Raw genomic sequence first — 84647 nt, 5'->3', positions numbered from 1 at the left:
GAACTACCATCCCCCACAGTGGACTTGCACCACCTAGCCAAATACCATGCACGGCACACTAAAGAAAGGGCGACCCTTGTGGTCGCCCTTAATATTAGGTAAAGGCTACTCTTGTGGCTGCCCCTAACAAATCAACACAAAATAGTGATCACTATTCTTGATCTCTCAACTTCTGCTTAAGCTTATCTAGCTCGCTATTTCCTGTTGAGGCTGTTCCATTACTAGGTGCTTCAGATTCACCTGAAGAAGTATTCGTTGTGTTTTCAGTATTATCAGAAGAAGACGCTTCCTGGTTTGGCTTGCTTGAGGCCATCTTAGCCTTCAACTGCTTTAAGGCTTCTGACTCAATACCCGGTGTTGCCGCTGTACCTCCCAATGCCTTATCAATTTCATCATCTATTGTGTTACCGGATAACTGCGCTACATCTCCATAAGATTCTGCCAAGGCTTCCTGCTCAGATACCTTTTGCTTCATACGCTCCAAACGCGCCAATGTATCTGAAGAATCGATATTAGACAATTGCTTATTTAATTTTGCCGTAGCCTTACTTACGGTAGAACGAGCCTTAAGTGTTTTCAACTCATTCTCCCAGTCGGTAATCTGACTTTTAAGCTTTTGAACATTTCCTTCCATTTTCGTCACCATCTGATCATAGTTGGTCACATTCTTCATGGAGGTTTGTATTCTTGTATCTACTTGTTGCTTTCTTGCTAAAGCCTCTGAAGCCAAACGGTCAGCCTCTTGAGGATCCAAACTCCCTGACTCTGCTTTTTGTAATAACAGGACAGCCTTTTGCTCATAATCTGTACTTGCTTTCTTGGCTACCTCCAACTCTCTTTTCTCCTTAATATGCAATGCCTTAACCTCCGCTAGCCCTTGTAAACTCTTAGTTAGATCAGTCTTCAGGTCTCTGATCCCTTGTTCTGTCATCTTCACAGGGTCCTCCAACTTATCCAGTGCTGAATTCGCCTCAGCCTGCGCAATTCCAAATAGTCTTTTCAACCAACCAAACATAATCTTGTATTTAATATTTCGTGCAAAAAATAAATCTTTAAACTTAAATATAAATAATATAGAAAAAATATAATCACCGCACAGGGATTTTACAATTTTTACCTACGAGACTGCTTTTGCTCAAAGTAATTGTATGCCTCATTAATTTTCAAACTTACTTCCTGTGCAATCTTATGCTTTTCTGCATCATTGTGATACAAATCTGGATGATACACCTTCATCAGCTTACGATACGCTTTCTTTACTTCAGGAAACGTTGAACCATAAGGAACTTCCAATGCAGCATAATATTCCTTCTCTTTCTTCAGTAAAGGATCTTGATACCTGTTCTGCTGCTGATAGGAGGAAGAGCTGTATTCGGTATAAGTCTCCTGATCGTACTCCCATTGCTTATGTTCACGTTTAAATTGCCCAAAATCAATATTGAACTCTTTTTCCAAGTCCTCCAACGCCTTGTCAAACTTATCCCTAACGTGGTTCTGTTCCAATTGATCATTAATATTGGCAATTAGAATATCTTTCAATCGATCTAATATCATATGTTTTTTTGCAATAAATAAGGAAAGAGTACGCTATAATTACGAATATAACTATTCTAAGGTTTCAACAATTAAGTAATTTATCGTCATTTCAATAAATGAATGAACACATCTTTTTACTATATGAGTAACAAAAGTATTTTTAGTGTACAAAGTACACAAAACACAACCTATAAAGAGATTCTCTAAAAATATTTAAAAATATCGCTTATAGAAAGGAATCACTACTTAAGCACCCTCTATTAACTAATAAATAATTGTAGAACAGACCTTTACAAAAAAATAAAGGGAAAATATATAGTTAAGCGGATAAAAATTAGTACATTCTTAATAAGGTTAAACGGTTGTAATATGTGAATAAGTTTTAATTTATTAGGTAAATATCTATATTCCGGACTACAACCATAAAATAAACGGCAATAAAATGCCTTACTTGCTTAGATAAGTACCACTAAATACAGTTTAGATGAAACTAGATGCTTTACAAACACCTTGGCTGAACAATTATCCACAAGGCGTTGAACACGAAATCAATCCTGATCACTACGGATCTTTAATTGAACTTTTTGAAGAATCCTTTGGAAAATTCCAAAATAAAGAGGCATTTGAGTGCATGGGAGGTGTTATGACCTTCAATGAAATCGATTTAGCTTCTCAGCGATTTGCTGCATATTTGCAAAACCACACCAACTTAAAAGCTGGTGATCGCATTGCGATACAGATGCCTAATGTTTTGCAATACCCTATTGTTATGTTTGGCGCTCTTAGGGCTGGGCTTATTGTCGTTAACACGAACCCGCTCTATACAGAAAGAGAAATGGAACATCAGTTCAATGACTCTGGAGCAAAAGCCATTATTATTTTGGCTAACTTCGCTGATAAATTGGAAAAAATACTTCCAAAAACAGACCTTGAACATGTGATTATCACTGAGATTGGCGACCTTCTTCCATTCCCTAAGAACTTGATCGTTAATACCGTTGTAAAATACGTCAAGAAGATGGTTCCTTCTTTTAACTTACCTAATGCGGTCAAGTTGAAAGACACCCTAAGAAAAGGAGAGCAATCTACCTTTACAAAGCCTGTAATCAAGTCTGATGATATTGCTTTCTTGCAATACACTGGAGGCACCACAGGTGTGTCAAAAGGCGCTATGTTGACTCACCGTAACGTGATTGCGAACTTAGAGCAAAATGCAACATGGATGGCTCCATCATTAAAAGAAGGAGAAGAAGTCATCATTACACCACTTCCTCTATACCATATCTTCTCACTGACAGTAAACTGTCTGACGATGATGAAATATGGAGTGAAAAACGTCCTGATCACCAATCCTAGAGATATTAAAGGATTCATCAAAGAACTTAAGAAACACAAGTTCTCCATCATGACAGGGGTGAATACCCTATTCAATGGTCTCTTGAATCACCCAGACTTTAAGACAATCAATTTTGACGCACTTAAAGTATGTGTAGGTGGTGGTATGGCGGTACAAAAAGCCGTTGCACTTCGTTGGCAAGAAGTAACCAACTGTCCACTGACCGAAGGATATGGACTTACAGAAACTGCTCCGGTACTTTGCTGTAACCCAATTGATGGTAGTGGCAAGATTGGTCATATTGGTCTTCCATTCCCTAGTACACAAGTAGTGATCATGAATGATGAAGGAGATATCTTAAATCAAGGAGAAGTAGGTGAGATCTGTGCCAAAGGCCCTCAGGTTATGAAAGGCTACTGGCAACGTCCTGAAGAAACACAAAAAACATTTACTGAAGATGGATGGTTGCGCACAGGTGATATTGGCCTAATGGATAAAGATGGATACTTCAAGATTGTAGACCGCAAGAAAGATATGATTTGTGTATCTGGATTCAATGTCTATCCAAATGAAGTAGAAGACGTTGTAGCGATGCACCCAGGTGTTACTGAAGTTGCAGTAATTGGAGTTCCTGACGAGCGTTCTACAGAAGCAGTCAAAGTCTTTGTAGTAAAAAAAGATGAAGCACTATCAGTAGAGGAGCTTAAAAAATTCTGTAAAGAGAACCTTACAGGTTACAAAGTGCCTAAGCATTACGAATTCCGTGACGAGCTACCTAAGACTAACGTAGGTAAAATCCTAAGAAGAAGTCTTAAAGAAGAAGAAATGAAAAAAATGGGAGCAGAATAATCTCTCCCTCCATTGAATAGTATTTTTGTTAAGGGCGACCACAAAGGTCGCCCTTACTTTTACCTTTTACCTTTTACCTTTTACCTTTTACCTCAATAAGTATTTACTTTGCTAGTCTTCTTCAGAAGCTGTCGCTCTTTCTGAAAATAAAAATGCCATAATCCCCAAGAGCCTGTCATTCCAATCATAGCCCCTGCCGTAACATCCATCAAGAAATGCTGACTTAAGTAAACACGAGAAACCCCTGCCACTATTGCCAATCCAAAAAGCAATAACGTATAACTTTTACGATTAATGATCAGTGCCAAAGCAATAGCTAAAGAAAATGCCGTAGCGGTATGCCCCGACGGAAAAGAGTTGCTACTGTGTATCTTCACGCCTTCTACAAAACTAAGTACTCCTTCATCAAAAAAGGCCTTCGGTCTTGGTAAGCCTTTAAAAATCCATTGCTTAAAAATAAGAGCTACCACCCCGTGAAAAACACCGCAAGAGAGTAAATAAAAAAAGTACCATTTTCTGTAAATAAATAAGAATAGTAATATTGGAATATACATCAGACCATCTCCAAAATGGGTTCCATATTTAAATAGAACATCTGCAATAGTCGTTCTGTGCTCATTCAGCCATAATACCATATCTCCTTTATCCGACACGAACAATAGTAAAACAGAGCATAGGGAAATCCCCACTCCTAATAGCAAGAGTAATTGTTTGTTTGTCATTATACAATTGAGATTTTCAAGTTATTATTTCTACAAAATGTATAACTTTTTCGAGAAATAAAAACCTTGTTTGTTCTTCTAAAAAGTAATTTTGGCGGACAGCTTTACCCCAAAACGATCACTCTCGTCATCGTGTTGTGTAAGACGGTGTATAAAATCCACTCTCAATACTTTAAAAATGTTCTCTACACCATAACCGACTTCTGTATATGGTTCGTCCTCCAAGGATTTCAACTTACTATCAGATGGCTCTGATAAAACAATCTCCCTATTTTCATCCTCTAAACTACCGTATACGGTATTAGCCGTTGCAAACAGTCGCCATTTCAATCTCCTAAATAAAGGAACCCTGTTCATAATCATTCCTGCAAAATTATGTTCCAGTCTTAAAGAGGCATAACGATCACTAACAAACTCTCCAAAACGCATAAGGTTAAAAGCTCGATCACTATAAAAAATGGCTAATTCATTACCTTGATGCGTCTCCAAAAGGGGAAAAGGTAAAATATCTAATATGTATCCCCCTTCCAGCTCATAAGTCAACCGTCCAAAGGCCCCCAAACGAAATCCTTGCCATATACGTGCCTGAAATTTGTGATATTCAAAGTCACTTCCCAAAAAATCTGGAATACCATACGTATACCTTAATCCAAACCTTGGTTTATCGTTGGTGGAAACCACAATACGTGTGTTATACATGGTTTTAATACGCTTCTCTCCAGGAGCATACATCCATTCTGTTACTAACTCCACATTAGTGAAGTCGGTCTGGATTTTATTATCCTGATCTTCATTGATAAACTCGAATGGAAAAAGGGGATCAAAGTCTCTTCTCTTCAAGGAAACCCTAGCCGTCATGCCAATCCCAAAATCTGTCTGATACCAAGCTTTGACAACTTCATTGTAAAAAGGAAATACTAAGTTTCCCCATCTACTAGCAGCAGTAAACAAGGTTCCTAAAGGCTCATCGTCATTATAAATTCCGACCTGCTCTAACGTATTACTATACTGAATTCCTGCTTGCATCCATCTCCTTCGATTGATGAAGTAAGTCCCGGAAAGATCATACTTGAATCGATCATCCTTGATCCCATATCCCAAGTGTCCTTTAAACAACCAATCTCTACTAAAATCTACATCTGTAGTAAAGCCCACCTGAAAATGAGAATCCTCTATATCATTGTAGGCATACAACTGAGAGTAGGTTCCCAAGTTTAGGCCTGGAGCTATATTCACATAACCATTGATCAGAAACTCTACAATATCCACCAAGGTCTTTACTCTTGGTAAATTCTTTAAGGTATCAATCATTTGATAAATATGCATATCCTCCTCAGTAAGAGAACCTTGACGTACCTCATCCCAATTATAGGCCAAATCTTCTTCATAAGCATCCTCTCTCACTCTCACCGATTGGCTATAGAACTCAGCCGCTCTTTCTTTATTGACGACAAAATTACTATTTGCAACATAACTCTTTGCTAAAAAACCTCCCCATTTATCATTAATTTCTCCTATATCTAAGGTAATTCTTGTTTGAGATGGCAACCAGGCTTCCTCTACAGGAATCAATTCTTGCGTAATGCGGATTTGTTCTACAAAGTTAAGGTTGGCTTGTTTTCCTACAACTACGTCAATACGTTTCAATGCATAATGATGTGCTTCATCAGTAATCCACATACTTCCGGAGAAAGCCAGATCTTGCTCCCGCTTAGGTTCAAACTTAATTCTAGTACATGGAATACCGTCAATCTCATAAGTTTGAAAATCTAACTCATAATCATAAAATAACTTCCAACTTTCAGCAATAGGAGATACAAAGTCTTTTTGTAACACGCCTACCCAATTCTCATAAAAGTTATATTCCAAAAAGGTTGCTCCTGTGATTTGTGACACAACACTGCCATCATCTACGCCCACTCCTGTAACCTTTGTTCTTTCCACAAATTCTGTCTTACGCTTCGGGTTATTGGTGAAGTACTGTTTAGAAATGGTCTCGGAGACAAATATCGGGAGTATGGGTTTGCCGTCTTCTCCTATGCTAATTCCTCCACGCTCTACCGCATCAATCATATCCCTTACCACCTTCTTTTTCTTAAACTTCTCCGTGATATTATCTAAGTTCAATTCGTTACGAGTATAACTTTCATATTCGTATGCCTTCAATCGGATCAGATTATTACGTTTTTTATTGTCTACAACTTTTCGTAGAATTTCCCATGCAGGGTTCTCATATCCTCTAGAACTAACCACCACTTCCTGCATTTGCACAGAGGTGGGCGTCAACTTGATGGTCAATCGATAATCTGTTTGCCCTTTATCCAATAGCAACTCCCTATCTTCATACCCTATGTAAGTTACTCTTAACGTATCTGAGGTACGCTCGCCTTCCAATACAAAGTTCCCATTAAAATCAGTGGTTGCTCCTTGGGTGGCTCCCTTAAAAAATACATGAGCATAAGCAATGGGATTGTCATTCTCCTTATCCAACACTCTCCCTTTAATCGTTACTTCTTGAGCGTGTAATAGAATAGGATATAAATTGATTAGAAAGAGTATAATATATCGGTATCTGGTCATAGCTTTCAGCATTGGTATTTATAGTGGTATCTTAAAAAAAAAACAGTTGGGCAGGTATACTACTCCAACTGACATTTGTTAAGAAAAACAACTCCCTTACATAAGAGAGGACTGTAAATAGCAGACGATTAACGCACCACAACCACTTGTTGTTTAGAGGTATATACACGACCACCATTCAGTACGATCAAGGTTACCTCGAACTCACCAGGGTATTGAAAAGCATGAGTAGTACTCGCCTCTTTCGATACTGCTCCATCACCAAAATCCCATATCACTTGGTCTGCAGCCTCTGATACCTCTGCCTCAAATGTTATTTCTTTGCGTACCGTATGATACCCTTCGTTTGTTGTACTTCCCTCTGCAATAATATTCACACTCATAGGCGATGCTTCTCCACGGGCCGTCACCTTCTGAAATGCTATAGCTTCATGAGTGTTATCCCCTTTAACAGATAACTGATAGTCACCGGCTGGTAACACTCCAATCTCAAACACTTGTACCTGTTCTCCTGAACGTACAGCTAACGAACCACTTTGTATCTTCTCTCCAGACATAGCATTCACCAAATCAAACTGTAATATACTCTCAGAAGGACTACTATACTCTATGACAATCTCCTCCCCTTCCACTTGGTCTGGATACACCTGTTTTAGTTTTATTCCCTTATCCTTACTTTGCGCTGAAACCACAAAAGTGAATAACAGCAAAAGGGATAAAAGCTTTATTCCTTTATAATTCATATTTTTATAGTCTTGCTGATTTACATTTATTTCCTCCTGTGATAACATTTATTTAAATAAATAAATCCCTCCACCCTCTATTTCTAGCAAAAGTCATCTATCTAAGATCATCTTATAGCAAGCACGTTTCTGCTGACCGTTAAACTTTTGTTGAATCATTGATTCGAGTTGAATTATTAAGTGATACAATTCAACAAAGACAGACGCTAAGAAATATCATAAAAATGATCTATTTCTTTTCTGAAGTAATAAATTCATCGTAATATTGCGATATGGGAATTACAAAAACAGAAGGTTTCACTGAAGAAATCACTCAAATGGCCGAACTCCTCAAGGCATTGGGGCACCCTGCCCGTTTAAGTATTATGGAGTTTTTACTTAATAGTCCCGCTTGTATTTGCGGAGATATTGTGGAGGAATTGCCGTTGGCACAGTCTACCGTATCTAGACATCTCTCGGAACTAAAGAGGGTCGGATTGATCCAAGGAAATATTGATGGCAATAATATCTGTTACTGCATCAATACTGATACCTGGGATAAAGTGGCGCATTTCTTTACAGACTTTAAAAATAAGAAAGTAGTTACTTCCAGCTGTTGTTGATGATGTTTAATTGGGCTTCGCTCATTCATGGTGTTTAGTTGAGTTCACACTCTAAATCATAAGGCATCCTAATATTGCCATATGCAATACTTTAAACTACATGTCACTTCGCCATACAAGCATTAAATGCTGATAAACCATAGATAATACTACAGTCAAAACCTTGACTACTATAAAATAATATAGATATGAAAACGAAAGAACAAGATCTAAAACAGATGGTCAAAGAGCAATACAGTGAAATTGCTCTTCAGGATAAGGTTACCAATGCCTCTTCTTGCTGTGGTGCCGGGGGATGCTCTACAGAAGTAGGAAACCTGATGAACGAAGACTATAGTGACTTAGAAGGATATAGTGAGGATGCTGATCTTGGACTAGGTTGTGGGTTACCGACACAATTTGCGCAAATCAAGGAAGGTGATACGGTGGTAGACCTAGGTTCTGGCGCTGGTAATGACGCTTTCGTAGCAAGACATGAAACAGGTCTCACAGGTAAGGTCATTGGTATTGACTTTACTCCAGCAATGCTAAAAAAAGCTAGGGAGAATGCTGATAAGCTTGGCTTTAATAACGTAGAATTCCGTGAGGGAGATATTGAAAATATGCCTGTTACCGATAGCTCCGTTGATGTGGTAGTCAGTAACTGTGTCCTTAACTTAGTTCCTAACAAGCAAGCGGTATTTACAGATATCTACCGTGTGCTAAAAGAAGGAGGACATTTTAGCATCTCAGATATTGTATTGCAAGGAGAGCTTCCTGATAACATCAAGGATGTAGCTGTTATGTATGCAGGTTGTGTATCAGGAGCGATTCAAAAAGAGGAATACCTGAACTTGGTCAAGGAAGCTGGGTTCAACAATATCACTTTACAGAAAGAAAGAGTGATCACCTTGCCTGATGATATTTTGTCTCAATACCTTAATGAGGAAGAGATCGCTATTTATAAAAGTAAAGGAAGCTGTATTTATAGTATTACGGTATATGCAGAGAAGGGCGTTAAGGTACAAAAACCTAGAATTCGCTTAAATCTAAAAGATCTTACTTCTGGAGGGAATGTATGTGATCCAAACACGGGATGCTGCTAGGCAGTGAGCAGTGAGCAGTGAGTAATTTCCTCATAGATTAAACAAACAGACATATTTTAACATGAAAAACCAAGTACTCTCAGCCTATATTCAAAAGGCTATCGATGGATTTGATCAGATACCAGCAGAGCGTCTTCCTTACTTGCAGGCCATTACGGAATTTGTTCAGGAAAAGATTAATGCTAAAGAGACTATCAACCTAACCTTGATCTGTACCCACAACTCCAGAAGAAGCCACCTTTCGCAGGTATGGACACAGGTAGCGGCCTATTATTACGGCATCAAGGATGTTTTTGCCTACAGTGGAGGAACAGAAGCTACTGCTCTTTTTCCTTCTGCTGCTCAGGCTCTAACCAATGCAGGCCTTGATATCGCTACTTTGGCTGAAGGAGGTAATCCAATCTACAGCATTAAATATGAAGCGGAGCAACCGGCAATTATTGGTTTCTCCAAGAAATTTGATCACCCTTTCAATCCAAGCACAGGGTATGCAGCGGTAATGACCTGTAATCATGCGGATGCCAACTGCCCTATTATTCCAGGAGCAAAACGATTATCCCTTCCATTTGAAGACCCTAAAGCCTTTGATGGAACGGACGAGCAGCAAGCCAAGTACGATGAGCGATGCTTGCAAATTGCTACGGAGTTGCTCTACGTATTTTCTAAGGTCTAATTTTGGTTATCGGTTATCGCTTATGGTTTATTGCTTATCGTTTATTTTTTTTCATTGAGGTATTCAAGTAAAGCGATAAGCGAATTAAAAATAACCGCTATACACTAACGTAATCATTTATCATAAAGAAATCATGAAATCACAAGATCCTATTTGCGTCAATAAGCAGCCGAAAAAGCTTTCGTTTCTTGATAGCTACCTTACCTTATGGATATTTTTAGCCATGGCTATTGGTATAGGCCTTGGCTTTGTTTACCCTGATATTGCCGGACATATTAATGCCTTTTCAGTAGGCACGACCAATATTCCTCTAGCCATTGGCCTTATTGCGATGATGTACCCTCCATTGGCTAAGGTGAAATATGAAGAGCTAGGAAAAATATTCAAGGACATTAAAATTCTATCCTTTTCACTACTACTGAACTGGGTAATCGGTCCACTATTGATGTTCTTTTTGGCAATTATATTTTTGAAGGACTATCCGGAGTATATGTCAGGATTAATTCTGATTGGCCTGGCACGTTGTATTGCCATGGTAATCGTATGGAATGATTTGGCAGAAGGAAGCCGAGAGTATGCAGCAGGATTAGTAGCGATCAACAGTATCTTCCAAGTATTGTTTTTCAGTGTTTATGCCTATGTATTTATCACTATCCTTCCTCCTCTATTTGGATTACAAGGATTGGAGGTAAATATCACTATGGAGCAAATTGCAGAAAGCGTAGCGATCTACCTTGGTATTCCATTTATGGCTGGATTCTTAAGCCGCAAGATTTTGCTTCGTGTAAAAGGAAAAGATTGGTATGACAATGTGTTCGTTCCACGTATCTCTCCTATCACGTTGATTGCCTTATTAATGACCATCGTATTAATGTTTAGTCTCAAAGGAGAAGTAATTATTGAGCTACCAATGGATGTGGTACGTATTGCTATTCCTCTTCTGATTTACTTCACATTTATGTTTGTCATCAGTTTTGTCTTAGGAAAAGTATTAGGAGCCTCTTACCAGGAAAATACCTCTATTGCTTTCACGGCAACAGGTAATAACTTTGAGCTGGCCATTGCGGTGGCTATCGGTGTTTTCGGGATCAACTCAGGACAAGCACTCACCGGAGTTATTGGACCGTTGGTTGAAGTCCCTGCATTGATTGCTTTAGTAAACTTGGCTTTTTGGTTTAGAAAGCGATTCTACACGAATAAGCAGAAAGGTACTAAAGTCGCTTCATAACACGAAACACTCACTGAAAATAGAGTTTATTTATCGTTTTATCGATATTATACCTTGTAAACGATGAATAGACTTAATAGTAATAAGAGCAGTACCTTTGCGGGATACTGCTCTTTTTTTATTTATACACCTCTGTTGTGTCATTATAATTACATTTAATATTAAAAAAATTTCATATATTTCCTTCTATACAAACACATCAACAATAACACTGGATTTCACCGTCTGCTTATGGTAAACCAATACACACGCTTCAACTTTTTACTCTTTACTATACTATTCTGCTGCAATTTTCTTACCCTTGCCCAATCGAGGCGATTGGTACTGGAAAACTACCCGGAATATACCCCTGAAAATGCTCAAATCTATATAGCCGGATCCTTTAATAACTGGCAGGCAGCAGATGAGGCCTATCGCCTTACGAAAGATGATCAAGGACGGTATACTATCGACTTGGATTTTGATAGTACGATTGAGTTTAAATTTACCAGAGGAAAATGGGAAGAAGTGGAGTGTACGATAGGTGGTCATTACAAAGCCAACAGGGTACTGATGGCAAAACAACATGAAGCTACTTTTTCTGTACAAGCCTGGCTAGACCTTGAAAAGAAACTAGGGAAACGTGTTTTAATCAAGGTTACAGATATTCCTGAAAACACCCCCCATGATGCATCCATCTATATAGCAGGTTCCTTTAATGGCTGGCAACCTGCCCAACCAGAATATCGACTCATTCCTCAAGCAGACGGAAGTTACGAACTATTATTACCTCCAGGCACACAACAGTTCAAGTACAAGTTTAATAGAGGAAATTGGAACTCTGTAGAAGGTAGAAGTAACGGACGAGCAATGAGTAATCGGAGCTATGACGCCCGTCACAATGAGCACACTACCCTCACCCATACGATTGAATCCTGGGAAGATTTGGATGGCAACACGATGACGCCATTCCTATTCACATTAACGCTATCCGCTTTTCAAGGAATCTTACTGATCATCTTCATCTTTAGCCTTCAAGCTAACAACCGGGAAGCCAATTATTACCTACTTATTCTACTTGGAAGTATCTCTTTATCCATGTTATTCAAAGTAGGAAGCTCTTATAGAAATGTCTTTCAGTTATTTCCACAAATTCACTTCTTGCCTGAGATCTTCCTTTTGATTGCAGGGCCACTATTCTATTTCTATATTCATAAACTTGTCCTATACCAGAAAAAGCAATTCAGTTTATTACACTATATTCCATTTGGACTGCACCTCTTCGTCTTCTGTATTCTGCTATTATTTGACAGCAATACCTTGATCAATAGCATCCGGGACGAGGAATACCAATGGCTCTATCACCTATTGAGTCTTGCAGCCTTGGCCTCCAACCTCTTTTATTTCTTAAGAAGTCGAAAAATCATCAATCATGCAATACACCTTCAGGAGCATACCCTATCCTTTGAGTTCAACCTTAGTTATCTCAAGAAAATAGCTTGGTTCTATGCGGCCTCCTTACTGATGTGGGCCTTTACAGCGATGTTGTCTGTTATTAACCTATTGCTATTCAACAAGCCGCACTTTATTGTAGAATACGGTTTTGATAGCATATGGCTAATGGGCTCTAGTGTTACCTATATTTTGGGATACTACGCCATGGCGCAACCTGAGATCCTTAAGTTCAGCGAAAAGGTAGAGGATACTCCTACCGCTCACCCTGTATCAAGCAATGATCATGGAGTTCCCACCCACTATATGGATTCCCTCAAAGCATTGATGGAGAAAGAAAAGGCCTTTAATAATCCAAAGCTCACCCTCTCCGAGCTTGCAAAGATGATGGGTACTAACACCCATACCCTCTCCAAGGTGATCAATGAAGGGTATCAGAAAAACTTCTATGACTATGTGAACGACTATAGGGTCAAAGCCTTTATTGAGTCTGTATCCAATGACACAAATCATGAGTATACCTACCTGCAGCATGCTTATCAAGTAGGGTTTAACTCCAAGGCCTCTTTTAATAGGGCTTTTAAAAAGTCTACGCAGAAGACACCTAGCGAGTATTTTGATAAGAAGGGGGCAGTGGTGTTTTAAAGGAAAGAATACTATTCTTCATAAACTCAATTAAAAATTTCAGTAAAAAACTTCTCTCTAAAAAGATCTATCATTCACAATAATCTTTCTTCGCATCAAGTAAAAAAATACAATCACAAGTCGATTCACTCATTTGATTGCACCAGCTTATATCAAAATACGCTGTAGAGGAATGCTTACTTTTACTAGTAAATGTTTTTAAGTTTAATACCCCTTTTCTTACTGATAAATCCAGTATAGAATAATCTAAATCAAAATATAGAGAAGGATTATATGTCTCAGTACTGATTATTTGATATGTGGTATCATTTATATTAGAGCTGACTTTCCCTAAGACATTGTAATTCAGTTCCGCATCGTGCATAATCCCCTCTTTCCCAACTAACATGTTCTTTGAGAAAATAGGATATGTTTGCTCACGGTAGTCACAGATCTTATCAAAGCACAGCATATCCTTTTTGTAATACCACTTGCCAAGCAAGTATTTTACACCTTGCTGGTAGTAGTAAATGTCTTCTTTCAAGAAAACAAATACCGTATCCTCATCCTCAAATTGAGTATTGTAGATGGACTTAACTTCCGGAAATGTGATACTCTGACTACCCCGATCAATATTAAACTTCTCTAAAAGAGCTTGCCTGTTACTTTTTCTTTCAGAACAAGATAGCAAGAGTACTAAAATCATCAGCAGAAATACGCTCCCTATTTTTCTACTGTTCGAAGAACTATTTATTATATGCTTCAACTTTTCAATCCTTTCTTTCTCTTATATTTTATCACTTAAAGATACTCTTTTTGTATTTTTCAATAGTGAAAAATCAAATTACCTTATCAAACTCTAAAAACTATAACACCAACAACCTATGACGGAACAACACCCTTTTCCACCCTATATACCTACCAATGCCAAAATACTAATCCTGGGTAGCTTTCCATGCTTCAACGGCACCGATTATGGAGAGTGGTTTTACTGCGGATCAGGTAGAAACCTTTTATGGAAACTTTTGGGAGAAACTTTTTCCAGCCCCTATGATACATTAGAGGCCAAACAATCTATTTGCGAGAAGCAAGGCATTGCAATGACTGATATCTACAAATGCATTGAAAGAACCGCTAATGGTTGTGAGGATAAGCACCTGCAAGTAATTGAATGGAATGACGAAGGGATACAAGCCTGTCTTACAAAAAACTTGAAACGTATATTCTTCACCTCAGAATATGTGAGGAAGCATTTTGAGAAGCGTTTTTCCCATATTGACCTTGAACTACTTACCCTACCTTCTCCTGCTCCCACAGCTAGTCGTGGAATTGGCCGAAATACTACCTATAAAGAAATGAAGGCCAACAATACCATTGAAAACACTTACGAATATCGACTGACGAAATACAAGGAAGCTTTTAACGTACCCAGTAACCAACTTTATTTTTCTGAGTTGCTGGAAACAGATCCAAAGTATAAAAACAGCTTTGAGAATATTCAAAAAGCACTACACAAACACGGCATAGAATATCAATTACTCAAAGAAACCAAAGATATCTGGTGTCGTGATTATATGCCCGTAGAAGCAAGTAACGGAACATTAGTACAATTCCGCTATGATCCATCATACCTACAGGGATATGACACTCTAAAAACAAACCCTGAAACCGTTTTGTCTGCTCATCAAATAGACGCCTTACGTTCTACCCTCAATGTCGATGGTGGTAATATTATTCTTCGTGGCAACAAAGCGATACTTACCAACAGGGTGCTGAAAGAGAATCCTGACCTGAGCGAGAAGGATATCAAAGATCAACTCTCAAAAATCTTGAAGGCTGACATCTATTTTATCCCTGCGATTACTGAGGATATGACAGGACACGCCGATGGACACCTACGTTTTATTGATGATGAAACTATTCTGATCAATAAGCTCGAGGGAGAGTTCAAATATGTTAGAGAAGGAATGGAGAAAATGCTCAAAGAATCAGGACTAAAAGCAATTGAAATACCTTGGTTTGAATATGATGCTCCTAAAAATAAAAAAGATCATGCGATAGGTGTATACGTCAACTACCTGGAGCTAGACAATCTGATCTTGTTCCCCATTTTTGAGGTAGAAGGAAATGAAGATCAAAAAGCGTATGAAATCATCAAACAAGTATTTCCTAATAAAAAGATCGAAATGGTTAATATCAATGAGATTGCTTTAGAGGGTGGTTTGATGAACTGTATTTCCTGGACTCGGAGGAACTAAAATAGACCGCCGCAACAGTGTCCTGTTGCGGCGGTCTAGATACATTATTTCTTTAGTCTCACACCCAATATTAATACATCATCCACCTGTTCAAAGGTCCCCGCCCTCATCCACTTCTTAAACAATTGGAAGAGAGACTCTTTTTGTTGGGACATGTTTTTGGTATGCATCAAGAACAGTAGTTCCCGTAACCTCTGATTGGTAAAAGGAATATTGCTTTCATCTCCTAGTTGATTGCCATAGCCATCTGAATAAAGGTAAACAATAGGTGCAGCTTCCTTGCCCTTAAGACTTATCGAATGACTTAAAAATACAGCATCGCTTTCTCCTACTCGAAAAGGGTCTCCTTTAAGGTGGTAAGTCTTATTATTAGAAATCACAAACATAGGGATGGAAGCTGATGCATAATCAATTTTTTCCATCGATGAAGTATACCTTAGAATACCAAGTTGAAAGTTCTTTTCTCCAGTATTAAGTATTTCTTCATGCAGGTACCTCAATAAATCTCCTGGATCGAGGATATTCCTATCCATGAGTACACGAATCCTTTTTTCCACACCATTTTTCTGAATAGCAGCATCTAGGTCATGCCCGCTAAAATCTCCAACGAGGATATATAAATCATCGTCTTTTTCAAGCATCATGGATAAATCGCCACTGATCCGCTCCTTGGGAATACTCAAGACAAAGCTATCAATAATAGATTGATTATAATCCATTTCTATACTCTGAGCATCATAGCGCAAGGCTATATCCATTAAGGACTCTTCTTTCTCTTTGGCCATGTTCACGATTCTATTCTGCTCCTCAATATTTCGTTTCAGCAATAACGATCTGTTCTCTACGCTTTCCGTCAACAATTGCTGCTCTTTAAACTTCTCTTCCATTGCTGAAACTTCCTCATGATACTCCGCAAGTTGCTTTCGGTAACTACTTACTTCCTGCTCCGCCTTATTGAGCTTATCTTCCAACATAAAATTGACTTTATGCTGTACCCTTAGACGTTCTTCTTTTTCGGTAGCGATAGCCTCCATCTGAAAGCTACTTTTATCGGCCATTGCAAAAGAGAGAAACAGTACTTCTATCATCATACTAATAGGAAGTAAATTGGCAGTCAGTATAGTATCGGGAAGCACTCCTGCGCTTTTCAAGGCAAAGGCAATAGCCCCCAATAAATACAAGAACCAAGATAATACAAAAAACCTAGCCGAGCGATATCCTTTTATCCAGCTTATTCCCCCTGATAGTAATACCAATAAAGCATTTACGATGGTTCCGGCAGCTGCATAACGAATTCCAATACTATAGGGAGCAAATACTGCTAATAGCAACCCAAGTATCCCCAGTCCCATAGCAATCCATAGCAATACCTTAATAAGTGTATTTTTCACTTTGAGGAAGCTATATGCAAACCAAGCAGCAGTCAACACCCATCCAGCAATAGAGAAAACAATAATATTATTCGCTAACCAAGGACTCCAAGGGAAAATATACTGAAAATAAAGGCCATTTACCGATAGTAAAAATGTCGTAGACATCAATGCTGGTAAAGTATAGTATACATAGATCTTATCTTTTTTAAGGAAATACTGCATCAAATTATACAGTACCATAACCAATATGAACCCAAAGTAAATGCCCCATCCTAACTCCAATGGTAACAAACTCGTCAGAAGGGCATCGCTTCGATAGATCTTTAAAGGGACCCTTAAAGACCCTTCAGTCTGTATACGTAGATATACCGTCTGCTTTGCATTTATATTAAAATTAAGGGGAATAATAAAATTCCTGTAGTCTATCAACCGCTCTGTAAACGGCAGTAAATCTCCTAAGCTTTCAAAAACCAGACGACCGTCTTCTTCAATAATATATACTGAAACATCATCCAAACTGGAATAAGCTAGCGATACAAACCACTCCTTATGTCTAATCGCCTGATTATCCACTGAAAATCTAAACCAACGAGCTCGCTCATCGAAACCATAGTTCATTCTTGGGGATTGACAAGACTGAAACCCCTCAAAGTCAGTCGCTGAAATTCGGTCAAAGGATACTTTCTCCCCCTTCTCTTCTATCAGCTCTGATAAATATGGATATAAAAGCACCTCAGTACTGTCATCGGTCAAATATAGGGTAGGTTGCTGTGACGGCATTGATTTTCCTAATGTCACAGAGGATATCAATAGCTTTATTATAAGCAACAAGATAAAGTTTATATGGTAGTTAGTCATTTTCTATTCTCTACGTCTCCAAAAAATGCGATGATGATTTTAAGAATGCCCTAAACACCCTAAAAACACCTTTTCAGGTCACTAGCCGTCTAATATGAGAAAAATCAACTATAAATTGAAGTCTATTAACTAGATAAAATCCAATTAATGAGGATTTTTGTCATAATATCACGATTTGGTGATATTTTTTAGTTCAATTTTTACAATCAATGCCTACCTTTCGTAAAGGTTAAAAATACCTGCTTAACTTACGAACGGGTGTATAAAGTGGAAAATTTGAAGAAGTATGGAGCAGAAGAGAAAAACGTCAGAGTATGTAGCTGAAATGATCAACAAAAGCTTAACAGACAAAGATGAAATATTAAAACTTTTGAAGAGTCGACTCAAAAAAGAAGACTATCATTTAGTGGAGCAATCTATGCAAGCCATCATGCAAAATATGTTAGGACTTGCCGCCACCATTACCGATAAAAGCGAAGCCCTTAAGCTAGCGGCTACGGAAGTAGAAATCTTAAAGTACGACCGCAATACATACAAGGAAATTGCCTTAGAACACCTTTACCTTAACCAAATACATAAGGGGAATCTTCATATTTTTGCGGAAGCCTAACTGACCTTACAGATTGTATTTATGCCTAGCACCAGTATCAAACACATCTCATTGTCCAAGCTGAATGAGGAAATCCATAAACGTGTTATGCGTATTCCTTCTTTTTGGGTAGTAGCAGAAATTTCCTCTATCAAGCTTGATCGAAAAGGCAATGCTTATTTAGACTTGGTAGAGACTAACCAACAACAGCTTCGTATTGCACAAGCTCGAGCTACCATTTGGCAAAAAGAGTTTGCTGTGATTCATCATGAATTTCAGGAAACCACAGGACGCTCCCTTAGTGAGGGATTAAAAATCTTGTTTCACGCTACGGTACGCTTTCATGCTCAATATGGTCTATCTTTATCGATTGACGACATTCATGCTTCCTTTACACTTGGTGAAATACACAAGGAAAAAGCTTGGGTAATTCAGCAACTCAAGGAAAAAGGAGAGTATCCGCTCAACAAACAAAAAGTACTGACTGAGGTCCCTCAGCGTATCGCAGTAATCTCCTCCAAAGAAGCCCAAGGGTACTATGACTTTATGAGTCAAATAGAACATAGTGGCTTTCATTTTGATTGTCAGCTATTCGCTGCTGAAGTACAAGGAAAACATGCCGGACAAGCCCTTCGAAAGCAATTGATTGGGGTATGGAAGGCTATGCAAGAAGGTGAAACCTTTGATGCGGTTGTCATGATTAGAGGGGGAGGAAGTAAAACTGACCTTAGTGCATTTGATGAGTTAATGGTTGCGCAAGCTGTAGCGCGTTTTCCAATCCCTGTCCTTTCTGGTATAGGTCATACCAATGATCTTAGTGTAGTTGATGAAGTAAGTTTTCAGAATTGCGATACTCCTACAGGAGTTGCTAAATTCTTAATCGATAGAGCTTTACAATTCCAAACAACTATTGAGCATTTATTTGAATCTATATTGGTTCAATCAAAAAACTTACTAACCACGGAAAAACAAAACACGAAACAACTTCCCAATAAAATTCGTGCACTTACTGATTTATTTACCAATAAAGAAGCGAACCAACTTCATCAGTTACGTTATCGATTGGATCAGCAAGCACACCATTTTATTGTCAATGAAACCGCTTGGTTAGTACACAGCAAACAAATGCTATCGAATACTACTCAGCTTACAGCAAAAAGTCGTGTAGATTTAGCGTTTCTTATCAAGCAAGTCCAATCCTCTACCAAACAAACACTACAACAAGGGGGCTTTGAAACTAACAAACTCAAGGCTTCTCTAAAAAGTCAATTACAAATACAGTCTACTTTATTAACAGCAGAACAAAGGAGACTAGCAGATATATCTAGAGATATCAGAAAAAACATAGTGCAAATTACACTTCAAGAAAAGCAAACACTTTCTTTCTTCCAGCAAAAGCTACAGTACCTAGATCCTAAACATTTACTCAAAAAAGGGTTTGTGATGGTAGAGCAAGATGGAAAAATCATAAAAAGTAGTGATGATATTGTTATTGGTAAAGAAATAACTTCCATATTTGCAGATGGAAAAGTAAGCAGTAAAGTCATTAAAAAAACATAGCTGTAACGACAAGTACTCTTTATATGGAAGAATTATCTTATGCACAAGCCAAAGCTAAGCTTCAGGTCATCCTTGATCAATTAGAAAAAGGAAATGTAGAAATTGATGAATTATCTACCAAAATCGAAGAAGCTACCCGTCTTTACCATCTTTGTCAATCAAAGTTACAACAGGCAGAGCAACAAGTAGAAAATGCTCTAAAAGGATTGGATGAAGACAATCAAGCTGAAAAGTAAGACCCTTTCATATTTTTTTTAAACTTCCATTACTCGTATCATGATAGACTTTGACCTGGGAAAGAAAAGAGATAAGTATCGCTACCAAAAATATCTTATTGAAAAAGCCCGATACGATCGAAGACAATCTGGTTTTTATAATATCATTCTACCTTCCAAAGATGTATCCAAGCAAGATTGGGAACGTTTGGATGTCCTCAATAAAAAATCAGATGGTGCTTTTGGAAAGCTTTATCGTTCCCTCATTATGGACAAAAAATAAAAGATCTACCAAAAATCTCTTTTCCAAGTAGGTGAGTATTATCGGTAGATCTTAGAGAATATTTAAAGTAATTTACCAAACTTAATAGACTCTATAACTTTCGAACATCAGCATAAGCTCCCGACTCTAAAGCCATCAACTTTTCTAATGACGACCCTACAATTTCCCCTGCTTCCTCTGGAGTAGGCATTACACCTGTTTCCTTAGCCTGTTTTAATCGATTAACACTTGGAAATACTTCTTCATCCACTTGATGACATAAGTAATCCTGCATATCCGAGTTAATCAACCCTGGTGCTAAAGATGTAAAATGTACTTGAGGATGTTCTGCGGCATATAACTTCACCATCATGTTCAAAGCTGCCTTTGAGATAGAATAAGCAGACCAACCTCTATTTCCATTAATACTTGCTCCCGAAGAAATGGCAACTACTTGTTTTACTCGTACCTTAGCTAATAAATAATCCAAGAATTGTTTATTTGCCCAAACATTGATTTGCATTACTTTATCAATCTCTTCCAAGGAAGTCTCCTTCATATCTTTGATTTCTCCCAATATTCCAGCATTCAGTACAGCCGATTCAACTTGCTCAATACCTTGAAATAACTCATCTAATTTCGTAGTATTTAATGACTGACTTAAATCTATGGAAGCGTGCTTGAACTGTTGATATTGTATTAAATCCTCAGGTACTCGTCGACTAATTCCCAATACACTATAGCCCTTGGATAAAAAATACTTGGTCATCCCCCAACCAAGTCCTGAACTGCATCCTGTTATTATTACTGTCTTCATAATTCAAATGGTTAAAAAAAGAATTGCCTCAAAGATACTGGGACAATTCCTCGAATAAAAAGACTTTAAAATAAAAGGTCACTCTGAAGGTCATTGATTGATGATAGACTTTTTCATCTCTACCATCGCTTTTTCTTCTACCGGTGTAATTACTTTTCTTGTTGACTCAGACTGTTTTTCTTTACGCTCTACCTTTACCCACTCATTCGTATCAAAATCAAATCGCTTAACAACTCTGGCTGGGTTCCCTACAGCTACATGATAGGGAGGTATGGATTTAGTTACCACACTCCCTGCCCCAATGACAGCATGCTCTCCAATTGTCACCCCCGCTGTGATACTTACATTAGCTCCAATCCATGTGTTTTGCCCAATAGTAATTGGATCAGTGGAAACTTTCTGATTCTTGATTGGTTGCGATATATCATTATACTGATGATTCAACCCTGACATCACTACATTTTGAGCGAGAATTACATTATCTCCAATTTTTACAGGACCTATGATTACGTTACTTATTCCGACACGGACATGGCTTCCTATACAAACTCCTCCTACCCCATTATTAATAACAGCAAAATCTTCAATAATTGACTGTTGTCCTATAGAGAATGGGTTAAAAGGAAAAGTATCCATGCGAACAGAACTACGTATTCTTGCTCCATTACCCTTGTGATGAATAAAGCGGTTCACCAATACTTTGGTCCACCATCGAGGCTGTGTATCATTAACAAGAAGCCAATGAATTTGTGCTTTTAACTTATCATGACTATCAAGATAAGATTTAATATTATGAAGGATCGATTGTTTCATATTGTAGTAGTTGTTTGATAAGGTTATTAAACTCTTCTGCTCGATGTTTCCATGAATTACTCTTAGCTATTGTTCTATATTTAAGAGCCTTGGATTCATCATGCGTTTTTAACACCTCTTGTAATACCTGGTACAAAGGCTTGGATTGATGATATAAAGAAATGACTCCTTTAAAGTCCTCTAATTGTGCAAAATCACTACAAACCACCGGCTTCCCTAAGGACAAGTACTCATTAATTTTTAATGGATAGATATGCTTGGTTAATTCATTACATAAAAAAGGGATAAAGCATATATCGGCAGCTTTCACATAGGCAGGAATCTCTTCATAAGGTTTTTTTCCTAAAAAATGCACATTGGACAATGCTTTAAGTCCTTCCCCCTTAAACTCCCTTTGATTTTCTGGACCAACTAATACGAAATGATAATCAGGTAATTTTTTAGCTGCTTCTTCAATAGTCTCATAGTCTATTCTTAACCCTATATTTCCAGTATACAACACTCTAGGGGTTGGTATACCCTGTATATCTAATGGTACGGAAGCAGTCTTTCCCTGTTCTGTAAAAAAGGTATAATCTACCCCATTCTCAACACATTCACAATTATCGTTGTAAACGGATAACTTCTGTTTCAATGCTTTAGAGGTCGTGATTACCATGTCAGCTCTAGTTGCTAACTCTTTCTCAGCAGATATGCCATGTTTAGCTATATATCGCTCTCCTTCAATCAAATCCACACAATGATAAATCACTTTTTTAATTTCGTATCGAGATTGAACTTGACTATAAACAGGGTCAAATGAATTAATATAAACAATTTCTTTTTCCTCAAATAAATTCAAGACCAAATCAATATATTTCCATACATGTGCATTTTGATATTTAGCGAGAGTGTTATATGTTTTCCCTTGAGGCAAAAAGTTAATCGGCAACAAGGGTTTGGGGCTAATAACCACCAAATTATGATACTCTTCATAAGGCCAGTAATGAAAAATCCCCTGATCCCAAAACTTTCTTCTGAATTGCAACTGTGTCTTATTTTGATCATTTAACTGATCTTTCCAGGTAAAAGGGTGGTCAACGTAAAACACTCTGTAATATTTAGAGAGTTCTTTGGCAATCGTCAGAGAAGTAGACGCATAAGGTCCATCCCAACGAGGTAAAGCTTGCATCACAATGCAAGGTTTTTCATTTGAAATCATAGTTAGTAATCAAGTTAGTGATAATGTTTGGGTCATGGTTTTGAGTCATTAACCTAACAGGTTATTAGAATCCCTATTGTATTTAAAACACACTTTACGAAATCCAATATCACCTGCTTGCTTTATGACGCAGAGCTAATACCTTTTGGAACATAAATGCATATTGAGATGGAATCAACTGAAAGCATCTCATAGTACTAGCTCCTAATATTTTTTGTAGTAAATAAGAATAGATAAAAAATGTTAAGAATTCAGCTACTAAAGGTCCTATAACAATCCCCCATAACCCCCATTGACTTACAGCATAATAAGAGAGGCTCACATTGATAGAACTAGTGAATAACATAACGTATGTATTGATATATGGCTTCCCAATTGCATTTGTTACACTTCCAAAAGCATATCCAAAAGGGATTGATAAAGACGTCACCAACAATAGTGCTATAATAAATGGAATAGCTAATACGTAGTCTTCTCCATTAATAAAAGGGACTAACCAAGAAGCACAAAGTATAAAAACAAAAACTGCTGGAAGAAAGATACTAAGCAGCAAAGAAACTGTTTTTTCATATAATACCTTAACCTCTTCAAGACGACCATCCTCTGCTGCCTCACAGAATTTTGGAAACACCAATGTTTGAATAGCTATATTAGGCATCAATAGTAATTGCGTATATCGTTGTGCCACCCCTGTAAAAGCTGTCTCTGTACTACTTAACAATACTGCAGTAAAAAAAACATGTATCCTTTGTGATATTGTACCAATAGCACTTCTCATAACACCAAAAAAAGCATAATAAAAAATCGCTTTTACATCTTCTACCAAGACTGAAGAACGAAATAATAAAGAAAGATTTAGTTGACTGAAGCCAACCAATGTACCCAACATTCCTGCTCCCCCCAAAATAAACAAAAGGTGAGTCATGGGATAAGCTCCATATACCACTGCAAACATTCCCGCTACCAAGCCAATCAAGACAAAAACATTAACCTTAAAGATCTTCTCAACATGGTGATGCATTAAATGCACATAATTTTGCCAACGATAAAGAACCCAAGGCAGTGTCACTGGATAGAGTAAAAAGAAAGGTGTTAAAGAGGAAAATACATTTAACATACCTATGCCATAGATCACAGACATTACCATCAGCTCTACCCCCATGTTAATCAACAAGTTTGTCTTTAAGATTTCATATTTTCTTGCATCAGGTTTACCTGCCGCTAATTTAAACATGGCTATCTGTATCATTCCTTCTCTAATACGGGTAATCATGAAAAATAGCGTGATAAATACGATCCAATGTCCCGCATTCTCTGTCGAATAAGTGCGAGTTACCAACACTAATAATCCCATACTGATGAGCGCATCAACCAGATTATTGACAAGTGTCCAGATAATTTTTTTTATTGAAGGCATGATCGTAGTTAATTAGCGTTTTCAGGTTCTTGCTGTCCTTCTAATATTCTTTCATCGTCATCATTAGTTTCTTGTCCAATTTTTATTGCCTTAAATAGGATTCCTATCCATACCCAAAACAATAAGTTAGAAGGCAACTTACCAATAATATCCTGAGCGTACTCTGCCACAGACAACGGTAACATACTTGCAATAATAGCTGCCACAATCACCTTCATTTCCTTATCCTTTACTTTCCACCCTCCTAACATGGCCTTAATAGTAATACTTGCCCATAAAATGAGGTAAATAATCAAACCTACCCATCCCATCTCTACTGCAATTCTCATATAACCAGAGTCTGGAGGGAAGTTAGCTAGCATTGTATTCGGACTAAATCGTTTTCCCCATACGCCAGTGGTGCCTAAGCCACCTCCCATAGGATGAGAGTAAATGAATGGTTTAATACGCTCCCTATTTTTCATCCTTACTTCATAAGAAGCATCTTTTTCCGGACTAAAGGCTGTTTGCATTCGTCTTACGTGATAATTCTGAATGGGTAAGACCATCAACACTGCAAAAAATGCCCCTCCTATAAGAGTTAAAATATAAACCTTCACGTTTCTAGCTAGTAAAACGACAAATATGGCCCCCACAGGAATCATCACAACTCCTGTTCTCGTTCCTGAAATTGCCATTCCATAGAATAATACTCCTATGCCCACTAGAAAGACTAGCTTCTGATACCATTTATATTTAGCACTTAATAAAACAATTGCCAAAATACCCATCTGGGCTGTAATTACACCAAATTGTGCAGGTGTTGCCATTGTTCCAAATGCTCTATATCTTCCTGCAATAAAAACAAGCTTCAAAGCATCCTGAGCTACCAAATAGCGCATTTCAAAATCGAAGTAATTTTGTCCTACTGAAATAATCCCCCATATGGCCGATAATACAGATAACCCCCAACACAGGTAAACCATTTGCTTTACATCTTTTTTCGTTTTTATCAAACCGTACGTAACGAAAAAGAGCATTATGTAACCAATCCCCGGTCTAACTACATAAAACCAAGCCACTCTAGAGGCAGCTATAGGGTTAAAGAGCTCAATCAAATGCCATAACACCCACAAAGCAAGACTAAATACCAAAGGTGCCTTGAATAAACGAAATTTCTTGTCATTCAAATCCTGTAAGACTCTTCCCAAAGTCAGCAATAAGATAAAGAGGTCTATTACAATTCCTATAGGAAGAGAAGGGAAAAGCATAATAAGCGTCCCCATGACATACACCAAAAAGACTAAAAGCTTAACACCGAAAGCAGGACGAAAAACAATCAATAAGGCAACGGGTAATCCTACAATACCCAAAATGACCAATAACCCTGATGCAAAATATATCTTCACAGAAAATAAAGCTAGAAGCATAGCAAGCATAAGCAAGCCTCCTGCTATCAGTACTTTTTTCCCGATACTCTCATTTGTTAAGGATCCCACTGCGATTTATATTTAATGATATCGATACTTCAGTTAGTTCTATCAACAAAAGCAATATTTCTCTCTTTTTAAAGAGATGCTAAAATGTAAATATTGCCGTCACCACCTTAATTCAAAACCTATCAAAAAGCCATTATATCCATCAATGCTCTGTGTGTATAAACTTCCCTTGTGACTTTTTTTGTATCCCCTTCCATACACTAAGCAAGTTGTTCAAAGCAATAGATGGCACCTTTTTCATAATTTGTCTAAACCATTTTCCTCTCTTCTTTTCTGAAAGGACAAACTTTGTAATCCCTAAGCCTGTCGCTAGTAGGCTCACGGAGAATAAAGGGAAAAAACTTCCAAAAAACATCCAACATATAAGCTCTAATCCTGTTCCTAACAACAACAATAACCAATGAACACTGCGAGGAGGACGGAATAATGCTATCGCATAATCAATTGTATCTAGCTTTCCTTTAGAAAATAATTTTTTCCAATAATACAGCGCATTATAATACTGATTTCCAAACCAACGTACTCTCTGACTTTGTAATGCTTCTAGCTTTTCTGTTTTTTCCTCATAAATTACTGCTTCTGGAATATACCCTATTAAAGGTGGCTGATCCCTCAGTAATAACTGTATTAACAAGTTTTTATCCATTCCTGGAGCTTTAGGGTCGAGGTGTGTGGTTGCATAATCAAAAGATGCAAAATCAAACACCAGTCCACTACCACTAAACTCAGGAGAAGCCCCTATTTTCATTCGAGACATACGAAACATTGCATCATTTAAAGCCTCTGCCAATGCATCGTATGCTTGCCCTGCTGTTTCAACTTTTAAGGGAGCTCTACGACCTTGTACTATATCGTAATCCTGAATGTTAGAAGCCATCACTTCAAAAAAGTCCGACGCTACAATATTATCCTTATCTAGTAATACTACATGTGTGGGTTGTAGCTCTCCTTTAGATATTCTATCCTTTGTTTGTCTACACATATAGCGAAGTACTTCATGATAAGGATTTCCTATCACCTCCTTAAAAGATTTCTCTTCTACATAAACACCATCATAAGCTTTAATCTTAGATGCGATTTCCTCTGAGGCTTCCTGAAGCAAAACGTAAATGTGCAGCTTCCCTGGGAAAGCTGCATTTTGTATTGCTTCTAATACCTCCAGAAACACCTTACCAGGTTTGTAAGCTGGTAAAAATACCACCCATTCCTGATAAGAAATATCTATATTCTTACCCTTCTTTTCTCTGCTCACACGTTTACTACCATTCAGTAAATGAAAAGAAGTATAAATAGAATAGAATAGAAAATATGTCCCGAGGATGTGATAGAAAATCATAGATATGTCTTAACTTAAAAATTCATTAATCTCACCTTTATAGAAGCCGATGATCTCTAATAATGATATAATGGCTATCGCTAAAATTAACATTCCAGCACCTGTAGCCACTATCATAAACAATTCTTTACTTTTACCTACAGACTCATATGGGTAAGTCGGGCGATCTATCTCCTTAAGATCTAATCCATGAGCTTCTTCTTCAGCCATCAATGTCTTACGGAATTTACTTTGGAGATCTACGTAATTTCCTTTCATTATTTCAATCTCTCTTTCCAACTCATCCATATCCATCTCCAAGGGTGCATAATTTCTAGCAGCTTCTTTCATTCTTTCTAGCTTTAGACGTACTAAAGGCAAACGACCTCTTTCTGTTTGAGCGGCTAGTTTATGCTTCATATACTCTTCAAATAAATCCTGTTTAAAAGGAGATTGATTTTGAGCTATAGCTCCTTCAGAAGCTGATACAATCATACTCATCAGTTTTTCTTTTTTCCGAGAGAGTTCCTCCCTTTCATCATAGGAAGCTTGAGAGTAAAATGCGTCTTCATAAACCTCTAATTTTTGCAAGTGAGATAGAGAGTCCATCCAGTCTACTACAGTGTTACGCGAAGCAAGCTCCTCAAAGACTTCCTTTTGCTCCCCTATCGATCTCCCTATAGCTGCTATTGCCTTCTCATGCATTCGAATAGACTCTGATACCTCTACCAGATCCCCTTCCAATTGAGCTATATTTGTAGCTACTGACCTAGTATACTCTTCTAAGTTAATCAAGTTATTATCTTGCTTGATATTTTGTAGCTCTTGCTCCTTATAAGCTAAATCGCCCGCTGATTTTTCCAATAGTTTTTCTAGACGTTTTCTTTTCTCTCCCAATTGTTCCAACGTCATCTCTTCCCTACGCTCTTTCATTACGTCGACCAATAATGAGAGTACATATTGTGCTTTTTTCGGATGATTAGCAGTATACTCTACCATAATCATCTCACTCCCTTCAATATGTTTAATACTCATATTCTTTTGAAGATCGTCATAAGAAAGCTTATTAGATTCCAATAACTTATTGATTCGACCATCTAAGGTTTCTTCTAAATTGAGTGTTATCTCTCTATCATAGATCGTATAAGCTCTATCCTTGATCACTTCCTGGATTTCTGTCGCCCCCAACTCTTCCATTCCTTTATACTCCAGAAAGTTATTCTTATCATTGAAATGATCAATCAAATACTTCATTCTCACTTTCTCTAAACTTGTTTGACTTTGAAGGAGTTGAATCAAGTTTTGATAGATTGGTGCAATCTGAAAATGTTGTATTTTCTCATCGGTAAAGCTAAGCTCATTCCTCGGAATGGCCACCTGTAAACGAGCCATAGACTTGTACTCTTTTGTAGTAACCTTTAACATTAAAAAGGTAGCCGCAACAGCAATAATTGGTAGTATCAGCAATAGATACCATCGGCTGATTAGACCTTTGACAATCTTTTTGTACAGTAGCATGGTAATGATAATTAGTTAAATAAAATTGGCTGGATTGTGAAAGTTATATATACAAATCACTGACCTGATGGTACAGGATCTGTTACAGAGTTTTGTTCTTGCTCGGGAGAGACAGGCAGCTCTTGGCTTTGAGGATCAGCAGTATCGCCGATCATTCTTTTCAGTTCAGCATAGATAAGGTAAGCCTGTATCTTACTTTTCTTTATATTAATTTCTAATCTATTTACGACCTCTTCAACCTCAATCAAATCCACTAAACGGACCTTACCTAAGTCAAAGTGTTTTTTCATCGTTTCGAAACGCTGCTGCTGATTATCCAACAGACGTTGATTATAATTTACTTCTTCTAATGCTATTAGATAATCCGTATAACGCTTTTCTACTAACTGATAAACTCTTCGCTCTTCTGTTTTCATTCTCATATCCAACTGCTGAAGTTCGTACTCCACTTTTTTCACTTCATTCCTTCTCGCCGTAATATGGAAAAAATTCACGCTCATACTCGCTCCCAAACTTGGTTGCACATTCGTTAAAGGCGCATATGCTGTCACTCCTCCATTCGCTGTTTCTCCAATTGATTGATAAGCTGTCACCGCTTGTACCCCAAAATTCAACCCCTTTAACCAACTTTTTTTAGCTACAGCTAATTCCTGTTCTTTTATTTGCCGCTCGGTTAGTAATGGATTATTTGCCCCTCCCGAAAGAGCCATTTCATATAAAGAATCGACTACATGTAGTTTCTCTTGAAACGGGAATAATGTTTCTTGTCCAAAGGATGACTGAGCCAATAATAGAATCAGCACAACCATACTATATTGATAAGAACCCATGACCTTATGTATAGATCGTAGCATAATAGATTGTAGTTTTTTATTAATAATAAATTTTCTGCTACCTTTAGTTTTTGAGCTTATAATACTATTCTATCATTAGACATCTTCCTTTTGTAATAATGCTGGAATTGTCATCAGTAAAATCTTTATGTCCTTCCAAAAAGACCAACTGCGAGCATAATTATTGTCTAATTCTTTTCTCTCCTGCTCACTCATATCTTTTTTACCTCTTTTAGTTACTTGCCATAATCCTGTAATTCCTGCCGGACCTTGAAAACGTTCAATAGCATCATCTGTCGTCAACTTCTCCGCTTCATAAAGTGGCAATGGTCTATTCCCCACTAAAGACATATCTCCTTTCAATACGTTAACTAACTGAGGTAATTCATCCAAACTAGTAGAGCGAATAAACTTACCCACTTTTGTTATTCTTGGATCATTCGCAATTTTCATAAATGCGGCTCCCTGATGCAGTTCCTTTATATACTCTGCCTCACAACGTTCTCCTCCTTCTCCCCACACCTTGCTTTCACACACTCCGTTCTCAGAACCACACACAGAACATTGAACTACTTCACTAAAGCCATCTGCTGTCGTTGCTACCACTTTCTTCTCCTCACTATACTGATTCAGATGCTTCATTGCTGCCAAACGCTGATCAGCATCGGCGTACATACTTCTGAACTTATAGAAATCGAAGATCTCATACCCTCTCCCAACTCTTTTGGAGGCGTAAAACACTTTCCCTTTTGACTCTAATCGAATAGCCAACATAATTAAGAACATGAAGGGAGACAGTATGAGTAGAAGACTAAATGATACGGATATATCTAAGGCTCGCTTACAAAATAACCCTACCCTCTCTGAGAAAGATAAATCCGACAAATAATCCTCATCTAACAACTTCTGTAATGCTTTTTTTTTTTGAACAATTTCATCATTGGTCATAGCCGCCAATTTCCTTACTCTCAACAGCAGCTCCTCAGGATGAAATGGCTTTGATAAGTAATCAGAAGCCCCTTTTTCTAAACAAGCGATACGATCCTTACTAAGCTCACTTCCCGAAAGCAATAATACCGGTATCTCCTTCCATAATGGATTAGACTTAAGAACATCTAGCATAAGTAAACCATCTATTTCCGGCATATGCAGATCAGAAATTATAACCTTAGGTAAGGGGTTATCCTTAAGCCATTCAATCGCCTCTTTGCCACTGCGAGTTTGTGCCACATTGAAATAAGGGGACAATGCATGCTTGACAAATTGAGTCACTACCTGTTCATCATCCACTATCAGGATTTGATAATCTTCATTCTGAGCTTTCATGATTGATAGTTAATCTGTTGGTAAATTGGGTTTAAATAACAGTCTTTTTTTCAACTGCTTAACGCAAGATATATATTCATTACGCTATAAAGAAGGTTAGAATATTTGCAGATAGTACATTTTAAAGATATCACAACTTACTCATAACATTGTCTCTCTACCTATTTCAAATAATAATATCCATTCTAAATACCGCCCTACTTCTACCTTTATTCTCATACTTAATCCCGTTAGAATAATACCCTTAAAATTTTATTGTACTTTCTCTATAAAGGATTCTACTTTAACTATTAACAAACTCATGTAGCAAAAAAAAGGTGACACCAATAATGGGTCACCTTTTTTTACTCTAAGACTAAAACCTTTCAATCAATCTTCAAGTAATTTATGCTGAAGAACTCCAAAATCATATAGATTATCATCCATTAAGTGAGATGGAGAAACCTTTTTCATTGACGAAAAGATCACTTCACTTCGTCCTGGATACTGCGCATCCCAATCCTTAAGCATCTTTTTAATGTTTTGGCGTTGCATATTCTCCTGAGAACCACAGAGATTACAAGGAATAATCGGAAACTGCTTAAACTCCGAAAATTCTTTAATTTCTTCTTCCTTGCAATACGTCAACGGTCTAATCACCACGTGCTTACCATCATCTGTTCGATACTTAGGAGACATACCCTCTATCTTACCACTAAAAAACATATTTAATAATAATGTTTCTATAATATCATCCCTATGATGCCCCAAGGCTATTTTAGTTACTCCTAGCTCTTCTGCTACCTGATAAAGTGTTCCTCTTCTCAACCTAGAACATAAACTACACATTGTTTTTCCTTCAGGGATCTTATCCATCACAATACTATAAGTATCCTTCTCTACAATCTTGAAAGGCACTCCCAATTCCGTAAGATACTCTGGAAGTATGTGCTCTGGAAAACCTGGTTGTTTTTGATCTAAGTTGACCGCAATAATCTCAAAATCATATTTTTTCGTTTTCTGAATATGTAACAGAATATCCAAAAGCGTATAGCTATCTTTTCCTCCCGAAAGACATACCATCACCTTATCACCATCTTCAATCATCTGAAAATCAGAAAGGGCATTCCAAACTCCTCTTCTCAGCTTTCTGGTTATTTTATCTTCTTGCTCCAACATTTACTTTAGATTTTTTTCAAGCTGCAAGTTTAGGAAATCTCCTCGACATAGAAAAAAATCTAGCCTTTGTTACATTTCAGAAGGATTCCAACCAGCAATAGGATCTGCCCAATTATCAGGGTCCTCCAAGGCATTCCCTACTATATTAAGCTGACCAAACAAGAGCATCCCGCTAATATGGGGAGCTGCCATAGATGTTCCACTATTTATACTGTACCTTCCTTTTAGTGATGTCGATAAGATATTTTCTCCAGGAGCTGCAAAATCTATTGATTGTCCAAAGTTAGAGTAAGAAGCAAAATAATCTTGTTCATCAATAGCCGACACCGTAAAGATATTTTTTCCATTTACCCTTGCTGGAGAAGTATCAGCAACGTTTACACTAGCATTTCCTGCTGCCATCACTACAAAAACCCCTTTCTGAGCAATTGCTTTAACGGCCTCATCCAATGCATCAGAGCCTAATCCTCCTACACTTAAATTGACTACATCTCCAGGTGTAGCATTGCGAAACACAAAATCTAAGCCCCCTAAAATACCAGAATAACTCCCTCCTCCATTTTGATCCACTATTTTTACAGGAATAATACCTACTCCAGCAGCTACTCCAAGCACCCCTTCTGTGTTATCCAATGCACCAATGATACCTGCAACATGCGTACCATGTCCTTCGTAATCCTGTAAACTTCCCCCATCTTTTCCTGTCGTAAAAGCATTATACCCATACTCCTCCAATATATTTAAATCAGGATGAGTCAAATCTACTCCAGAATCTAGTAACCAAACCTTCTTATCTCCTTTATATACCCTACTACCTCCGATTCGGCTTACCCCCCAAGGCAACAACTGTTCTTTCATTTTTACCTGCTTCTGTTTACGGATACTCTTCTTACTCCCGAGCGTAAAAATTTGATCTCTTTCTATGGATTTCACTTCTGGAGACTTCAATAAAGATTCGTACTCCTGTTTCGTAAGGGAAACCATAAAACTCCCAGAAGACACAAATATATCCTTAGGAATAGCCTTATTAATCCCATACTTCAAGAGTAAACTTTGGGCTCCTATAGACAATTGAGCAACCTTCTCTCCAAAGTTGGCGGATTTTATTTCATCCCTCGCCATAACAATAATATATGTTTCCCTTTGAGGGGCTACCTCTTGATTAGTCAACGAATCTCCGGTCTCCGAAGTACAAGAAGTTAATAAGAAGTATACCAAGAGTACACTGCTTGCTAATACATTTTTAGATATCATAAATAGCTGGTTAGGGTTGTTCTTTAGGTAATTCCTTCCCTACGTTTAGAGAATGTTTAGTGTTTGCTTTTCAAAACTGAATAATTTCAAGAAAACCTTTGCACTCAAAGTAAATAATTCTCCTCCCCCTTCCATTGAAAAATTATTTAAAACAATACACACAACTCAAAAATGAAAAAAGGCAACAATTTTGACAATCGTTACCTTCTAACCTCTTCATTAATTTATGACTTCTAAATACTACTGCAAGTACTAAGACATTCTACTCACCATTCGACCATTCTTATACTGTGAAATACCCATCACTTTTGCACCTGGACACTGCCTATGCACGACCTCTTTTGCGTGAGCAATTCCCTTAGAATTTAAAATATCCAAGGTTAAGAACAGGCCTTCTTTTGTCTTGATCTCAAAGGTGAATTTTGCTTTCATAGTTTTGTCAATTTAAGGTAAGTAATAAAAAAAGCCAGTCACTGTTATTTTATCTATAACAATGACCGGCCAATAGGGTTAAATCTAGTATTTGTGTTCAGTCTACCCAATAATCAGCCAAGCCATTATCGTCCATTGGCGGACAATCATGGAGCACATTAGCGTGACGATATGTTTAGACTGTAATTTCATGTAGATTTTAAATATGATGGAATAATACCACTTTTATTATGAAAAATCAAATACAAGTAGTTTTCATTCACATCTATTCTAAAATATGTGGAGAATATGGGAGTCGAACCCATGACCTCTTGCATGCCATGCAAGCACTCTAGCCAGCTGAGCTAATCCCCCATAACGATTTCTTTTTTATCGGGAAATGTTCATAATATACCCTTCATTATCCAGAGCAATACCATTCTTTACACAATAACTTCTCCAAGCCTCTTCTGGTGAACTAAGTGTCCATATTTGTGTATTAATATAACACTTGACTTTCTCTTGCATCGTAAACAATTTCTTCTCTGTATTCTTCAAAGCAAGCGTACGTTGTCTCAACTGTTTATTCAACTCTACACTCTCATCCCACAAGCTTTCTTTCTCTTCTTTTTGATGCAACAACTCTTGATCTACCTGTTGCTTGGACTTTTGCAACTTCACGACATCCTGTTGAGCTTCCTTCACCGCTTTCTCCAACACCATATTATCTTTCTTGTAACGAAGTAACTCCTCATTAAGCTCATCCAAAACTTCCTTTTGCTGTTTATATTCCTCTTTCAAATGGCCAAGGGTCGCATAGGTATCTTGTAAATTCTTTTTTGCTAGATTATAATCTTCTGACAAAGTTTCCAATTCTTTTTGTTGCCCTGAGAATCGATTATTCAGCACCTCATAATCTGAATTTTGTTGTTGAATCTGCTCTAGAGATTCTTCTAATTTTTGCTCTGATAAAAGTAATGCTTGTTTTAACTTCTCATTCTCTTTTTCAAATACAACAAGATCTTGCTGATACTTAAATGCTTTAGAAACATGCTCTTCTTTCTCATCCCTTAAATATTCTACTTCTTCTTTTATAGGTTGAGAGGTTTTCAATTCCAAATCCAATTTCCCAAGAAGCATCTTTTTATCTTGTTTGAGCTTTGCCGCTTCCAACTCCAGTCCTCCTCGCTCCTCTGACAATGCCTCAATGGTAGATCGCATCTTTTTTACCTGCATCTCTAAGCCAGATACAGTTTTACTAGGCACAAAAGACAAGCGTCCCATGATCACCCCCACCAATAAAGACAAGCTAACATATAACCCCATCATAATGGGCGATTTCATAAACGAAAAGGTTTTTCTTTTTGTCTTATTCATCCCATGATATTCAGGATGATTGGAGGTATTTACAAAAATAGGAACAGGACGATAAGGGCCAAAAGTATTCACTTCCTCCATCTGTAGGCCATGAACATCCACATTTTGTTTCTTTTCCTGATTTTTAATTTCTACCGCAGTTGCCAGCTCCTCAAACAGTTGTAAAGCATCTTGAATATGGTCTCGGATAAACTCATCATTCTTCACTTTCAACTCATTATCCATGATTGTTTCCACTAGCCATCGTGCTTTACGTTGACTAAGAAAATCACGCACTACTCTTTTTACTTCTTGAGCTGAAAGTAAACCATAGCCCGTGATCTCTACTCCTCTCTCGGTACTTAAAAGAAAAGGGTATTGATTATAAAATTGATAGGTGAATTTCACCCGTATTTGGTCGCCTTCATTAATACACTTATACATAGTACAAGCCAGTTTAGTTATGCCACAGCATGATTGCAAAGTAAATTTCTATACTTTCGACTATTGAGAAAATATACCTTACAAATATAGTTGGTCTCTTTAGGATTATAAAAGTATAATTGAAAATAAGAATAATGCAGATAAGAATGAAATCTCTTCCTAAATTTCTAGTAATTCTTATTTCAGGATACAACCCAAAGGTAATAAAGCATTATTAAGATTCATTCACTTTGTAATAAAATATCGTATTTTAAATAAATTCAACCTATTACTATTCACTAGATGTTATTTTTGTACCATCGGGAAATGCAAAAGTGGTTACTCTTTCTGGCTTTAGTACTGGTAGCTGTATTGACATTTCTTCTTTAGGCTCTAACAGTACCTGGTATAGGTCTTTTTCTCCATAGGTATCCTTCTGTTCAGAGGAATAATACCCTACACGCTCATTTCTAGACAACACAAAATAAATATCATCTCCTGGGGTATTTAGTGGTATTCCCATATTTTTTGCTTCTCCCCAAGTTCCATCTTTCTGTTTGACACTCACAAAGACATCAAACCCTCCAATGGTATTGTGACCTCTAGAGCTAAAATACATTCTTGACCCATCTTTTGATAGAAAAACTCCCTCTTCATCGTACGGTGTATTCACAGCTTCAGACAAGCAATACGGTCGTCCCCAACGTCCGGTAGAATCTCTCGCAATACCATAAATATCCAACCCTCCTTTTGCTTCCGGTACAGGGCGATCACTCGTAAAGTATAACGTATCTCCTGAACTATTCAAACATGCAGAAGTCTCCATATAATCAGAATTCACTGCCATAGGGAGTGTTTTAGGCGTCTGCCACTTTCCTTTTTCCCAATGTGTAATCATAATATCTGCGTGTTGATACACCAGCATATGCTTACCATTATCAGAAAGAGAAACTGTGCCATTATGGTCCTCTGCCATGCTAATCCCTTGTAGAGGAACAGGTACTGTCCACCGCTTTCCGTATTTACGAGAAATGTAGATATGCTCTGTCAGGTGAGTTCTTATATCAGGGTTATCACTTCTAAATTCATGTCTTCGGCTCGTAAAATATAGTACATTTCCAGAGCCCTCTACCAGTGGACAAAAATCTGAAAACCGAGAATTTAAAACAGGCCCCATATTTTGGATATGTACATTCGCAGGTTTTGCAGATAGTTGTAATCCCGATACGCATTCATAAATCCTTTTTTCTATCTCATCAGTTTCTACCGCCTTCAATTTGAATTTTTGATAATAGTCAATAGCATTTCGCCATTGCCCATCCAGATGGTATGCCATTCCTAATAAGAGGGATAAGCTGTCATAATTGGAGTTGATTTCCATCGCCCTTTCCAAATAGAGAATAGCCGATGTTTTTTGCTCAGAAACAGATTTCAATAAACACTTGGCAATCTTAAGGTTTAAATCAAAATCCTCTTTTTTATAATCATATGCCCCCATATAATACTTAAGAGCTTCATCGGGTTGAGCAAACTGAAACATCATCTCATCTCCCAAGCGTTCCAATTCACTTACTGCCTGTAACTCTGCTTCTCCCAATACAAATAGTGACATTTCTTCTTCTGTTACATCACAGGTATCACAAGCAACTTGCCCTACTACCTGCCCTATAAACAGACTACAAAAAAACACCAATAAGCCACTACATCTCAATAGATATAGCAACTGCTTTTTACCTACAATCATCATAGAAATAGTTTTCGGCTTCTTTACTCCCCAACTCCGACGCTTTTAGCCAATCCTGACAAGCGCCCTCAAAATCAAATTGAAATTCCTTAATCAGCCCTCTTGACAAGTACAAATCCGGCTGTTCTGGAGCTAACCTAATGGCCTTTTCAATATCTGCCATCGCCTTTGTAAATCGATTCATTTTCATATACAGCAATGCTCGATTATTTAAAACCACCAAATTGACCGGATCTCTTTCCAAGAGAGAAGAATAAGAATTAACAGCCCAATGTAAATCTCCCGCTTCCCCTAAAATCAAGGCTTCCATAATAGCATACTCCATTTTTTCTGGAGATAGATGCCTGGCATTCGCTATAAACCCTAATGCCTTCTGATACTCTTTTTTCCCTACAGCCAGAGACGCTCGATGATACCACACCTCATCTGCATCAGGATTTAACATGACCGCTTGTTCAAAATCTCTTTCAGCTGCTTCATAACGCATTAATTGAACATAAACCTTTCCTCTCTGAGAAAACAAAGACCAATCCTTTTCCCCATACTCAATAGCTTCAGTTAAATATACCAAGGCCACATCATAACGATCAAGATACAACGCTGATTGAGCCATTCCTGTAAGCATAAGGGTGCTATCTCCTCCAAGGACCAATGCCCTGCGATAATCATTCAATGCTTCTAGAGGATGGTACGTATTCTCATATACACGAGCCCGAACAGCGTATAACCAATGGTCACTGCTATCCATAAGATGTAGTTTATCAAGGTCATTCAGTGCGCCTTCCCAAGCAGCCTGCTGTATCTTGTACTTCACTCTTTCCCAAAGTAATTCTGTGGCTTTCTTTTTCTCTTGACTATTCCCCTGTTTCCAACGAATTTCCTGAAAAAGCACTTTTGCATCCTGCGCCAACAGGATATTAAATGGAAGCAATAGCGAAAAAATAATACCTATAGTTAGTTTATTCATTCATCAGATAATTATCTCCAAACGGATTGCCTTTTTACACCTTAATGAAAGACAGCCTTTTTTCAATGAGTAAATCAAATAGCTTTATCTATAGAACGTCAAATTTATCGCCAACTTTATGTAATCACAGTATTTTTATGAACATTTAAGGATTTTATTCACTAAAACATGAATTTATTGTACTTTTTTAGACTTCATTACTTTCTGAGTTAAGGCATTTAGTTCTTTTACCTTTACAGCAAAATCACCTTTCAGTTGATTTCTGAAAGCAGTCAAGCCATCCATCAGTTCCTGAATCTCATCCGGCAACGCTTCTTCCAGGTACTCACGAATTCTTTTAGCTAACGTAGGAGACTTACCATTGGTAGAAATACCTATTTTCAAATCTCCTTTCTGCACTACAGATCCCAAATAAAAATCACAAAGATCAGGAGTATCCGCTACATTAGTCAAAATCCCTCTTTGACTGGTTTCAGCCTTAATTTCCTCGTGTAATGCTCTATTGTCAGTTGCTAAAATCACAACTTGCTTGCCCTCTAAGTCATCATACTCAAAAGAGCGTTCCTCCAGCGTCACGGTAGTATGCTTCTTTGCTAATTCAACTACTTCTTCTTTAAAGTAAGTAGCTACTACTGTCACCTTTGCTTTCGGACTATTCCTAAGAATAGCTGAAAGCTTTTCTTCGCCAACATTTCCTCCACCTACTACTAAGGTATTGAGGTGCTCTAATTTCAAGAAAACTGGAAATAAATAATTCATTGGTATAACGATCTATTAGTTATAAAAAAGAAGGTTTACCACTACGACTAGCAGTAAACCTTTAAATGTATACAGTCTAAGATAAAATTACAATGGGTACTACACCGCTTGTGCGACCAACTCTTGAAGTTTCTCAGGATATTGCTGATGCATACGTACCACCTCTCCCACTACAATAACAGCAGGAGATGCCACCTGCTCTTTCGCTGCTTCTTCTACAATAGTGTCCACCGTTCCCAATACCACTTTTTCATTAGCCATCGAACTATTTTGAATAATGGCTACCGGCGTCTCACTTTTGCCTTCTCCAGCGAATACCTCCATAATCTGACGTAACTTGCGAGTACCCATAAGGATAACAATAGTTGCCGTTGATTTGGCAGCCAAATGAATATCGGAAGATACTTGTTCATCTTTGGTAGTACCTGTCAACACCCAAAGACTTTCGCTCACATGTCGACGTGTCAACGGAATATGCTGTAACCCTGCCGCGGCAATAGAGCTACTAATTCCAGGTACATAATTTACAGATATTCCAAACTTTCGAGCATAAGTCAACTCCTCATGTCCTCTCCCAAAAATATAAGGGTCTCCTCCTTTCAAACGAACGACATGTCCTTTTGAAAAAGCATAAGAAACGATCAACTTATTGATTTCTTCTTGCTTATAGCTATGCATTCCAACCCGCTTCCCTACGAATACCAATTCTGCTTCTGGAGAGGCATACTCCAACAACTCTTCGCTTACCAAAGCGTCATACAAAACCACCTTTGCTTGCTTCAACGCTTTGATTCCCTTTAGTGTAATCAAATCCGGATCACCAATACCTGCGCCAACCAGTGTTAACTTTGGGTGTTCATTTTCCTTAATCATAATACTTCTTAGACGGTATAAAAAATGTACTTTATTGCTAGCAGACTAAACGTCAAGTAAACTTACAGTTAAGTCCTACTTTCAAAGGGTTTAAGGAAGAAGGATGAAGGATTATTATCCAGAGGCTCCTATGCCTTTATCCTTTCGTCAGGGCGACTACAGGAAATCCCCTTCCTTTATCTATCCTTCTTCCTTTCTCCTTTATCTAAAAACTTAGTATTTAGCCCACTAGACTTTTAGGCTTCTTGCAGGTTACTTCTATAAGCCTGTACCTGTGTCAAAAATCCTTTAGCCAAAGCCACGTAACGAAGGGCAAAATCAGCATTAGGTTCTTCTTTATTGATCTGTAGTACTTGATCTTCAAAAGTACCTTCAGCAACCTTAAATGCTCCTGCTGCTACCAGCTTTTCATCGAATGCCTCAATCACCTTCTTCTGTGTATTCAACTTCACATCTTCCGATAGCAATAATGCTTTGGCTCCATTCACCATAACGTTGTAAGCATGGTAGATAGCATCTGCATATTTTTCAGCAGCCAACGCTTGTTCTGCCCATTCCATTTTCTCTTCCGTTTCGTAGATCAGCGTTTGTACCAAGTCAATAATAACTCCGGCACACTCACCTACAGCCTTGTGTACCTCAAACTTGCCCTCACTTCCCCAGTCGATATAATCGGCAGGCTCTAATGTCGACACATCTGCCAAAGGCTTCAATAGCTCATAGAAGTACTCTTTACCTTGGCGACCATAATAATCTACAAAGTATTCTCCTTCATTGGCGTTGGTATCGTAATCATCTAGTACGTATCTCAAAACATCCAGTCCTCTCTTACTTGGTACCTTGATGACCTTATCAGCAACACGTCCTGCTCCATCACCATCAATACCACCACCCAACAATACCTGCAATGCCGGGAAAACCATTTTATTGGCTCTATTTTTCTGAGAGCTACCATGGAAACCAATACTAGCTATACTGTGCTGCCCACAAGCATTCGGACAGCCACTAATCTTAATGCTTAGTTGTGTATCTTTTACCAACTCCGGATATTCCGTTGCAATAACATCTTCCAATGCCTTTGCAATTCCTGTACTACTTGAAATTCCTAAGTTACAAGTATCCGTACCTGGACAAGCCGTTATATCAGCAATGGAATCAAATCCTGGGTTAGCAAACCCTAGGGTATCCAAAGCATTGAATAATCGAGGCAAGCTATCTTCTTTTACATAACGAAGCATCCCTCCTTGATTAATCGTCAAACGCAAATCATCAGCAGCGAAACGTTCTACGATCTCAGCCAACTTACGTGCCGTAGCCGTGGTCATATTTCCTAACTGAATACGAAGGTATACCCCTACATATCCTTCCTGTTTTTGCTGGAAAACATTTGTTTCCTTCCACAACTCAAACTTCTTCTGATCAACTACCTCTTCAGCTATTGCCTGATACTTCCCGTATTGTTCTGAGAATACCACATCCGCTGCTTTTCCTGCGTTGCGATCAATCAGCTTAGATTTATTCGCTACTGAAGGCCATTCCTCTTCAATCAGCTTCAATAAACCTTCCTTCCCTAGATCTTGCATCAAGAACTTTAGACGTGCCTTCGTTCTTCTGTTACGCTCTCCGTAACGATCAAAAACTCTAACCAAGGCTTCCGAGAATGGGATCAGTTGATCTTCCTCCAAAAATTCATAAGCCACTTCTGCTAAAGAAGGTTGTGCTCCTAAGCCACCCCCTATCAATACTTTAAAACCTCGAACTTCTTTCCCGTCAATCACCTTTACTTTTGGAATTACTCCTAAATCATGGATCAACGACAAGGCTGAATCTTCCTCATTGGCAGAAAATGCAATCTTGAACTTACGTCCCATCTCCTGACATATAGGATTTCTCAAAAAGTACTCAAACAACTCATAGGCATAAGGAGACACATCAAATGCTTCCTTTGGGTCTACACCCGCAGAAGCTGAGGCTGTAATATTCCTTACCGTATTTCCACAAGCTTCTCTAAGTGTAATTTGATCACGCTCCAATTCTGCCCATAGCTCTGGCGTACGATCCAAGCTTACATAATGGATCTGTATATCCTGACGGGTTGTAATGTGCAAGTTCCCTGTTGAGTACTCATCCGACACCTCACAAATTCTACGCAACTGACGTACAGTCAATTTCCCAAAAGGAATCTTGATACGAATCATCTGCACCCCTGGCTGTCTTTGCCCATAAACTCCACGAGCTAACCTAAGGCTACGAAACTTCTCATCATCAATTTTACCTTCATGAAATAAGGCTATTTTTTTTTCCAGGTCAAGAATATCCTGCTCTACTACTGGATCCTCTAGTTCAGTTCTAAAACTTCTCATAATGCTTTATACTCTACTTACTATATAGGGTTTATAGTTTTATATTTTAAAAATAAATGCGTCATACTCTTGGCGCAGTCCACACTTATCAACTATTTAACAAAAGCTAGTATTTCATATGAATTTCATTAACCATACGCTGTAAAGTAAATACTTTTATCATTTAAATACAAAACCTATAAGGGTAATAGGATAGTAAAAAAGGTTAAACAGAAATAAAAACTATAAAAAGGTTTCTTTACAACAATTTATCATACAAAGATAACATTCCATAGAGTGGAATTTGGAGTAAAATCACTTCACTTTCTTTAAGTGATACTCCACACCTGTCTCTATAATCTTTAATCCCCCGTAAGGAGAGCCTAAATCTTCAATAATTTCAACTTCCTTCAAGTACAACTGTTCGTCAGAAAATCGGTATACAAATACTGCTTCACGATTAGGACCTGAAACCTGAAGCACATCATCTGGAGGAAGCTCTCCTGAAAAAGTCGTAAATACATAATAGTTTGTGAAATCTTGAAGTCCTTGTATACGACCATCGGCATACAAACGAATGAGCCTTCCTTTCTCCGTTTCATACACGCCTCTCATAACTTGCTCATTAACAAAATAGTTCACCACATTCAGGTTGTTTCCTTCTCCATTATTCAGATATTCTTCTGTAGTATAGACTCTTTGCATTCTGGTATTATCCAAACTATCAATCAAGGTAATCTGAGGAGCTCCTTTCTGCTGATTAACGATCATCCACATATTCATCACAGAATCATATAAAGTCACAAACCTTTCTTGGTCATTTACGGTAAAAGACAAATTAATTCCCTCAAAATTCCCCCATCCACCATCAACAGGGAATGCTCCTTCCTTGGGAACCTCTCCAATAATAAGTAACTCTGAAACGTGAGAAAGCTCATCCGATGCTTCATATGCTGACTTCGTATTCTTCAAACGATCAATAAAATTGACAGGCAGGTAAGCCCCTTCTATATCCTTTAAGTGCTCTTTATCGACTTGATAGAGGGGTTTTTCTGGGGTTGGACCAAAGCACCCCATCATCAACGCCACCAAAAACAGATACCATCTAACGCTTTTCATCATCTTATCGTGTTTCATTCATTAATGTTGAATCTTAAACTGCCAAATTACCAACCCTGTTGAATCATTAAATTCCAACACTTCACATAAATCCAACTGTTGAATTGTTTTTTCAAGTTCATCAAACATTCAACTCCATTCACTATACTGATAATAGCCTCAAGAATTTAACAAAAATTGCGATGGTTAAATTTTTAAAACTTTTTTTAATAAAAATAAGAGAAGGCTTTTACCAACAAAGGAAAAGCCTTCTTTTTTGTAGAGAAACAATATGCTTTACGATTTATTTTACGGGTACAGATTCAACCGTTGTTCTCTGTATCGTCCATATATCTTTGGCAACTGCGGAACGAGTACCTCCCTTTACCTCCCTTACTTCTTCAAACCCTGCCCCCTCAAACTTACCAATATCATGTACTGGTTTACTAGAAGTCATCATAATCAAATGCTCCACACCAAAAGGTGCTGATACTGAGAGTGGGCTTCCAAATACGTCATACTCTTCTACATAACGCCCTTGTTGCATAGCAAAATTTCGAGCTGATGCCTCTCCTCCTGTTGCACTATCCTCACTAGCCGCTGGAAAGATCAGTTGGGATTTTCCTTGCGCATCTATATAAAAAACGTAAACATATCGGTTGGCTTTGTTCCAGCGATCATACAATACGGGATCCTTTCTTAATACTACTCGTACTTCCTGCCCTTCGTAGGTTTTTCCGGAAGTGATAATCTTACCATCCGATTCTCTTTTCAGGGCTACATAGTAAGGAAAGTTCTCAGGATCAGCCGGAGAGTCTAATGTTAGCCAACTTCTTAGCTTCATCAACTTTTTCAAATCTACAAATAAGTCAGCCGACATATTGTTCATATTGGCCAAATGCAACCAAGTGGTTTTCATTGTCAATAAGGAAGTCTCCGCATTTTGCCCCTGACCAGAATACTTCATATTCACCCAAGCATAATAAGACTTAGCATCCTGTACCCTGCCCACCAACTGATAATGTGCATGTGCCGGATCGCTTACTAACTTAATATTATCATTTTCCTTAATCTCCTTTCTAAGATTATCACAGAAAAACTGGGAAGGAGGGAAGTTCACTGACAATACCTGATCCATTGCAGGATTCACCTGTCGCAGTATACCTATCACCTGATCGGCATTCAACTGCTTCCCTACAGGAATCGCCTGCTGGGTAGTGGTATTCAATATCCACTGCGCACCATTATAAGAAAGTAAAAGAGGTGTTACTTTCAGCCCTCGATCCATGATGACCTGCACGCCATTTTGTTTTAATCTTTCTGCTTCTACAATCGCAGCCACCAACTCCTCTGTCGTTAGACTCGCTTCAGGAAGGTATACCTGCAAAGGATTCGGAGCTGCAATACTCCAAGGGTCCACTTCCAATAAGTCCCCTGTTGCTACCTGAGCATTGGGTGTTACAACCCTAGCCACAGACGTGGTTAAGGTAGGTTGCTCTATTACTTTCAATTCGACCAAACGTCCTCCTTTTTTCAGCACTAACTTACTACCCTTCTGTATCCCAAGGGCATATCCTCCATCTACTTTTACCTGACTTGAATTACTACCATTCAATACGGCAGCTTTCAAGGTTGAATTCACTCCCTTTCCTCCCAGGTCAAACAATGTTCTTGCTCTTCGTTCTGCAGATGCTTCCAGCAAAGGCGTTTGCTGTGGTCCTAACTGATGCGCCATATACGATTTCACTTTTCGGAAGATATCCTCCACTGTCGCATCTGGAGAGGCATTTCTAAGTACCTGTCCCAACATCAAGCTAAATGCTCCTCTCACTTGCTTATACTGAGGCACAAATACTTCTGCTGCCGGCTGGAAATCATCCGCTGCCGCAAAAATCACCGCTCCCTTGGCTGCCAAACTTTCTGTAGGAGTAAACTTACGATTCAAATCCTGTGTTGCTCCCGGTATCGCTCTGATATTATACTTGGCACTGCTCATTGCTGAACGCGTATTGGATCCACTATGACAACTATCAAAAATCATCACTAACTTCACTCCTTTGTTCACTAACTCGTGCAGATACATATTCATCTCCACGTCCAGAAAATACTTATGTTCTCCTTCTCTGGCATCGGAAGGGACAATCGCCTCATGGCGCTTATCATCCTCATAAAACTGGCTATTGGGCACCTGCACTCCATGTCCCGCATAGTATACAAAAGCTACGTCTCCCTTTTGTGATTGTTGACTAAGATTTCTTAAAGCTTGCTGAATAGCATCCTTTGTTGTTTCCTTTGGAGTTGCCAGTAATGTTAACTCATTAAAGTTATACTTCCCCTTCATCAAGGTCGCTATTTCTTGCGCATCCGTCACGGCTCCTTCCAGGTTTTTCCATACCCCTACGGCTCCCTCTGGCTGGTACTGATTAATACCAATCACCAATGCTCTTTTGGTTTGGGCATAAGCAGAAAAAGGCCCTCCCAACAAGAGTATTGTACTTAATAATAATTGAATAAAGTATCTCATTTCTTATCGTATAATTTTAGACTTCATCAGTTGTTCATATTGTTTAATTGAGCTTCGCTCGTTCATAATGTTCAGTGGTTCAACCATTAATTTTAGAAATAACTAAGAACAAACGAAGCTCAATCAATACACCTTATTACAGGGCTTTGGGTTTAGAGATATAGAACACCTTGTGTACTGACCAGGTAGGGGCACTTACATAATTTTCTACCTTGATTGGTAGTCCCCTTAAACGGGTTTCAGTATCCTTATTTACTCTGACCCGCTTATTAGCCGCTCGCATAGCATTAGTCTGAAAAATCGATAGGTCTGCAATCGGCTGCTTTGTTGTCATTAGGAAAAGGTAATCCGCTCCGAAAGGCCCTTCAATAGGGACATCTTTATAGATATACTTTCGGTCTACATAAGTATTGTTTTGATCTTTCAAAGCTACACTCGCCAAACTTTCGGTTCCCTCATGCAGCTGAGGATAGAGCAGCGTACTCCCTCCTTGAGAGTCAACATATAGCAAGTAAACATAGCGATCCTGTCGGTTCCATCGCGTAAACTTATCTTGATCTTTCACCAACGCAATATGATAAACCTCTCCTTCTGTTATATATTCGTCTGTATGGACTTTATTGGTCGTCGCATTGACTAAAGCAGGATAATATGGGAATCCTCTGGGGTCGTCCGGAGACTCCAGCGTCAACCATGAACGAATCTTGGAGAGCTGTAGCAAATCAATGTACAAATTCACTCCTATTCTATCATCGGCCTTGTACCAACTTGAGCGCTGAATCATATTGGCTACAGGAGCGGCACTCTCAAAACTTTCCTGCATATACTTCATACTAATCCAGGCATACTCCAGTTGTCCATTGACCAAGCGTCCAACCAATTGGTAATGAGCCTGAGCAGGGTCTTCTACCATTTTTGTGGTTGCTTTCCCATTTTTCAATTCTTCCTCTATAGACTGCTGTATAGACGACAACACTGGAAAATTTACCTCTAATTCATCTTTCAAGGCATCCAACTGTTGCATTCCTTCGTGAATTGCCTCTACTGAAAATTTTGATAGATGGTACTTTCCTCCCCCTACTTTCTCCATTACCCAATCCCCTTCCTCAAAATGCAATAAGAGGGAGGACGGCGTGATCTTTTTGTTATGCTTGACCTTGACTTCAGGATACTGTTTTTTAAAATCACTAATCACTTTTACCCATTTCCCCAATTGCTTCTCGGTTCCTTCTACCTTAGGGATATGTACATTAGTAATGTGTTCCCCTCCAAAACTACGGGAACTCACTTTCAGCAACTGGGCTTCATCCAGCGTATTTCCCTCCACTAGCTTAGCTTTTGCAGAAGTCAGAGTAGGTGTCCCGATCACCTCTAATACCACCTGCTCTCGTTTACTAATTTCTTGATACAGGCGATCTCCCTTGGCTAGACCATCGGCATACCCTCCATCAATCCATACCTCTTTGATTACGCCCTTATTATCTTTAATGACTTTGGAGATACCCACAGCTACAGGTACTGCTTCTACCGCTGTTCTGATTCCAAAAAGAGGTACCCCTCTTCGGTCTTCTGCTGCCTCCAGTACAGGGTATTGTGCAGGACCTGTTTGCTGCTGCATCAACACCTTGGTTCTCTTAAACAAAGATACCGCAGGCTCATTGATATCTCCGGAACGCATCGCTTTCAATAATGCATTCGTAAAAGCACCTGCTGACAGTTCTGAGGAAGGGTCCTTGATCTCCAATGCAGGCTGCTTATCCAGCGCTGCAGCCATCACCAAACCTCCTTTATCCGCCAAGCTCCCTGGCTTCTTAAAAGCTCTCTTAAGGTCTTCTGTTGCATCAACTCCATTTCGGCTAACGAACTGAGCACTACTTACTGAAGCCCGGGTATTCGATCCGCTATGACAGCTATCAAAGATCATTGTCAGGTGTGCTCCCTTCTCTGTCACGATACTCAAAAAGCGATTAATTTCAACATCCAAGATATAATTATGTACTGAAAGTGCTCCATCAGAAGGCACGATAGCCTCATGGGTACGGTCACCTTCATCATACAGACTATTTTTCACCCTGGCTCCGTGTCCTGCATAGTAAAACAGCACAATATCACCTTTTTCCACCTCAGCAATAAGCTTTTGGAAAGCCTCTACAATCCCTTGACGAGTCGTTTCCTCCACTGTAGTCAATAGCTTTGTATTACGCTTTTTAAAGCGATACTTATGACGCAAGATACGTTCCATAGAAGTCGCATCATTGACAGCCCCTTCAAGGTTTTTCCATTCGCCATTTTCTTTGTTGTGATGTTCGTAGGAATTGATACCAATAAGCAACGCCCGTTTGGTCTGAGCATAGGTATTCCCATACCATAATAGGTTGACTAACAGCAATGCTGCAAGCGCTATTCTTCTATTCATTGGTTTTAGATTGTAATAAAATGAAATATTGTCAGCTAAATTCGTTTTATACAATTAATCACTAATTAAAGACAATTGCAACTCCTAATATGTTGGATTAACCATACTGAAACCCTATTTTTGCAAAAAATTTAAATCAATCACTTAGCATGCAACTAAGCAAGATGGAAAATCAACCAAAAGAGTATCTAGTACTACTGTATTATTGTTTCACTCCTATTGAGGATGCACCAAAGTTCAGAGAAGAACACCACAAGCTATGTTTGGACCTCAACCTGAGAGGTAGAATCATCGTAGCAGACGAGGGACTAAATGGCACCGTTTCAGGTCTTCGAGCAGATTGTGAGAAATACATGGAAACCGTAAAAGCCGACCCTCGATTTGAAGCTTTAGAGTTCAAAATCGAAGAGGCTGAAGACCATACATTCCGTAAACTGAACGTCCGTTACAAAAGGGAAATCGTCAATGCAGGATTGCCGGAGATCAAACCTTACGAGCGTACAGGAAAACATCTGGAGCCAGCAGAGTTCAAGGCTATGAAAGACAATGAAGATGTCCTTATTGTAGACATGCGTTCTAAGTATGAATCCAACTTGGGGCACTTTAAGAATGCCTTCTGTATGGATATCGACAACTTCCGTGAACTACCAGAGAAAGTACAAGAACTAGAGAAATACAAGGACAAAAAGATCTTAACGTATTGTACAGGTGGTATCAAATGTGAGAAAGCTTCTGCGTTCTTGTTGGAACAAGGATTTGAGGACGTATACCAGCTACACGGTGGTATTATCAAGTACGGTCTGGAAGAAGGTGGTGAAGACTTTGAAGGGAAATGTTATGTATTTGACAACCGCGTTGCTGTTGATGTCAATACAATAAATCCTTCGATCGTAAGTACTTGTACGGTATGTGGCACGCCTTCAGAACATATGGTTAACTGTGCTAATACGGTTTGTAACAAGCACACCATCATCTGTGAAAGCTGTATGGACGAAATGGAAGGTACTTGTTCAGATGAATGTAAAAGTGCCCCTACCAAAAGAGCTTACAATCCGGAAGGCTATTATGCCAAGGAGCAAAACGGGTATAACCCTTATAAAGGATCCAAAAGAGGGCATGAAGCTCCATTTGTATCTCAATGTGAGTAGTGAGCAGTGAGCAGTGAGCAGTGAGCAGTGAAATTTATTGGATTCAACAATTTATTACGAGGAAGCTTATATATTCATCATATAACCATTAAAGCTTCCTACCCTAAAAAGCCTGAGCCTCAAAAGTTCAGGCTTTTTTTTATATTCAATAAAACAACCCTAAATTATACTATTGCATCCCAGGTTAATCCTGTACTTCTCTAGAAACAGAGAAGTATGATTATCGGTTATTGCTTATCGTTTAAACAAGGTCTAATGTTTATCTGTCACACTACCAAACCCTATTATACCTCTCAAACTAACCATTATGGAAATCATAGTAAAACTTCATCAAAACCAATACTCCATAAACCTCCAAAACCCTATCCCCATCAGTATCCCTCTACACTTTAATGATCAGCAACCCAATACCTATGGTGTCCCTAAAGCCTCCTCCTCCCCTTATCGTGGAGAAGGCTGGGTGGGAGATGTGCGGGAAGGTAGTGGGTGTAACTTTGAGCATTATGAGCTAATTCCACATTGTAATGGCACCCATACGGAATGCATAGGACACATTACCTATGATCGGCTTTCTGTCAATAATCTCTTAAAAGATTCCTTTATTCCCGCTACCTTGATCAGTGTACAGGCAGTAGAAAGTAGTAAGACTCAAGACTCCTACCTTCCTCAACTTACTCCTGATGATGTTGTCGTCACAGCCTCAGTACTACAATCTGCATTGACGTCTATTGACGAGGATTTTATTCAGGCACTCATTATTCGTACCTTTCCTAATGGAGACTTTAAAAAATCATCAGACTATACTTCTGCTCTCCCTCCTTTCTTCACGATAGAGGCTATGGAGTATATAAAAACCATAGGGGTTAAACATTTACTGATTGATCTCCCATCTGTAGATCGCACCTATGATGAAGGACGATTATCCACCCACCATATTTTCTGGGATATACCACAGGGTAGTCATATTCCAGCCGAACATAGTATGGATAAAACCATTACAGAAATGATCTATGCTCCCGATGATATTCCTGATGGAAGGTATTTCCTTAATTTACAGATTGCTCCTTTTGAAACGGATGCTAGTCCTAGTAGACCTATTCTTTACGCTGTTGAATCGTTGAATCGTTGAATTTCACCTTCGGTGACCATTACATGGCGTGTGATTCGAGTTGAACTGTTGATTGAGATTAAACCACGATAACGAAATACACGCCTATTAAACACACAAACACCATGATGAACACCTCTAACAACTATGCTTTGGAGATGGATCAGAAAGACCCGCTCCGACAGTACCGGGATGAATTCTATATCCCTTTACAAAGCGACAACCGTCCCTATCTTTATTTTTGCGGCAATTCATTGGGGTTACAACCCAAGAAAATTAGAGCCTATGTTGAGCAAGAGCTGCTGGATTGGCAAAACCTGGGAGTCGAAGGGCACTTCCATGCTAAAAATCCATGGATGCCTTACCATGCCTTACTGACAGAGAAGATGGCCAGTATTGTAGGAGGACACTCTAAAGAAGTAGTCGTCATGAATACACTTACGGTAAACCTACACCTCATGATGGTCTCCTTCTATCGCCCGACCTCCAAACGCTTTAAGATCCTGATGGAGTATAGTGCCTTCCCTTCCGACCAATATGCTGTACAATCCCAGGTTAAATATCATGGCTATGATCCTGAGGAGGCTATTATTGAACTGATTCCCAGAGAAGGAGAAACCTTGCTGAGAACAGAGGATATTCTACAAACCCTTGAAGAAAAAGGTGATGAGATTGCTTTGGTCATGATGGGCGGTGTGAATTACTATACCGGACAATATTTTGAGCTGGAGAAGATTACCAAAAAGGCAAAAGAGAAACAATGTACTGTAGGTTTTGACTTGGCACATGCTGTGGGCAATGTTCCTTTAAAACTGCATGACTGGCAGGTAGACTTTGCTGTTTGGTGCTCTTACAAGTACCTTAATAGTGGCCCAGGGGGTATTGCAGGGTGCTTTGTACACCAACGTCATGAAAAACGAGATGACCTCCCTCGATTTGCAGGTTGGTGGGGACACGATCAATCCTCCCGATTTTTAATGGGGCCAGATTTCCATCCTATGTCCGGAGCTGAAGGTTGGCAATTGAGTAACCCACCCATTTTACCACTAGCAGCCTTAAATGCTTCTTTAAGTCTTTTTGAAGAAGTAGGAATGCCTGCATTAATTCAAAAATCCAGGCATCTTACTGCTTATATGGAGTACCTATTAAAAGAAATCGATACCAATAGAATCAGTCTAATCACTCCAGCAGACCCTACCCAAAGAGGATGTCAGCTATCCATCAGAGTAAAAGAGGCAAACAAAACCCTATTTCAAACGATTACCCAAAAAGGTGTTATTGCTGACTGGAGAGAGCCTGATGTCATTCGAGTGGCTCCTGTACCTCTATACAACAGTTATGAAGACGTTTATCAGTTTGCACAAATACTTCAGGAGGAGGTAAAAAGTAATAGATAAAAAGTAAAAGGTTAAAAACTTCCCCTATAGCCTTCTACTGTACACCTTTTACCTTTTACCTTTTACTTATTATCTGATATTCGGGCGACCACGTGGGGTCGCCCCTACTTTACCTCTTAAAATGAATAAAATAACCATCATAGGAGCCGGTCTATCTGGCACACTACTAGCCATCATGCTCCAACAAAAAGGGTATACCGTTGAAGTATACGAAAGAAGACCGGATATGCGTCAGGTAAATATTACCGCAGGGAGATCTATTAATCTAGCACTCTCTGAAAGAGGCCTGAGAGCCCTCCAAAAAGCAGGTATAGGTACACCTATCTTGCAAGAAGCCGTACCTATGTACGGAAGACATATCCACCTTGCTGAAGGTGGAGAACAATTTCAACCCTATTCAGGAAGAAAGGACGAATGCATTTACTCTATCTCCAGAGGGGGACTCAATATTGCCCTAATGAATAAACTAGAGGCTATAGGTGGGTGTATTCATTTCAATCAGAAGTGCATGGGGATGGATTACCAAGAACAAGCAGTTACTTTTCAGGACACCAAAAAAAATAAAACCTATACTATAAGCACAGAAGCTGTTATAGGAACAGATGGAGCTAGCTCTGCCATCAGGAAGCAAATGATGCAACAGGCACCTCGATTACGATTTTCCTTCTCTCAAACCTATCTAGGACATGGCTATAAAGAGTTACATATCCCTCCTAAAACAAATGGAGGATTTGCCCTAGATAAAAATGCCTTACACATCTGGCCTAGGGGTGGTTTTATGTTGATTGCCCTTCCCAACAAAGATGGAAGCTTTACCGTGACGCTATTTCATCCTTTTGAGGGAGAAGAGGGACTCCATGCCTTAGAAGATACTGGCAAGGCCAAGACATTCTTCGAACGAGAGTTTCCCGATGCATTAGCGTTGATGCCCACCTTTGAGCAAGACTGGGTCAACAACCCAAACAGTAGTTTGGCTACCATCAAATGTTACCCTTGGCAGGTGGAAGGGAAATCATTATTACTAGGAGATGCCGCTCATGCTATTGTTCCTTTTTATGGGCAAGGAATGAACTGTTCTTTCGAGGACTGTCTTGTTTTCCTTGAATCATTAGATAAATACAAAGGAAACTGGGAAGCCATTTTCGAGGATTACCAACAAAATAGAAAGAAAGATACCGATGCTATCGCTGATCTTGCCGAAGAAAATTTTTACGAAATGAGAGATCAGGTAGCCAACCCTACTTTTATTCTAAAAAGAAAATTAGAAACACTCTTGGAACAAAAATACCCTGAGTACTACTCCAAGTATTCCTTGGTTACTTTTAACCCCAATATCCCCTATTCGGAGGCGATGCGAAAAGGAAGAGCCCAAGATCAATGGCTCTTAGAGTATTGCGAAACTATAGAAAATACAGAAAATATCGATTGGTCATACCTACTGAAACAACTGCAAATTCTTTAAAAAAATCATTATTTATTAACATAAAATGAAAGTTTCTTCATATTTTGATGGTTCAATTATTTATTCCATCATATCTGCCGATAAGGTTTTCTTATGACCAATGAGATAACTTTATCAGTGATAAACATTAACAACAAATGAATAACAAACTAAGAGGAACCTTAGGAACTCTACTTGCTGCATCTGTAGCTATGAGTTGTCAGCAAGGAACTCAAGACCACAAAGAGAAGCAGGAACTCACTGCAGCTATCTCCCTTGAACACATGGATCATTCAATCACTCCGGGAGACGATTTTTACCAATTTGTTAACGGAAGCTGGTTAAAAAACACTGAAATTCCAGCAGAAGAAACTCGTTGGGGAAGTTTCATGGAGCTAAGAGACAAGACTGACAGTGATGTATTGGCACTTCTGAAAGAAACTATAGAGAACAACCAATATGGTAAGGAAACCGACCAGTACAAAGCCCTAAAAGTCTATGAGGCTATGATGAATGCTGATGCCCGTAACAAGGCAGGGGTCTCTCCACTAAAACCTTATCTGGATAAAATTGAGAGCGTTCAAGACCTAACAGACTTAAACGACTACTTTAGCGAGGAAGTAGCACTTACATCTTCGTTCTTCTCTCTTTATTCTTATGCGGGCTTAAATAATCCTGATCTCATGACCATCTACCTGGGACCAGGTGCATTGGGGCTTCCAGAGAGAGACTACTATCTTAAGGAAGATGAAAAATCTGTACAACTTCGTCAGCAATACTTGGCTCACGTATCCAAGATGATGCAATACCTTGGAGCAGATGAAGCTACTGCAAGCAAAGAGGCAGCCACTATTCTAGAGATTGAAACCAAACTAGCTCGCCCTAGACTAGATAAAGTTGCCAGAAGAAATCCTGATAACCGAAATAACCCCCGTACACTAGAACAACTGTCTCAGATGACTCCTGCTGTAGAATGGACAAAAATCTTTGGGGAACTAGGTATTCAGAACCTAGAAGAAGTATTGGTTTCTCAGGTAGCCTATATGGAGGAACTGAATGAAGTGCTAAAAAGCACTCCTATTGAAGAACTTAAAACCTATATGCGTTGGACATTGCTAAACGACGCAGCCAACTACTTATCGTTGGACATTGAGAAGCAAAACTGGACGTTCTACATGCAAACCTTGAGAGGTGCGCAAGAGCAAAAGCCTATGGACGAGCGTAACCTATCTCGCCTAAACCGTATGATGGGAGAGGCTATCGGTCAGCTTTACGTAGACAAGCATTTCCCTGCAGAAGCTAAAGCAGAAGCAGAAGAAATGATCTCTTATGTCGTTAAGGCCTTCGGGAACCGTATCGATCAATTGGAGTGGATGAAAGCTGAAACCAAGGAAAAAGCCAAAGAGAAACTTACCAAATGTGATGTGAAAATTGGTTATCCTGACAAATGGAAAGATTACTCTGCACTTGAGATCAACGAGGAAGGTTCTGCCTATGCTCACAAAGTGGCTATCGGAAAATGGGCATTAAAAACCAACTTGGCTAAATACAAAAAGCCGGTAGACAAAACAGAATGGGGTATGCCTCCTCAAACCGTAAATGCTTATTTCAATCCATTGAAAAATGAGATTGTATTCCCGGCAGCTATCCTGCAACCTCCATTCTATAACCAACATGCTGATGTTGCTGTAAACTTTGGTGGTATAGGAGCTGTGATTGGTCACGAGATCTCTCACGCCTTCGATGATAGCGGTGCCAAGTTCGATGCCAACGGTAAACTTAGAATGTGGTGGGATACTTCTGATTTTGAAGAGTTTCAAAAAAGAGGTAATGCCCTTTCTGAACAGTACAGTGCTATTGAAGTACTGGACGGTGTTTTTGTAAATGGAGACCTTACACTTGGGGAAAACATTGGTGATTTAGGTGGTGTATTGGCTGCTTACGACGGACTACAGATGTATCTTAACGATAATGGACGTCCTGAAGCAATCGATAACTTCTCTCCTGAGCAACGCTTCTTTATCTCTTGGGCTACTATCTGGAGATCCAAAATGAGAGAGGCTCGTCTAAGAGAGTTGATCAATACAGACCCTCATAGCCCTGCTATGGTTAGAGGTATTCAACCACTATTAAACGTAGATGCCTTTTATGAGGCTTTCTCCATCAATGAAGGAGATCAAAACTATATCAAACCGGAAGAAAGAGTAAGAATCTGGTAATAAAAAGGGGGACTCTTATTGAAAAGAGTCCCCTAATATTTTTATTACGTCTTGAAAAATGAAAAAGCTACTTCATTCAATACTTCTCGTTCGTTTTCATAACAACACTAAAGTCTATGAATTAAGCAGCCACCTCTAAGCATCTCCAACGACTAACCAATACGCTTCACATTCACCGCATTGATTCCTTTCAAGCCTTCTTCCAAATCGAAAGATACCAAATCGCCCTCATCAATCTCATCAATAAGTCCACTCACGTGCACGAAATGCTTCTCTTTGGTATCCTTATCGCGGATAAAACCGAAACCTTTACCGTGATTGAAGAATTCTACTTTTCCTTCGTTAGGTGTATCATCTTCTTCCAAGTCTTCCGACTTACTCACGCTAATCTCGATATTTTGGGCATCAAGCTCACGCTGTTCTTTTATCTTTTCAGGATCTGGAGGAGTGCTGGTAATGTTACCAAACTCATCCACGTAAGCCATCATCGAATCCAGATCGCTTCCTCCTGGACCCTCTTCCTTACGCAGCATGCGCTTTTTCTCTTTCAGTTCTTTCTTTTTCTGACGTTTTTTTTCTTTTTCTTTCTTACTAAATGTCTCCTTAGATCTTCCCATTGACTATATTTTACGTATATATTCGGACACCTTAACAACCCTGATAAGGTGCAATCCCAATCGGGATAGCCGATTTTCCATAAAGTTAACATAATGCGCTTCTAACACCAAAGAATATTACAATAACTGTCACTTTTTATTCTTTGACCTCAATAGGCGTTCTGCTTCAATATAGATCCTATTAACCTCTGGAATCGCTTTTTTAATATTCATTTCCAGCTCGTCAATAGCCTCTTCTACCTCTTTTGCTGTTAACTCATCTCGAAAATCAACATCCAAGTTCAGCAATACTTGGTGAGGGCCTAAATACATACTTAGAGGCGCACGATGTTGCTCTACCCTGCTATCCATCTCCAGAATATTTTTAATCTTTTGTAAGTCCTCCTGCATTAAGCCCTCTCCTACCAACAACCCTTTACATTCCATCGCAAAGAAAGTCGAAACGCATATCAACAGGATCCCTATAAGGACAGAACCCGCCCCATCAAAATAAGGATTCCCTGTAACGTCCCCCAGAAAAACACAAATCAAGGCAATCAATAACCCTATACATGCGGCAGTATCCTCTATGACAATAGCTACAGTGGAAGTATCCTTGATATCCCTCAATGCCTTAAAAAAAGGCGTTTCCCCTCTTAACTTTTTAAACTCCCTCAAGGCAACTAATAGAGAGGAACCCTCAAAGAGAATCGCTGCAGATAACACAACATAATTCCAAATAGGATCTTCTATTTCCTTGGGATGTTGTAAATGATGTATTCCCTCATACAAAGCGACTCCTCCGCCCAAAGCAAAAATCAGAATTGCCACTACAAAGCTCCAAAAGAAGAGTTCCTTTCCAAAACCAAAAGGATGCTGAGGTGTAGGGGGACGGTGACTCTGACGAATACCGTAAAGCAAAAGAATGCCGTTACCAGTATCCACTAAGGAGTGAATCCCCTCTGAAACCATAGAGGAAGCTCCCGTAAATGATGCTGCCACAAACTTGCTTATTGCAATCGCTAGATTGGCGATGATAGCCCCGTAAATTGCTTTCTTTGAAGATCCTGCCATAGTAATATCTATACTTAGTTAAAGAAAATAATTTACAAAAAACTATGATCTAGAGGAATGAGTAATGTTCTAAAAATCTTAACTATATTTACGTTTGTTTACAGAACATTCTTCTGTACTCACGAAATCATAGCCTAACAGCATGGACAATACGATTGAGCTAAAAACTACTGACACCTCTCTTCCTGACAATACTCTCATAAATACTTCTTACAAGGATGTCTTTATTTCTTATGGAAGAGGAGAAAGTCTCTCTTTTGCTGCGCGCCTTCATCAAAAAATCACCCTATCGGGAAGGTATGCCTGGTTTGATAAGGTCAATATTCCTCATGGAGATGACTATCAAAAACGTATCGACCACGGGATAGAAAATGCACAGAACTTCCTCTTTGTCATTGCTCCCCACTCCATCAGATCTATTTATTGTCTTTTGGAAGTGATCCATGCCCAACGCTGTGGAAAACGAATTATCCCTATCCTCCATATTATGCCTGAGGATGATGATTGGGCCTATGCCTACCGTAAAGAAGAAGCAAAAGGAAACACAGCCTTATGCCAGGAAGTTGAGAAAGCTATTGAACAGATTACCAAAACAGACTGGATTTACGCAAGGGAGACGGTTGGAAATATAGAAACCTATACCCAATGGAAAGAGGGGTATGAGAATGAATGGAGTAGACATAATGAACCAGAATACCTAAAAAAATGGAACTGTCCTATACAATGGAAAGCCATTGATCTTATAGACAGTGTAGTACAAAAAGTTATAGATAGTATTGAAAAACAAGCAACCTATGTCTATCAACATACTGATATTCTACACAAGGCTAGATTGTGGACGCAGAAGCAAAAATCTTCCCAATATCTTTTAGTAGGGAAAGAAAGAGAATATGCAGAAGCATGGTTGCTGCATGAATTTGAAGATGGAGAACAGCCTCCTTGTCTCCCTTCTCAACTTCATACAGACTTTATTATTGAATCTCGCAAGAATGGTGAAAACCTACAAACTGATGTATTTATTTGTTACGCCCGACAATACACAGAAGAAACGCAACAAATTGTCAATACCTTGCACCGACAGTTGATCACCACTTGGGTAGACCTTGAGGATATTGAAAAAGGCTCTATGTACAATCAGGAAATCCTGGGAGGTATCGAAAGGGCTGATTACTTTCTCTTCTTAATCTCTCCAAAATCTGTACAATCCAAATATTGCCTCAAAGAGCTAGCATACGCCCATAGCCTTCACAAGAAAATCATCCCTATACTTGTCGCTCCTACGGCGGATGAAGCACTTCCATCCCTTATTGCCAATGCTCAATACTTCCAGTGGAACCATGATGAGGATACGCTTTTAATCAAGCAGCTTCATGCGGAGCGTGATTATTTCTACTTACATAAACTTTACCTCAACCAAGCCCTCAAGTGGGAAAGGCAAGGGAAAAACCCTGCCATTTTATTAAGGGGAAGAGCATTGGAAAAAGCACTGGCCTGGTTAGACGGAGCAGCAGGAAGAAATACACACCTGCCTACAGAGATCCAGAAAAGCTTTATCAAGCAAAGTGATGCTCGTCGAAATGAACTAGAATACGAGGTATTTATTTCCTATTCTCGAAAGGATGCGGACTTTGTACGCAAGCTCAACCAACTCATGGAGCTACACGGCCGTACAACCTGGTTTGATCAGGAAAATATTCCAGCAGGGGCTGAGGATTTCTGGGAAGAGATCAAGAAAGGCATCGACGCCTCTGACAACTACCTATTTATTATCTCCCCAGATTCCATCACCTCCCCCTTTTGCACTAAAGAGGTGCAATATGCACAACAACAAGGAAAAAGAATTCTAACGGTAAAGCATCGTTCTATTGAGGATATTCCACTCCCTAAAGAGCTAGAGCAAATCAACTGGATTGACTTTGAAGGGCAAACCGATCTCACCCGTCCTATTGGTTTATTATTAAGAGCCTTGGATACGGATAGAGAACACGTGAAGTCTCATGCATTTTGGGATAAAAAAGCCCGAGAGTGGGCAAAAAACACCTGGGCTAAAGAATTTTACCTCAAAAAAGACCTTTTACAGGAAGCCTTCCTCTGGCTACAGACTGCCCAAAAAGAACATAAAAATCCTGCCCCTACGCTTTTACAAAAAGCATTTATTGAAGCAAGTCAGGAAGACCACCTTCGGGAAGAAAGTCAAGTACTATTCGATCGAAAACGAAAAAATATCCTGACATGGGGGTTTTATGCAACTGTATTTCTGGTACTCATCGCCACCGCTTATCTGATCAATGAAAAACAGGATGCTGAGGTAGAGGCTGAAAACCATGAGATCATGGTCTTTCATTCCTTGGCAGAACTGAGTAAAAGTCATGGCCGTCATGCCTTGGGAAATAAATTCGACAAAGTGGCTTTTGAGAAAAACCCAGAAAAGCTGGATCGATACAAAGCATCTTCTGATTTTATTCATCGACAGTATGGAGATGACGTGCTATATACGGCAGATGGCCGCCAATATATATTAGCCATGCCATCCCCATATCCTACATTGTATGATCAGCAAAACAATATCATTAGAGAGTATTACGACGAAACGGATTACGAAACCGTAGACATTTCACAGATCAATTCAACGGCATTTTCTACCGACAAAAAATGGCTCTGCTACGGCTCCGAAAGTGGTCTTCTAAGACTGTGGGACTTATCGCAAGACACCCTTTATTCCATTCAAGTAGATCAAGGAATACAAAAAGTAGTACTTTCTAAGGATAATACCCTTTTGGCTATTATTCCTACTGACGGCGATCTATTACTATGGGATTTGGAAAGCTTTCCAGTTGATCGAATTGTCAGGAAAATTCTCAATGAAGGAGAGCTAAGACAAGTACAATTTACTTCTGACAATCGATACTTAATGGCTCTGGATGAAGAAGGAAAACTGAAAATATGGGACATGAATCAGTCCTATGATTTGGCAGGAATTACCTCAAAAGGTCTTTTTAAAACTACTTACTATAAAATGGAACGTTCCTTTTTTCAAAAGAAAAAAGGGAAAAAGCCTTCTCTTATAAATCTACCTCTAGCCTATCCAGAGGACGTTGACGAAGCACCTCGCCAACTTGAAGACATTACTGCTTTTCAGACTATAGGCAATAGACAAGTCCTCATCGCAAAAAACACAAGCATTCAACAATGGTCTATGGAAGAGGATTCCTTACGATTTATCGATAGCTATAATTACTATGGAGACGATCTAAAAGACTTTGCCTTTCTCGAATCCAAACGATTAATGCTATTACTCACAGAAAGCCAAGATCTACAGCTCATGAATGAATTTGGTAATAATTTGAGCAGCATTAGCTACGGAGAAGAAGTAGAAGTCAACGGTATTGACTTTACAACAGACCAACAACACTTTAAAGTAAGGGTAAATAACTTTGTCGATGTGTGGGATCTAAGCATTATCGACTGGGATCAACTTTATGTTCCTAACAATATTGATGACACTGCACTTACGGAGTTTTTACAATCAGCTGACACATTTGAATTTTATGAAAATCAATATGATACCTCCACCTCTAATGATAGCAGTACGACGTATCAGTTCCCTAAACTTCAAGATTCTTCCATACTAACGAAATAGCGTTCATTAATTATGAGAAAATATTTCAGCTCCCTCTTTCACTCCACCTTACTCAATATGATGGTGGGTTCCTTATTACTATTAATCATAGTTAGTGACTCCTTGGCTTTTTCCTTGCCTACATTTCTGTTACTATCAGGTGCTAACTATGGCCTTTGGAGACGAAAAAAGGCCTCCATACTCAACGGAGCAGTTTTATCGGCCTGGACTATATTACTACTATCGGTATTCGTATCACTGACTTTTCTTACCGATGACTCTTGGGACGCTTCCCTAGGTGCACTATTCACTGCAGGACTCAGTGTATTCTTCTTAAGAAAGCAATACAAACGAAAGAAAGCTCGCTTCTATCTCACCCTATACCACTTCTCCCTTAACCTAGCGGTTATTGAGGGAATTGCTTTCATCATCACACTTTCCGAATTAGGCGATATAGAAACACTTATCGTACACACTGTACTCATTACACTATTGAGTATACTGATCATATTTAGCAAAAAGAAAAGGACTCACTATCAAGGAATAGAGGATTTCAAAACGGATGCTTTACCAACACCTGAGGAGCTTAAAAAACGATTTGAGAAAATTCCTAAAAAACTGATTACGAACGTTAAATTACTCTGTAGACAAAAAGTAGAAGGAGCGCTACTACACAAAAAATTCTCTCAAGAAGATATTGCATGGCTTCTAAAAATGCATCAAGCCTTTTCGTTAAGCGAGCAAAACTATCTTCCTAAACGAAAGCTATTACAGCTCAATGAACTGATCACACAAAAGTCTTTAACGGAAAAGCAACTTCCCCATTATGATGACAGGGCATTCAACCTGCAGAACATTCAGCTTCACAATGAAATTGAACTTCCTGTAGAAACGGTAGCAAAAGAAGAGACTGTACATTTCAGAGCCAATGTCAAACTGGAACGTCCCTATCAAACACAGGCACATCGTTCACCTTTAAAGAAAAAAGGTATTGACCAGCTATCGTATGTACAACAAAAGAAAGGAACACTCTATCTTTCCTCTCAACAAATGGTCTTTGATAGTCCTTCCAAAGACCCTATATGTGTACCTTTACAAGATGTTATCGCACTAAAAACCATTGCCAAGAACGGTGTAAAAGTACATACAAAAAATGGGGACTATGCTTTTCAGCTCCCCAAGTATCAAGTTCCCTTTTTTCAAGGTATCCTACATTTGTTGTTGAATCGTTGAATTTCAGCAGCAAGCTGCTGAGTTGAATTGAGCTTCGCTCGTTGATTCGAGTTGAACTGTTTTTTTTTTTGAGGAGGGTAGTACCTTTTTTCAATCAACAATTCAACTCGAATCAACGAGCGAAGCTCAATTCAACTTACCGAAGGTAAAATTCAACGATTCAACAATATTTATCCGATCTTTTTCATAACCAATGCAGTACGATTGGTATTGTAGATCTTCAGCTTTTTATTTCCATCCGTAAAGAAATGATTCCCTGGCTCAATGCGCTCGAAGCCACCGAAATCTAACGCATCAGTATTCAATATAATTTGATACTCTCCTTCTTCCGGCACACTAAATTCATAGTCCATTACAGAATGATCTGGATGGAAATTGAAGATAAACAACAGCTCTCCCCTTGTAAAGATGATCGTCTTATTGTCAGAATCAATATTAAGCATCTCTACATCTTTACTCTGTAGTACGTGATACTGTTGTAGCATATGCACCATTGCCTTATCAAATGCATTCAACTTTTGGTAACGCAAGAAACCATTATCTGCTAACGACCATTGTCTTCTAGCATATTGATGGCTCCATCCATTTCCTTCCCTAGGAAAATCTACCCATTCTGGATGTCCAAACTCATTACCGATGAAGTTCAAATACCCATCACCTCCCAATGAGGACGTAAACAAACGGATCATTTTATGTAACGCTATACCGCGGTCGATCACCAAGCTTTCGCTGGCGTTATCCATTCCCCAGTACATTTCTTTGTCCATTAACCAGAAAGCAATGGTCTTATCACCTACTAAAGCCTGATCATGAGATTCACAGTAAGCCACTGTCTTCTCATTCCAACGGCGGTTAGTCATCACACTCCAGAAGTCCCACATATTCCATTGCTCATCCTCCTGCTCCTCCAGCACTTTAATCCAGAAATCCGGAATACCCATACCCAGACGATAATCAAATCCTACTCCTCCTTCTAGCACTGGACGTCCCAATCCTGGCATTCCACTTACATCTTCTGCAATGGTAATACAACCAGGCTTCACTTCATGCGCCAATGTATTGGCCAGTTGCAAATAAGTTAAAGCCTCAATATCTACCTGCATTCCAAAGTAATCATCATAGCTATTAAAGGCTGCATGTCCATGGTGATGGTATAACATAGAAGTTACTCCATCAAAGCGGAAACCATCAAAGTGGAACTCCTCTAGCCAATAGCGAACATTGGACAATAGGAACTGTAATACTTCCCATTTGCCGTAGTTGAATAGCTTGGAATCCCAATCCGGGTGCTCACCTTTTCCTTCACTGTGGAAGTACTGGTAATCGGTACCGTCAAACTCCGTCAAGCCTTCATTGAAGTTTTTTACCGCATGGGAGTGTACAATATCCATGATTACGGCAATCCCCATCTCATGGGCCTTTCTGATCAAGCTTTTCAGATCCTCTGGTGTACCAAAACGAGAAGTTACCGCAAAGAAGCTCGATACATGATACCCAAAAGAAGCATAATAAGGGTGCTCCTGCACCGCCATCATTTGTATGGTATTATATCCTAAATCCTTGATTCTTGGTAAAACGTTCTTCTCAAACTCTTTATAGGTCCCCACCCCTTCTTTCTCTTGTGCCATTCCAATATGACACTCGTAAATGATGGGATTCTCAATAGAACGAGGATCAAAGTTATCACCTTTCCAATCGAAAGAAATTGGAGGTGTCCACACCTGTGCTGAAAAGTTCGGGCTATCAGCATCTTGCTCTACGCGTCGAATCATGGCAGGAATACGTTCATGTACTCCATTCTCTCCATGTACGACCACTTTTACTTTTCCGCCATGTACGAATGTTTGAGAATAAGTCGTATGGTCTAAAAAAATCTCCCATACCCCGTCTTCCCTCATCACCAATGGATGGGAATCTTTTCTCCAGTTATTGAACTCTCCGGTAAGGTAAAGGGCGTGTGCTTTTGGAGCCCATTCTCTATACCACCATCCATTTGCCGAGATATCATAGTTGATTCCCAGAAAATGATGCGCTCCTGCCATATCGTACAGGGAGCCATAGTTTTCTTCTAGTTGTGTTTTTAAGTTTTGGTATCGTTTAATTCGGTTCGCTATCTCTTCTTCGTGTGGTTCTAGCCATGGGTCATCCACCACCAACTGTGGTACCTGTCGCTTTTCTGATGTTTTCATAAGTGGATCAATCTTAGTAAGGATTCAGTATGGAAAATTTGATTTGTTCTGTGGTTTGAGCGTGCTCGGAATACCTATTCAGTCATAACCTGACTTGAATAAAATCCTCTAATCAATGTAAATCGTATGAAAGTACTTAAAATATTCACATAAAATAAAGTACTAATACCACTTTTTAAACTAAAGAATACAGCGCAATGACAAATATCCCTATAATTGTCCCAAATTGGAGAGAGTTTATTGAATTTAATCATGATTCGGTTGGAATTCACCAATAGAAATATTCTATCTTTGCGTTATTCTATGCTATAAGCAAAGGATATTCAATATTTAAATCATAACCATACAGATACACCAACATGAAAACATTGATTGCCCCATCGGTACTTGCCGCTGATTTTGCAAATCTGCAAAGAGATGTAGAAATGATTAATGGCAGTGAAGCTGACTTCTTCCACATTGACATTATGGACGGCGCCTTCGTTCCTAATATTTCTTTTGGGTTGCCGGTATGTGCGGCGATCAATAAGCACGCAAAGAAGCCATTGGATGTACACTTGATGATCAACAACCCGGATCAGTACCTGGAAGCATTCAGAGATGCTGGTGCCGAGTGGATTTCTGTTCACCTGGAGGCTTGTACACACTTGCACAGAACTATTCAGCGCATCAAAGAATTAGGTTGTAAAGCAGGGGTAGCTATCAATCCTCATACTAGCGTTACCTTACTGGAGGATATCATTACAGAACTTGACTATGTATGTATCATGTCTGTAAACCCTGGTTTTGGTGGACAAAAGTTCATTGAAAAAACCTACGATAAAGTAAGACAACTAAAAGCCATCATCACAGAAGCTGGTGCTAATACCCTTATTGAAATTGACGGAGGTGTAGACAATAGCAACGCAGCAGCTTTGGTAGAAGCAGGAGCTAGCATTTTGGTTGCAGGAAGCTATGTATTTAAGCACGAAGACCCTAAAGAAGCGATTCGTTTGATTAAAGGATAGTTATTAGGGGTTGGGGATTAGAACTTAGGAATTATAATCGGTTATCGGTTAAGATAATATATTTAAGTGATCAACGATAAGCGATAAGCAATAACCGATAAACCACTGAACACTAATCCCTAACTTCTAACCCCTAACAACTAAACACCTCCCTCCCCATTACCAACCAATACCATTAAAGACTTATCAATCCTACTATCTCATTCACAAACAATAAAATCCGATAATTTATGAAAATCTTTAAATTTGGTGGTGCTTCGATCAAAGACCCTGAAGCCGTTAGAAATGTTAGAAGAGTTATCAATGATTTTTCCGATAAGAAAGAGCTGCTTGTTGTCGTCTCTGCTATGGGAAAAACAACCAATAAGCTAGAAGAAATTCTCTCTGCACAACAAAAGGGGGGAGATTATGCAACACCTATGGAAGAGTTAAAGGCTTTTCACATGGACATTGCCAATGCGCTTTTTGAAAACAAGGAAGCTACTATCTTCAAGCGTATTGAGAAAATCTTCTACTTGCTAGAGCAAAACTTGATTGCTACTTACGAGGACGCAGACGAGCACTATGATCAGATTGTCTCTTTCGGGGAGCTATTATCTTCTCATATTATTGCCGCTTATCTGAATCAGGAAAATATTCCTACACAGTTTATTGATGCTCGTATTTATATTCAAACGAACGAAAACTGGAGAGAAGGACAGGTAGATCTGGACTGGTCAGAGAAAATGGTTAAAGCGGAGCTACCTCCTATCCTGGAAAACCATGTCATCATCACACAAGGATTTATTGGCGGCACCATCAGTAACAAAACCACTACGCTAGGAAGAGAAGGTTCTGACTATAGTGCAGCCATCTTCGGATACTGCCTGGACGCTGAGGATGTAACAATATGGAAAGATGTTCCGGGTATTATGAACGCAGATCCTAAGCGTGTACCTGAAGCTATATTATTTGACCAACTGTCTTATAAATTTGCCGCAGAGATGACTTACTATGGAGCTTCTGTGATCCACCCTAAGACTATTCGTCCTTTGGCGGTCAAACAGATTCCTTTAAAAGTAAAATCATTTATCAAGCCGGAAGACCAAGGCACAATCATTGGCAACTTTAAGAGCCATACCACACAGCCGGCTATTATTTTCAAGAAAAAGCAATCCTTGATCACTTTTGAGGAGAAGGATTTCTTGAATGTCAACCGCGCCAATATAGCGTCGATCTTCAACGAACTGGCAAGACATCACGTTAACATAAACTTGATGCGTAACAGCGCCCTGTCTATACAGATTTGTACAGACACACGTCCTGTCAAATTTGAAAGAGTGATTCATGTCCTGCAGGATCATTTCAATATCACTGTAGAAGATGGTATGGAACTGGTTACCTTAAGAAACTACAACGAGGAAACAATCCGACAAGCAAGACTGGACTCTGATGAAATCATGATGGAACAGAAAGCCGAGCAAAACTTCCAGATTGTTCGTAGGGCAGTCGTCCTAGAAGATTAAAAGATATAAGGTAAGAGGTAATAAGTAAAAGGTATAAGGTAGTTAAACTTTATACCTTTTACCTTTTACTTATTATCTGATGTTCGGGCGACCACGTGGGGTCGCCCCTACTTTACCTTTTACCTTTTACCTTTTACCTTTTACCTTTTACCTTAAAATTGCTTTAATCCTTTCCCTTTTGCTACGATCCTCTTACCTTTATTGCGTAATTGAGTAACACCATTATAAATACTACGAACAATGAACACAGAGGAGATCAATAAGGCTTTAGTGGCCATCATCGAGAAAAAATCTGAACTGAACAGCCTAAGCTACGAAGATGAAAAGTATGACGATTTGGAGGATGAGCTACATGACCTGGAAGATGATTTTGTCAGCGATTATGGAGACGCATTAGAGGATATCCTAATGGATGTTCATGATGAAATTTGCCCGGATACAGACGTACTTTCTCCTCTAAGCTATATTGGGCAAAAGTATATCAAGAATGGGGAAGATTCTTATGAGGTAGACTATCAGCAAGGAGTGTATGTTGAGGTAGATGACTACATTGACAAACCAACCAAATTGGTTTTCTTGCCAAACCCATTCAGAATATTCCTGAACATCGATCGTCAAAATAGAGAGCTTGTTTGGCCATTATAATTAAAAAACCCAGTAGCCCTACTTCTGCAGAACTACTGGGTTTTTTAATTTACATTCTCTTGAGCACTTAAGGGTTCTTCAATTGAACCTTCCCGCTCAACCCTACCTCTAGAGGAAAAATCAATGATTTGTTGACCACCGCCTCCACTTCATAAACTGCATTTCTTGAGAATATCACCTCTCGCACATTGGTCGTTTGCAAGTTCAATGGAACCACCTGCTCTCCGTCCAAAATAATTTCTGGCAAGGTTCCTACTAACAATCGTTCATTTCCATCTGTCAGATAAACGGACAACGTATCTATATTCCACAAGGTACAGTCAGAAGGGGCCACGATTTCAGCCAATAGTAAGGTATAGTTTACCGTTGCAATATCTTCCTCCTCGTTTAGGTTAATTTCCAAAACGCTATCGGCATTAAACAATGTGGTTGTTGCCGTAACTTGTACAGTCCTCCCTGATGGAGTTCCTAGAGGAAGTACGATATTTCCTTCAAAATCCACATTTGCCAGCAACAGTTGATCATAAGCATCTGAAAAGCAAGAAGGTAAAAAAAGTGAGAAGCCAATCAAGGCGATCCAAGTAAAAACGGTCTGTAATCGGAACATACAAAAATTTAAGTAATTCTTTTAAAACTATACGATAGGTGCATTTTTTTTACTTTATTTTGCCAATATAAAAGCTATTTTATAAGATTAACAATTAAGTTGGGGGCTTTACCACTTTAGCTTTAACCATAGACCTTCAATACGCGCGAATTACAATAACGAATGCAGCTTTATAAATATTACAGAGTCCTGACTACTCTACTATTATTACTTTTTACAAGCCCTTTGTGGGCACAATATGCCTATCCCAAAAGAGAGTTCAGAGGCGTTTGGGTAGCTACACTTGACAATATTGACTGGCCCTCCAAGCAAGGTTTGAGTGCCGATGAGCAAAAAAAAGAATTCATCAGCCTATTGGATTTTCACAAACTCAATGGGATGAATGCCGTTATTGTACAGGTCCGTTCAGAAGGCGATGCCCTCTACCCAAGTAAGTATACTCCTTGGTCCAAGTCTCTATCAGGTAAACAAGGCGTTTCCCCTACTCCTTACTATAACCCGCTACGCTTTATGATCTCAGAGGCGCATAAAAGGGGGATGGAGTTTCATGCATGGATCAATCCCTTCCGTGCTTTATCCAACTATGTCAATGAAGACCCTGCCTACAATCATATTACCCGTAGTCACCCTGAATGGATCATTACTTATGGAGACCTCAAAATCATCAACCCGGGCATCCCGGCTGCTCGTAGGCATATTATAAAAGTCATTAAGGAACTCTTAATGGACTATGATATTGATGCCCTTCACATTGACGACTACTTCTACCCTTACCCTATCAAAGGAGCCTCTCTAAGTGACTATAGCACCTACAAAACCTATCGGGGAGCTTACAGTAATATCGCTGATTGGAGAAGACACAATATCAATGAGTTTATTAAAGATGTGCATGAAGTCATTGTCAAAAACAAGCCTATGGTAAAGTTTGGCGTGAGTCCTTTTGGGGTATGGAGGAATCAAAAAGAAAGCAAAGCCGGTTCCCCTACCAACTCAGCTTATACATGCTACGATCACCTTTACGCCGATACGCGCTTATGGCTACAGAAAGGTTGGATTGACTATATCGCTCCTCAGGCATACCAAAACACCTCCCATAAACGTATTCCTTATCAACCACTTATTGAATGGTGGGCAAAAAACACCTTTGGAAAACATCTTTACGTAGGCCACGCCACTTACAGGGTAGGAAACAAGTATGAAGATGGATGGGATAGCAACAAGGAAATCCCGACACAAGTCCGTATCAATCGTTCCAATAAGGCTCATGGAAGTATTATGTACAATTCCAGTTCTTTATTAATGAACCGACAACATGTTACCGACTCTATTCGCAATAACCTGTTTTATGTTCCGGCACTACCTCCCCGTATGCCTTGGATTGACAACGTCCCTCCCAATAAGCCCTATAACGTGCAAGTAAGTCAAACTACGAAAGGGGTAGTACTTACCTGGCAGGCTCCTATACGTGCAAGCGATGGAGATACTCCCTCTTATTACGTCATCTACAGCACCAAAAGCCGTAAACCAGACATTAATAATCCACTGGACATCCTTGCGGTCATTCCGGCCTCTCAACGCTATTATTTTGACACCGAAGCCCGTAGTACCAATTCTTTTTACTATGCGATTACTAGTTTAGATCGATTGTTTAATGAAAGTATTCCTGTAATCCCAGATAATAAGAAAAATAAGAATAGTGCAGTGATTACTTCCGGAAGATAATCCCTCCATTATGGATTATAAATATTTTCATTTTGTTAAATAAATATCTAAAGATTATTAACTATACTTGCGCCCCTTAATAAGTAGCATTACTGAAAGGGTGTGTTTATATATCGGAAACAGGAAAGTCCTGCTTCCGAGGGTTTGTTTTTTATTTTCCTTAGGTTTAAAAATAAAATGAATAAATACTGGGATCTTATCACACATACCTTCTACTTCCCCAACGAGGATTTTCAAGTTGAAGGTAACGAATTATCATTTCACGGCATTCCCATGATGGAGATGGTCAAAAAATATGGCACTCCACTCAAAATCTCTTATTTGCCAAAAATCAGCTCACAAATACAAAGGGCTAGAAAGATCTTTCAGGATGCCATCAACACCCTGGACTATCAAGGCAAGTACGTTTATGCCTATTGTACCAAGTCGAATCACTTTAAGTTTGTACTGGAAAAAGCCTTGGATGAAAACTGTCAGTTGGAAACTTCTTCCGCCTATGACATCAACATCATCTTAAGCCTGTACAAGGAGGGTAAAATTGACAAGGACATTCTGATTCTCTGCAATGGCTATAAGCCTAGAAACTATCAGAAGGCAGTGGTTGACCTGATCAATTCAGGCTTCACCAACTGTATTCCTATCCTGGACAACGTAGAGGAAATTGACTATTACCTGGAACACATAGAAAACAAGTTTCAGGTAGGGATGCGTGTAGCAGCCGATGAGGAGCCTGACTTTGGTGTATACACCTCCAGAATGGGTATACGTTACAAGAAAATCCTATCTCTCTACAAAGAAAAGATACAAAATAACGATAAGGTCGATCTCAAACTGATCCACTACTTTATCAACTCCGGTATTCGAGACTCTCAGTATTACTGGAACGAACTGACCAAGTTTGTCAATAAATACTGTGAGTTAAAAGAAATCTGTGACACCATTGACAGTATCGACATTGGTGGAGGATTCCCTATCGTTTACTCATTGGGTATGGAGTATGATCATGCTTATATGGCAGAGTCCATTGTCAAGATCATTAAGGAGCAATGCGATAACTACAACGTTGCCACTCCAAATATCATTACGGAATTTGGTAGTTATACGGTAGGAGAAACAGGGGTAACCCTTTATTCTATCCTGGAACAAAAATTACAGAATGACAAGGAGCTATGGTACATTATTGATGGCTCATTGATCACACATATTCCAGATACCTGGGGAAAGAGTCATAAGTTTGTGATGCTAGCCCTGAATCATTGGGACAAGAACCATACGCAAGTACATCTCGGTGGGATCACTTGTGACTCCGATGATTACTATAATTCTGAGGCACACAATGCTAACATCTACCTCCCATCATTTGATCGGGACAAAGGAGAGCAGCTCTATATTGGGTTCTTCCATACGGGTGCCTATCAGGAATCACTAGCAGGCTACGGAGGAACTTCCCACTGCCTGATTCCAGATCCTCGTCATATTGTTATTGATAAGGATGAAAATGGTAATCTGGTAGACTATATGTATAGGGATCATCAGTCTCATGAAGATATGTTGAAAATTCTAGGCTACTAATACTTTGTTGAATCGTTGAATCGTTGAATTTCACCTTTGGTGAGTTGATTCGAGTTGATTTGTTGAGTGAATTAAATCAGCAAACAAATCAACTCGATTCAACGAGCGAAGCTCAATTCAACGAATCAACGATTCAACAAAGGATTATAACTAAGACCTAACGAATGAGTAATCTCAACGTACTCACCTGCCCATTCTGCTTTATTACCTTTAAGAAATACATTCCTTCCTGCAGCGCTCCTGCTGAATACTTCCCATGGACATTAGGCGCTAACTCCTTAATTAATCGACCATTTAAGTCATAAAGCTGTAAGGCTAATATATCTACGTCACCCTTTAGGCTAAAAATATTCTGTATAGGATTAGGGTATATCGCTAGCTTCTCATCAATAGAACCTACTTCCACGCCAACAACTTGTTCCATTACCTGTATACAAGAAGACTGCTGTATACAATTACCCTTTTTCACCTCCAAGGCGTAAACCCCACTTTGAGCAGGCTTAAAAGATGGTGCTGTAGCTCCATCCACTCTCATCCTCAGGTCACAGTTCCACCATTGATAGCTAATGCCCTCTTCCTCTACCAATAATATCACGGACAATTCCTTTTCCTCCTGCACTACTTCCTTGATAAAGTCCCCTTCACAAACCGTAGCTTCTGAAGTATAGCGTCTTAATCGACTATAATTATTCCAATCAGCCGCCGCCTCACTCCATACCTGTTGCTCTTGTTCTACCAACACCTGCTGTTCATCATAACGGAAAAATTCTTGTAATTGGCTTTGCCACTGTTGAGTTGTCATATCCCAAAGAGATACTACCACCTTGGCCAATAATGACTCTCCCTCATAAGTAAATACTTGTCGCAACTCAAAAGACCAATCAGCCTGATTGTTATCCCATTTGTACTTTATAAAATCATCCAATTGCCCATCCGGTCGATAAAGCGCTTCCTCCCTTGAAATACCTTTCCATTGCTTTGTTTGCCTATCCCAATTATACGTATGGTAAGCAGATAAAAAATCATTTTGATCAAACCCCACTTGCAATTTTTCATAATTAACCCAGTCACCGTTCTGCTCCTCCCATACTTGTCTGACATTTTCTATAACCCTCCCTTTTTCATCATACTGCCATGTACTTTGTGCATATCCTATCCAACCTGTGTCAACTGACCATTCAGCATAAGAAGCTTCACGCAACAACTCTCCCTTTTCACTATAAACCTTTTCCTTTTTTTCTTTCCCTGCCCAATCACTAATACTTTTTCTCCATAGATAATGCTCTTCCCCTCCATCATACCCCCTTATATCCTGAAAACGATAAATTTTATATTTTTTCTGCCATTGCTCTGCTTCTTGATCCCACTGAAACTCCAATTGAACTTGCCTATCCGTAGAGTCCTGTAAAAGGATCTGATAAAAAGGACTCCATCCCTCCGTTCCCGTTTCCTGTTGATAGACCATTACTTGACTTAATGCTGTATCTTGATACTTATAAATATACTGCTCTACTTCCTCCAAACGAGCATATTCTTCATTCCTCTTCAGCACATTATGTTTCAATAGTTTTTGCTGAGTATCATAAGTATAATCCTCCCCTCTATACTGCAGCCAGCCCTCTCCATCCCACTCAAAGAAATTTTTCTTCTCTATCTTATCTGCTTGGGTGTATTTCATTGTTTTTTTATAGGTACCCAACCACTGTTGAAGCTCCTTATCCCATGTATAGTTCAATTCACTCAATAGCATACTACTAGAACTATACGTCAATACTTCTTTGACCCTCAGGTCCCAATCCCATTGCTTATTATCCCAAATAGCATACTCATACAGCACCCTATTCCCATGTTCATCAAAAGCATACTGAAAGCGCATATCTCCTTCCCAGGATTGTCTCTCCATATTCCAATAATAAAAAGCCATCAAAATAACCTGTCCATTGTCATCATAATCGTATTCGGCCATTTCCTCCGGCTTCCATCCTATGCCGGCAATTCGAGTAAAATTAATTTGCCTTATCGGTTCATTTGAGGAATTATAATGTAATTCTACTTTTTGGGTAGCACTCCAACTTCTTTTTTGAATACTATATTCCTCATAAAAAACACTATCTATCCGAGAGTCTATGGCTTCTGCAATCCGTAGCCCCCCTCCTTTCAAATAAGATTTCTTCATCCAATTGGGCTTATGTAAGATTTCAACCTTATCCACACTGTTATGATGAATATTAAATAGTGTTTCTGGGAGAACAGGTCTTTGAAAGGTCCCCTCTTCATACTTACTTACCTTGATAATCTTTGACAATTCTGAATACTGTTTTTCTTTTTGAAATTGTATCTGATCAATCAATTCTAATTCTGCCGCTGGATTGTTTTGGGCATACATCCATTGCGGAATCAACAAAACACTCAGCAAAAGTGCTATGATTCTAATTTCCATAAGATAGTTAAATAAAGTCTGTAATTACCCACTACTATTTGACTCAGAGCTTTTATTTAGTGGGCTTTTTATCGGATTTACTAACTAAGGAAAATATAATAAGAGTCATTTCAAATGTACATGTACTCTATGTGTGTAAGATTTTTATATAGTTGTTATTTTTTCCCCAACCTCAACGGTGAGAAAGACCAATATTATTTATTCAACCGATTAACCAACCTCCTTTTTCTACTCACACCACCCGAGTGTGATTAAGATTGAAAAAATAACTGTCATACTACTAGCCAGCTCTGTTGATCCGTTGAATCGTTGAATCGTTGAATTGAGCTTCGCTCGTTGATTCGAGTTGAACCGTTGATTGATAATAAATATATGTACTCATACAACTTATCAACTCGAATCAACTCGAATCAACTCACCAAAGGTGAAATTCAACGATTCAACGGTTCAACAAAGATGTTGGGTAGTATGACGGTTATTTATTCAACGTTAATAACACTCGGCAAAAGTACTTTTAGGTCGTATCACTACATGACATGCGGAACGCTACGACCAGTATCTCATAATTTTTCATTCTTCATTCTTCATTAAATTAGATGGTTATGCTCCTTCCTACTACTCACAATCCCTCTCTCATACCCTCCATTTAAACAGAAATACTCTCTACATTAACAAAATCATAATTGATCTGTTATATTTGGCATCGAATTGACTAAACAAACAAGGAACCTATGAGAATATTTGTAACCGCCATTCATACGGACAGTGGGAAAACTCTGTGCAGTGCCATACTCACAGAAGCGCTCCAAGCCGACTACTGGAAGCCTGTACAATCAGGGTACCCTAGAGATACGGAATCCGTTAAGGAGCTTGTATCAAATACTACTTCGACCTTTTATCCTGAACAATACTTATTGACCGAACCGATGTCTCCACACGCCTCTGCGCGTATTGATGGGGTCACAATCGATCTGGATCAAATCACCTTACCAGACGCAAATAATCTGGTCGTAGAAGGAGCTGGCGGACTGATGGTCCCCCTCAATGATGAAGAATATATTGTGGATCTCATAGAGAAACTACAAATCCCTGTCATACTAATATCCAACTTATACTTAGGAAGCATCAATCATTCCTTGCTTTCGATCAATGAACTAAAGCGACGTAATATTCCTGTGGCCGGTATTATTTTTAATGGAGACAGTAACCCAGAATCTGAGCGCATTATAGAAGCTCACAGTGGCTACCCTGTACTGTTAAGAGTGCCGACGCTAAAAGAGGTTACTCCAGAAACCGTCAAACAATATGCAGCAATCCTCGCTGAAAATCTTTCTGAACTGAACAAATAAACAAACGGATGCAAAGCTTACTCGCTAAAGATAAACAATATGTATGGCACCCTTTCACCCCTCAGAAAAGCACCTTAGAGATGCTTCCTGTAAAGCGTGCCAAAGGATGTGTCATTGAATTGGAAGACGGACGAAAAATCATTGATGCGATCTCATCCTGGTGGGTCAACACTCACGGTCATAGCAATGAATATATCGCCGATGCGCTCAGCAAGCAAGCACGTACACTGGAGCACGTGATCTTTGCAGGATTCACCCATGAACCTGCTATCACCCTTTCAGAACGTCTGATCAATATTCTACCAAGCAAGCAGGCCAAGGTCTTTTTCTCTGACAATGGCAGTACTTCTACAGAGGTAGCCATGAAGATGGCCTTGCAGTACTTTTGGAACAAGCAGGAAAAAAATAGAAAGAAAATAGTCGCCATTGACGGTTCTTACCATGGCGATACTTTTGGGGCCATGTCTGCGGGCGACCGCAATGCCTTCAGTGCGCCTTTCGCTCCTTACCTGTTTGATGTATCCTTCATTCCATTTCCGGGAGGAGACCAGGCTAATACCGCTATTGAAGCTTTTGAGGCATTAGCAAAAACGGGAGAAGTAGCTGCCTTTATCTATGAGCCATTAGTACAGGGATCGGCAGGTATGCGTATGTACACCCCTGAAACGCTTAATACACTCATCAAAATTGCCCATAAGTACGGCGTACTTTGTATCGCTGATGAGGTAATGACCGGCTTTGGACGTACCGGCAAGTATTTCTCTTCCTTGCATATGGAAGAGCAACCTGACATTATGTGTCTGAGCAAGGGACTAACGGGAGGTACGATGGCCCTAGGGTTGACAACCTGTACTCAGGAAGTCTATGAAGCCTACCTAGTGGATGACATTATGAAAACCTTCTTCCACGGGCATTCTTTCACGGGTAACCCTCTAGCTTGTGCTGTTGCTAATGCCAGCTTGGATTTACTCCTTTCCGAGGAGTGCCAAAGCAACCTTCGTCGCATCGAAGAACGACACGCAGCTTTTGCAGAGAAGGCAAAGGGCTTTAAAAATGCCTGTAACATTCGTCAAAGAGGCACTATCCTTGCCCTAGATTTTGACACCCAGGAAGAATCTTCTTATTTTAATCAAAAAAGAGATTTTTTATACGAAACTTGTATTAGCAAAGGTGTACTTTTAAGGCCCCTTGGTAACGTGATTTACGTTCTTCCTCCTTATGTCATTACGGATGAGGAGTTGGAGCAAGTTTACGGGGTTATCGAGCATCTTTTCAATCTGTAATTTACCGTTTACCGCTTATTGTTTATCGTTTAAACCTTTTCATTAAGAGTATCTAAGATAAATAATAAGCGATAAGCGATAAAAACAAATCACTTATGTTGAATTTTAAGCGTTGGTCCAGAAAGAGTTACGCCCTATTCCGCACCCTTGGCAAAGAAGTGCGTATAGGACGCCTTTCCGTGTCCATACTGGAGGCACAAGCCAGTATGGTTCGGAGATGGACGCGCTATATCCAATTTATCAGTGATTTTAATACGAGAAGGCTAATCTACCTATGGTTAAACCGGTGGGAGTTTCTGTTATGTGTACACAGAAAGCAACACCTTAATGGGAATTGCATATGAACGGATGGACTCAAGAATTGGAACGTTCCCTTCAAACCCTGGAGGAAGCGGATATGCTTCGTTCCCTAAATACTACCACTGTATTGGACGGAGCACATATTGCCCACGAAGGAAAAAAGTACTTCAACCTCATCTCCAACGATTATCTATCGCTGGCCTCTGACCCGAACTTGCAGGAACAATTCTATGCCCAGCAGCAGGATTGTCCACAAGCATACCGGACCAGTGCCACCGCCTCCAGACTACTGGGTGGAAATCACCTCCCTTATGAAGCACTGGAGCAAAGCATTTCCCGCCGCTATCAAAAACCCGCTGCCTTGTTCTATAACAGCGGTTATCATGCTAATCTGGGTATCCTTCCAGCACTTGCAGAAAAAGGAGACCTGATTCTTTCTGACAAGCTCAATCATGCCAGTATGATTGATGGTATGCGACTATCTGCCGCTGACCTGATTCGTTACCGCCACCTGGATTACGAGCATCTGGAAAAAATTCTCCAACAGAAACGTCATCTTTATAAGAGAGTATTTATCGTTACTGAATCGATCTTTAGTATGGATGGAGACATTGCCGATTTAGCTACTCTTGTACGCCTCAAGCAGGCCTATGATACTTTACTTTATGTAGATGAGGCTCATGCTGTAGGTACCTCTGGTTCCTTGGGAATGGGCGAAGCTGAGCAACAAGGTGTGATCGCTGACATCGACCTATTGTTATGTCCTCTAGGAAAAGCGATGGCTTCCTATGGCGCATGGCTGGTTTGTGAGCAAGCTGTAAAGGATATACTGGTCAATAGAAGCAGAACACTCATCTTTTCAACGGCACTACCCCCTGTTAATATTCATTGGACAGCTTACATCTGGGAGCGAATGCCTTCTTTTAATGATAAACGGGAACAATTAAAGAATACCAGTCAATTGGTACGAGAAGCAATTGCTCATCTAGGGTATGAAATGCCTTCACAAAGCCATATTGTACCGATCATTACCGGAGAAGTCAGTCATACCGTGGCACTGGCCAATCAACTCAAGGAAGAAGGTTTCTGGGTACTTCCGGTACGACCACCAACGGTACCCAAGGGGAAAGCCCGACTTCGAATGTCTATTACCGACAGCATGAACATAGAGGACTTCACTCCTTTATTCCAGCTATTGGAAAAGACAACTACCTTCAAGAAACCGTAAACTGACTGACGACATTATATCATGGAGAAATCATTTCAACATCAGTGGCTATACAAGAATCATCAAGAACACCTGATCGTATTTTTATGCGGATGGGGGCAAGACGCTATTCCTTTTCAGTCTTTAGATAGTAAAGGAACAGACGTATTGATGATTTATGATTATACATTCACAGACATCAACACTTTTCAAGATGAGCTAACTATTCTTCTAGAGGGGTATACTCAACGTTCCCTTATCGCCTGGTCTATGGGCGTATGGGTGGGCATGCAGCTATCAAAAGAGCTACTTGATATCTTCCAGCATAAAATAGCCATCAATGGCACAGGAGCCCCTATTCATGATGAATGGGGAATTCCGGTCAGTATCTTTGAAGGTACCACTTCCCATTTTTCAGTCAGCAACCGACACAAGTTCTTCCGACGCATGTGTGGTACCAGCTTCCAGCAATTTACAGCCAATGCACCTGAACGCTCATTGGAAAATCAATTGGAAGAACTGCATTATTTCTTAGACAAAAAATCATCTATTAGCACATCCAAAGATGTATATGATATCGCCCTGATTAGTGATAAAGATTTGATTTTCCCTACAGGAAATCAACAAGCCTATTGGGAGCATATTGGCACAAAGACATTACCAATTCAGCAATCCTCCCACTTTCCTTTTTATCAATGGAAATACTGGGAAGATATTTTAACCTTAAGCACTACAGCCCATGATCACCCAGCACATTAACAAACCTCTGGTCGCCCAAAAATTTGAGGCGAGTATGAAGACCTATGTCAAGGAAGCATCCGTACAGCAAAACATTGCTCATACGCTATTTCGCTTGTTAGACAAGGTTCCTTTTACGTCAGAACGTATTCTGGAAATTGGTTGCGGTACCGGTTTTTTAAGTAAAAAAATCAGCACCCTTCCCTATCGTACACTCTACCTGAATGACCTTGTTCCAGCGGCGGTCTCTTACTGTCAACATATCTATCAGGATGCACTTCCTCTTCCTGGTGATATTGAACAAGAGGTGACCTTGCCGGAGCACCTGGACCTCATTCTAAGCAGCTCGGCCTTACAATGGATTGAGGATCTCCCGACTTTTTTGCAAAAGATTCACACCCAATTAAAAACAGGGGGCACCTTCGCATTTTCTACATTTGGTCCAATGAATATGCAAGAAATCAAAACCCTAACTGGTAAAGGGCTGCATTATTGGGATATGGAAGGATTAACAGCGCTTTTGGAAACAGAATTTGAAATCTGCCTAGCTCAGGAAGAAATCCTCAGCAAGACATTTTCCAATCCTATAGAAGTACTAAAACACATTAAGAAAACAGGTGTAGGAGGCACGGCAAACGAACGATGGGGAAAGCAAGATCTACTACACTTTCAAGAGGAATACAACAGACAATTCAAGAATAAAAATCAAGAAGTAATATTAACTTATCACCCTATATATATCATTGTAAAGAAAAAATAAATCTATTTAAACTGAATACACATCATGAACGATTTTAAAATTAGAAACGACTGGAGCAGAGAGGAGATTGCAGCGATCTACAATATGCCCATTATGGACTTGATTTATAGAGCGGCTACGGTACACCGTCATTATCAAAATGCCAATGAAGTACAGGTATGTACGCTACTTTCTGTTAAAACTGGAGGGTGTAAAGAAGATTGCTCTTACTGTTCACAGTCTGCTAGATATAAGACCAATGTCACTCCTGAAAAAATGATGACTGTTGAGGATGTGTTGGACAAAGCCAAGGCAGCCAAAGACAGCGGCAGTACGCGTTTCTGTATGGGTACAGCTTGGAGAGAAGTACGTGAAAACGAGCACTTCGAGCGCATTACAGAGATGATCAGCAATATCAATGATATGGGTATGGAAGTATGTTGTACCCTTGGAATGCTATCGGAAGATCAAGCAGTACAATTGAAGAAAGCAGGACTTCATGCTTATAACCATAATATTGATACTAGCCGTGAGTACTACGACAAAGTAATTACTACCCGTACTTTTGATGACCGTTTGGAAACTATCAAAAATGTACAAAAAGCGGATATCCACGTTTGTTCCGGAGGGATCATTGGCTTGGGAGAAACTACAGAGGACCGTATCAGCATGTTGCATACGCTATCTACCCTAGAAAAACACCCTGAATCTGTTCCTGTGAACGCATTGGTTGCTGTAGAAGGGACACCAATGGAAAATCAAGAGCGTGTACCGGTATGGGACATGGTTCGTATGATTGCAACAGCACGTATCCTTATCCCTAAGGCAATGGTTCGTCTATCTGCTGGTCGTCTGGAAATGCCTATCGCTGAGCAAGCACTTTGCTTCTTGGCTGGCGCAAGCTCTATCTTCGCTGGAGATAAGCTACTGACCACTCCAAACCCAGAAGTGGACCAAGACCAGATGATGTTTGACCTACTAGGACTACAGCCTAGACAGGCCTTTAAGGAAAATGCAGCAGTAGAGCTGTAAGCTTATATTAAGTTTGGGGCGACCACAAGGGTATTCCTACTTTTAGATTGTAGTGGGGCGACCACAAGGGTCGCCCTTACCTTTTACCTTTTACCTTTTACCTTTTACCTTTTGAGACCTTATCTATTCTTTCTTTTTTGCTTTCTGTCGATCACTACTCTCCGTGCTCAGGAGGAGTCAGACGAAGCCTTCCTACTAGATTTCCTTCAAAAAAATCCTGAAAAAATCAGTCTTATTATCTCCATCAATGACACCACCGAGATTGCCCAACAACCAACCCTGATGGCTCCAACAGGTAATTTGTACAACCTATTTATCGCCATTGCTTATGCACAGCAAGCCGCCCAAAGAACCATAGAGCCAGAAGCTCCTTTGGACATTCAAAATATTCGTCAGTACAATCTTCATAACCCTGGTTTTGATGCCTGGGAACAATACATTCGGATTTACAAAAAACTAAGAGGGAATAGAATCCGCACCAAAGATGTAGCAGCCGGTATGATGGCCTTCAGTCTGGATCCATGCAGTGAATACCTCATGGACCAAATAGGGATCAATAGAATTGAGCAGGAAATCACAAAGCTTCCTTGGGTTCCCAAACAAACATATCATTACCCTGTCTCAGGAAAAGTTGTTGGCTTCAACCCTACACAGGTATCTCCTGAACAATATATCCGTACCCTCCCCAACACTTCTAATGAGACCTTCGGACAAATGAGTGAGGAGGTCCATCAAAACCTTCAAAAAGGGTACACATCAATCTATGATAGTTTATTGATTAATGCAGAGCAATACCATAAAGAGTACCTCATGCTCTGGTATGATCGGGCACCGCATTATACTCCTGAGGTATTCCTCAAAACACTCCACCATATCAACCGCAGGACCTATTTCTCCAAAGAGGTTTTCCGTCCCTTGATCTATGCACTGGAAAGTACTCCAATGAAATCTCCTGAAATTCAACGTTCTTTTTCATACTGTGGTTTTTTGAGTAGCAGCACCCCTACTTCCTTGTCTATCGCTATTTACGGTAAAACAAAAAGTGGTCAACACGTAGAACTGGTCTGTGTATTTCAGCAACTCAGCAGAAAAGAACATATTGATTTATCTGCCCTGATGCATGATTTTGCATTTGAGCTTATTGAAGAGCCTATATTCCGTGAAAAAATACAATCTTTGCTCTCAAAATAATGTGTGGTATCATATGGATAAAGGTTGAAGGAAGAAGGATAAAGGATTACACACAATACTTAAATCCTTTATCCTTCTTCCTTTATCTTTCATCTTACTTCTCCTAATCAATCCTATGAAAGCAGCAGCATCCCCTAAGAAAGCATTACATCCTCGCAACCTGCATGCAGAGGGATATCCCCTTGCGGCATTAGTCGAAACCTACCCTCCTCTAAAAGATTACCTTATCTCTACCATTGGTGGTGAAGAAAGTATTGACTTTTCTAATCCTGATGCGGTGGTGGCGCTCAACAAAGCTTTACTACTACACTATTACGATATAGAGGAATGGGAGCTTCCAAAAGGCTACCTTTGTCCTCCTATCCCCGGAAGAGCTGATTACATACATTACGCTGCAGACCTACTGGCAGATGATCTTGATGGAAAGGTTCCCAAGGGAAATACGGTACATGTACTGGATATAGGCACAGGAGCAAACTGTATCTATCCTATTCTAGGAAATCGTATCTACGGTTGGTCCTTTGTAGGGGTAGAACTGGAGCAAGGAGCCTTAGAAATCGCTCAAAAAAATAGCACTTCCCCCTCCCTAAAAGGGGGTATTACATTAAGAAAACAGCCCTCTGCAGCCGGGGTGATAGAAGGCGCTATTCTTGAAGGAGACCACTTTGCCCTCTCGATGTGCAACCCTCCTTTTTACAGTTCTAAAGAGGAAGCCGAGAAGACTAACCTACGCAAGCAACGTAAGCTTTCGGGAAAATCCTCCAAGGAGGTACACCTCAACTTCGGTGGACAAAGCAACGAGCTATGGACCAAAGGAGGAGAAGCCCTCTTTCTAAAAAAAATGATTAAGCAAAGTACTTCCTATAAAGAAAACTGTCTATGGTTTACCTCTTTGGTTTCGAGAAAGGAGCACCTACCAAAACTTGAGCAATTACTCAAAAAAGCTAAAGCAGTGGAAGTAAAAACTGTTGTCATGACACAAGGACAAAAAGAAAGTCGCTTCATTGCCTGGACCTTTTTGAATCAAGCAGAAAGAAATGCATGGTGGAAGGATAGACAAGATTAATCTCCTTGTTTACTCCGTTGATATATAGTATTTTCCTATATGATCTAACCCTATCTATACTATGAAAGCAATCTGGAATAATCAAGTCATCGCGGAAAGCGAGCAAACTATTGTCATAGAAGGAAATCATTATTTCCCTCCTGAATCCATTCGGGAAGAATACTTTAAGGACAATAGTACACATACGGTATGCCCGTGGAAAGGTACGGCTTCCTATTATGACCTTCACGTCGGAGGAAAAGAAAATGAAGGTGCTGCTTGGTTCTATCCTGAACCCAGTGAACTAGCCAAGCAAATTAAAAATTATGTTGCCTTCTGGAAAGGAGTGGAAATCACAGAATAATACTACTGTAAACCAAAGTATTCCATGACTTGTTAGGTAGTTGAAGGTCAGCACAATAATATGAGTATAGTGAAAGATCTAGCTCATCAGATGCTGCCTCATCGAATCAAAACGCATCTTACCCCAAAGACGATGGAACGTTTCAAAGGATTACTAAAGGAAATTACAGATTTAACATTCAAGATTGAACGTGATTATCCAGAGCTGTATCAGTACTTGGATGAGAACCCTATTACAATAGGTAACTCTCCTCACCCTTCTTTGGACTTGCAAACCATGAAGAATTATTTGGAGAGCTTGAAAACAATGTTAGAACGACATATTGATTCCCATACAGGGAATAATAAGGCAGCTAGTTAAATGTGGATGAAGGATGAAGGATGAAGGATGAAGGATGAAGGATGAAGGATGAAGGATGAAGGATGAAGGATGAATTTAATTATTCATTCTTCATTCTTCATTATCATTCATTCTTTTAATTTACCGTCCTACGCATCCTTCTTTCCCCAATACCTCATCAACCCCGCTACGCTCATCCAACAAGGATTCGCTGCGGCATACTGTGCCACCATGGCATCATCTGCTCCGCAAGACTTTAAGTTTTCCTGCTCCCATTCATCGAACAAGGGTGTCATCTCTCCGGCCTCTATCCCCTTATCCATTTGCTCCTTGATCCAGTTAGCTATCTTGTGCATATGTTCTTCTACCTGATCGAGGTGCTCTTTGATCTGTACGATTTCTCCATAATGGGTTAGGAACAATTTCTCAATGTGCATTCCTCGAATCATATCCAAAGAGTTCTTCCATTTTTCTAAACTGATATCTGGTGGCGGGCAAGGAGCTACCGCAGGGCCATCTCCTATCTTCACTCCGGCCACATCTCCCGTAAACAAAATTTCGTGGATCTGCCAGGCGATATGGTGATTCGCATGTCCCGGAGTATGCCATCCGATAATCTCCATACTACCAATATGGATACTATCTCCGTGGCCCACCTCCACAATTTGCTCTTCAGGAATCGCTTTCATATCAGACCACAGGCGCTCCATATCCTCCTTATATATTCTCTTAGCAGAAGCCATTAACTTGGAAGGATCTGCCATATGTTTCTTCCCGAAAGGGTGCATATAAATTTTTGCACCATGCTCTGCAAGCTTCCAGGCAGCACCCGCGTGGTCCAAGTGAATATGCGTAATGAAAACATGTTTTATCTCTTCAATCTTATGTCCGTGCTCCTCAACACCTTTTTTCAACTGAGGATACGTAGAATAGGGACCCGTTTCAATTAGGATAGGTCCAGCATCCGTTTC

67 protein-coding genes and 1 tRNA gene (1 of these 68 only partly in view) are annotated in these 84647 nt (G+C 39.4%); 33 read left to right on the top strand and 35 right to left on the bottom strand.

Going from position 1 to position 84647, the window contains the following annotated elements; all coding sequences use genetic code 11:
- Positions 1–151: 151 nt before the first annotated feature.
- Positions 152–1003 carry a PspA/IM30 family protein gene (locus ABD985_RS14245; protein ID WP_345372829.1) on the bottom strand — a complete coding sequence of 284 codons (852 nt, stop codon included), beginning with the start codon at positions 1001–1003 and terminating at the stop codon, positions 152–154.
- Between the two features lie 110 nt (positions 1004–1113).
- Entirely contained in the window at positions 1114–1554 is a 441-nt protein-coding gene (locus ABD985_RS14240; protein ID WP_345372828.1) for a DnaJ domain-containing protein, read from the bottom strand.
- Between the two features lie 466 nt (positions 1555–2020).
- Between ABD985_RS14240 and ABD985_RS14235 the strand changes: the two genes are divergently transcribed.
- Positions 2021–3721, top strand: a complete 1701-nt coding sequence (locus tag ABD985_RS14235; protein ID WP_345372826.1) for an AMP-binding protein — start codon at positions 2021–2023, stop codon at positions 3719–3721.
- 92 nt (positions 3722–3813) lie between these two features.
- On the opposite strand, the gene ABD985_RS14230 is transcribed toward ABD985_RS14235, so the two are convergent.
- The 3 genes from ABD985_RS14230 to ABD985_RS14220 all read right to left on the bottom strand — a co-directional run bounded on the left by ABD985_RS14230 (position 3814) and on the right by ABD985_RS14220 (position 7766).
- The gene (locus ABD985_RS14230) at positions 3814–4443 is read right to left on the bottom strand and encodes a phosphatase PAP2 family protein (protein ID WP_345372823.1); all 630 of its coding nucleotides are present in this window, start codon (positions 4441–4443) and stop codon (positions 3814–3816) included.
- Between the two features lie 78 nt (positions 4444–4521).
- Positions 4522–7023 (bottom strand): DUF5686 and carboxypeptidase-like regulatory domain-containing protein, encoded by a 2502-nt coding sequence (locus ABD985_RS14225; RefSeq protein WP_345372821.1) that lies wholly within the window; start codon positions 7021–7023, stop codon positions 4522–4524.
- 128 nt (positions 7024–7151) lie between these two features.
- On the bottom strand, positions 7152–7766 hold the full coding sequence (locus ABD985_RS14220; protein WP_345372819.1) for a PKD domain-containing protein: 615 nt from the start codon (positions 7764–7766) through the stop codon (positions 7152–7154).
- A gap of 272 nt (positions 7767–8038) precedes the next feature.
- On the opposite strand from ABD985_RS14220, the gene ABD985_RS14215 reads away from it, so the two are divergent.
- The 5 genes from ABD985_RS14215 to ABD985_RS14195 all read left to right on the top strand — a co-directional run bounded on the left by ABD985_RS14215 (position 8039) and on the right by ABD985_RS14195 (position 13430).
- On the top strand, positions 8039–8368 hold the full coding sequence (locus ABD985_RS14215) for an ArsR/SmtB family transcription factor (protein ID WP_345372817.1): 330 nt from the start codon (positions 8039–8041) through the stop codon (positions 8366–8368).
- A 188-nt stretch (positions 8369–8556) separates the two neighbouring features.
- Positions 8557–9453 carry an arsenite methyltransferase gene (locus tag ABD985_RS14210; protein WP_345372815.1) on the top strand — a complete coding sequence of 299 codons (897 nt, stop codon included), beginning with the start codon at positions 8557–8559 and terminating at the stop codon, positions 9451–9453.
- A 61-nt stretch (positions 9454–9514) separates the two neighbouring features.
- The gene (locus tag ABD985_RS14205) at positions 9515–10126 is read left to right on the top strand and encodes a low molecular weight phosphatase family protein (protein ID WP_345372813.1); all 612 of its coding nucleotides are present in this window, start codon (positions 9515–9517) and stop codon (positions 10124–10126) included.
- Positions 10127–10259: 133 nt separating this feature from the next.
- On the top strand, positions 10260–11354 hold the full coding sequence (gene arsB / locus ABD985_RS14200; protein WP_345372811.1) for an ACR3 family arsenite efflux transporter: 1095 nt from the start codon (positions 10260–10262) through the stop codon (positions 11352–11354).
- Positions 11355–11585: 231 nt separating this feature from the next.
- Positions 11586–13430: a helix-turn-helix domain-containing protein gene (locus ABD985_RS14195; protein ID WP_345372809.1), complete on the top strand. Its 1845-nt coding sequence runs from the start codon at positions 11586–11588 to the stop codon at positions 13428–13430.
- A 70-nt stretch (positions 13431–13500) separates the two neighbouring features.
- On the opposite strand, the gene ABD985_RS14190 is transcribed toward ABD985_RS14195, so the two are convergent.
- Positions 13501–14115, bottom strand: coding sequence for a hypothetical protein (locus ABD985_RS14190; RefSeq protein ID WP_345372807.1), 615 nt, complete (start codon positions 14113–14115; stop codon positions 13501–13503).
- 178 nt (positions 14116–14293) lie between these two features.
- Here ABD985_RS14190 and ABD985_RS14185 point away from each other — a divergent pair, with 178 nt between their 5' ends.
- Positions 14294–15667 (top strand): agmatine deiminase family protein, encoded by a 1374-nt coding sequence (locus ABD985_RS14185; RefSeq protein ID WP_345372805.1) that lies wholly within the window; start codon positions 14294–14296, stop codon positions 15665–15667.
- Between the two features lie 44 nt (positions 15668–15711).
- On the opposite strand, the gene ABD985_RS14180 is transcribed toward ABD985_RS14185, so the two are convergent.
- Entirely contained in the window at positions 15712–17820 is a 2109-nt protein-coding gene (locus ABD985_RS14180; RefSeq protein ID WP_345372803.1) for a 7TM diverse intracellular signaling domain-containing protein, read from the bottom strand.
- A gap of 364 nt (positions 17821–18184) precedes the next feature.
- On the opposite strand from ABD985_RS14180, the gene ABD985_RS14175 reads away from it, so the two are divergent.
- Genes ABD985_RS14175 through ABD985_RS14160 form a run of 4 tightly spaced genes read left to right on the top strand, consistent with a single transcriptional unit; the run spans position 18185 to position 20545 of the window.
- Entirely contained in the window at positions 18185–18508 is a 324-nt protein-coding gene (locus ABD985_RS14175) for a hypothetical protein (RefSeq protein WP_345372801.1), read from the top strand.
- A 21-nt stretch (positions 18509–18529) separates the two neighbouring features.
- Positions 18530–20047, top strand: a complete 1518-nt coding sequence (gene xseA, locus ABD985_RS14170; RefSeq protein ID WP_345372799.1) for an exodeoxyribonuclease VII large subunit — start codon at positions 18530–18532, stop codon at positions 20045–20047.
- A gap of 23 nt (positions 20048–20070) precedes the next feature.
- A complete protein-coding gene (xseB, locus tag ABD985_RS14165; protein WP_345372797.1) occupies positions 20071–20283 on the top strand; it encodes an exodeoxyribonuclease VII small subunit in 213 nt (70 codons plus the stop codon).
- A 40-nt stretch (positions 20284–20323) separates the two neighbouring features.
- On the top strand, positions 20324–20545 hold the full coding sequence (locus tag ABD985_RS14160) for a hypothetical protein (RefSeq protein WP_345372795.1): 222 nt from the start codon (positions 20324–20326) through the stop codon (positions 20543–20545).
- A gap of 91 nt (positions 20546–20636) precedes the next feature.
- On the opposite strand, the gene ABD985_RS14155 is transcribed toward ABD985_RS14160, so the two are convergent.
- The 22 genes from ABD985_RS14155 to ABD985_RS14050 all read right to left on the bottom strand — a co-directional run bounded on the left by ABD985_RS14155 (position 20637) and on the right by ABD985_RS14050 (position 48567).
- Positions 20637–21341: an SDR family NAD(P)-dependent oxidoreductase gene (locus ABD985_RS14155; RefSeq protein ID WP_345372793.1), complete on the bottom strand. Its 705-nt coding sequence runs from the start codon at positions 21339–21341 to the stop codon at positions 20637–20639.
- A 90-nt stretch (positions 21342–21431) separates the two neighbouring features.
- Positions 21432–22154, bottom strand: a complete 723-nt coding sequence (locus tag ABD985_RS14150) for an acyltransferase (RefSeq protein WP_345372791.1) — start codon at positions 22152–22154, stop codon at positions 21432–21434.
- Entirely contained in the window at positions 22132–23325 is a 1194-nt protein-coding gene (locus tag ABD985_RS14145; RefSeq protein WP_345372789.1) for a glycosyltransferase, read from the bottom strand. The genes ABD985_RS14150 and ABD985_RS14145 overlap by 23 nt, the downstream gene beginning before the upstream one ends.
- A 139-nt stretch (positions 23326–23464) precedes the next feature.
- Positions 23465–24772 carry a lipopolysaccharide biosynthesis protein gene (locus ABD985_RS14140; RefSeq protein ID WP_345372787.1) on the bottom strand — a complete coding sequence of 436 codons (1308 nt, stop codon included), beginning with the start codon at positions 24770–24772 and terminating at the stop codon, positions 23465–23467.
- 8 nt (positions 24773–24780) lie between these two features.
- Positions 24781–26250, bottom strand: a complete 1470-nt coding sequence (locus ABD985_RS14135; protein WP_345372785.1) for an O-antigen ligase family protein — start codon at positions 26248–26250, stop codon at positions 24781–24783.
- Between the two features lie 142 nt (positions 26251–26392).
- On the bottom strand, positions 26393–27586 hold the full coding sequence (locus tag ABD985_RS14130) for a glycosyltransferase family 2 protein (protein ID WP_345372783.1): 1194 nt from the start codon (positions 27584–27586) through the stop codon (positions 26393–26395).
- A 9-nt stretch (positions 27587–27595) separates the two neighbouring features.
- Complete coding sequence (locus ABD985_RS14125; protein ID WP_345372782.1) at positions 27596–29083, bottom strand: GumC family protein; 1488 nt, start codon at positions 29081–29083, stop codon at positions 27596–27598.
- Between the two features lie 56 nt (positions 29084–29139).
- Positions 29140–29937, bottom strand: coding sequence for a TolC family protein (locus ABD985_RS14120; RefSeq protein WP_345372780.1), 798 nt, complete (start codon positions 29935–29937; stop codon positions 29140–29142).
- A 75-nt stretch (positions 29938–30012) separates the two neighbouring features.
- Positions 30013–31242, bottom strand: coding sequence for a sugar transferase (locus ABD985_RS14115; protein ID WP_345372778.1), 1230 nt, complete (start codon positions 31240–31242; stop codon positions 30013–30015).
- Between the two features lie 369 nt (positions 31243–31611).
- A complete protein-coding gene (gene ttcA, locus ABD985_RS14110) occupies positions 31612–32400 on the bottom strand; it encodes a tRNA 2-thiocytidine(32) synthetase TtcA (RefSeq protein WP_345372776.1) in 789 nt (262 codons plus the stop codon).
- A gap of 69 nt (positions 32401–32469) precedes the next feature.
- The gene (locus ABD985_RS14105) at positions 32470–33654 is read right to left on the bottom strand and encodes a S8 family serine peptidase (RefSeq protein WP_345372775.1); all 1185 of its coding nucleotides are present in this window, start codon (positions 33652–33654) and stop codon (positions 32470–32472) included.
- A gap of 252 nt (positions 33655–33906) precedes the next feature.
- A complete protein-coding gene (locus ABD985_RS14100; protein ID WP_345372774.1) occupies positions 33907–34086 on the bottom strand; it encodes a hypothetical protein in 180 nt (59 codons plus the stop codon).
- A 280-nt stretch (positions 34087–34366) separates the two neighbouring features.
- A tRNA-Ala gene (locus tag ABD985_RS14095) sits at positions 34367–34440 on the bottom strand.
- Between the two features lie 15 nt (positions 34441–34455).
- Positions 34456–35865 (bottom strand): hypothetical protein, encoded by a 1410-nt coding sequence (locus tag ABD985_RS14090; RefSeq protein WP_345372772.1) that lies wholly within the window; start codon positions 35863–35865, stop codon positions 34456–34458.
- 271 nt (positions 35866–36136) lie between these two features.
- Positions 36137–37591, bottom strand: coding sequence for a hypothetical protein (locus ABD985_RS14085; RefSeq protein WP_345372770.1), 1455 nt, complete (start codon positions 37589–37591; stop codon positions 36137–36139).
- The gene (locus tag ABD985_RS14080; RefSeq protein WP_345372768.1) at positions 37575–38555 is read right to left on the bottom strand and encodes a tetratricopeptide repeat protein; all 981 of its coding nucleotides are present in this window, start codon (positions 38553–38555) and stop codon (positions 37575–37577) included. The genes ABD985_RS14085 and ABD985_RS14080 overlap by 17 nt, the downstream gene beginning before the upstream one ends.
- Positions 38556–38729: 174 nt before the next feature.
- Positions 38730–39314, bottom strand: a complete 585-nt coding sequence (locus ABD985_RS14075) for a precorrin-2 dehydrogenase/sirohydrochlorin ferrochelatase family protein (protein ID WP_345372766.1) — start codon at positions 39312–39314, stop codon at positions 38730–38732.
- Positions 39315–39413: 99 nt separating this feature from the next.
- Positions 39414–40187: a uroporphyrinogen-III C-methyltransferase gene (cobA, locus tag ABD985_RS14070; protein ID WP_345372764.1), complete on the bottom strand. Its 774-nt coding sequence runs from the start codon at positions 40185–40187 to the stop codon at positions 39414–39416.
- Positions 40188–40423: 236 nt separating this feature from the next.
- Entirely contained in the window at positions 40424–42550 is a 2127-nt protein-coding gene (locus ABD985_RS14065) for a nitrite reductase (RefSeq protein ID WP_345372762.1), read from the bottom strand.
- Between the two features lie 294 nt (positions 42551–42844).
- Entirely contained in the window at positions 42845–43666 is an 822-nt protein-coding gene (locus ABD985_RS14060) for a hypothetical protein (RefSeq protein WP_345372760.1), read from the bottom strand.
- A gap of 265 nt (positions 43667–43931) precedes the next feature.
- Positions 43932–46151 carry a caspase family protein gene (locus tag ABD985_RS14055; RefSeq protein WP_345372758.1) on the bottom strand — a complete coding sequence of 740 codons (2220 nt, stop codon included), beginning with the start codon at positions 46149–46151 and terminating at the stop codon, positions 43932–43934.
- Between the two features lie 136 nt (positions 46152–46287).
- The gene (locus tag ABD985_RS14050; RefSeq protein WP_345372756.1) at positions 46288–48567 is read right to left on the bottom strand and encodes a caspase family protein; all 2280 of its coding nucleotides are present in this window, start codon (positions 48565–48567) and stop codon (positions 46288–46290) included.
- A 149-nt stretch (positions 48568–48716) separates the two neighbouring features.
- Between ABD985_RS14050 and trhO the strand changes: the two genes are divergently transcribed.
- The 5 genes from trhO to ABD985_RS14025 all read left to right on the top strand — a co-directional run bounded on the left by trhO (position 48717) and on the right by ABD985_RS14025 (position 55880).
- Positions 48717–49715 carry an oxygen-dependent tRNA uridine(34) hydroxylase TrhO gene (trhO, locus tag ABD985_RS14045; protein ID WP_345372754.1) on the top strand — a complete coding sequence of 333 codons (999 nt, stop codon included), beginning with the start codon at positions 48717–48719 and terminating at the stop codon, positions 49713–49715.
- A 307-nt stretch (positions 49716–50022) separates the two neighbouring features.
- Positions 50023–50844 (top strand): cyclase family protein, encoded by an 822-nt coding sequence (locus tag ABD985_RS14040; RefSeq protein ID WP_345372752.1) that lies wholly within the window; start codon positions 50023–50025, stop codon positions 50842–50844.
- A gap of 104 nt (positions 50845–50948) precedes the next feature.
- On the top strand, positions 50949–52220 hold the full coding sequence (gene kynU / locus ABD985_RS14035; protein ID WP_345372750.1) for a kynureninase: 1272 nt from the start codon (positions 50949–50951) through the stop codon (positions 52218–52220).
- A gap of 121 nt (positions 52221–52341) precedes the next feature.
- Positions 52342–53682, top strand: a complete 1341-nt coding sequence (locus ABD985_RS14030) for an FAD-dependent oxidoreductase (RefSeq protein ID WP_345372748.1) — start codon at positions 52342–52344, stop codon at positions 53680–53682.
- A gap of 137 nt (positions 53683–53819) precedes the next feature.
- Positions 53820–55880: a M13 family metallopeptidase gene (locus tag ABD985_RS14025; RefSeq protein ID WP_345372746.1), complete on the top strand. Its 2061-nt coding sequence runs from the start codon at positions 53820–53822 to the stop codon at positions 55878–55880.
- 152 nt (positions 55881–56032) lie between these two features.
- Here ABD985_RS14025 and ABD985_RS14020 read toward each other — a convergent pair whose 3' ends face one another.
- Positions 56033–56497: a cold-shock protein gene (locus tag ABD985_RS14020; RefSeq protein ID WP_345372744.1), complete on the bottom strand. Its 465-nt coding sequence runs from the start codon at positions 56495–56497 to the stop codon at positions 56033–56035.
- 129 nt (positions 56498–56626) lie between these two features.
- The gene (locus ABD985_RS14015) at positions 56627–57550 is read right to left on the bottom strand and encodes a cation diffusion facilitator family transporter (RefSeq protein ID WP_345372742.1); all 924 of its coding nucleotides are present in this window, start codon (positions 57548–57550) and stop codon (positions 56627–56629) included.
- Between the two features lie 142 nt (positions 57551–57692).
- On the opposite strand from ABD985_RS14015, the gene ABD985_RS14010 reads away from it, so the two are divergent.
- Positions 57693–61190 carry a toll/interleukin-1 receptor domain-containing protein gene (locus ABD985_RS14010; RefSeq protein WP_345372740.1) on the top strand — a complete coding sequence of 1166 codons (3498 nt, stop codon included), beginning with the start codon at positions 57693–57695 and terminating at the stop codon, positions 61188–61190.
- A 12-nt stretch (positions 61191–61202) separates the two neighbouring features.
- Entirely contained in the window at positions 61203–62402 is a 1200-nt protein-coding gene (locus ABD985_RS14005; protein ID WP_345372738.1) for a hypothetical protein, read from the top strand.
- A gap of 170 nt (positions 62403–62572) precedes the next feature.
- Here ABD985_RS14005 and ABD985_RS14000 read toward each other — a convergent pair whose 3' ends face one another.
- Complete coding sequence (locus ABD985_RS14000) at positions 62573–64591, bottom strand: alpha-amylase family glycosyl hydrolase (protein ID WP_345372737.1); 2019 nt, start codon at positions 64589–64591, stop codon at positions 62573–62575.
- A 359-nt stretch (positions 64592–64950) separates the two neighbouring features.
- Here ABD985_RS14000 and rpe point away from each other — a divergent pair, with 359 nt between their 5' ends.
- From rpe to ABD985_RS13985, 3 genes are all read left to right on the top strand, one after another.
- On the top strand, positions 64951–65598 hold the full coding sequence (rpe, locus tag ABD985_RS13995) for a ribulose-phosphate 3-epimerase (RefSeq protein WP_345372735.1): 648 nt from the start codon (positions 64951–64953) through the stop codon (positions 65596–65598).
- Between the two features lie 230 nt (positions 65599–65828).
- On the top strand, positions 65829–67103 hold the full coding sequence (locus tag ABD985_RS13990) for an aspartate kinase (protein WP_345372733.1): 1275 nt from the start codon (positions 65829–65831) through the stop codon (positions 67101–67103).
- Between the two features lie 240 nt (positions 67104–67343).
- The gene (locus tag ABD985_RS13985) at positions 67344–67748 is read left to right on the top strand and encodes a hypothetical protein (RefSeq protein WP_345372732.1); all 405 of its coding nucleotides are present in this window, start codon (positions 67344–67346) and stop codon (positions 67746–67748) included.
- 67 nt (positions 67749–67815) lie between these two features.
- On the opposite strand, the gene ABD985_RS13980 is transcribed toward ABD985_RS13985, so the two are convergent.
- Positions 67816–68355, bottom strand: a complete 540-nt coding sequence (locus ABD985_RS13980; RefSeq protein WP_345372730.1) for a hypothetical protein — start codon at positions 68353–68355, stop codon at positions 67816–67818.
- A 162-nt stretch (positions 68356–68517) separates the two neighbouring features.
- On the opposite strand from ABD985_RS13980, the gene ABD985_RS13975 reads away from it, so the two are divergent.
- Both ABD985_RS13975 and ABD985_RS13970 read left to right on the top strand, forming a co-directional pair.
- Positions 68518–70077, top strand: a complete 1560-nt coding sequence (locus ABD985_RS13975) for a glycoside hydrolase family 10-like protein (protein WP_345372729.1) — start codon at positions 68518–68520, stop codon at positions 70075–70077.
- Between the two features lie 177 nt (positions 70078–70254).
- Positions 70255–71649 carry a type III PLP-dependent enzyme domain-containing protein gene (locus ABD985_RS13970; protein WP_345372727.1) on the top strand — a complete coding sequence of 465 codons (1395 nt, stop codon included), beginning with the start codon at positions 70255–70257 and terminating at the stop codon, positions 71647–71649.
- A gap of 157 nt (positions 71650–71806) precedes the next feature.
- Here the strand turns inward: ABD985_RS13970 and ABD985_RS13965 are convergent, their stop codons facing one another.
- Positions 71807–74089 carry a DUF3836 domain-containing protein gene (locus ABD985_RS13965; RefSeq protein WP_345372725.1) on the bottom strand — a complete coding sequence of 761 codons (2283 nt, stop codon included), beginning with the start codon at positions 74087–74089 and terminating at the stop codon, positions 71807–71809.
- Between the two features lie 731 nt (positions 74090–74820).
- On the opposite strand from ABD985_RS13965, the gene bioD reads away from it, so the two are divergent.
- The 10 genes from bioD (at position 74821) to ABD985_RS13915 (ending at position 83697) form a co-directional block, all read left to right on the top strand.
- Positions 74821–75438 (top strand): dethiobiotin synthase, encoded by a 618-nt coding sequence (gene bioD, locus ABD985_RS13960; RefSeq protein WP_345372724.1) that lies wholly within the window; start codon positions 74821–74823, stop codon positions 75436–75438.
- Between the two features lie 8 nt (positions 75439–75446).
- Positions 75447–76721: an adenosylmethionine--8-amino-7-oxononanoate transaminase gene (gene bioA, locus ABD985_RS13955; protein ID WP_345372722.1), complete on the top strand. Its 1275-nt coding sequence runs from the start codon at positions 75447–75449 to the stop codon at positions 76719–76721.
- 340 nt (positions 76722–77061) lie between these two features.
- Positions 77062–78249 (top strand): aminotransferase class I/II-fold pyridoxal phosphate-dependent enzyme, encoded by a 1188-nt coding sequence (locus ABD985_RS13950; protein ID WP_345372720.1) that lies wholly within the window; start codon positions 77062–77064, stop codon positions 78247–78249.
- 21 nt (positions 78250–78270) lie between these two features.
- Positions 78271–78987, top strand: coding sequence for a pimeloyl-ACP methyl esterase BioG family protein (locus ABD985_RS13945; RefSeq protein ID WP_345372718.1), 717 nt, complete (start codon positions 78271–78273; stop codon positions 78985–78987).
- Entirely contained in the window at positions 78968–79726 is a 759-nt protein-coding gene (gene bioC, locus ABD985_RS13940; protein WP_345372716.1) for a malonyl-ACP O-methyltransferase BioC, read from the top strand. The genes ABD985_RS13945 and bioC overlap by 20 nt, the downstream gene beginning before the upstream one ends.
- Before the next feature lie 24 nt (positions 79727–79750).
- Complete coding sequence (bioB, locus tag ABD985_RS13935; protein WP_345372714.1) at positions 79751–80737, top strand: biotin synthase BioB; 987 nt, start codon at positions 79751–79753, stop codon at positions 80735–80737.
- Between the two features lie 111 nt (positions 80738–80848).
- Positions 80849–81928 carry a hypothetical protein gene (locus tag ABD985_RS13930; protein ID WP_345372712.1) on the top strand — a complete coding sequence of 360 codons (1080 nt, stop codon included), beginning with the start codon at positions 80849–80851 and terminating at the stop codon, positions 81926–81928.
- Positions 81929–82043: 115 nt separating this feature from the next.
- On the top strand, positions 82044–82994 hold the full coding sequence (gene rlmF / locus ABD985_RS13925) for a 23S rRNA (adenine(1618)-N(6))-methyltransferase RlmF (RefSeq protein WP_345372711.1): 951 nt from the start codon (positions 82044–82046) through the stop codon (positions 82992–82994).
- Positions 82995–83055: 61 nt separating this feature from the next.
- Positions 83056–83337 carry a DUF427 domain-containing protein gene (locus ABD985_RS13920; protein ID WP_345372709.1) on the top strand — a complete coding sequence of 94 codons (282 nt, stop codon included), beginning with the start codon at positions 83056–83058 and terminating at the stop codon, positions 83335–83337.
- Positions 83338–83397: 60 nt separating this feature from the next.
- Positions 83398–83697 carry a hypothetical protein gene (locus ABD985_RS13915; protein WP_345372708.1) on the top strand — a complete coding sequence of 100 codons (300 nt, stop codon included), beginning with the start codon at positions 83398–83400 and terminating at the stop codon, positions 83695–83697.
- 128 nt (positions 83698–83825) lie between these two features.
- On the opposite strand, the gene ABD985_RS13910 is transcribed toward ABD985_RS13915, so the two are convergent.
- Positions 83826–84647: the 3' portion of an MBL fold metallo-hydrolase gene (locus ABD985_RS13910; RefSeq protein ID WP_345372706.1), read on the bottom strand. It continues 63 nt past the right edge of the window; 822 of the gene's 885 nt are visible here — the last part of the coding sequence; the start codon falls outside the window, past its right edge; its stop codon occupies positions 83826–83828.

Source organism: Algivirga pacifica (assembly GCF_039543525.1).
GTDB lineage: Bacteria > Bacteroidota > Bacteroidia > Cytophagales > Flammeovirgaceae > Algivirga > Algivirga pacifica.
The sequence above is the reverse complement of the archived record's forward strand: the minus strand, read 5'-3'. Positions and strand labels throughout refer to the sequence as shown.

What these genes read in the sequence shown, in the direction of transcription:
- ABD985_RS14240 (WP_345372828.1), bottom strand. Translation starts at nt 1,554, where the DNA reads ATGATATTAGATCGATTGAAAGATATTCTAATTGCCAATATTAATGAT.
- ABD985_RS14235 (WP_345372826.1), top strand. Translation starts at nt 2,021, where the DNA reads ATGAAACTAGATGCTTTACAAACACCTTGGCTGAACAATTATCCACAA.
- ABD985_RS14230 (WP_345372823.1), bottom strand. Translation starts at nt 4,443, where the DNA reads ATGACAAACAAACAATTACTCTTGCTATTAGGAGTGGGGATTTCCCTA.
- ABD985_RS14225 (WP_345372821.1), bottom strand. Translation starts at nt 7,023, where the DNA reads ATGACCAGATACCGATATATTATACTCTTTCTAATCAATTTATATCCT.
- ABD985_RS14220 (WP_345372819.1), bottom strand. Translation starts at nt 7,766, where the DNA reads ATGAATTATAAAGGAATAAAGCTTTTATCCCTTTTGCTGTTATTCACT.
- ABD985_RS14215 (WP_345372817.1), top strand. Translation starts at nt 8,039, where the DNA reads ATGGGAATTACAAAAACAGAAGGTTTCACTGAAGAAATCACTCAAATG.
- ABD985_RS14210 (WP_345372815.1), top strand. Translation starts at nt 8,557, where the DNA reads ATGAAAACGAAAGAACAAGATCTAAAACAGATGGTCAAAGAGCAATAC.
- ABD985_RS14205 (WP_345372813.1), top strand. Translation starts at nt 9,515, where the DNA reads ATGAAAAACCAAGTACTCTCAGCCTATATTCAAAAGGCTATCGATGGA.
- arsB (WP_345372811.1), top strand. Translation starts at nt 10,260, where the DNA reads ATGAAATCACAAGATCCTATTTGCGTCAATAAGCAGCCGAAAAAGCTT.
- ABD985_RS14195 (WP_345372809.1), top strand. Translation starts at nt 11,586, where the DNA reads ATGGTAAACCAATACACACGCTTCAACTTTTTACTCTTTACTATACTA.
- ABD985_RS14190 (WP_345372807.1), bottom strand. Translation starts at nt 14,115, where the DNA reads ATGATTTTAGTACTCTTGCTATCTTGTTCTGAAAGAAAAAGTAACAGG.
- ABD985_RS14185 (WP_345372805.1), top strand. Translation starts at nt 14,294, where the DNA reads ATGACGGAACAACACCCTTTTCCACCCTATATACCTACCAATGCCAAA.
- ABD985_RS14180 (WP_345372803.1), bottom strand. Translation starts at nt 17,820, where the DNA reads ATGCCGTCACAGCAACCTACCCTATATTTGACCGATGACAGTACTGAG.
- ABD985_RS14175 (WP_345372801.1), top strand. Translation starts at nt 18,185, where the DNA reads ATGGAGCAGAAGAGAAAAACGTCAGAGTATGTAGCTGAAATGATCAAC.
- xseA (WP_345372799.1), top strand. Translation starts at nt 18,530, where the DNA reads ATGCCTAGCACCAGTATCAAACACATCTCATTGTCCAAGCTGAATGAG.
- xseB (WP_345372797.1), top strand. Translation starts at nt 20,071, where the DNA reads ATGGAAGAATTATCTTATGCACAAGCCAAAGCTAAGCTTCAGGTCATC.
- ABD985_RS14160 (WP_345372795.1), top strand. Translation starts at nt 20,324, where the DNA reads ATGATAGACTTTGACCTGGGAAAGAAAAGAGATAAGTATCGCTACCAA.
- ABD985_RS14155 (WP_345372793.1), bottom strand. Translation starts at nt 21,341, where the DNA reads ATGAAGACAGTAATAATAACAGGATGCAGTTCAGGACTTGGTTGGGGG.
- ABD985_RS14150 (WP_345372791.1), bottom strand. Translation starts at nt 22,154, where the DNA reads ATGAAACAATCGATCCTTCATAATATTAAATCTTATCTTGATAGTCAT.
- ABD985_RS14145 (WP_345372789.1), bottom strand. Translation starts at nt 23,325, where the DNA reads ATGCAAGCTTTACCTCGTTGGGATGGACCTTATGCGTCTACTTCTCTG.
- ABD985_RS14140 (WP_345372787.1), bottom strand. Translation starts at nt 24,772, where the DNA reads ATGCCTTCAATAAAAAAAATTATCTGGACACTTGTCAATAATCTGGTT.
- ABD985_RS14130 (WP_345372783.1), bottom strand. Translation starts at nt 27,586, where the DNA reads ATGATTTTCTATCACATCCTCGGGACATATTTTCTATTCTATTCTATT.
- ABD985_RS14125 (WP_345372782.1), bottom strand. Translation starts at nt 29,083, where the DNA reads ATGCTACTGTACAAAAAGATTGTCAAAGGTCTAATCAGCCGATGGTAT.
- ABD985_RS14120 (WP_345372780.1), bottom strand. Translation starts at nt 29,937, where the DNA reads ATGCTACGATCTATACATAAGGTCATGGGTTCTTATCAATATAGTATG.
- ABD985_RS14115 (WP_345372778.1), bottom strand. Translation starts at nt 31,242, where the DNA reads ATGAAAGCTCAGAATGAAGATTATCAAATCCTGATAGTGGATGATGAA.
- ttcA (WP_345372776.1), bottom strand. Translation starts at nt 32,400, where the DNA reads ATGTTGGAGCAAGAAGATAAAATAACCAGAAAGCTGAGAAGAGGAGTT.
- ABD985_RS14105 (WP_345372775.1), bottom strand. Translation starts at nt 33,654, where the DNA reads ATGATATCTAAAAATGTATTAGCAAGCAGTGTACTCTTGGTATACTTC.
- ABD985_RS14100 (WP_345372774.1), bottom strand. Translation starts at nt 34,086, where the DNA reads ATGAAAGCAAAATTCACCTTTGAGATCAAGACAAAAGAAGGCCTGTTC.
- ABD985_RS14090 (WP_345372772.1), bottom strand. Translation starts at nt 35,865, where the DNA reads ATGTATAAGTGTATTAATGAAGGCGACCAAATACGGGTGAAATTCACC.
- ABD985_RS14085 (WP_345372770.1), bottom strand. Translation starts at nt 37,591, where the DNA reads ATGATGATTGTAGGTAAAAAGCAGTTGCTATATCTATTGAGATGTAGT.
- ABD985_RS14080 (WP_345372768.1), bottom strand. Translation starts at nt 38,555, where the DNA reads ATGAATAAACTAACTATAGGTATTATTTTTTCGCTATTGCTTCCATTT.
- ABD985_RS14075 (WP_345372766.1), bottom strand. Translation starts at nt 39,314, where the DNA reads ATGAATTATTTATTTCCAGTTTTCTTGAAATTAGAGCACCTCAATACC.
- cobA (WP_345372764.1), bottom strand. Translation starts at nt 40,187, where the DNA reads ATGATTAAGGAAAATGAACACCCAAAGTTAACACTGGTTGGCGCAGGT.
- ABD985_RS14065 (WP_345372762.1), bottom strand. Translation starts at nt 42,550, where the DNA reads ATGAGAAGTTTTAGAACTGAACTAGAGGATCCAGTAGTAGAGCAGGAT.
- ABD985_RS14060 (WP_345372760.1), bottom strand. Translation starts at nt 43,666, where the DNA reads ATGAAACACGATAAGATGATGAAAAGCGTTAGATGGTATCTGTTTTTG.
- ABD985_RS14055 (WP_345372758.1), bottom strand. Translation starts at nt 46,151, where the DNA reads ATGAGATACTTTATTCAATTATTATTAAGTACAATACTCTTGTTGGGA.
- ABD985_RS14050 (WP_345372756.1), bottom strand. Translation starts at nt 48,567, where the DNA reads ATGAATAGAAGAATAGCGCTTGCAGCATTGCTGTTAGTCAACCTATTA.
- trhO (WP_345372754.1), top strand. Translation starts at nt 48,717, where the DNA reads ATGCAACTAAGCAAGATGGAAAATCAACCAAAAGAGTATCTAGTACTA.
- ABD985_RS14040 (WP_345372752.1), top strand. Translation starts at nt 50,023, where the DNA reads ATGGAAATCATAGTAAAACTTCATCAAAACCAATACTCCATAAACCTC.
- kynU (WP_345372750.1), top strand. Translation starts at nt 50,949, where the DNA reads ATGATGAACACCTCTAACAACTATGCTTTGGAGATGGATCAGAAAGAC.
- ABD985_RS14030 (WP_345372748.1), top strand. Translation starts at nt 52,342, where the DNA reads ATGAATAAAATAACCATCATAGGAGCCGGTCTATCTGGCACACTACTA.
- ABD985_RS14025 (WP_345372746.1), top strand. Translation starts at nt 53,820, where the DNA reads ATGAATAACAAACTAAGAGGAACCTTAGGAACTCTACTTGCTGCATCT.
- ABD985_RS14020 (WP_345372744.1), bottom strand. Translation starts at nt 56,497, where the DNA reads ATGGGAAGATCTAAGGAGACATTTAGTAAGAAAGAAAAAGAAAAAAAA.
- ABD985_RS14015 (WP_345372742.1), bottom strand. Translation starts at nt 57,550, where the DNA reads ATGGCAGGATCTTCAAAGAAAGCAATTTACGGGGCTATCATCGCCAAT.
- ABD985_RS14010 (WP_345372740.1), top strand. Translation starts at nt 57,693, where the DNA reads ATGGACAATACGATTGAGCTAAAAACTACTGACACCTCTCTTCCTGAC.
- ABD985_RS14005 (WP_345372738.1), top strand. Translation starts at nt 61,203, where the DNA reads ATGAGAAAATATTTCAGCTCCCTCTTTCACTCCACCTTACTCAATATG.
- ABD985_RS14000 (WP_345372737.1), bottom strand. Translation starts at nt 64,591, where the DNA reads ATGAAAACATCAGAAAAGCGACAGGTACCACAGTTGGTGGTGGATGAC.
- rpe (WP_345372735.1), top strand. Translation starts at nt 64,951, where the DNA reads ATGAAAACATTGATTGCCCCATCGGTACTTGCCGCTGATTTTGCAAAT.
- ABD985_RS13990 (WP_345372733.1), top strand. Translation starts at nt 65,829, where the DNA reads ATGAAAATCTTTAAATTTGGTGGTGCTTCGATCAAAGACCCTGAAGCC.
- ABD985_RS13985 (WP_345372732.1), top strand. Translation starts at nt 67,344, where the DNA reads ATGAACACAGAGGAGATCAATAAGGCTTTAGTGGCCATCATCGAGAAA.
- ABD985_RS13980 (WP_345372730.1), bottom strand. Translation starts at nt 68,355, where the DNA reads ATGTTCCGATTACAGACCGTTTTTACTTGGATCGCCTTGATTGGCTTC.
- ABD985_RS13975 (WP_345372729.1), top strand. Translation starts at nt 68,518, where the DNA reads ATGCAGCTTTATAAATATTACAGAGTCCTGACTACTCTACTATTATTA.
- ABD985_RS13970 (WP_345372727.1), top strand. Translation starts at nt 70,255, where the DNA reads ATGAATAAATACTGGGATCTTATCACACATACCTTCTACTTCCCCAAC.
- ABD985_RS13965 (WP_345372725.1), bottom strand. Translation starts at nt 74,089, where the DNA reads ATGGAAATTAGAATCATAGCACTTTTGCTGAGTGTTTTGTTGATTCCG.
- bioD (WP_345372724.1), top strand. Translation starts at nt 74,821, where the DNA reads ATGAGAATATTTGTAACCGCCATTCATACGGACAGTGGGAAAACTCTG.
- bioA (WP_345372722.1), top strand. Translation starts at nt 75,447, where the DNA reads ATGCAAAGCTTACTCGCTAAAGATAAACAATATGTATGGCACCCTTTC.
- ABD985_RS13950 (WP_345372720.1), top strand. Translation starts at nt 77,062, where the DNA reads ATGAACGGATGGACTCAAGAATTGGAACGTTCCCTTCAAACCCTGGAG.
- ABD985_RS13945 (WP_345372718.1), top strand. Translation starts at nt 78,271, where the DNA reads ATGGAGAAATCATTTCAACATCAGTGGCTATACAAGAATCATCAAGAA.
- bioC (WP_345372716.1), top strand. Translation starts at nt 78,968, where the DNA reads ATGATCACCCAGCACATTAACAAACCTCTGGTCGCCCAAAAATTTGAG.
- bioB (WP_345372714.1), top strand. Translation starts at nt 79,751, where the DNA reads ATGAACGATTTTAAAATTAGAAACGACTGGAGCAGAGAGGAGATTGCA.
- rlmF (WP_345372711.1), top strand. Translation starts at nt 82,044, where the DNA reads ATGAAAGCAGCAGCATCCCCTAAGAAAGCATTACATCCTCGCAACCTG.
- ABD985_RS13920 (WP_345372709.1), top strand. Translation starts at nt 83,056, where the DNA reads ATGAAAGCAATCTGGAATAATCAAGTCATCGCGGAAAGCGAGCAAACT.
- ABD985_RS13915 (WP_345372708.1), top strand. Translation starts at nt 83,398, where the DNA reads ATGAGTATAGTGAAAGATCTAGCTCATCAGATGCTGCCTCATCGAATC.